General features: G+C 65.0%; 97 protein-coding genes and 11 pseudogenes (2 of these 108 only partly in view). 58 read left to right on the top strand and 50 right to left on the bottom strand.

Annotated elements, in window-relative coordinates; translation table 11 throughout:
• From OMK73_RS27840 to OMK73_RS27875, 8 genes are all read right to left on the bottom strand, one after another.
• On the bottom strand, positions 1-207 hold the start of the coding sequence (locus tag OMK73_RS27840; RefSeq protein ID WP_267604863.1) for a patatin-like phospholipase family protein. It extends 726 nt beyond the left edge of the window; the window shows 207 of its 933 coding nt (coding positions 1-207); its start codon is at positions 205-207; its stop codon lies beyond the left edge, outside the window.
• Positions 208-251: 44 nt separating this feature from the next.
• Positions 252-692, bottom strand: a complete 441-nt coding sequence (locus OMK73_RS27845; RefSeq protein ID WP_267604864.1) for a PaaI family thioesterase — start codon at positions 690-692, stop codon at positions 252-254.
• Positions 693-731: 39 nt separating this feature from the next.
• A complete protein-coding gene (locus OMK73_RS27850; protein WP_267606538.1) occupies positions 732-1,748 on the bottom strand; it encodes an AbrB family transcriptional regulator in 1,017 nt (338 codons plus the stop codon).
• 184 nt (positions 1,749-1,932) lie between these two features.
• Positions 1,933-3,447, bottom strand: coding sequence for a tripartite tricarboxylate transporter permease (locus tag OMK73_RS27855; protein ID WP_267604865.1), 1,515 nt, complete (start codon positions 3,445-3,447; stop codon positions 1,933-1,935).
• A 13-nt stretch (positions 3,448-3,460) separates the two neighbouring features.
• Positions 3,461-3,934 carry a tripartite tricarboxylate transporter TctB family protein gene (locus OMK73_RS27860; protein ID WP_267604866.1) on the bottom strand — a complete coding sequence of 158 codons (474 nt, stop codon included), beginning with the start codon at positions 3,932-3,934 and terminating at the stop codon, positions 3,461-3,463.
• 242 nt (positions 3,935-4,176) lie between these two features.
• Positions 4,177-5,145 (bottom strand): tripartite tricarboxylate transporter substrate binding protein, encoded by a 969-nt coding sequence (locus tag OMK73_RS27865; RefSeq protein WP_267604867.1) that lies wholly within the window; start codon positions 5,143-5,145, stop codon positions 4,177-4,179.
• A 374-nt stretch (positions 5,146-5,519) separates the two neighbouring features.
• A complete protein-coding gene (locus OMK73_RS27870; RefSeq protein WP_267604868.1) occupies positions 5,520-6,989 on the bottom strand; it encodes a sensor histidine kinase in 1,470 nt (489 codons plus the stop codon).
• Positions 6,989-7,663 carry a response regulator gene (locus OMK73_RS27875; protein ID WP_043352486.1) on the bottom strand — a complete coding sequence of 225 codons (675 nt, stop codon included), beginning with the start codon at positions 7,661-7,663 and terminating at the stop codon, positions 6,989-6,991. Before OMK73_RS27875 ends, OMK73_RS27870 begins: the two co-directional genes overlap by 1 nt.
• Before the next feature lie 274 nt (positions 7,664-7,937).
• Between OMK73_RS27875 and OMK73_RS27880 the strand changes: the two genes are divergently transcribed.
• Entirely contained in the window at positions 7,938-9,062 is a 1,125-nt protein-coding gene (locus OMK73_RS27880) for an ABC transporter substrate-binding protein (protein ID WP_267604869.1), read from the top strand.
• Positions 9,063-9,107: 45 nt separating this feature from the next.
• Here OMK73_RS27880 and OMK73_RS27885 read toward each other — a convergent pair whose 3' ends face one another.
• A complete protein-coding gene (locus OMK73_RS27885; RefSeq protein ID WP_267604870.1) occupies positions 9,108-9,863 on the bottom strand; it encodes a TetR family transcriptional regulator in 756 nt (251 codons plus the stop codon).
• A 438-nt stretch (positions 9,864-10,301) separates the two neighbouring features.
• On the opposite strand from OMK73_RS27885, the gene OMK73_RS27890 reads away from it, so the two are divergent.
• The 6 genes and pseudogenes from OMK73_RS27890 to OMK73_RS27915 all read left to right on the top strand — a co-directional run bounded on the left by OMK73_RS27890 (position 10,302) and on the right by OMK73_RS27915 (position 19,622).
• Positions 10,302-11,534, top strand: coding sequence for an efflux RND transporter periplasmic adaptor subunit (locus tag OMK73_RS27890; protein WP_267604871.1), 1,233 nt, complete (start codon positions 10,302-10,304; stop codon positions 11,532-11,534).
• A gap of 30 nt (positions 11,535-11,564) precedes the next feature.
• Positions 11,565-14,717: an efflux RND transporter permease subunit gene (locus OMK73_RS27895; protein WP_267604872.1), complete on the top strand. Its 3,153-nt coding sequence runs from the start codon at positions 11,565-11,567 to the stop codon at positions 14,715-14,717.
• A 1-nt stretch (position 14,718) separates the two neighbouring features.
• The gene (locus OMK73_RS27900; protein WP_267604873.1) at positions 14,719-16,197 is read left to right on the top strand and encodes an efflux transporter outer membrane subunit; all 1,479 of its coding nucleotides are present in this window, start codon (positions 14,719-14,721) and stop codon (positions 16,195-16,197) included.
• A 224-nt stretch (positions 16,198-16,421) separates the two neighbouring features.
• On the top strand, positions 16,422-16,880 hold the full coding sequence (locus tag OMK73_RS27905; protein WP_267604874.1) for a GNAT family N-acetyltransferase: 459 nt from the start codon (positions 16,422-16,424) through the stop codon (positions 16,878-16,880).
• Positions 16,881-17,264: 384 nt separating this feature from the next.
• A pseudogene (locus tag OMK73_RS27910) lies at positions 17,265-17,993 on the top strand (IS4 family transposase); the annotation flags it as partial.
• 591 nt (positions 17,994-18,584) lie between these two features.
• Complete coding sequence (locus tag OMK73_RS27915; RefSeq protein ID WP_267604875.1) at positions 18,585-19,622, top strand: IS630 family transposase; 1,038 nt, start codon at positions 18,585-18,587, stop codon at positions 19,620-19,622.
• Between the two features lie 240 nt (positions 19,623-19,862).
• Here the strand turns inward: OMK73_RS27915 and OMK73_RS27920 are convergent, their stop codons facing one another.
• A complete protein-coding gene (locus OMK73_RS27920) occupies positions 19,863-21,023 on the bottom strand; it encodes a CapA family protein (protein WP_267604876.1) in 1,161 nt (386 codons plus the stop codon).
• 228 nt (positions 21,024-21,251) lie between these two features.
• On the opposite strand from OMK73_RS27920, the gene OMK73_RS27925 reads away from it, so the two are divergent.
• Positions 21,252-21,989, top strand: a complete 738-nt coding sequence (locus OMK73_RS27925; RefSeq protein ID WP_267604877.1) for an MBL fold metallo-hydrolase — start codon at positions 21,252-21,254, stop codon at positions 21,987-21,989.
• Positions 21,990-22,008: 19 nt separating this feature from the next.
• On the opposite strand, the gene OMK73_RS27930 is transcribed toward OMK73_RS27925, so the two are convergent.
• Positions 22,009-22,617, bottom strand: coding sequence for a glutathione S-transferase (locus OMK73_RS27930; protein WP_267604878.1), 609 nt, complete (start codon positions 22,615-22,617; stop codon positions 22,009-22,011).
• A gap of 156 nt (positions 22,618-22,773) precedes the next feature.
• Between OMK73_RS27930 and OMK73_RS27935 the strand changes: the two genes are divergently transcribed.
• The gene (locus OMK73_RS27935; protein ID WP_267604879.1) at positions 22,774-23,232 is read left to right on the top strand and encodes an Lrp/AsnC family transcriptional regulator; all 459 of its coding nucleotides are present in this window, start codon (positions 22,774-22,776) and stop codon (positions 23,230-23,232) included.
• Positions 23,233-23,318: 86 nt separating this feature from the next.
• Here OMK73_RS27935 and OMK73_RS27940 read toward each other — a convergent pair whose 3' ends face one another.
• The 7 genes and pseudogenes from OMK73_RS27940 to OMK73_RS27970 all read right to left on the bottom strand — a co-directional run bounded on the left by OMK73_RS27940 (position 23,319) and on the right by OMK73_RS27970 (position 31,863).
• Entirely contained in the window at positions 23,319-24,104 is a 786-nt protein-coding gene (locus tag OMK73_RS27940; RefSeq protein WP_267606539.1) for an OmpW/AlkL family protein, read from the bottom strand.
• Positions 24,105-24,205: 101 nt separating this feature from the next.
• The gene (locus OMK73_RS27945) at positions 24,206-25,426 is read right to left on the bottom strand and encodes a DUF2957 domain-containing protein (protein WP_267606540.1); all 1,221 of its coding nucleotides are present in this window, start codon (positions 25,424-25,426) and stop codon (positions 24,206-24,208) included.
• 203 nt (positions 25,427-25,629) lie between these two features.
• The gene (locus OMK73_RS27950; RefSeq protein WP_267604880.1) at positions 25,630-26,973 is read right to left on the bottom strand and encodes a DUF2957 domain-containing protein; all 1,344 of its coding nucleotides are present in this window, start codon (positions 26,971-26,973) and stop codon (positions 25,630-25,632) included.
• Between the two features lie 276 nt (positions 26,974-27,249).
• A pseudogene (locus OMK73_RS27955) lies at positions 27,250-28,072 on the bottom strand (DUF1571 domain-containing protein).
• A gap of 345 nt (positions 28,073-28,417) precedes the next feature.
• Positions 28,418-29,353 carry a TetR/AcrR family transcriptional regulator gene (locus tag OMK73_RS27960; RefSeq protein WP_267604881.1) on the bottom strand — a complete coding sequence of 312 codons (936 nt, stop codon included), beginning with the start codon at positions 29,351-29,353 and terminating at the stop codon, positions 28,418-28,420.
• Between the two features lie 277 nt (positions 29,354-29,630).
• Complete coding sequence (locus OMK73_RS27965) at positions 29,631-31,226, bottom strand: GMC family oxidoreductase (protein ID WP_267604882.1); 1,596 nt, start codon at positions 31,224-31,226, stop codon at positions 29,631-29,633.
• Between the two features lie 52 nt (positions 31,227-31,278).
• Positions 31,279-31,863 (bottom strand): hypothetical protein, encoded by a 585-nt coding sequence (locus OMK73_RS27970; RefSeq protein ID WP_267604883.1) that lies wholly within the window; start codon positions 31,861-31,863, stop codon positions 31,279-31,281.
• Between the two features lie 233 nt (positions 31,864-32,096).
• Here OMK73_RS27970 and OMK73_RS27975 point away from each other — a divergent pair, with 233 nt between their 5' ends.
• The 6 genes from OMK73_RS27975 (at position 32,097) to OMK73_RS28000 (ending at position 37,956) form a co-directional block, all read left to right on the top strand.
• Positions 32,097-32,804, top strand: a complete 708-nt coding sequence (locus tag OMK73_RS27975; RefSeq protein WP_267604884.1) for an AraC family transcriptional regulator — start codon at positions 32,097-32,099, stop codon at positions 32,802-32,804.
• Positions 32,801-33,181, top strand: a complete 381-nt coding sequence (locus OMK73_RS27980) for a helix-turn-helix transcriptional regulator (RefSeq protein ID WP_267604885.1) — start codon at positions 32,801-32,803, stop codon at positions 33,179-33,181. Before OMK73_RS27975 ends, OMK73_RS27980 begins: the two co-directional genes overlap by 4 nt.
• Positions 33,182-33,454: 273 nt before the next feature.
• Complete coding sequence (locus OMK73_RS27985; RefSeq protein ID WP_267604886.1) at positions 33,455-35,062, top strand: flavin-containing monooxygenase; 1,608 nt, start codon at positions 33,455-33,457, stop codon at positions 35,060-35,062.
• 77 nt (positions 35,063-35,139) lie between these two features.
• Entirely contained in the window at positions 35,140-36,054 is a 915-nt protein-coding gene (locus OMK73_RS27990; protein WP_267604887.1) for an SDR family NAD(P)-dependent oxidoreductase, read from the top strand.
• Positions 36,051-37,013, top strand: coding sequence for an alpha/beta fold hydrolase (locus OMK73_RS27995; protein WP_267604888.1), 963 nt, complete (start codon positions 36,051-36,053; stop codon positions 37,011-37,013). The genes OMK73_RS27990 and OMK73_RS27995 overlap by 4 nt, the downstream gene beginning before the upstream one ends.
• Before the next feature lie 70 nt (positions 37,014-37,083).
• Complete coding sequence (locus OMK73_RS28000; protein WP_267604889.1) at positions 37,084-37,956, top strand: metal-dependent hydrolase; 873 nt, start codon at positions 37,084-37,086, stop codon at positions 37,954-37,956.
• A gap of 469 nt (positions 37,957-38,425) precedes the next feature.
• Here OMK73_RS28000 and OMK73_RS28005 read toward each other — a convergent pair whose 3' ends face one another.
• A complete protein-coding gene (locus OMK73_RS28005) occupies positions 38,426-39,331 on the bottom strand; it encodes a MerR family transcriptional regulator (protein WP_267604890.1) in 906 nt (301 codons plus the stop codon).
• A gap of 162 nt (positions 39,332-39,493) precedes the next feature.
• Between OMK73_RS28005 and OMK73_RS28010 the strand changes: the two genes are divergently transcribed.
• The 3 genes from OMK73_RS28010 to OMK73_RS28020 all read left to right on the top strand — a co-directional run bounded on the left by OMK73_RS28010 (position 39,494) and on the right by OMK73_RS28020 (position 42,763).
• Positions 39,494-40,423 carry a LysR family transcriptional regulator gene (locus OMK73_RS28010; protein ID WP_267604891.1) on the top strand — a complete coding sequence of 310 codons (930 nt, stop codon included), beginning with the start codon at positions 39,494-39,496 and terminating at the stop codon, positions 40,421-40,423.
• A gap of 244 nt (positions 40,424-40,667) precedes the next feature.
• On the top strand, positions 40,668-41,636 hold the full coding sequence (locus tag OMK73_RS28015) for a Bug family tripartite tricarboxylate transporter substrate binding protein (RefSeq protein ID WP_267604892.1): 969 nt from the start codon (positions 40,668-40,670) through the stop codon (positions 41,634-41,636).
• Positions 41,637-41,791: 155 nt separating this feature from the next.
• A complete protein-coding gene (locus OMK73_RS28020) occupies positions 41,792-42,763 on the top strand; it encodes a M14 family metallopeptidase (protein ID WP_267604893.1) in 972 nt (323 codons plus the stop codon).
• Positions 42,764-42,954: 191 nt separating this feature from the next.
• Here the strand turns inward: OMK73_RS28020 and OMK73_RS28025 are convergent, their stop codons facing one another.
• The 7 genes and pseudogenes from OMK73_RS28025 to OMK73_RS28055 all read right to left on the bottom strand — a co-directional run bounded on the left by OMK73_RS28025 (position 42,955) and on the right by OMK73_RS28055 (position 48,594).
• On the bottom strand, positions 42,955-43,512 hold the full coding sequence (locus tag OMK73_RS28025) for an Sbal_3080 family lipoprotein (protein ID WP_267604894.1): 558 nt from the start codon (positions 43,510-43,512) through the stop codon (positions 42,955-42,957).
• 226 nt (positions 43,513-43,738) lie between these two features.
• A complete protein-coding gene (locus tag OMK73_RS28030) occupies positions 43,739-43,999 on the bottom strand; it encodes a hypothetical protein (protein WP_267604895.1) in 261 nt (86 codons plus the stop codon).
• 467 nt (positions 44,000-44,466) lie between these two features.
• On the bottom strand, positions 44,467-44,670 hold the full coding sequence (locus tag OMK73_RS28035) for a hypothetical protein (protein WP_174424410.1): 204 nt from the start codon (positions 44,668-44,670) through the stop codon (positions 44,467-44,469).
• Positions 44,671-44,705: 35 nt separating this feature from the next.
• Entirely contained in the window at positions 44,706-45,284 is a 579-nt protein-coding gene (locus tag OMK73_RS28040; RefSeq protein WP_267604896.1) for an OB-fold protein, read from the bottom strand.
• Between the two features lie 350 nt (positions 45,285-45,634).
• Positions 45,635-46,042, bottom strand: coding sequence for a hypothetical protein (locus OMK73_RS28045; RefSeq protein WP_267606541.1), 408 nt, complete (start codon positions 46,040-46,042; stop codon positions 45,635-45,637).
• A 294-nt stretch (positions 46,043-46,336) separates the two neighbouring features.
• Positions 46,337-47,377 (bottom strand): annotated as a pseudogene (locus tag OMK73_RS28050) (acyltransferase family protein); the annotation flags it as partial.
• A 302-nt stretch (positions 47,378-47,679) separates the two neighbouring features.
• Complete coding sequence (locus tag OMK73_RS28055; protein WP_267604897.1) at positions 47,680-48,594, bottom strand: acyltransferase family protein; 915 nt, start codon at positions 48,592-48,594, stop codon at positions 47,680-47,682.
• 338 nt (positions 48,595-48,932) lie between these two features.
• Here OMK73_RS28055 and OMK73_RS28060 point away from each other — a divergent pair, with 338 nt between their 5' ends.
• Positions 48,933-49,610 (top strand): methyltransferase family protein, encoded by a 678-nt coding sequence (locus OMK73_RS28060; protein ID WP_267604898.1) that lies wholly within the window; start codon positions 48,933-48,935, stop codon positions 49,608-49,610.
• 100 nt (positions 49,611-49,710) lie between these two features.
• Here OMK73_RS28060 and OMK73_RS28065 read toward each other — a convergent pair whose 3' ends face one another.
• Positions 49,711-50,163: a PA2169 family four-helix-bundle protein gene (locus tag OMK73_RS28065; protein WP_267604899.1), complete on the bottom strand. Its 453-nt coding sequence runs from the start codon at positions 50,161-50,163 to the stop codon at positions 49,711-49,713.
• A 457-nt stretch (positions 50,164-50,620) separates the two neighbouring features.
• On the opposite strand from OMK73_RS28065, the gene OMK73_RS28070 reads away from it, so the two are divergent.
• Entirely contained in the window at positions 50,621-51,454 is an 834-nt protein-coding gene (locus OMK73_RS28070; RefSeq protein WP_267604900.1) for an AraC family transcriptional regulator, read from the top strand.
• 12 nt (positions 51,455-51,466) lie between these two features.
• Here OMK73_RS28070 and mnmE read toward each other — a convergent pair.
• A pseudogene (gene mnmE, locus OMK73_RS28075) lies at positions 51,467-52,922 on the bottom strand (tRNA uridine-5-carboxymethylaminomethyl(34) synthesis GTPase MnmE).
• A 14-nt stretch (positions 52,923-52,936) separates the two neighbouring features.
• The gene (locus OMK73_RS28080; RefSeq protein ID WP_267604901.1) at positions 52,937-53,803 is read right to left on the bottom strand and encodes a CHAD domain-containing protein; all 867 of its coding nucleotides are present in this window, start codon (positions 53,801-53,803) and stop codon (positions 52,937-52,939) included.
• A gap of 233 nt (positions 53,804-54,036) precedes the next feature.
• Between OMK73_RS28080 and OMK73_RS28085 the strand changes: the two genes are divergently transcribed.
• Entirely contained in the window at positions 54,037-54,474 is a 438-nt protein-coding gene (locus OMK73_RS28085; protein ID WP_267604902.1) for a PaaI family thioesterase, read from the top strand.
• 175 nt (positions 54,475-54,649) lie between these two features.
• Here the strand turns inward: OMK73_RS28085 and OMK73_RS28090 are convergent, their stop codons facing one another.
• Positions 54,650-55,603, bottom strand: a complete 954-nt coding sequence (locus OMK73_RS28090; protein ID WP_267604903.1) for a LysR family transcriptional regulator — start codon at positions 55,601-55,603, stop codon at positions 54,650-54,652.
• A gap of 225 nt (positions 55,604-55,828) precedes the next feature.
• On the opposite strand from OMK73_RS28090, the gene OMK73_RS28095 reads away from it, so the two are divergent.
• Together OMK73_RS28095 and OMK73_RS28100 are read left to right on the top strand one after the other, a co-directional pair.
• Positions 55,829-56,950 carry a M20 aminoacylase family protein gene (locus OMK73_RS28095; protein ID WP_267606542.1) on the top strand — a complete coding sequence of 374 codons (1,122 nt, stop codon included), beginning with the start codon at positions 55,829-55,831 and terminating at the stop codon, positions 56,948-56,950.
• A gap of 209 nt (positions 56,951-57,159) precedes the next feature.
• Positions 57,160-58,479, top strand: a complete 1,320-nt coding sequence (locus OMK73_RS28100; RefSeq protein ID WP_267604904.1) for an MFS transporter — start codon at positions 57,160-57,162, stop codon at positions 58,477-58,479.
• A gap of 64 nt (positions 58,480-58,543) precedes the next feature.
• Here the strand turns inward: OMK73_RS28100 and OMK73_RS28105 are convergent, their stop codons facing one another.
• From OMK73_RS28105 to rpmH, 5 genes are all read right to left on the bottom strand, one after another.
• Positions 58,544-58,780, bottom strand: a complete 237-nt coding sequence (locus OMK73_RS28105) for a ribbon-helix-helix domain-containing protein (protein WP_267604905.1) — start codon at positions 58,778-58,780, stop codon at positions 58,544-58,546.
• A gap of 307 nt (positions 58,781-59,087) precedes the next feature.
• The gene (gene yidC / locus OMK73_RS28110) at positions 59,088-60,758 is read right to left on the bottom strand and encodes a membrane protein insertase YidC (RefSeq protein WP_267604906.1); all 1,671 of its coding nucleotides are present in this window, start codon (positions 60,756-60,758) and stop codon (positions 59,088-59,090) included.
• A 22-nt stretch (positions 60,759-60,780) separates the two neighbouring features.
• Positions 60,781-61,065, bottom strand: a complete 285-nt coding sequence (gene yidD, locus OMK73_RS28115) for a membrane protein insertion efficiency factor YidD (protein ID WP_082054956.1) — start codon at positions 61,063-61,065, stop codon at positions 60,781-60,783.
• 19 nt (positions 61,066-61,084) lie between these two features.
• Positions 61,085-61,549: a ribonuclease P protein component gene (gene rnpA, locus OMK73_RS28120; RefSeq protein ID WP_267606543.1), complete on the bottom strand. Its 465-nt coding sequence runs from the start codon at positions 61,547-61,549 to the stop codon at positions 61,085-61,087.
• A gap of 118 nt (positions 61,550-61,667) precedes the next feature.
• Entirely contained in the window at positions 61,668-61,802 is a 135-nt protein-coding gene (gene rpmH / locus OMK73_RS28125) for a 50S ribosomal protein L34 (protein ID WP_006161855.1), read from the bottom strand.
• Between the two features lie 63 nt (positions 61,803-61,865).
• Between rpmH and OMK73_RS28130 the strand changes: the two genes are divergently transcribed.
• The 10 genes and pseudogenes from OMK73_RS28130 (at position 61,866) to OMK73_RS28165 (ending at position 74,925) form a co-directional block, all read left to right on the top strand.
• Complete coding sequence (locus OMK73_RS28130; protein WP_267604907.1) at positions 61,866-62,141, top strand: hypothetical protein; 276 nt, start codon at positions 61,866-61,868, stop codon at positions 62,139-62,141.
• 693 nt (positions 62,142-62,834) lie between these two features.
• Complete coding sequence (locus OMK73_RS39410) at positions 62,835-63,251, top strand: DnaA N-terminal domain-containing protein (RefSeq protein WP_420715591.1); 417 nt, start codon at positions 62,835-62,837, stop codon at positions 63,249-63,251.
• Positions 63,252-63,367: 116 nt separating this feature from the next.
• A pseudogene (dnaA, locus tag OMK73_RS28135) lies at positions 63,368-64,621 on the top strand (chromosomal replication initiator protein DnaA); the annotation flags it as partial.
• Between the two features lie 425 nt (positions 64,622-65,046).
• Positions 65,047-66,171: a DNA polymerase III subunit beta gene (dnaN, locus tag OMK73_RS28140; protein WP_267604908.1), complete on the top strand. Its 1,125-nt coding sequence runs from the start codon at positions 65,047-65,049 to the stop codon at positions 66,169-66,171.
• A gap of 227 nt (positions 66,172-66,398) precedes the next feature.
• Positions 66,399-66,731 carry an ATP-binding protein gene (locus OMK73_RS39415; protein ID WP_267604909.1) on the top strand — a complete coding sequence of 111 codons (333 nt, stop codon included), beginning with the start codon at positions 66,399-66,401 and terminating at the stop codon, positions 66,729-66,731.
• Entirely contained in the window at positions 66,728-68,935 is a 2,208-nt protein-coding gene (locus tag OMK73_RS28150; RefSeq protein ID WP_267604910.1) for a DNA gyrase subunit B, read from the top strand. The genes OMK73_RS39415 and OMK73_RS28150 overlap by 4 nt, the downstream gene beginning before the upstream one ends.
• 871 nt (positions 68,936-69,806) lie before the next feature.
• On the top strand, positions 69,807-71,204 hold the full coding sequence (gene ltrA / locus OMK73_RS28155; protein ID WP_267602818.1) for a group II intron reverse transcriptase/maturase: 1,398 nt from the start codon (positions 69,807-69,809) through the stop codon (positions 71,202-71,204).
• A gap of 470 nt (positions 71,205-71,674) precedes the next feature.
• A complete protein-coding gene (gene ltrA, locus OMK73_RS28160) occupies positions 71,675-73,045 on the top strand; it encodes a group II intron reverse transcriptase/maturase (RefSeq protein ID WP_267600714.1) in 1,371 nt (456 codons plus the stop codon).
• A gap of 218 nt (positions 73,046-73,263) precedes the next feature.
• Positions 73,264-73,407: pseudogene (locus tag OMK73_RS39420) on the top strand (IS5/IS1182 family transposase); the annotation flags it as partial.
• 267 nt (positions 73,408-73,674) lie between these two features.
• A complete protein-coding gene (locus OMK73_RS28165) occupies positions 73,675-74,925 on the top strand; it encodes an IS256 family transposase (protein WP_267604911.1) in 1,251 nt (416 codons plus the stop codon).
• A 1,259-nt stretch (positions 74,926-76,184) separates the two neighbouring features.
• Here the strand turns inward: OMK73_RS28165 and OMK73_RS28170 are convergent.
• Positions 76,185-76,430 carry a helix-turn-helix domain-containing protein gene (locus OMK73_RS28170; RefSeq protein WP_267604912.1) on the bottom strand — a complete coding sequence of 82 codons (246 nt, stop codon included), beginning with the start codon at positions 76,428-76,430 and terminating at the stop codon, positions 76,185-76,187.
• Positions 76,431-76,549: 119 nt separating this feature from the next.
• On the opposite strand from OMK73_RS28170, the gene OMK73_RS28175 reads away from it, so the two are divergent.
• The 3 genes from OMK73_RS28175 (at position 76,550) to OMK73_RS28185 (ending at position 78,613) form a co-directional block, all read left to right on the top strand.
• On the top strand, positions 76,550-76,813 hold the full coding sequence (locus OMK73_RS28175) for a DUF1484 family protein (RefSeq protein WP_267604913.1): 264 nt from the start codon (positions 76,550-76,552) through the stop codon (positions 76,811-76,813).
• A 93-nt stretch (positions 76,814-76,906) separates the two neighbouring features.
• On the top strand, positions 76,907-77,401 hold the full coding sequence (locus OMK73_RS28180; protein WP_267604914.1) for a hypothetical protein: 495 nt from the start codon (positions 76,907-76,909) through the stop codon (positions 77,399-77,401).
• 354 nt (positions 77,402-77,755) lie between these two features.
• Positions 77,756-78,613 (top strand): type IV toxin-antitoxin system AbiEi family antitoxin, encoded by an 858-nt coding sequence (locus OMK73_RS28185; RefSeq protein WP_267604915.1) that lies wholly within the window; start codon positions 77,756-77,758, stop codon positions 78,611-78,613.
• Positions 78,614-78,790: 177 nt separating this feature from the next.
• On the opposite strand, the gene OMK73_RS28190 is transcribed toward OMK73_RS28185, so the two are convergent.
• Positions 78,791-79,330 carry a thioredoxin family protein gene (locus tag OMK73_RS28190; RefSeq protein WP_267604916.1) on the bottom strand — a complete coding sequence of 180 codons (540 nt, stop codon included), beginning with the start codon at positions 79,328-79,330 and terminating at the stop codon, positions 78,791-78,793.
• A gap of 106 nt (positions 79,331-79,436) precedes the next feature.
• Positions 79,437-79,853, bottom strand: a complete 417-nt coding sequence (locus OMK73_RS28195; protein WP_267604917.1) for an organic hydroperoxide resistance protein — start codon at positions 79,851-79,853, stop codon at positions 79,437-79,439.
• A gap of 360 nt (positions 79,854-80,213) precedes the next feature.
• Between OMK73_RS28195 and OMK73_RS28200 the strand changes: the two genes are divergently transcribed.
• Positions 80,214-81,263 (top strand): alpha/beta hydrolase, encoded by a 1,050-nt coding sequence (locus OMK73_RS28200; protein ID WP_267606544.1) that lies wholly within the window; start codon positions 80,214-80,216, stop codon positions 81,261-81,263.
• Between the two features lie 123 nt (positions 81,264-81,386).
• On the opposite strand, the pseudogene OMK73_RS28205 reads toward OMK73_RS28200, so the two are convergent.
• From OMK73_RS28205 to OMK73_RS28230, 6 genes and pseudogenes are all read right to left on the bottom strand, one after another.
• Positions 81,387-82,687 (bottom strand): annotated as a pseudogene (locus OMK73_RS28205) (ATP-binding protein).
• Between the two features lie 23 nt (positions 82,688-82,710).
• Positions 82,711-83,454 carry a response regulator gene (locus tag OMK73_RS28210; protein WP_267604918.1) on the bottom strand — a complete coding sequence of 248 codons (744 nt, stop codon included), beginning with the start codon at positions 83,452-83,454 and terminating at the stop codon, positions 82,711-82,713.
• A 306-nt stretch (positions 83,455-83,760) separates the two neighbouring features.
• On the bottom strand, positions 83,761-85,017 hold the full coding sequence (locus OMK73_RS28215) for an MFS transporter (protein WP_267604919.1): 1,257 nt from the start codon (positions 85,015-85,017) through the stop codon (positions 83,761-83,763).
• Between the two features lie 28 nt (positions 85,018-85,045).
• A pseudogene (locus OMK73_RS28220) lies at positions 85,046-85,876 on the bottom strand (oxidoreductase); the annotation flags it as partial.
• A 48-nt stretch (positions 85,877-85,924) separates the two neighbouring features.
• Positions 85,925-86,161: a tautomerase family protein gene (locus OMK73_RS28225; protein ID WP_267604920.1), complete on the bottom strand. Its 237-nt coding sequence runs from the start codon at positions 86,159-86,161 to the stop codon at positions 85,925-85,927.
• 89 nt (positions 86,162-86,250) lie between these two features.
• Positions 86,251-87,003, bottom strand: coding sequence for an SDR family NAD(P)-dependent oxidoreductase (locus OMK73_RS28230; protein ID WP_267604921.1), 753 nt, complete (start codon positions 87,001-87,003; stop codon positions 86,251-86,253).
• A gap of 151 nt (positions 87,004-87,154) precedes the next feature.
• Here OMK73_RS28230 and OMK73_RS28235 point away from each other — a divergent pair.
• The 15 genes and pseudogenes from OMK73_RS28235 to OMK73_RS28305 all read left to right on the top strand — a co-directional run bounded on the left by OMK73_RS28235 (position 87,155) and on the right by OMK73_RS28305 (position 100,793).
• A pseudogene (locus OMK73_RS28235) lies at positions 87,155-88,098 on the top strand (LysR substrate-binding domain-containing protein).
• 842 nt (positions 88,099-88,940) lie between these two features.
• Positions 88,941-89,906, top strand: coding sequence for a LysR family transcriptional regulator (locus OMK73_RS28240; RefSeq protein WP_267604922.1), 966 nt, complete (start codon positions 88,941-88,943; stop codon positions 89,904-89,906).
• A gap of 164 nt (positions 89,907-90,070) precedes the next feature.
• On the top strand, positions 90,071-90,562 hold the full coding sequence (locus OMK73_RS28245) for a hydroxyquinol 1,2-dioxygenase (protein WP_267606545.1): 492 nt from the start codon (positions 90,071-90,073) through the stop codon (positions 90,560-90,562).
• Positions 90,563-90,608: 46 nt separating this feature from the next.
• Positions 90,609-91,604: a hydroxyquinol 1,2-dioxygenase gene (locus OMK73_RS28250; protein ID WP_267604923.1), complete on the top strand. Its 996-nt coding sequence runs from the start codon at positions 90,609-90,611 to the stop codon at positions 91,602-91,604.
• Between the two features lie 109 nt (positions 91,605-91,713).
• Positions 91,714-93,177: an aldehyde dehydrogenase family protein gene (locus OMK73_RS28255; RefSeq protein WP_267604924.1), complete on the top strand. Its 1,464-nt coding sequence runs from the start codon at positions 91,714-91,716 to the stop codon at positions 93,175-93,177.
• Between the two features lie 16 nt (positions 93,178-93,193).
• Positions 93,194-94,252, top strand: a complete 1,059-nt coding sequence (locus OMK73_RS28260) for a maleylacetate reductase (RefSeq protein WP_267604925.1) — start codon at positions 93,194-93,196, stop codon at positions 94,250-94,252.
• Between the two features lie 51 nt (positions 94,253-94,303).
• Positions 94,304-94,963: an ABC transporter substrate-binding protein gene (locus OMK73_RS28265; protein WP_267604926.1), complete on the top strand. Its 660-nt coding sequence runs from the start codon at positions 94,304-94,306 to the stop codon at positions 94,961-94,963.
• Complete coding sequence (locus OMK73_RS28270; RefSeq protein WP_267604927.1) at positions 94,906-95,592, top strand: ABC transporter substrate-binding protein; 687 nt, start codon at positions 94,906-94,908, stop codon at positions 95,590-95,592. The genes OMK73_RS28265 and OMK73_RS28270 overlap by 58 nt, the downstream gene beginning before the upstream one ends.
• Before the next feature lie 20 nt (positions 95,593-95,612).
• Complete coding sequence (locus tag OMK73_RS28275) at positions 95,613-96,335, top strand: ABC transporter ATP-binding protein (RefSeq protein ID WP_267604928.1); 723 nt, start codon at positions 95,613-95,615, stop codon at positions 96,333-96,335.
• Between the two features lie 14 nt (positions 96,336-96,349).
• Positions 96,350-97,045, top strand: a complete 696-nt coding sequence (locus tag OMK73_RS28280) for an ABC transporter ATP-binding protein (protein WP_324291772.1) — start codon at positions 96,350-96,352, stop codon at positions 97,043-97,045.
• Between the two features lie 5 nt (positions 97,046-97,050).
• Complete coding sequence (locus OMK73_RS28285) at positions 97,051-97,908, top strand: branched-chain amino acid ABC transporter permease (protein WP_267604930.1); 858 nt, start codon at positions 97,051-97,053, stop codon at positions 97,906-97,908.
• A 10-nt stretch (positions 97,909-97,918) separates the two neighbouring features.
• Positions 97,919-99,010, top strand: a complete 1,092-nt coding sequence (locus tag OMK73_RS28290; RefSeq protein WP_267604931.1) for a branched-chain amino acid ABC transporter permease — start codon at positions 97,919-97,921, stop codon at positions 99,008-99,010.
• An 8-nt stretch (positions 99,011-99,018) separates the two neighbouring features.
• Entirely contained in the window at positions 99,019-99,387 is a 369-nt protein-coding gene (locus OMK73_RS28295; protein ID WP_267604932.1) for a Rieske (2Fe-2S) protein, read from the top strand.
• Positions 99,388-99,468: 81 nt separating this feature from the next.
• On the top strand, positions 99,469-99,780 hold the full coding sequence (locus OMK73_RS28300) for a YciI family protein (RefSeq protein ID WP_267604933.1): 312 nt from the start codon (positions 99,469-99,471) through the stop codon (positions 99,778-99,780).
• A 101-nt stretch (positions 99,781-99,881) separates the two neighbouring features.
• The gene (locus OMK73_RS28305; RefSeq protein WP_267604934.1) at positions 99,882-100,793 is read left to right on the top strand and encodes a SphA family protein; all 912 of its coding nucleotides are present in this window, start codon (positions 99,882-99,884) and stop codon (positions 100,791-100,793) included.
• Positions 100,794-100,853: 60 nt separating this feature from the next.
• Here the strand turns inward: OMK73_RS28305 and OMK73_RS28310 are convergent, their stop codons facing one another.
• From OMK73_RS28310 to OMK73_RS28320, 3 genes are read right to left on the bottom strand one after another with little or no spacing between them, the layout of a single operon-like run.
• Positions 100,854-101,075, bottom strand: coding sequence for a hypothetical protein (locus tag OMK73_RS28310; protein ID WP_267604935.1), 222 nt, complete (start codon positions 101,073-101,075; stop codon positions 100,854-100,856).
• The gene (locus OMK73_RS28315; protein WP_267604936.1) at positions 101,059-101,622 is read right to left on the bottom strand and encodes an ATP-binding domain-containing protein; all 564 of its coding nucleotides are present in this window, start codon (positions 101,620-101,622) and stop codon (positions 101,059-101,061) included. The genes OMK73_RS28310 and OMK73_RS28315 overlap by 17 nt, the downstream gene beginning before the upstream one ends.
• Positions 101,616-105,701 (bottom strand): RecQ family ATP-dependent DNA helicase, encoded by a 4,086-nt coding sequence (locus tag OMK73_RS28320; RefSeq protein ID WP_267604937.1) that lies wholly within the window; start codon positions 105,699-105,701, stop codon positions 101,616-101,618. Before OMK73_RS28320 ends, OMK73_RS28315 begins: the two co-directional genes overlap by 7 nt.
• A 36-nt stretch (positions 105,702-105,737) precedes the next feature.
• Here OMK73_RS28320 and OMK73_RS28325 point away from each other — a divergent pair, with 36 nt between their 5' ends.
• The gene (locus OMK73_RS28325; protein ID WP_267604938.1) at positions 105,738-105,941 is read left to right on the top strand and encodes a hypothetical protein; all 204 of its coding nucleotides are present in this window, start codon (positions 105,738-105,740) and stop codon (positions 105,939-105,941) included.
• Positions 105,942-106,330: 389 nt separating this feature from the next.
• Here OMK73_RS28325 and OMK73_RS39425 read toward each other — a convergent pair.
• Positions 106,331-106,645 (bottom strand): annotated as a pseudogene (locus OMK73_RS39425) (protein NO VEIN domain-containing protein); the annotation flags it as partial.
• 296 nt (positions 106,646-106,941) lie between these two features.
• Between OMK73_RS39425 and OMK73_RS28330 the strand changes: the two are divergent.
• Positions 106,942-107,217: a hypothetical protein gene (locus OMK73_RS28330; protein ID WP_267604939.1), complete on the top strand. Its 276-nt coding sequence runs from the start codon at positions 106,942-106,944 to the stop codon at positions 107,215-107,217.
• Positions 107,218-107,304: 87 nt separating this feature from the next.
• Positions 107,305-109,415, top strand: a pseudogene (locus OMK73_RS28335) (phosphocholine-specific phospholipase C).
• Positions 109,416-109,573: 158 nt separating this feature from the next.
• Here the strand turns inward: OMK73_RS28335 and OMK73_RS28340 are convergent.
• Positions 109,574-109,918 carry a hypothetical protein gene (locus OMK73_RS28340; RefSeq protein ID WP_267604940.1) on the bottom strand — a complete coding sequence of 115 codons (345 nt, stop codon included), beginning with the start codon at positions 109,916-109,918 and terminating at the stop codon, positions 109,574-109,576.
• Between the two features lie 188 nt (positions 109,919-110,106).
• The gene (locus OMK73_RS39430) at positions 110,107-110,478 is read right to left on the bottom strand and encodes a DUF5615 family PIN-like protein (RefSeq protein ID WP_420715592.1); all 372 of its coding nucleotides are present in this window, start codon (positions 110,476-110,478) and stop codon (positions 110,107-110,109) included.
• A 453-nt stretch (positions 110,479-110,931) separates the two neighbouring features.
• Between OMK73_RS39430 and OMK73_RS28345 the strand changes: the two genes are divergently transcribed.
• The 3 genes from OMK73_RS28345 to OMK73_RS28355 all read left to right on the top strand — a co-directional run.
• Entirely contained in the window at positions 110,932-112,107 is a 1,176-nt protein-coding gene (locus OMK73_RS28345) for a branched-chain amino acid ABC transporter substrate-binding protein (RefSeq protein ID WP_267604941.1), read from the top strand.
• A 122-nt stretch (positions 112,108-112,229) separates the two neighbouring features.
• A complete protein-coding gene (locus OMK73_RS28350) occupies positions 112,230-113,159 on the top strand; it encodes a branched-chain amino acid ABC transporter permease (protein WP_267604942.1) in 930 nt (309 codons plus the stop codon).
• Positions 113,160-113,172: 13 nt separating this feature from the next.
• Positions 113,173-113,882: the 5' portion of a branched-chain amino acid ABC transporter permease gene (locus OMK73_RS28355; protein WP_267604943.1), read on the top strand. Its footprint extends 457 nt past the window's final position; the window shows 710 of its 1,167 coding nt (coding positions 1-710); its start codon is at positions 113,173-113,175; its stop codon lies off the right edge, out of view.

Here is a 113,882-nt window from a genome sequence, read left to right on the forward strand (position 1 = left end):
CGTGTAGATCATGCACGCCGTGGCGGCCCCGGCGGAAATGCCCGCGATCACGCGCGGGCGCAGCCCCAGCTCGGGCGCCACCGTGTCCCACCAGCCTGCCTGCCACCAGCAGCGGTTGCCGCCGCCGGCAAACACCACCTGGTCGAAGGGCGAGGCTGCGGTGGCGGGCTGGATGGGGGCAGGCGTCAGGCTGCGGGGCTCATGCATGGAGATGGCTTGGGAGGGTAGCGTGCAATTTGGTGATGCGCCGCTCACAGCAGCGCGTAGGTGGTGGTAGCCTGCACGGCCAGCTTGCCATCGGTGCCGGTCAGCTCGATCTCGCCGAACACCACGGTCTTGCCCAGGCGCAGCACATTGGCGCGCACCAGCACATCGCCCTCGATCACCGGGCGCATGAAGTTGGTGGTGAGCGTGACGGTGGTCATCGGCCTGAAGGCGCCGAGTGCATTGGCGACGGCCACGATCATGGCGGTATCGGCGGCGGACATCAGCACCTGGCCGCACACCACGCCACCCGCGTGGCGAAATGATTCGTCAAAAGGCAGGCGCAGCGTTACGCCCTGTGCATCAACGTGCTCGGCCCGCAGCCCGAGTTGGCGCACCCATGGCGCCAGGACGCGCTGCAAGGTGCGGTCGATATCGGCAAGCGTGAAGCCGGATTCCGGCTTTGGTTCTAGCGTTGGCTCTGGCATGGCACGCCCGTTTGTCTGGGATGAGGCCGGGCCAGGTTGCTATTCCGTCTCCTGCGGCGCGGCACGATGTTTGAGCCAATGATACAGGGGGCCGGTGCACAGCACCACGAAGGCCATCCGGATCACGTGGAAGGCCGTGACCAGCGGCACGCCAAGCTCCAGCACCTTGGCCGTGATGCACATCTCGGCAATGCCGCCTGGCGTGGTGCCGAGGATGGCTGTTGCGGGATGCACGCCGGACAGCACCGACAGGCCCCAGCCGAACAGCGCGGAGAGCACCAGCGCCACCAGCGTGTACACCGCCACGCCGCCGAGAAAGCGCGGCGCGGTATGGAGGAAGTCGCGCGAGAAACGCGCGCCCAGCGACACGCCGATCATCAACTGCCCGGCGCGGCTCATCCAGGTGGGAATGGCGGACAGCTCGAAGCCCGACGCGGTCAGCACGGCGGCCGCCAGCAGCGTGCCGATCACGAAGGGATTGGGCAGGTTGAAGTGCTTGAGCACTAGCGCCACGCTGACCGTGATCGCGATCAGCACGGGCAGCCACAGGTAGTCCACCGTGCGTGGCCCGGGCACGTAAGGGTCGAGCCCGTGGATGCCGCCGTACTGGAACAGCGCGGGCACGGCTACCACCACCATCAGCACGCGCAGCGAATGCGCGGCAGCCACCTGGTCGATGCGCGCGCCGTTGCGCTCGGCCAGGTTGGCCATCTCCGACGCGCCGCCGATGGCGGTTGAGAAGTACGCCGTCTTGAACGCCACGCCGGTGGTCCTGCGCAGCAGCCAGGCGCCGCCGCAGCCAAGCAGCAGCGCAAACAGCGAGCCCGCGACGATATACGGCAGGAACTCGATCAGCCGCGCCACCACGTCGGACGTGAAGTAAAGCCCGAGCGAGGTGCCGATGGCCCACTGCCCGGCATTGCGCGCCTGCGTGGGCGCGCGCAGGTCGGCGCCGCGCATGCGCGCGATGGCTACCGCCAGCAGCGGGCCGATCATCCACGGCAGCGGTGTGTGCAGCAGCGTGCAAAGCAGCGCGGCGGCCAGGCCGAGCAGCAGCGTCGAGAGGACCGGACGCCAGCGGTGAAGGAGAGGGCATGTGGCAGCGGCCTGGCGCGCGGGCGCCGGCGCGATGTTCTTGTGATGGAGCGCAATGTAGAGACAAAGGCGCCGATGCCATGACGCCACAAATGAAAAGGCCCGGCACCCTGGAGTGCCGGGCCTTGCCCGCATTTTGCGCTAATCAGGTTGTGGCGTCAGCCACTTTGCCGCGCGCCGAGCGCCGGGCCAGCCAGCCCAGGATGCGCGGGATCAGCACCACCGCCACGGTCATGGCCAGGATGGTGGCCGAGATCGGCTGGGTCACGAAGATCGACCAGTCGCCCTGGCTGATCGACAGCGCATTGCGCAGCTGCTTCTCCGCGATGGGGCCGAGGATCATGCCCACGATCACCGGCGCGGTGGGGAAGTCGAAGCGGCGCATGGCCATGCCCAGCACGCCGATGATGAACAGCAGCAGCAGGTCGAACCACGACTGGCGGATGCCGTAGGCGCCCAGGCCCGCGAAGATCAGGATGCCGCCGTACAGCAGCGGCGTGGGGATGCGCAGCATGCGCACCCACAGGCCGATGGCCGGCAGGTTCAGCACCAGCAGCATCACGTTGCCGATGTACAGCGAAGCCAGCAGGCCCCACACCAGGTCGCCCGAGGTCTGGAACAGCATCGGGCCCGGCTGCAGGTTGTAGTTCTGGAACGCCGCCAGCAGGATCGCGGTGGTGTTCGAGGTGGGGATGCCCAGCGTCAGCAGCGGGGCCAGCGTAGCTGTCACCGCGGCGTTGTTGGCGGCCTCGGGGCCAGCCACGCCTTCGATCGCGCCCACCGTGCCGAACTCATCCTTGTGCTTGGACAGCTTTTTCTCGGTGGCGTACGACAGGAAGGTCGGGATCTCCGCGCCGCCGGCCGGGATCAGGCCGAAGGGGAAGCCGATGATGGTGCCGCGGATCCACGCCGGCACCGAGCGCTTCCAGTCCGACTTGGTCATCATGACCGAGCTGAGCTTGTTGAAGCCGCCCGCGGGCTGCGGGAAGAAGGCGTTGAACAGCGCCTCGCCCACCGCGAACAGGCCGACGGCGACCACCACGATGTCGATGCCGTCGTACAGCTCCTGCACGTTCATCGAGTAGCGCGTCTGGCCCGACAGCGAGTCCATGCCGATCAGGCCGATGCCCAGGCCCAGGAACAGGCTGGTCATGCCGCGCAGCAAGGACGAGCCCAGCACCGCCGACACCGTGGTGAAGGCCAGCAGCATGATCATGAAGTATTCGCCGGGACCGAACTGCAGCGCCACGTCGGCCGCGACCGGCGCGAACATCGACAGCAGCACAGTGGCGATGGTGCCGGCGGCGAACGAGCCGATGGCCGCGGTGGCCAGCGCCGGGCCGGCGCGGCCGCTCTTGGCCATCAGGTTGCCCTCCATCGCCGTGACCATGGTCGACGACTCGCCCGGCGTGTTCATCAGGATGGAGGTGGTGGAGCCGCCGTACATGGCGCCGTAGTAGATGCCGGCGAACATGATCAGCGCAGCGGTGGGTTCCACCTTGGCGGTCAGCGGCAGCAGCATGGCTACCGTGAGCGCGGGGCCGATGCCCGGCAGCACGCCGATGGCGGTGCCCAGGAAGCAGCCCACCAGGGCCCACATCAGGTTCATCGGCGTGATCGCGATGGCAAAGCCATGCATCAGCAGGTTAAGAGTATCCATGGATCAGCTCCGTTCAGAACCCGGCGACGGGCAGCAACGGCAAATTGATGCCGAGCAGGAATTCAAACAATGCCCACATTGGCAACGTAATGCACAGGCCAATCAGGCCATCGCGCAGGAAGCGCTTGCTGCCGTAGCCGCGTGCCACGCAGATCATCAGCAAGGTCGACGCCAGCACGAAGCCCAGCGTGCCGATCAGCGCCATGTTGGCTACCAGGCCGACAGCCACCCACAGGAAGCCGCGGAAGTTGTGCGGAGCGTTGGGCAGTTCGGCGTCTTCTTCCGGCATGTTGCGAAAGCCGCCGCGAATGCCTTGCCAGGTCAGCGCCGCGCCGCATGCGGCCAGGCCGATGGCAACCAGCGTGGGCATGAAGCGCGGCGACAGGCCGGCATAGCCCTCGTCGCCGGAGATGCCCGACAGGCCCACGAAGTAGAAGACGGAGAGCAGCAATACGGCAATGCCGATCGCCAGGTGTGAGGGTTTCATGATTGGAAGTGGCTCCTTCAAGCGGTGCCTGCGGCCGTGTTGTCCGGCCCTTGGCGTCCCGCGGTTTGTCGTCCCCGCTTAAGGCGGGGGCCCGGCGATTTGTAGTTTGGTTTTTGGGTATCGCAGGTGGACACCGGACCCCCGCCTGCCGCATGCGCACCGAGCGTTACGGTGCGCCGCAGGCAGGGCCGACAGGTAAAACGCTGAAACGATCAAGCAGTGAAACGGGGCGGCGGCGTTGCTTACTTCGCCACGCCCAGCTCGCGCAGCGAACCGCCCAGGCGGGCCGACTCGTTGTCCACGAACTTGCCGAACTCGTCGCCGGTCAGCAGGAACGGGGTCCAGTCATTCTTGGCAAGCGTTTCCTTCCACAGCGGGGTTTCGGTCGCCTTGACCACCGCATCCACCAGCGCCTTGCGTTGCTCGGCGGTGATGCCCGGCGCGCCATACACGCCGCGCCAGTTGTAGATCTCCACGTTGATGCCCTGCTCCTTGAGCGTCGGGATATCGGCGGTGCGCTCCTTGGAGGTCACGGCCAGCGCGCGCATCTTGCCGCTCTTGATGAAGGGCAGGAACTCGGACACGCCAGCAAGGCCGACGGTCACGTGGCCGCCCAGGATCGAGGCCGACGCTTCACCACCGCCCTGGAAGGGCACGTAGTTGATCTTCTTCGGGTCCACGCCGCTTTCCTTGGCGACCAGGCCCGCCAGGATGTGGTCGATCGAACCCTTGGAGCCACCGCCCCAGCTCACGCTGCCCGGGTTGGCCTTGAGCTGGGCGGTCAGGTCCTTCATGGACTTCAGCGGCGAATTCGCCGGCACGGTGATCACCATGGTGTCGGCGAACAGGCGAGCGATCAGGGTGGCGTTCTTCAGCGTGACCGGCGGATGGTTGGTCTCGATCGCGCCGACCATCACCGCGCCGGTGACGATCATCGCGTTGGGGTTGCCCTTGTCGGTATTGACGAACTGCGTCAGGCCGATGGTGCCGCCCGCGCCGCCCTTGTTGTCGTAGGAGGCCGTCTTGGCCACGCCGGCGGAAACCAGCGCCGCGCCCAGCGAGCGGCCGGTCTGGTCGAAGCCGCCGCCCGGATTGGCGCCGATCATGAACTTCACGCTGTCGAGCGCGAATGCGGGCGCGGCAGCCACGGTGGCGGTGATCGCGGCCGAAGCCATGACAACATGGGCAAAGCGAGTAATCGAACGACGCATAACGGTCTCCTGTTCTTTTTCAGAGGATTGCCGGTGAACGGTCGCCGACGATGCTGGCGAGGACCGACCCGGAGGTGTCCGGCTGGCACCGAGGCTGGCTGTCGGGGGCGGGAGAGTCGTGCGATGCGTCCGGGCGCTGAGTGCGTCGACCGGCCGGCTAGGCGTTGTCTCCTGTCCCTGGCAGCGCTTGCATGCCGGACTTGTTCTTTGGCTTTCTGGCTTGGTCTGGCCAGTACGGCGGCCATGGCGCGATTCTAGGGGTAGAAACTGTCAAAAGGCTGTCAATTTGCCAGGGAATGGGGTGGGGTTTACGTGGGGTCGGATGTATGGACATTTGACGCTTTTGGATCTTTTGGTCTTTCCAGCGTGCCCTTTCATTCCCCGATCGGCAGCGCCAGGACCGCCCGAACCCCTTTGCCCTGCGCCGCAATCCCCAGCTCCACGGTGCCCCCGAAACGCGCGGCCATCTCGCGGGAAATGGCCAGGCCCAGGCCCGAGCCCGGCTCCAGGTTCCCGACCCGCCGGTAGAACCGCGCAAAGACCTTCTCGCGTTCCTCGGCAGGAATGCCCGGCCCATCGTCCTCCACCACCAGGCAGGCGGCATCCCCGATGCGCGCGGCCGAAAGCGTGATGCGGCTGCCGCGCGGCGAATACTGGATCGCGTTGTGGACAAGGTTGGCAAAGGCCTCGCGCAATAGCGCGGCATCCGCGCGTACCGGCAGCGCCAGCCCCTGCGGCCGCTCCCAGCCAAAATCCTGCTGCTTGCCGCGCGCCAGCGGCAGGTAGTCCAGCGCCACCTGCTCGGCCACGGCCACGGCGTCGATCAGCTCCAGCGGTTCGGCGTCGCCTGGCGCGTCGCTGCCCGGGTGTTGCCGGACCCGCGCCAGCGCCAGCAGCTGGTTGGTCAGGCGCGCGGCCTGCTCCAGCTGCGTGACGATGCCGCCTACCGCTTCCCCGGCCGCATCGCGCGCGCGCGCCGGGTCGGCGCCGGCGCATAGCTGGCGCTGGGCGAATTCGGCTTGCGTCTTGAGGATGGCCAGCGGCGTGCGCAACTGGTGCGCCGCGTCAGCGATGAATTGTGCCTGGGCCTGCGTCATCGCGGCGGAGCGCGAGACGTGCAGGTTGACCGCATCGACCAGCGGGCGGACTTCCATCGGCACATGGTCGAAGGCCAGCGGCGTGAGGTCGTCGGCGGAGCGCGCCTGCACGTCGTCGCGCACGCGTGCGAGCGGGCGCAGCACGTAGGTGATGCCGGCCACCAGGATCCCCGCGCTGATCAGGATCAGCAGCACGTCGCGCGCCAGTGCGCCGCGCCACACGGTGGCGATCAGCGCAAAGCGCGGCTCGGCGGTCTCGGCCACCTGCACGATCACGCGCATGTGCGCGTTGGGGCGATACACCGGGTGCGCCAGCACGGCGATGCGCACCGGGTCGCCGCGATAGTCGGCGTCGTAGAAGCGTGGCTGGTTGCTGGCGATGTCCCCCTTGGGCAGCGGCAGGTCGTCGTAGCCGGTGACGGTTTCGATCTTGCCGTTGCGCTCCAGCGAAACGCGGTAGAAGACATGGGTCTGCGCCGCGGTCTCGAACATCTCCATGGCGGCGTCCGGCAGCGCGATCTGCACGCTTTCGCCGGCCATGCCGATGGCGTTGTCGATGGCGCGCACCGAGCCATACAGCGAGCGGTCGTAGGCGGCGTTGGCGGCGTCGCGCAGCGTGCCGTAGGTCAGCCACGTATCGAGCGCCATCATGGCCGCCAGCGCGGGCACCAGCAGCAGCAGCAACTGGCGGCGCAGGCTGCCCTGCAGCCAGCGCCGCAGCCAGTGCCGGGGCAGGCGGCGCAGCATCAGGGCTGTCCTTCCGGTTCCAGCAGGTAGCCGAAGCCGCGCAGCGTGACGATGGTCACGCCGTGGCCCGAGAGCTTCTTGCGCAGCCGGTAGACCAGCACTTCGATGGCATCGGGGCTGACGTCGGCATCGAGCGAGAACACCTTGTCGAGCAGTTGCGCCTTGGTCAGCGGCTGGCCGCTCTTGGCCAGCAGCGCACCCAGCAGGGTCGATTCACGCGGGGTCAGCGCGAGCGGCGCACCTTCGAGCGTAAAGCTGCGCGTTTCGCCGTCGAACACCAGCGTGCCGCACTGCAGGCGCGGATGGGCGCGGCCGCGGCTGCGCCGGATCAACGCCAGGATGCGCGCTTCCAGCTCGGCAATGGCAAAGGGCTTGGGCAGGTAATCGTCCGCGCCGAGGTTGAGGCCGCGCACGCGCTCGTCGAGCGTGTCCTGAGCGGTCAGGATCAGCACCGGGGTGCGGTCGTCGCGCCCGCGCATGGACTTGAGCACGGCCAGGCCGTCCTTGCCGGGCAGGCGCAGGTCCAGCACCACCACATCGTATTCCTCGGCCATCAGCCGCGCTTCGGCCTGCAAGCCGTCGGCCACGTGCTCGATGACGAAGCCGCCCTGCTCCAGGGCGCGCGCCACCCAGCGCGCCAGTTCAATCTCATCTTCCACCAGCAATAGGCGCACGGCGGTCCTCCCCTGCTCGATAAGCGTCCGTTTCCAAAAAGCGCGGGTGGCCTTGCCGCCATGGCTGGCAAGGCCGCCGCCGCCGCGAGGACACGCCGCGGGCGCTTATAATACCTCCGCCCCGGGCTGCGCGCGGCGAGCGCGCCATGGCCCTTTTGGCCACCGATGTCACCACCGATGGTTCCCGCCTTGCGCAAGCTGCCCCCTTCCCGTCCAGGCTCCCCCTCCCGCCATCGTCGCCGAACCACCCGCGAGCTTGAGCCGGCGGCGCGTCGTGGCCGGTGCGGCCGCAACCGCGGCCACGCTGGCGGCGGGGCTAAGCCATGGCGCGCATGCCCAGGCCGCGCCGCCGGTGCCGGCGGGCTATCCGGCCAGCTACGCGGAAATCATCGCGCGGGCCGTGCAGGAAGGCTCGGTCACCGTCTATGCCTCCACCGACACGGAGGTCGCGCGGCCGCTGCTGGCCGCGTTCGAGGCCCGCTATCCCGGCATCAAGGTGCGCTATCAGGACCTCAACACGCTGGAGCTGAACGGCCGCTTCCTGGCCGAGAGCGCCGCCCTGGGCGCGGGTCAGGTGGCCGGCCCCGACTACGCCGACGTGCTGTGGAGCACGGCAATGGACCTGCAGATCAAGCTCGTCAACGATGGCCACGCCCTGCGCTACCCCTCGCCCGAGCGGGCCGGCCTGCCGGCGTGGGCCGCCTGGCGCGACGAAGCCTGGGGCACCACCTTCGAGCCCGCCGTGATCGTCTACAACCGCCGCCATTTTGCCGGCATGCGCACGCCGCGCAGCCGCACCGGCCTGGCGCGCCTGCTGCAGGAGAACACGCCGCGCTGGCGCCAGCGGGTGGTGACCTACGATGTGGAAAAGTCCGGGGTGGGTTACCTGCTGGCGCAGCAGGACGCACGCATGGGCGACGAGTTCTGGTACCTGGCCCAGGCGCTCGGGCGCTGCGGCGTGCAGTTGTCGGCGTCCACCGCGAACATGATCGAGCGCATCGCCTCCGGCGAATTCGTGATGGGCTACAACCTGCTGGGTTCGTACGCGCTGTCGCTGATGGAGCGCGGGGCGCAGATCGATGTGATCGCGCCGCGCGACTACACGCTGGTGATGTCGCGCGTGGCCTTCATCGCGCGCCGCGCGCCGCATCCCAACGCGGCGCGGCTCTGGCTGGATTTCCTGCTGTCGCGCGCGGGCCAGACGCTGCTGGGGCAAAGCGCCTCGCAGCTCTACACGATCCGCACCGACACCGACAGCGTGCACACCGCCGCGGCGCTGTCCGAGCGGCTGGGCTACGCGCTCAAGCCGATCAGCGTCGGTCCCGGCCTGCTGGCCGCGCAGGACACGCTGCGCAAGCGGGCCTTCCTGGCGCGCTGGCGCGAGGCCATGCGGAGCTGAGCGTGGGTGAGCTCGGGTGAGCGTAGTCCCCGCGCTGCAGCGGGATCAGCCGACCTGCGCTTTGCCCGCCAGTGTTTGCGCGGCCAGTTCGGCGTCGGCCTTCTTTTTCGCTTCCTGGCACATCGACGCGACTTCGTCCTCGAGCTTCGGCACGGGGCGCGCCACATAGCCCTGGCGCAAGGCCGGGGAGAACTTGAGGGTGTCGATGAAGGCATCGGCCACCCGCTCGGCATTGCTCTCCAGATCGAAATCCTCGGGAGCGAACAGCCAGTGCGACAGCATGCCCCCGATCGAGGCGTGGAACACGTTGACCGCCAGGTCCAGGTCGAGGTCGGCCGGCAACTGCCCGCGGTCGACCGCCATGCGCAGGTGCTCGCGCATCTTCACCGTGCCTTCCTGGTGCGACTGGCGCTGGCGCTCGAAGATGGCGCCGTTGTCCGCCACCATCTCGCATTTGTGGAAGACGATCTCGAGCACGCGCCGCCACTGCGGGTTTTCCACGGTCTGGCGCATCACAAAGGCGCAGATGTCGCGAATGCTGCCGAGCGGGTCTTCCTGGCTTGCGATGCGTCCCGGCTCGCACAGGGCCTCGAGCGGCAGGTGGACGCGGTCGGACATGGCCGCGAAGACGTCGCTCTTGTTCTTGAAGTGCCAGTAGATCGCGCCGCGCGTCACGCCGGCGGCCTCGGCGATGTCGGCCAGCGACGGGCGGGCCACGCCGCGGGCGTGGAACACGGCCTCGGCCGCGTCGAGAATGCGATGGCGCGTTTCAAGCGCCTCTTCCTTGGTGCGTCTGACCATGATGCTCTCTGGTGCCGGCCACGAAGGACCGGTCTGGTTCTGTCTCCCTGAGTGCTGGCGATGGGACTCGCCGTGCACTATGCGCGCCCTGCTGGCGCGTTAGGACGTAGTTATATAGGGCGACGACTGCCGCAATGCAACAAGTTCTTACATACATGCTTGGATGTATATATAATACGCGTTCGCCTGACTTTCGGCCAGCCCATCGGTTGCTGGGGGGCAGATGGCGGCGCCCCGCACGGTTCGCGCTGCCATGTCGGCTTGTCGTTACTAATTTGTTGCCTTTCGTCGCATGTGCCACGTCAGTGTTGCAAATTGTGGCTAGCATTACTCTTTTTGCCTGCCTCTGTGCCATCGCCAGCGGTGGGCCGCGCCGTATCCGGACACGACACCGGGAGCATATGCGGCCGATCTCAAATTGCCATCATGGGGTTATCGATGAGGAAGTCCCAACGTATCACTTGCGTTGCCGCTGCCGTGTTGTCGGCGCTTGCGCTGTCCGCCTGCGGCGAGAAGAAGCCGCAGGGCGGCGCCATGCCGCCGCCGGAAGTGGGTGTCGTCACCGTCACGCCCACGACGATCGCGGTTATCAATGAACTGCCGGGCCGCCTCGAAGGCGTGCGCACCGCCGAAGTGCGGGCGCGGGTCGCCGGCATCGTGCTGTCCCGTAATTACACGGAAGGCGGCGAGGTCAAGGCAGGCCAGCTGCTGTTCAAGATCGATCCCGCGCCCTACCAGGCGCAGCTCGAATCGGCCAAGGCCAGCCTTGCGCGCGCCGAAGCCAACGCCGTAGCCGCGCGCCAGAAGGCCGAGCGCTACAAGCCGCTGGTCGCCGTCAATGCGGTGAGCAAGCAGGAATATGACGAAGCCGTGGCGGCCGCGGGCCAGGCCACCGCCGACATCGCCTCGGCCAAGGCTGCCGTCAGCACTGCCCAGATCAACCTCGGCTACACCGCCGTCACCGCGCCCATCAGCGGCCGCGTGGGCCGCGCGCTGGTGACCGAAGGCGCGCTGGTCGGCAGCGGCGAAGCCACCAAGCTGGCCACGGTCGAGCAGGTCGACCCGATCTGGGTGACCTTCACCCAGCCCGCCAGCGAAGTGATGAAGCTGCGCCGCGCCATCGAGAGCGGCAAGGTCAAGGGCGTCGACGGCGGCGCCCGCGTCCACCTGTTCATCGAGGACGGCCGCGAGTACGAGCAAACCGGCAAGCTGCTGTTCTCCGACATGACGGTCGACCCGACCACCGGCGCCATCACGCTGCGCGCGCAGTTCCCCAATGCCAAGCGCGAGCTGCTGTCGGGCACCTTCGTGCGCGTGAAGATCGAGCAGGGCATGGACGAAAACGCGCTGACCGTGCCGCAACGCGCGCTGATCCGCAATGCACAAGGCGCGTCGGTGATGGTGGTGGGCGGCGATGGCAAAGTCGCGGCGGTGCCCGTCAAGGCGCCCCAGGCCATCGGCGAAGACTGGATCGTCACCGAGGGCCTGAAGGGTGGCGAGCAGGTGATCGTCGAGGGCTTGCAGAAGGTCAAGGTCGGCGCGCCGGCCAAGGCCGTGCCATTTGTCTCGAAGACCGCCGCCGCCTCGGCTCCCGCCGCGCAGCCAGCCGCCAGCGGAGCCCCGGCTCCTGCCGCGGTGACCGCTGACAAGGCCGACGCCAAGCAGGGCTAATCACAGCGCAAATCGAAGGGAGCCAGTGTTATGGCCAAGTTTTTTATTGACCGGCCGGTGTTCGCGTGGGTGCTTGCGCTGATCATCGTGCTGGGGGGCCTGCTGTCGGTCGTGCAACTGCCGATCGCCCAGTACCCCAACATCGCCCCGCCGACGATCTCGGTGACGGCGACCTACCCGGGCGCTTCCGCCAAGACGCTTGAAGACTCGGTCACCTCGGTGATCGAGCAAGAGCTCAACGGCATTCCCGGGCTGCTGTACTACAACTCCACCAGCGAATCCACCGGCCTGTCGACGATCACGATCGCCTTCCAGCCGGGCTCCAACATCGACCTGAACTCGGTCGAAGTGCAGAACCGCTTGAAGCGCGTGGAAGCGCGCCTGCCGGCCGAAGTGCGACAGCAAGGCGTGCGCGTGGACAAGGCCGGGAACAACTACATGATGTTCCTGACGGTCACGTCCAAGTCCGGACAGGCCGATGCCATCCAGTTGGGCAACTACGTCTCGGCCAGCGTGATCGATTCGATCCGCCGCGTGCCGGGCGTGGGCCAGGCCGACCTGTTCGGCACCGAGTACGCCATGCGCATCTGGGTGGACCCGGCCAAGCTGACCGGCTTCAACCTGACTCCGCAGGACGTCACCGCTGCCATCTCGGAGCAGAACGTCCAGGTCGCCGTGGGCGAGCTGGGCGGCACGCCGTCGCCCAAGGGCACGGAGCTCAACGCCACCGTCACCACCGAAAGCCGCCTCTCCACGCCGGAGCAGTTCGCCAACATCCTGTTGCGCACGAACCGGGACGGCTCGTCGGTGCGCATCAAGGATGTCGGCCGCGTCGAGCTCGGCGGTGCCGACTACTCCACGCTGGCCCGTACCAACGGCAGGGCGTCGGCGGCCATCGCCATCAAGCTGGCCCCGAGCGGCAATGCGCTGGCCACCGCCACCGCGGTGCGCGCCAAGATGGAAGAGCTCTCCAAGTTCTTCCCCGGCGACTACCAGTACACCGTGCCTTACGACACCTCGGCCTTCGTCAAGATCTCGATCGAGGAAGTGATCAAGACCCTGGTCGAAGCCGTGGTGCTGGTGTTCCTGGTGATGTACCTGTTCCTGCAGAACATCCGCGCCACCATCATTCCGACGGTGGTGGTGCCGGTGGCCCTGCTGGGCACCACCGGCATGCTGCTGGCGTTTGGCTTCTCCATCAACGTGCTGACGATGTTCGGCATGGTGCTGGCGATCGGTATCCTGGTGGACGATGCGATCGTGGTGGTGGAAAACGTCGAGCGGATCATGAGCGAGGAAGGACTCTCGCCGCGTGACGCCACGCGCAAGGCCATGGGCCAGATCACCGGCGCCATCGTCGGCATCACGCTGGTGCTGACCGCGGTGTTCATCCCGATGGCGTTCTTCTCGGGCTCGGTGGGCAACATCTACCGCCAGTTCTCGCTGTCGCTGATCTCGTCGATCGCGTTCTCGGCGCTACTGGCACTGACGCTCACGCCGGCGCTGTGCGCGACGCTGCTCAAGCCGGTCGAGGCTGGGCACCATCACGAGAAGACGGGCTTCTTCGGCTGGTTCAACCGCACCTTCGCGCGCGCCGCCACCGGCTACCAAAGCACGGTGGCGCGCATCCTGGCGCGTGCCGGCCGCTACCTGATCATCTACGCCCTCATCGTCGTCGGCATGGTGGTGCTGTTCAAGCGCCTGCCTTCGTCCTTCCTCCCCGAGGAAGACCAGGGCTACATGATCACGGTGGTGCAGCTGCCCAACGGCGCCACGCAGGAACGTACCATCGGCGTGCTCAAGCAGATCGAGGACTACTACCTGCAGAAGGAATCCAAGGTGGTGGACCAGATGATCACCGTGGCGGGCTTCTCCTTCTTCGGCCGCGGCCAGAACGGCGGTATCGCGTTCGTGCGCCTGAAGGACTGGAAGGAGCGCGGCGGCAAGGACGAGACCGCGCAGGCACTGGTTGGCCGGGCGTTTGGTGCGCTGTCCTTCATCAAGGACGCCATCATCTTCCCGCTTAACCCGCCGGCGATCTCCGAGCTGGGCAACTCCTCGGGCTTCGACTTCCGCCTGCAGGACCGCACCGGCCAGGGCCACGCCAAGCTGATGGAAGCACGCAACATGATGCTCGGCATGGCCGCGAAGGAACCTGCCCTGGCAGGCGTACGCCCCGAAGGCCAGGAAGACGCGCCGCAGCTGCAGATCGACATCGACCGCGAGAAGGCACGCACGCTGGGTGTCTCGGTGGCCAACATCAATGCGACGCTGGCCATCGCGTTCGGCTCCTCCTACGTCAACGACTTCATCTATGAAGGCCGTGTACGCAAGGTGATTGCCCAGGCGGAAGGCAACGACCGCAAGCTGCCCGACGACCTGACCAAGCTGCGCGTGAAGAATAACAACGGCGACATGGTTGCATTTGCCGCCTTTGCCACTTCCAAGTGGATCATGGGCTCGCCGCGCCTGGAGCGTTACAACGGCTTGCCGGCGGTGAAGATCGCCGGCCAGGCCGCACCGGGTCGCAGTACCGGCGAAGCCATGAAGATCATGGAAGACAACTTCGCCAAGCTGCCGCCGGGCTTCGGCTTCGAGTGGTCGGGCCAGTCCTATGAAGAGCGCCTGGCCGGCTCGCAAGAGCCGATGCTGTACACGCTGTCGCTGATCATCGTGTTCCTGTGCCTGGCCGCGCTCTATGAGAGCTGGTCGATCCCGGTCGCGGTGCTGCTGGTGGTGCCGCTGGGCGTGCTCGGCGCGCTGCTCGGCGTGACCCTGCGCGGCATGCCCAACGACGTGTACTTCAAGGTGGGCCTCATCGCGACGATTGGCTTGTCGGCGAAGAACGCCATCCTGATCGTGGAATTCGCCAAGGATCTGCAGGCGCAGGGCAAGAGTGTCATCGACGCTACGCTCGAAGCCGTGCACCTGCGGTTCCGCCCGATCCTGATGACCTCGATGGCCTTTATCCTGGGCGTGCTGCCGCTGGCAATCGCCACCGGCGCGGGCTCGGGTGGCCAGCGCGCCATCGGTACCAGCGTGATCGGCGGCATGATCACCGCCACGGTGCTGGCGATTTTCCTGGTGCCGGTGTTCTTCGTGGTGATCCGTAGCCGCTTCAAGGGCAGCAAGCGCGAGCAGTTGCTGAACGAGCAAGGGCTCGAACCCAAGGAAGGAATCTGACATGACAAAGACACTGACCACGCTGTTGCTGGTGGCGGGAGTCCTCTCGGGTTGCACACTGGCACCCGTCTATGAGCGCCCTGCCCCGCCGGTGGCCACCAACTACCCGGCCGCGCCGGAAGGCTATGCGGCCGCCGAAGTGAAGACCGGCGAAGCCCGCCGGGCGAGCGAGATCGGCTGGCGCGAGTTCTTTCGCGACCCGCGCCTGCAAGTGTTGATCGCCACCTCGCTGGAGAACAACCGCGACCTGCGCACTGCCGCGCTGCGCATCGAGGAAGCGCGCGCGCTGTACCAGGTGCAGCGCGCCGACCTGCTGCCCACGGTGAACGCCACCGGCGGATTCAACCGTTCGCGTACCCCGGCCTTGCAGTCGGCCACGGGCAAGCCGTTCGTCTCCCAGTACTTCCAGGCGGGCGCCGGAGTGACCTCGTTCGAGCTGGACTTCTTCGGCCGCGTGCGCAGCCTCTCCAACGCGGCGCTGTCGCAGTATTTCGCCACCGAGGAAGCACGCCGTTCCGCGCAGATCTCGCTGGTCTCCGAAGTCGCCCAGGCCTACCTGTCGGAGCGTTCCTTCGCCGAGCAATATGAGCTCGCGCAGAACACGCTGAAGACGCGCGATTACACGCTGAGCCTGTCCAAGCAGCGCTTCGATGCGGGCGCCACGTCGGCGCTGGACCTGCGCGACAACGAGTCGCTGGTGGCGCAGGCCCGCGTTTCCGCCGCGCAGCTGGCACGCCAGCGCGCGCAGGCGCAGAACGCGCTTGAGGTGCTGGTGGGCAAGCCGCTTGGCACCATCGAGAACCTGCCCGAGGCGATGCGCCTGTCGGACGAGCGCATCATCAGCGACATCCCGGCCGGGCTGCCGTCGGACCTGCTCGAGCAGCGTCCCGACATCCGCCAGGCCGAGCAGTTGCTGCTGTCGGCCAACGCCAATATCGGCGCGGCGCGCGCGGCCTTCTTCCCGCGCATTACGCTCACCGCCAACGCCGGCGCGATCAGCCCGACCTTCTCGAGCCTGTTCGATTCCGGCACCGGCGCGTGGTCGTTCGCACCGCAGCTGGTGCTGCCGATCTTCGACTACGGCCGGAACCTGTCCAACCTGGACCTGAGCAACGTGCGCAAGAACATCCAGATCGCCAACTACGAGAAGACCATCCAGACGGCCTTCGCGGAAGTGGCCGATGCACTGGTTGCGCGCGGCACGCTGGAAGAACAGGTGACCAGCCAGCAGCAGGTGCGCGACGCCGAGTTCGCGCGCTACGAGCTCTCGACGATGCGCTTCAGGAATGGCGTGGCCAGCCAGCTCGACCAGCTCGACTCGCAGCGTCAGCTGTTCGCTGCCGACCAGGCCCTGATCCAGGCGCGGCAACTACGCCTGAACAATGCCATCGACCTGTACCGGTCGCTTGGCGGTGGCCTGACGGAAACCGGACCGGTGGCCCAGGGCAATGGCGTCAAGCCGGCGGTTTCGACGCAATAAGACAGTCTTTTCGTCCTGCCATCCGGCGCGGTAACCGGGTGGCCTCGAAGCGAAGCGCCAAAAGCGCTTCGCTTTTTTCTTTCCCGGCCTCGTGCCCGGTGCCATGGCGCAGGTGGCTTTTTTCCGAATCACAGTTCCCTGCGTTAGGATGGCGGTGCGCGCCGCGCCAGTTTCACGCCGACCACCCACCGACCCGCTTACCCACAACCCGAAGGAAGCCTGCCATGGAAGTCCGTCCGCTTGGTGCCGATGATGTCGAGCTGATCTGCCGCCATCGCGAATCCATGTTCCGCGAGGCCGGGCGCAGCGAGGAGGTCCTGCAGGCCATGACGCAGCATTTCCGGCCGTGGCTTGTGCCTCGCCTGCGCGATGGCAGTTACTTCGGCTTCGTGCTGGTGGACCGGGGCCAGCCCGTGGGCGGCATCGGCCTGATGGCGATCGACTGGCCGCCGCATCCGGCCCATCCCATGCAGGACAAGCGTGGCTATGTGCTGAACGTGTATGTGGAGGCGACGCATCGCAAGCAGGGGCTGGGGCGCCGCCTCATGCAGCTGGCGGAGGACGAGTTCGCCAGGCGCGACCTCCAGTACGCGATCCTGCACGCCACCGAGATGGGGCGGTCGTTGTATGTGGCACTGGGCTGGCATGCGACGAGCGAGATGGCCAAGGTCATGCGCGTGTAGCGCGGGCTAGTGCTGGTTTTCATGCTTCTGGCTGCTGATGCAGAATAGCGTGAGTGGGCGGTGTTTTAGCGCTTCTAGCTGCTGGCGCGGCTGTACGGGGTTGGCCGTTTTAGAACGTGTGAGATGTCACTTTTCTTTACTCGTAAAGAAAAGTAACCAAAGAAAGCGATCCTTGCAGGAGGCTGGCGTGTCGGGGTTGCGCAGCCCAAGGGTTTCGTCGTCGGGCCCCGGGTTCTAATGGACTCGTGCCGTTACCAGTTTAGACCCATCTCCTTATACAAAAGTCCAGCGTCCTGACCGGGCGCAGTGCGACCAGAATTTGATGGGACTTGGGCGGGAGGGGTTGTAAACTCGTGCGGATTCGCGTTTACTCCTGGCTGCAATCCTGCAGACTGGCTGATACGTTCCCAACACAACCGCAGCCTTGGTGAGGCAGGCAAGCTGTGGGACACGGTAGACGCCAGCGAAGCTCTGGGAGAGATCGGCTTCATCCTGCCGGGGCGCGCAGGCCAAAAGGCGCGCGAGGTCAAGCAGGAGTTACGTGCGCAACGCGTGAAGCTGCCGGGTAAGACGGGGCCAGCCGTCACCTGCATAGTGGCCCAGGAGATCGGCGCTCCGGCAGGCGTTACCCCTGTCGTGTGGCGACTGCTGACCAACCGGGAGGCTCAAGATACAGATGCCGTCGTCGAGCTGATCGATTGGTATCGAGCCCGGTGGGAGATTGAGATGTTCTTCAATGTCCTGAAGAACGGGTGCAAGGTGGAAGCTTTACAGTTATCCCACATGGACCGCGTGGAACGGGCCCTGGTGTTTTACATGGTGGTGGCGTGGCGCATTGCCCGACTGATGCGTTTGGGCAGAACCTGCCCTGACCTGGACGCGTCGCTATTCTTTGATGCCGATGAGATACGAGGCGCGTATCTACTCGCGAAGAAGGCGCGCCCAAAGACGCCCGTCACGCTCAATCAAATGATCCGCTTGATCGCGTCACTGGGTGGTTTCCTGGGCCGCAAGAGTGATGGCGAGCCCGGCGCCAAAACGATCTGGATCGGCATGCAGCGAACCATGGATGCTGCGTTCATGATCCTGGCGCTACGGGCTGAGGACTCATGACTTCTGTATAAGGAGATGGTTTAGACCACCACGACTCAGCCAATGCCCAGGGATTCGTGGTGGTCCCCCCGGTAGCTGTCACCACTTGCTTCAAGCCGTCTGTCGCTCGCGGCGCGGGCGGCCACGAAGTTGCAAGCATCCCGTTTTCGTCGTGGGCGCGGTGGCACCGCCGGAATAGTTTTGAGGGATTCACCACCGCGCCCACCCCACCACGAAACCATCACGGCGTGATATATCGTGATGCTACCGATCTGGTAGCGGCAGATGGGCGAATGGGCAGGGATGCTACTACCGGGGGCCTCACCACGAAACCAGCGTCATTAACAGGATCGTGGCCATTTAAATCGGTAACGGCACGAGTGAATTAAAACCCGGGGCCTGACGACGAAACCATTGGGGTCCCCAATGACGCCACGCCAGCCTCCTGCAAGGATCGCTTTCTTTTGGTTACTTTTCTTTACGAGTAAAGAAAAGTGACATCTCACACGTTCCAAAACGGCCAACACCGTACAGCCGCGCCAGCAGCTAAACATAGCGACATAAATATTGCAGCATGTATCATTGCGTGGTTACTCTTTTGGAGATGCAGCCATGCGCAAGCTCGAAATTGCAGACGCGCAGATCATGCAGTTGGCGATTCGACAGGAGATCGAGCGAAGCGAGGAATCGCGATATGACCACCGCCTTCACGGGGTTCTGCTGGTGAGCAGCGGTTACTCGTGCACCGAAGTGGGCCAGTTGTTCGGTCAGGCGGCCACGACAGTTCAGCGATGGGTCCGACGTTTCGAGCGTGGCGGTTTCGAGGGATTGCGGGAAGGTGAACGCCCCGGACGTCCGCGTGCGTTGGATGAGTCGCAATGGGCTCGCATTGAAGCGGATCTGCGTAAGACCCCACGCGACTTCGGATTTGAAGCAGGCCTGTGGGATGGACCCGTTCTGTCGGAGCACTTGCGTCAGCGCTATGGCATCAAGCTGGGCGTGCGTCAGTGCCAGCGGCTGTTTCGCCAGATGGGCTTTCGGCTGCGCAAGCCGCGCCCGCAGGTCGCTCAGTCTGATCCCGTTCGCGTTGCGGCGGTAAAAAAACTGCGGCGACTGGCAAAGCGCGACGACATTGAGCTATGGAGCCTGGACGAATGCCATTTCCAGCAACACGGATCGCGCTGTCGCATGTGGGTGGCCCCGGAGCTCCGCGACCCGGTGTTGATGCATGCGCCCACGCGCAAGTCGGTGGCGTGCTTTGGCGCCGTCAGCTTGAGCACAGGCCGCTTCGTCTGGCAGGCATGCCCTGTCTTCAACGCAGAAACGTTTGCGTCCTTTCTGCGCCAGCTACTGCGCCATCGACGTCGCGGCAAGCGCATCGTCGTCGTGCTGGACAACGCCAGGTACCACCATGCCATCTTGCTCAGGCCGCTACTGCGCAAGTACAGGCGGCACCTGACGCTGTTGTTCCTCCCGCCATACAGTCCGCAATTGGCGCCTATCGAACGCGTCTGGAAGCTGACACGACGTCTGGTGCTACATAACCGGTACTTCTCCACACTCGCTGAAGTCCTCTCGGCGGTCGACGCCTGCTTCCAGTACTGGAAGAGACCAAACGAAGTGCTGCGAAGACTATGCTGCATTACTTAAGACGCTGTGTTTAGAAGCGCTAAAACACCGCCCACTCACGCTATTCTGCATCAGCAGCTAGAAGCGCTAAAACATCGCCCACTCACGTTATTCTGCATCAGCAGCTAGAAGCGCTAAAACATCGCCCATTAACGCTATTCTGCATCAGCAGCTAGAAGCGCCAAAACACCGCCCACTCACGCTATTCTGCATCAGCAGCCAGAAGCATCAAAACCCCGCCCTAAAGAGACACCCCCGCGTCTAGCTGGCCCAGCGCAGCGCCAGGAAATCATCCGCCGTCCGGATCATGCGCGTGCCTAGCTTGCCGCCTTCGCGATCGAGCGTGGCGCGCAGCCATGACACGCCTTCCCGTGGCGCGCGGCGCAGGCTGAAATGTCGGATCTGCATCGGCACGGCTGACAACGCGCGCAATGCGCCGGTCGCGGCGTCGATGTGCGTGAAGTACATCAACGCCAGGTCCGGCCGATAGGGCTGGTGCCCGCCAATGCCTTCGTAATCGTTGAGGCAGTCCCCGCAACCGTAGAGAATCAGGCGGTCGCGATACACCTCGATGCCTTTCACGTGATGGGATGAATGCCCGTACACGATATCGGCGCCGCCGCCGTCGATCAGCCGGTGCGCGAAGGCCCGCTCTTCGTGCGATATATCGAAGCCCCAATTGCCACCCCAATGCAGCGACACCACCACGATGTCGCCCGCCTGCCGTGCAGCCGTCACGTGGCCAGCAATGTCATCGGCGGCGCGCGCCGAGATGGAGGGCAGGAAATTGACGCCGGCCTGCCCCGCCGCCGCGGCCCAGTCCGCCGGCACACCGCTGGTTTCGGTCGCGTAGGCAAAGACGAGCACCCTTGCGCCTCGCGCAAGTCCGATCACGGCGGGCGCGGCGGCTTGTACCGCGTTGCGTCCGGCGCCCGCGGTCCGCATACCGGAGCCGCGCAGCACGGCCAAGGTTTCGTAGAGCCCGGCGCGGCCCCAGTCCAGCACATGGTTATTGGCAAGCACGCAGCAGTCGAGCCGCGCGCTGGTGAGGCACGACACATTGCCAGGGTGCATCCGGTAGTGGATGCCCTTGCCCGGCTGTGCATCCTCGCTGGTGGTCACGGCCGTTTCCAGGTTGACGATGCGCGCATCCGGCTGGCATTGCTCGAGCAGCGCGAGCGCGTCGCCCCAGGGATAGGCCGGATCGACGGGCCGCGGTATCGCGCCTGTCGCGCGCTCGGCCAGTTCGACGTAGCCGATCGCCGAATGCAGCCAATGCTCATACAGGTGCGGCTTGCCAGGGTGCGGCAGGATCTGGTCGATGCCGCGGCCCGTCATCACATCGCCGCACAGGAACAAGCGCACGCATGCGCCGCTGGCCGAAGCCAGATCGTCGGGTGTTGTCCGAGTCGCATTGTCCATCGCGCACGTCCTTTCTCCCCACCGGTGGGCACGCGAGAACCGCATGCCGGACCGCCGTCTCCATTTTGCGCCGTCGCTCGAACCATGTGCAGCCCAGGGCGGTGCGCGAGTGCCAAATGTGCAGCAAGGCACGCAAAAAGGTGGCATGCCTGCGGTCAATGACTAGAATGAACCTGGCCGGCGCCGACGGCCGGGCCCTCGTGCCCAGACGATCTCCAGGAGAGCAGGATGACTGTCACCAATGCCCGGTCGGGCACCAACGTCCATGAAATCGCGGACGGGATCTATCGGATCAATACCCCGGTCCACATCGAGGGCGGCCCGGGCGGCTTCTCCTTCAACCAGTACCTGATCGTCGACGACGAGCCGCTGTTGTTCCATACGGGGCTGCGCAAGATGTTCCCGCTGGTGCACGAAGCCGTGGCCAGCGTGATCGCGCCGGACCGGCTGCGCCACATCGCGTTTTCGCACGTAGAGGCGGACGAGTGCGGCTCGCTCAACGAATGGCTTGCGGCGGCGCCCCACGCTTCGCCCCTGTGCGGCACCGTCGCCGCCATGGTGTCCATCAACGACCTGGCCGACCGGCCCGCGCAGGGCCTGGCGGACGGGCAAGCCGTGCAGCTTGGCCGCCACACGGTGCGGTGGTTCGATACGCCCCACTTGCCGCATGCCTGGGAGTGCGGGCTCATGATGGAAGAGCGCACCGGCACCTTGCTCTGCGGCGACTTGTTCAGCCAGGGTGGCGCCGACCTCCCTGCCCTCACCGAAGCCGACATCCTTGGGCCGAGCGAAGCGTTCCGGCGCGGCATGGACTACTTCTCCCACACCCCGAGCGCCGGCGCCATGCTGGAGCGCATGGCGCTGCTGGAGCCAACCACGCTGGCCTGCATGCATGGCAGCGCCTGGCGCGGCGACGGCGCCGGCCTGCTGCGCGCGCTTGCGCAGGCCCTGGCGCACCAGGCCTGACGGGCGCGGCGGGCCTGGATCACACCTGTGGTGTGTCCTTGAACGCGGCAAGGCGCTCGGCGGCGGCACTGAACGCCGTCAGCGCCGGATACGCTGATGCATCCACGCATGCCGGCAGCATCATCTGCGTGAAGCTCCACGCCACGGCGGCGCTCACGTCTGCCTGCGTGAGCAAGCGCTCGTCCGCGGGAAGCGCGGCCCCCGCCAGTTCCGTCTCCAGCGCCCCGTAAGCGGCAAGCAACTGCCCCTGCACGCGTTCGATCCACGGGGCGTGCTGTTTTTCCGCCGGGCGCAGGTTGCGCTCGTACACGATCTGCACCGTTTTCTCGCACGCCGCCAGCGCCAGGCCGGTCACGCGCAATGCATGCTGGCGCTGTTCGCGCTGCGCGGGCATCAGGCTGCGCGTGGCCAGCGTTTCGATGTAGTCGAGGATCAGGCCGGACTCCATCAGCACCACGCCGTTGTCGCACACCAGGGTGGGCGCTTTCACCACGGGATTGATCGCGCTGAACTGTTCGAACGTGCTGAACACCGAGACCGCCCGATGCGCGAACGGCAGGTCCAGCAGCCGCAGCGAGATGGCCACGCGGCGCACATAAGGTGAGTCGAGCATGCCGATGAGTTGCATATATTGCCTCCGGAAGGATATCGGGCTCTACATCGAGCCGCGCTGGGTTCCAGCATAATCGCGGCACGCCATTGCCATGAATGGCGAGGCATCGAAAATCGGCACCGCGCACCGATGAATCATCGGCGGCGCGCGACTGTGTCATAGGAGGATGGGATGGAGCTGGACAAGAAAGACCGACTGATCCTGGAGGCACTGCAGGCCGATGCCCGGCAGAGCCTGGCAGCGCTTGGCAAGCGCATTGGCTTGTCGCAGCCAGCCATGAGCGAGCGCGTGCGAAAGCTGGAAGACGCGGGCGTGATCGAGGGCTACGGCGCGCGGGTGAATCTGCGCACGCTGGGCGTCGGCCTGCAGGCGATCATCCATATCGAGACCACGCACGCCTATATCCAGAAGTATGTGAAGCTGTTCGAGAGCATGCCCGAAGTGCTGAGCGCCGATCGCGTGACCGGGGCGCATTGCTTTATCGTGCGTTGCGCCATTGCCGATCCGGCCGACCTGGAGCACGTGGTCGACACGCTCGCGGCCCACGGCTCGGTGACCACCTCGCTGGTGCTCTCCAGCCCGGTGCGCAAGACGGTGACGGTACCGGCCGCAAGAGTTCGAACGGCTTGATCTGGCGCTGGTTTGCTCCCCTCTCCCACTTGCCCTTGTGGGAGAGGGAGTGACTGCCCTCGTCATCGCAAACGGCCTTGGCCCTTTCAAAACTTATACGTCGCCGCCACGAACATGATCAGAGGGTTCGGGCTGATGGTGGCCTTGGAGGTGGACAACACCGTGCCGTCCGACGCCTTGATGACCATCGACGAGGTCGTCTTGAGCGGAATGTAGGTGACCGATGCGCTCAGGCCCCATTGGTCCGTGATCGCAAAGGAGCCACCGATGTTGAACACCGGCGCGAACGAGTTCGACGCCTTGGCCTGCACGGAAGTCGGCCCCGGCTTGCCGGCGCCGGCGGCCAGCGTGGCGCCCAGGTTGTTGTTGATCGACGCGGCGAAGGCCGGGTTGAGCTCGATGTTGGTGAAGAAGTTGTACGACACACCGATGCCCAGGAAAGGACGCACGCGCGCGGTAGGTTCGAAGAAGTGGTACTGCACCATCGTTGCCGGGCTCCACTGGCGTGCGCTGGTGATGATCGGGTTCAGGCCGGGGTCGCCCAGCGGCTGTTGCCCCAACGCGCCCGCGGGGCCCGGCGGGATCAGGTTGCCGTGGCCGTAGAGCTTGAACTTAGGCGGAATGCCGCCCACCGCCGTCAGCGCGATGTGGTCCGTGAAGAAGTGGCTGAAGGTCAGCCCCAGCGTGTCCGCGTTGGATGTGCTGATGCTGCTGCCCGGCGCCGTGAATGACGACGGCAAGCCCAGCGGGCCATTGATGGGCGCATCGATCACGCTGGTGGTGAATGGGCTGCTGTGGCCGCTGGTGCTGATGTGGAACCAGCCGGCGGCGACGACGTTGTCACCGGCCTTCTGTGCAAGGGCGGCGGGCATGCCGCCCAGCCAGGCGAGCGCGGCGATCAGCAATGGCGCCGCCAAACGAAAGGCATTGATCGTCATCTTGTCTTCCCGGAATAAGTTGGATCGCATGGCCGTCATTGCACGAAGGCGCCGATGGTGAAGTACGGGCTGCCGCTGCGCGACTCAAGGAAGCCGAACACACCGCCGGTGAAGATGAACTTGCCGGTGGGGCTGCCTGCGGCGCCATCCTTGCGCGTGGTGGTGACCACGCCGGCCAGCTGCTGCGAGAAGTCCAGCTTGAGCGCCGTGGCGAGCGAGGCGTCGGATGGGTGGAACGGGTCGAGCATGGCCGCATCCGCTGCCACCAGCGCGGTGGTGCGGTAGTCGAAGTTGCTGTCCACGCCGACGTACTCACCGTTGACCGTGCCCTGCGTGAGCGCGACGGCCGGCGCCATCATGCCGATGCCGATCTCGTCGTCGGCACCCAGCGGCATGCCGTTGGTGACCGAGCCGTTGGCGTAGCCCACGCGGATCATCACCGGGACCAGCTGGCCGCGCAGCTTGCCCACGATCAGGTACGCGCGGCCCAGCGTGGCGCCGAGCGTGGGCGGATCGATCTCACCCTTGTAGTTGGCCGACATCAGGCTGCCGTTGGCTTGCGCAACGAAGTTCTTGCCCTTTTGCGAGCAGGTGCCGCCCGTCTTGTTGTCGCACACCTGGAACGAGCCGTCGGCCGCCAGCGCCATGCGGTAGTCCTGCGCCACCGTCTGGAAATTCTTCGACGGCACCTCGTGGAAGCCATAGCCGTTGTACTGGCCGGCGATCTTGGTCAGGTCGGTTTCGGTCTGCGCAAAGCCGATGAACTGGAAATACGGGAAGGTGGTATCCGGCACCTTGCCCGCGCTCAGCACGCCGTCGAACTGGATGCGCGCACCGGGGATGGTGCCGCCCGCCACGCCCTCGCCCACGAACAGCCGCGCCGGGCGATTCGGGTCCAGGCTCGCGCCGTTGAGCTGGAACGCGCACTGGTTGAGCTTGTCGGTGGGCAGGCCGGTTTCCTGCGACAGCGTGCCCGTCATCACGTTCTGGCCGCCGGTGGTATCGCTGCGGGTCGGCATCACCGTGCCCGTGGTGCGCGGTACCGAGGAGTCGAGGAAGGTTACTTGCCAGGTCTTCTTGGTGGTGTCGATCTGCACCTTGACCAGCTCGCCCGAGCCGGTGCCGCCAGTGAAGGTGGTGGTGTAGTCGAGCGACGCGGGACACAGCCGCACCGGTATGGCCGGGGTGGAGCTGGTGCTCGCGGTGGTGCCGCCACCGCCGCCACCGCCGCCATCGCCGCCGCAGGCGGCCAGCATCGCGGCGCCTAGCAATGCCGCGCCGTAGCGCAGGATCCGCTGTCCATGATGATTCGTCCACGGCGTACGCTGCCGATCCTGTCCGTGCTGCAAAGGATGCTGTTGCATGATGCTGTCTCCTGAAGCGCTGTTTCGCGCGTGGTGCTTCTCTGTTTATTCTTCGTGGTTTGCGGGGCCGACTAAGGGGCCGACTAAAGGGCCGACTAAGGGGCCGCGAATACGCTCACGCGGAACGTCGGGTTGCTGCCGGCGGCGCCGGCAAGGTGGGCGAACACATGGCCGGTCGAGATCAGCGCGCCGGGCGTGCCGCTGTTGTCCACCGTGGTCACCACGCCGGGCTTGGCCTGCGTGAGGTCGAGCTGGTAGCCGCCCTTGGCGTTCATGGTGAGCGGATCGATCAGCCCCACCGCGTTGCCCTGCACGATCGACGAGGTGTAGACCAGGTCGCTGCCCGAGCCCACGTAGCCGCCGTTGAGCTGCGCGTTGGTGAGGTTGGTGGTGGGCGCGAGCATGGCCAAGCCGGACTCGTCGTCGACGTTGACGCTCAGGATGGAGTCCGCCTGCGCAAAGCCGACCCGGATCAGCAGCGGCACCAGCGCGCCGTTGAGCTTGCCGACCACCAGCACGCCCTTGGCGCGGCTGCTGTTGCCCGATGTGATCGCCTTGTTGTAGAAGGCCGGGTAGCGCAGGTTGCCGCTGGCATTGTTGCTCTCGAACGCGCCATCGTTTTGCGCGCGCGCCGCCCAGGGGTTGCCCGTGGTCACGCAGCTGCCCGCGCTGGCGCTGCAGCTGCCGTCCGCCTTCAGCACCTCAGTGGTCTGCGCGGTGGCGGGCGCGAAGTTCAAGCCGCCGCTCAGGGCGCCGCCGGACGGGACCTGGTGGTAGCCCAGCACGTTGTAGGCGCCGGCCACCTTGGCGAAGTCGGTCTCGGTCTGCGCGAAGGCCAGCACCGGATAGATCGGGAACGTCTTTTCCGGAATGACGCCGAAGCCCAGGATGCCGTCGAAGGAAATCGTCGCGCCCGGCACGCCGCCGCCCGCCACCCCGTTGCCGACGAAGATCACCGGCGGACTGTGCGGGTCGATGATGGCCTGCGAGGCATTGTCGGACGGCGTGGCGCTTTGCAGCACCAGCGCGCAGCGGTTCTGCTCCGCGGTGGGCAGCGATGTGAGGTGCGCGATGGTGCCGGTGATGGTCACGCCGGCGCGCGTCGGACTCACGCTCTTGGTCGCCTTGGGCACCGGGGACTCGATCACCTGCAGCCGGTAGGTCATCGCGGTGGTGTCGAACTGCATCTTGACGAACTCGCCCGCGCCGGTGCCGCCGGTGTATACCGTCGAGTAGTCCAGCACGGCCGGGCACAGCGGCGCCGGCGCGGAGCCCGTCGTGGTCGGGCCGGAGGCGGCGCAGCTATTGGTGCTCGCGCAGGACGCGACATCGGCCTTGCCCGGGGTGGGCGTGCCGTCGCCGCCGCAGGCGGCGAGCATCAGTGCGAGGCTCGTGCCAGCCATCGCTGCAAGGCCTTTGGATACATGCAAACGGGCCATGACTTGTCTCCTTCTTGTCGGTTTTGTTTTTGTGTTGCGTGCCGGTGTTGGCGGCTATTCACTGTCCTATCAGTGCAGCGACTCTCGCCTCCGGGCCGAGCGAGCGTCAATAGAGCGCGCGTTCCAAACATGGCGCGCCAAGCCCCTGCCACGGCTGTGCAAGCGCTCGCGCCGTCTGTTCAAACCGCTGCGCGCGTGCCCGCGCAAGCGAATTCAAACGGCGCGCCGCGTGTGAAGCACGCCCGGCGCTGCCCCGTCCGGCGCAGTGATGCAGCATCAGAACTTGTAGTCGCTGTTCTTCACATCGAACGCGCTTGCGTCAAATGTCTTGCGCACCGCCTTCTCGAACACGATCTTCTCGGCCATGTTCCCGTCGGCGTCCCAGGCGGTCTCCACGCGTGGCCAGGGATTCTTCAGGTCCAGCATCAACTGCACCCGCTTGGCGTAATAGCGCGGTGCGCCGGCCGGCAGATCCCAGGTGAGCGCGACCATGCGCATGCCCTGCTCCTGCACGATTTCCGCGCGCGTGAATTTCTCCGTGAGCCCGGCGGCGCGCAGCGATTTGGCATCGCGATCGAGCATCGACACCACATACTGAAAGCGCCAGGTCGCGCACGGTGTGGTTGGATTGCGCGCGCGCGATGGCGCCGTCGAGCGCGATCCACATCGAGGTGAAGCTCAGCATGCCGCCGAGGTGGCCATACATCTCATCCCTGCGCTGCGTCTCGTCGTAGATGATTTCCTGGCCGGCCTGGCTGCCGCCCGGCAGCCACTTCGCATAGAGCTGGCGCGGCGCGTGGCGGTAGCGGATCATCATGCGCGCGGGCTGGTCTTGCCACTGGCCGTTGAGGCGCTCCTGGCGCGTCATCCAGTACTCGTACTCGGGGTAGCGGTTCATCTCGGTCTTGGCCCACAGCAGCGCGGCCTCGGGCTGCAGCGCGTTGATGGACGCAAGCAGTTGCTCGTCGGGCAGCTTCGCCAGTTCGCCGCTGGCTATCTGCTTCGACAGCAGCGCGGCCTGCTGCTGGGCCGTGAGCCCGTCGAAGGCTGTGCCGGCGCTGGCGGAGGCCTGTGGCTGCGTTTGTGCGAGCGCAGGCAAGGCGAGCGCAAAAACGCAGGCGGTTGCGAGATGGCGCAGCAAGGGCAATGGCTTTCTCAGTGCGGATACGGGTGCGCTCAGCGCATGGGAGTACAAGGCGTTCACGATGCGGATCTCCGGTTGTGGCGCCGGCCCGCGCGCAACGCGGGCGACAGCGGTCCACCGCGTGCGCTTCGCGCACGCGTGGTGTCGTTGAGAACGGAATGCCTGAGTGCGGATTGCTGCTGGAAAATACCGGGCAATAGACGATAGACGGCCGGGTGCCTGGCTCAAGCGAGACGGCGCAACTCGGGTTCCTGGAGGCGGCTTGGCATGCACCGGCGGTTGACCGGCGCTGCCGCGCCGCTAGGTTCTGGAGCGGGTACGCATCCAGTCGTCGAGCGGATTGCTCGGGAAGACGATGGGGTGTTCGCGCGCGCCACGCACCGCCATGCTGGTGACGGCGGCGCGCGTCGTGCCCTCGTTGCGTGCCGCGCGGCGTGTCTTGCGCACGGCAACGGAAAGGGTGTCGGCGCGTTGCGCCTGTTCTGCCACCAGCGCATGGAGCGCGGCTTGCTCAGCATGCTCTTTTGCGTGCTGGGCCTCGCCGATCTGGTACACGTCCTGCAGCGCGCACAGTTGCTGGCTGGCGGGCACGGGTGCCTTGAGCGCAGCCACCACCATCGCGCTCAACTGCGCAAGCACGTGCGCGTCGCTCAGGTCCTTGCCTTGCGTGAAGGCCGGCAGCAGATTGCCAAGCTCTTCGCCGGCCAGCACGCCGGCCAGCGCCTTGAGCGCGAAGTTCAGGCGCCAGCCCAGTTCCTGCGGCGGGATCTCGGGCAGTGCGCGGGCGAAGGCGTCGGAGAAGCGGCCGAACACCGGTGCGTAATGCCCTTGCAGGTACGACTGGATAAAGGGAGAGGTATCCGAATACACGCGCCCCAGCAGCCGCAGGAACGACGGGCCACCCGCCTCGGGCTCGCGCGCCATTTGCAGCGCGGGCACGAACAGCGCACCCATCACGTGTTCACAGCGGATCTGCGCGCCCGGCCAGCGTGCCTCGCAGGCATCGAGCAGCGCCAGGCGGCGCATATTGAGCGGATCGAGCCGGCGGCCCAGGACCGCCTGCATCATGATTTCTTTACTGCGAAAGTGGTAATTGACCGCGGCCAGATTGACGATCGCGCGCGATGTCACTTGCCGTAGCGAGGTGCCTTCGTAGCCAACCTCGATGAACAAGCGCTCGGTGGCGTCGAGAATGCGGGCCTTGGTGTCTCCTGCTGTGCCTTTTCCGGTCTTCATAGGGGGCGTCTCTCTTATGGTCATGCCGTACAACCCCAGCAAAACTCTACCCACTGCAGCAGCTCCGTGCTCTGACGGCAAACGGATGCTTGAAACAGTTGTACGGAGCCTAGCGAGCGCTGCGAGCGTTTCACAAGTGCAATTTTGGAGCGTTGCCTCTAATGTGGTTGGATTGTGCCTGCATGCCGCGCGCGCCGTTCCGGCTTTTGCTTCCCTGCTTAAGGGGGCGCGGCCTTGCGGGCCAAGGCCCGCGGCCGCGCGGATCGGCGCGCGGCGCTCATCGGGCCAGCTGCCCCGCCAGCGCCTGGGCGTTCTGCGCGCTTAGTGCGAAAACAGACAGTTGCGGATTCGCCCCGATGCTCGTCGGAAACACGGAGCCGTCCAGCACCGACAGGTTAGCCAGCTGGTGATGGCGGCCATGGCTGTCGACCACCCCGCCCTGCGGCTGGTCGCTCATGGCGCAGCCACCCATCAGGTGCGCGGTAAACAGCGCCGCGCGGAACTTGGCCAGCGGCAACGTGGCAATGCCCTGCCTGGCTTGCGCCCAGCTGTCGTAGTACGGCGCATCCAGGTGGGCCGGCCGCACCCGCAGCGCGCCCGCCGCGAACTGCGCCTCGGCCATGCTCAGCCAGGCGCGCCGCATGCCATCCCAGACATAGTCGCTCACGTCGTAGTCGAGCACCGGGCTGCCATCGTCGGCAAGGCGCACGCGCCCGCCCTCGCTCTGCGGCACAAAGCCATCGCGCAGCAGCGCCAGCATGGCGTTGGTATGCGGCAGCGCGGCCATGTCGGCGCGCAGCGCGTCGCCCACCTGGTTGAACACGCCCGCGCTGATGCCGGGGAACAAGGGCGGCACTTCCAGCTTGTAGCCCATCGGGCCGGTGGCGCCGTCCCTCCACTGGAAGTGATCGGAGGCGATCGATTGCGGCGCGCCGTAGTACGGATCGACCTGCTCGGGCATCACCGCCACGCTCAGGTTGACCGGATGGATGAAGGTGCGCACGCCAACCCGCTGATACGGGTCCGGCACGCGCGAGCGCAGCAACAGCGCCGGCGTGTTGATGGCGCCGCCGGCCGCCACATAGTGGCGCGCGCGCACGGTCACCGCGACGCCGGTGGGCGTGCGGCCATCGGCTCCCAGCGCAACGCCTGCGAGTGTGGTGACCGTTTTGCCATCGTGCGCCAGCGCACGCACCCGCACGCGGTGGACCAGCGTGGCACCCTTGGCCAGCGCGGCGGGAATGGTCGAGACCAGCATCGATTGCTTGGCGTTGACCGGGCAGCCCAGGCCGCAATAGCCGGAGTTCCAGCAGCCCTTCACATTGCGCGGGATCACGTGCGACTCCCAGCCCAGCTTGTCGCAGCCGCGCTTGAGCACATCGTTGTTGTTGTTCGGCGGCATGCCCCACGGCGCTACCGACAGCCGTGCTTCCATGCGCTCGAACCACGGCGCCATGTCCGCGGCGCCGTGGCCGCTCACGGCGTGGTGCGCGGCCCAGTGCGCCAGCGTTTCCTTGGGCGTGCGAAAGCTCGACGACCAGTTCACCGTCGTGCTGCCGCCCACCGAGCGCCCTTGCAGGATGGCGATGGCGCCATCGGAAGTGGCGCGCGCCGCGCCCTCCTGGTACAGCTCGCGATAAGCGCGGCCCTCGTCCATGTCCTTGAAGCTGGCGGAGGTGCGCAGCGCGCCCTCCTCCACCAGCACCACGCGCAAGCCGGCGTCGCTGAGGATCTCGGCGGCGACGCCGCCACCAGCGCCGCTGCCGACAATGACCACGTCGGCGTCGAGCGAAAGCGGCGCGGTGAGCGCGGCGCCGTCCACCACGTTCCAGCCGGCGGCAATGCCGGCGCTATAGATATCGGGAATGGCCATGAGGGTTTCGCGTATGGGGTAGCGGGTATCGGGAATCGGGTATCGGTTCGCATCAGGCGTGCAGCGCACGAAAGACCGCGGGATTTGGGCCGGGATATCCGCTGCCCGCCCACGCCGCCGGCAGCAGGTAGTAGCCCACGCTGCTGAGCTTGACCAGCACCACGGCGCCGGCATTCAAGGTGGCGAAGCGGCTGGCGCGCCAGCGCGCGAGAAAGCGGCGCGCCTGCTGCGTGTCGGTCTCCCTCCAGTCCTGGCCCACGCCGGCGAGTGCCCAGCGCAAGGGCCCGATGGCGAGCAGGTCGAGCAGCTTGCGCAATTCCGCGCGCGCGTTGGCATCCATCGCGGCGCATGTGGCGTCGACGTTGGCCACGGCATGGCCGAGCAGCAGTTCGCGCTGGCCGCGCTCGCGCTCGGCGAGCTCCGCCACCACGGCGGGCAGCAGCGCGGTGAACAACGCCACATCGCCCTCGCGCAGGAACTGCATGCCGGTGGCGGGCTGCTTCTGCGCGGGCGAGCAGCCGGACAATGCCGGGACCAGGCCGGCGCATGCGAGCGCGGCGGACAAGCCGAAGCCAATCATGAGAAAGCCGCGCCGCGACAGCGCGGACGCGGGCGGCTCGGTCAATGGGACGGGCATGTTGTCTCCTGTTTTGTTTTGCTTCTAGCTCAGCGCTCAGCTGACCTCCGGGCGGGTCTGTTACGGCTGGCTTGCTCCCAGGGAGTAAACACCGTCGTCGTTCCAGAGGGCGTTGGCGCATCTTGTCGGCTTCGGCTCACGTCGTTGTCCGTTGCGGATAGCCCGCATTGACGCTCGCCGCAGTTTGGATAAAGATCGGTCCCCGGTCTTGATCCCGCATGACAGGTGATTTGATGCCACGCGCCAACGCGGCGCTCCCCGCCGCCATCACCGACATTGCCTGCGCATCGCCCGGCACCGTGTCGCTGCCTTACCTGCGCAACGTGCTCGACTATGGCGAGGCCGCCGGCATTGCGCCGGCCGACCAGCTCGCGCTCGCCGGGCTCGATCCCGCCCTGCTCGAATGCGCGGCCGGCCCCGCCACGCGCATCGGCGCCGCGCACTACCTGACGCTGCTCGATGCGCTCGCGCGCGCTGCCGGCGATCCGCTGGCTGGCCTGCACGCGGGCGCGGCGTTCCGGCCGCGCCACTACGCCGAGATGGGCTACGTGGTGCTGACCACGCCCACCGTGCGCGAGGCCATCCTGCAGGGCATCCGCTACGAGGTGCTGGCCAACGATATCGGCCGCACCCGCCTGTATGAAACGGCGCAGGGCGCTTGGATGACGTGGGAAGCCCTGCACGGCCCGCTGTCGCGCCACGCGCACGAACTGCACATGGCCACGTGGATCTGCTTTGCCCGCTGGCTGCTGGGCGACGGCTTCTTTGCCGAGCGCATCGAGTTTCCCCACGCGCCGCCACCCGGTGGCCACGCCGACGATTACGCGCAGGTATTCGGCTGCCCGGTGGCCTTCAACGCCGGCCGCCACGCCATGCACATCGATCCCGCGCTGCTGGCGCGCCCTCGATGCAGGCCGATGCACAAATGCAGGCGCAGATGACGCGTATCGCCCAGGCCCAGTTGCGCGCGCTGGAGGCGGACGGCGCCGGCGAGATCGCGCAGGCGCGTGCCTTTATCCGCGGCGCGCTGCATCGGGGCGAGGTGCCGATCGCGGCGGTGGCGGCACACCTGCGCTTGCCGGTGCGCACGCTGCAGCGGCGGCTGCAGGCGCAGGGACTGAACTACTCCGCGATGGTCGAGGGCGTGCGCCGCGCGCAGGCCGAGCACTACCTCGCGGACCCCGCCATCAGCCTCGCCCAGCTGGCCATGCTGCTCGGCTTTTCGGAGCAGAGCGCGTTCAGCCATGCGTTCAAACGCTGGACGCAGGAAACCCCGAATGCCTGGCGCAAGCGGTTGCTGGGGCGCGCGCCGGGATAGCAGCCGCCGCCTTTCGGCAATGTTCGGTAGATCGGTGCCGGTTTCAAACGCAGCGGTGGGTACGCCCGCCAGTGCGGAAAAGCGCGCTTTCTGCTTGTTTCATGCGCTCAAAGCGCCACTAAAATCCGCTAAAAATTAGAAGAACGATTCAAATCCCCGTGTTGACCCGGGGCGCTGGCGTGCCTACGATGACATCCATCAATGTCACAATCAATGATGTTGCGACGCGGTACGGCATCCCGCCGTGCACGCCAGCGACACGAGAGACAGCCCATGAACGCGCCAGCGGACCTGCCCCCAGAGTTATCCACAGCCGGGCCATCGCCGGAGGGCCACGGCCCCACCGAGTACTGCGATATCGCCATCATCGGCACCGGCTTCGCCGGGCTGGGCATGGCGATCCGCCTCAAGCAGGCAGGCCTGCACAACTTCGCCCTGTTCGAGAAAGCCGGCTCGGTGGGGGCCACCTGGCGCGACAACCACTATCCGGGCTGCGCCTGCGATGTGCAGTCGCACCTGTACTCGTTCTCCTTCGCGCCCAACCCCAACTGGTCGCGCATGTTTTCGCCGCAGCCGGAGATCCGCGCCTACCTGGAGCGCTGCACCGACCAGTTCCGCCTGCGAGCGCACCTGCGCCTGAATCACGAACTGCGCCGCGCCGCGTGGCACGACGCCAGCGGCACCTGGCAGCTCGACATGGCCGATGGCAAGCGCGTGCGGGCTCGCGTGCTGGTGTCGGGCATGGGCGGCTTGAGCCGGCCAGCGTATCCCGATATCCCGGGCCTGGCGCGTTTTCGCGGCGAGGCGTTTCACTCGCAGCACTGGAACCATGACTACGCGCTGGCGGGCAAGCGCGTGGCGGTGATCGGCACTGGCGCCAGCGCCATCCAGTTCGTGCCGCAGATCGCGCCGCAGGTGGCGCACCTGGACCTGTTCCAGCGCACGCCCCCGTGGATCATGCCCAAGCCCGATCGCAAGGTGTCGGCCACCGAGCGCTGGCTGTTCCGCCGCCTGCCTCTCACGCAAAAGCTGATGCGCACCGGCATCTACTGGGCGCTGGAGTCGCGCGTGCTTGGCTTCGTGGTGCATCCGAAGCTGATGACGGTGGTGGCGCGCATTGCACGCCGCCATATCAAGCGGCAGGTCGCCGACCCCGCGCTGCGCGCCACCGTCACGCCGGACTACACCATCGGCTGCAAGCGCGTGCTGATCTCCAACGACTACTACCCGGCGCTGGCGCGCGCCAATGTGGATGTGGTGACCCAGGGCATCGACCATGTAGAGGAAGACGCCATCGTGATGCGCGACGGCTCCCGCCGCCCGGCTGACTGCATCATCTTTGGCACCGGCTTCCACGCCACCGATCCGATTCCGCGCGGCGCCATCCTCGGCCAGCACGGCGCCGACCTGCTCGACGCATGGCGCGATGGCGCCGAGGCGTATCTCGGCACCACCGTGGCCGGCTTCCCCAACCTGTTCCTGGTGGTGGGCCCCAACACCGGCCTCGGGCATAGCTCGATGGTGTTCATGATCGAGTCGCAGGTGAACTACATTCTCGGCGCGCTCAAGGCCATGGGCCGGCACCGCGTGCAGGCCATCGACGTGCGAGCGCCCGCGCAGCGCGACTACAACGCCGGGCTGCAGCGCAAGCTGGCGGGCGCGGTGTGGTCGGAGGGCGGCTGCGTGAGCTGGTACCTCGACCCCAAGACCGGCAAGAACACCACGCTGTGGCCCGGATTCACCTGGCAGTTCCGCCGCGCCACCGCGCGCTTTCGCATGGCCGACTACGAGATCCGTCCGCTGACGCACCACGCGCTCGCAGCCAGACCGGCGACAGCAGGTGCGACGGCCAGCGAAGCCACCCAGGCCACCCAGGCGTGAGCGCGCTGCGTGCCCGGCCGAGAACAAGACCAAAAGAACACCAGAAGAACACCAGAAGAACACCGAGGAGACAGCGCATGAAGGATTTCAAGAACAAGGTGGCCGCCATTACCGGCGCAGGCTCAGGCATGGGCCGCTCGCTGGCGCTCGCGCTGGCACGCGAAGGCTGCCAGCTGGCGCTGTCGGACCGCAATGAAAAGGGCCTGGCGCAGACGGTGGCCGAGGTCATGCGCACGGCGCCAGGCCTGGTCTTCACGCAGCACTGCGTGGATGTATCGAACCGCGCCGCGATGTACGCCTGGGCCGAGCAGGCCGCGCGCACGCACGGGCGCATCAACCTGATCTTCAACAACGCCGGCGTGGCGCTGTCGAGCACCATCGAGGGCATGAGCTACGAAGATCTCGAATGGATCATGGGCATCAATTTCTGGGGCGTGGTGCATGGCACCAAGGCATTCCTGCCCTACCTGAAGGCCAGCGGCGAAGGCCACGTGATCAATACGTCGAGCATCTTCGGCATCTTCGCGCAGCCCGGCATGAGCGGCTACAACGCGAGCAAGTACGCGGTGCGCGGCTTCACCGAATCGCTGCGGCAGGAACTCGACATGTTCGACTGCGGCGTGTCCGCGACCTGCGTGCACCCGGGCGGCATCAAGACCAATATTGCGCAGGCCAGCCGCATTTCGGCGAACGTCACCGGCTTCCTGGTGCACGACGAGCAGCAGGGCCGCGACGAGTTCGAGAAGTACTTCATCACCACGGCGGACAAGGCCGCGCGCGTGATCCTCAACGGCGTGCGCCACAACCGCCGCCGCGTGCTGATCGGGCCGGATGCGGTTGCCGCCGACATGATGGCGCGGCTGCTGCCCGCCGCCTACCAGAAGCTGGTGGTGTTCGACGCGCGCCGCAAAGGGCCGCTCGGCAAGCCTGCCGCGGACGTGCCCAACACGGTGCCGGCCAAGGCCAGCGGCAACGGCGGAGACGCGCAATGAACCGCGTCGCCATGCCGGCGGACAGCCGCCTCTCGCAGCCACCCGGCGCGCTCACGCGCTGGTTCGGCCAGGGCCGCGTAGGGCTGTTCAGCTTGTCACGTGAAACGCTCGCCAGACGCTACGCGCTGCCCGCTTCGCGCTGGGTGCAGGTGATGGGCACGCTGGTGCATTACACCGATGAAGGCGTGCCCGACGGCGAGCCGCTGCTGCTGATCCACGGCTTCGGCGCCTCGCTGCACACCTGGCAAGGCGTGACGCCGGCGCTCGCGCAACGCTATCGCGTGCTGCGCGTGGACCTGCCGCCGTTTGGCCTGACCGGGCCGTTGCGCGATGCGCGCGGGCGCATTCTTACCATGGACGTCGACACGTACCGCCGCTTCATCGACGCCTTCTGCGATGCCATCCACCTGCAGCGCGCCAGCGTCATCGGCAACTCGCTGGGCGGCCTGATCGCATGGGACATGGCCGCGCGCCATCCCGGCCGCGTCGACAAGATGGTGCTGATCGACGCCGCGGGTTTCCCGATGAAGCTGCCGCTCTATATCGCCTTGTTCAACCACGCGGCGGTGCGCTGGTCGGCACCGTGGCTGTTGCCGGAGTTCGTGATCCGCGCCGCCACGCGCGACGTCTACGGCGATGCCTCGCGCGTGGACGAAGGCACCTTCCGCCGCCATGTCGATTTCTTCTACGCCGAGGGCAGCCGCGAAGCCGTCGGCCGCATGGTGCCCAAGCTGGATTTCGATGCGCTCGACACACTGGCGCTCAACGGCATCCGCTCGCCCACGCTGGTGCTGTGGGGCGAGCGCGACCGCTGGATCCCGCCGGCGCATGCGCAAGCCTTTGCCGGGCGCATTCCCGGCGCGCGGCTGCAGCGCTACGCGGGCCTTGGCCATATCCCGATGGAAGAGGATCCGCAACGCGTGGCTGCGGACCTGCTGCCTTTTCTCGACGGGTGCTGAAGCCACCGCCGAAACCCCCGACGCACCCGACGCACCCGACGCATTCCACGAATCGACAGGAGTACCCATCATGATGCCAGTCCGACGCGATGTGCATCCCCACTTGCCCGCCAGCCGCATCAGCGACTGGCACGTACGGGGCCGCCATGTCACCCACTTCGTCAACGCGCTTTCGATCTTCTTCCCGGCGGGCGAGCGCTTCTTCATGGACAGCGTGCGCGCCTATCGCGACGACGTGACCGACCCCGAGCTCAAGCGCGCCATCGTGGGCTTTATCGGCCAGGAGGCCATGCACACGCGCGAGCATATTCTCTACAACCGGCTGATGACGGATGCGGGCCTGCCCGCCGAGCCGCTCGACCAGTTCGTGGCCAAGCTGCTTAAACTGCTGCGCAAGATACTGCCCAGGTCATGGCAGCTCGCGCACACCATTGCGCTCGAGCATTACACCGCGATGCTTGCCGGCGGGCTGCTGGCGGACCCGGACCAGATGGGCGGCTCCGAGCCCGGCTATCACCAGGTGTGGATCTGGCACGCGCTGGAAGAGACCGAGCATAAGGCTGTGGCCTACGACGTCTGGAATGCCGTGATGAAGCCTGGGCTCTATCGGTATCTGCTGCGCACCTTCACCATGCTCACCACCACCGTGACGTTCTGGGCGATGGTGTTCGTGTTCCACATCCGGCTGGTGATGGCGGATCGCGAGTGCCGCAACAAGCTCGGTGGCTTTGGCGGCGTGGTGCGGTTCCTGTGGGGCAAGCCTGGTGTGTTGCGCAAGATGATGCCGGAGTGGTTTGATTATTTCCGGCCGGGGTTTCATCCGTGGGATCACGATAATCGTGCGCAGCTGGCGCGTATCGAGCCGTTGATTGCGGAGATCGAGGCGACTTCGGTGCGGGCTGGGGTATCTGGTCGGGCGCCTTCGGTGAGGGGGGCGGTGTAGGTTGTTGGTGGTTTGGGGGCTGTTGACTTCAAAGTCAAAGTCAAAGGCTTAAAGTCAAAGGCTTAAAGTCAAAAGCCGTTTCACCTCCCCTGCGGGGAGGCGACCTACTTTCTTGTCTCGCCAAGAAAGTAGGCAAAGAAGGCGACCCGGATGGGGCGAAAGACTCCTCGTCGGCAGGCAAAAAGAGCGGCCGGGACCCAAACTCACATCGCCTTAGGGCGATGCTCAAACATGGGTCCCTCTTTTCCGCTCTTTTTGCCTGCCGACGAGGCGCCCCATAACGGGAGATGAAAACCTTGACGGCTCGCTTCGCATCGCGCTGGGGTGCGGCCCGCCCTTCAGGCGCTCCGCACGTCTACCAATCTACCCTGGTCCAATCTACGCTGGTTTGCTCCCCTCTCCCGCTTGCGGGAGAGGGGCCGGGGAGAGGGCGGGCGCTTGATGTTGCGGCTTCGCTCGCGTACCTGTATCAGCGCTTTGTCTTCCGGGCCGCGCCCTTCGGTGCATTGCCCTTGCCGCTCTCTTCCGGTTTATCGTGCAAGTGCTCGATGATGGCTGCCACGCGGTCGCCGAGGTATTTGTTGGCCGACTGCTCGAGCGCCCGCATCATCTCCGCTTCTACCGCCACCATCGCCAGCGGGCGAATGCGCCAGAGGATATCCACCAGCCGGGGCACGTCCTGCGGCGGTGGCAGCTTGCCTTCGCCGAAGCGGTCCAGCTCGCGCACCACCATCGCCACGATCCGGTCCGATACGGCCTCGAAGTGCCCGCGTGCGTGCTCGATGATGGACAGCACATCCTCCAGCGCAAACCCCGCGCGTGCGATCTCGGCGCCGGCGGCCAGCGTGCGCGGGCTGCGCGCGAGGTAGCCCATGCCGTCCGGCTCCAGCAGGCCGAGCGCGATGGCCTTGGCCAGCGCCGGGCGCGACACCGCGCGGCCGAACAGCTTGGCCAGCGCCAGGTAGGAATAGTGGCGCGGCGCTTCGTCCGTCCACGGACTGCTGATGGCGGATTCCAGCCCGAGGATGGAGCGCAGGTCGTGGCCTTCCACGATGGCCTTGAGCAGCTCCTGGATATTGTTCAGCGTATAGCCGCGCGCCAGCAGGTGGTTGATCAGCCGTAGCCGGCCCAGGTGCGCCTGCGTGTAGATGCCCACCCGGCCGCGCCGCTCGGGCGGATCGATCAGGCCGCGGTCCTGGTAGGAGCGCACATTGCGCACCGTGGTGCCGGCCGCGCGCGCAAGCTCGTCGATGGTGTATTCCGGCGGCGTGCCATTGCCATTGCCGGAGCCGGCGGCATCGTGGGCGGCGGATGCGGATGAAGACGCGGATGAAGACGGGGAGGTGGGCGCAGGGCTGCGCTTGAAGAGGGCCATGGCAAAAATTCTACCCGAGTCGTGCCGCCGCCGTGTGTCGCATCCCGCGCGCCGGGGCACGTCCAGCTACAGCTACAATATTCGCAGCGCCGCTCCCGAGACGGCGGCATTCACCTTGATCGTCCCCCTTCAACTTCGCAACGCGCCCCGGCGCGAGTCCTTATGCATATCCGCTGGCTTGAGGATTTTGTATGCCTGGCCCAGGCCGGCAGCCTCGCGCGCGCGGCGGAGCTGCGCAACGTCACGCCGCCGGCATTCGGGCGCCGCATGCAGGCGCTGGAAGTCTGGGCGGGCGCACCGCTGATCGATCGCAGCGTGTTCCCGGTGCGCCTCACCGATGAAGGGCGCCAGTTCCTGGAAGCCGCGCAGAGCGCGCTGCGCACGCTGGACGAGACGCGCTTGTCGCTGCGCGCGGCGCATCGGGCCGATGCCAGTACCGTGGTGATTGCCACCGGCAAGACGCTCGCGCGTTCGATGGTGCCGGCGTGGCTGGCTGGCCTGCGCCACACGTTGCGCAAGGATCCGGTGGCGGCCAACTTTCGCACCCGGCTCTCCACGTTTTCCACGCATGACGCGCTGGCGATGTTCACTGAGGGCGACGCGGATTTCCTGCTCTGCTACAACTCCCCGGAGCAGCCGGTGACGCTCGACAGCGCGCGCTACCAGTACTACCTGGTGGGTGAGGAACGCCTGGTTTGCGTGAGCGCGGCGGCGGACGGCGGCGGGCCGCTGTACAAGTTGCAAGCGCGCGGCCAGCGCGCGCCGGTGCCGATGATCGCCTACGCCGAAACGCTCACCCTGGGACGCATGGTCAACGGCGAGATCGCGCGGCGCGGGCTGGCCAGCCGCCTCGACGTGATCGCGGTAAGCGACTTCGCCGAATCCGTGCATGAAATGGTGCGCCAGCGCATGGGCCTGGCGTGGCTGCCCGCCAGGTTGATTGCCGATGACCTGCACGCGGGGCGCCTGGTGCGCGCCGGGCTGGAGGTGGGCGGCGAGACGGACCTCGCCATGCAGATCCTGCTGTATCGCCCGCGCGCGCCGATGCGGCCGCTGGGCGAGGCCTTCTGGAATGCGGCGGTGGCAGGCTAGCCGTCAGCAATCAGCGCATCAACGCATCAACGCCACCACCGTCAGGACCAGCAGGATCGCCGCCATCGACACATTGATCAGGCGCACTCACCGGATCCTGCACGAAGCCGCCCGCTCCTCCTCCCCCACCCCCTTGCCAAAACGGCAAGCGCCATTGCCAAAGCCGCACGTTGTTGCAGCCGCACGCTCTTTAAGATCGCCGCATACCTGCCTACGGCCAAATCTAAAAACGGAGAGACCTGCCATGAACAAACTGCTGCGCGCGGCTGCTGCCGCATCCTTCTGCCTGCTTGCCGGCGGCGCTGCCGCCTCGGGCTGGCCGACCAAGCCGATTTCCCTGGTGGTGGGCTACACCGCGGGCGGCAGCGTCGACCTGGTGGCGCGCACCATCGCGCCGGAGCTGGGCAGGCGCCTGGGCCAGAGCGTGGTGATCGAGAACCTGGGCGGCGCGGGCGGCACCATCGGCGCGTCCAAGGTGGTCAAGGCCGACGCCGACGGCTACACGCTGCTGATGGGCTCGGGCAGCGAGGTCTCGATCGCGCGCCTGACCAACCCCGCCGTGCGCTACGACGGCGAGCGCGACCTGGCGCCGATCACCTTCGTCGGCACCCAGCCGATGGTGCTGGTGGGCAAGTCCGCGCTGCCGGCCAAGAACGCCGACGAGTTGATCGCGCTGGCCAAGGCGCAGCCGGGCAAGCTGGCCTATGCCTCGTCCGGCGTGGGCACGCCGCTGAACCTGGCCGGCGAGCTCATCAAGCAGCAAGGCAAGGTCAACATCACCCATGTGCCCTATAAGGGTGCGTCCGCCATGTCCACCGACCTGCTCGGCGGCCAGATCGACCTCGCCGTGATGGTGCTGTCGTCGGCGCTGCCGCATATCCAGGCCGGCCGGGTCAAGGCTTACGGCGTGACCGAAGGGCACCGCGCCCAGGTGGCGCCCAACGTGCCCGCGCTGGCGGAAAGCAGCGCGCTCAAGGGCGTGGACATGGGCGTGTGGTTTGGCCTGATGGCACCGGCCAATACGCCGCGCACCGTGGTCGATCGCCTGAACACCGAGATGCAGGCCGTGCTGGCCATGCCCGACGTGAAGAAGAAGCTGGCCGAGGCCGGCGTGGAAGTGGCGCCGGGCGGCCCGGGCCAGTTCGGCAGCTTTATCAAGCGCGAGACGGTGAAGTACAAGAGCATCGTCCAGACCGCCGGCATTCACGAATAAGGGGAAGGCGGCAGGCGTACCATTTGCTTGTTGTCCGCTTGTTGTTTGCTTGCCGCAAGTGGCGGTGCCGGCATCGGCCGCCCGCCTTTCCTCGCTTGTTCGTTGCTTCTTCATTGTTAAGTCGAACCCACTGGCAACCTCCCCGACCCAAAAACATGACGACCACTGCCCCCAGCTTCCACGCTTACCCGGTTGAAGTCGAATTTCCCGATATCTCCGCCTACGCCACCGGCAACGCCGGCGTGCCCTACGTCCACACCTTCGACAGCGGCGTGCCCGGCCCGCACGTGATGGTCAACGCGCTGACCCACGGCAACGAGGTGTGCGGCGCCATCACCGTCAAGGCGCTGCTGGACCTCGGCCTGCGCCCGCGCCGCGGCCGCCTGACGCTGGCCTTTGCCAACGTCGACGCGTATCACAGCTTCGATGCGGCCCGCCCGGATGCGTCGCGCTATGTCGACCAGGATTTCAACCGCGTGTGGACGGCAGCCGTGCTGGACGACACCACCCGTGACTCGTCCGAGCTGCGCCGCGCGCGCGCCATGCGCCCGGTCATCGATACCGTGGACCTGCTGCTCGACCTGCACTCCATGCACGAGAAAAGCCTGCCGCTGATCGTTTCCGGCCCGCTCGACAAGGGCATCGCCTTGGCGCGCGCCGTGGGCGCGCCGGCCAACGTGATCGTGGACGAGGGCCATCCAGAAGGCCGCCGCATGCGCGACTACGAAGGCTTTGGCGACCCCGCCAGCGCCAGGAACGCGCTGCTGGTCGAATGCGGCCAGCACTGGGAAACCGCTGCCGTGGGCGTGGCCAAGGACAGCACCGCGCGCTTCCTGCTCAATGCCGGCGTGATCGACGCTGGCGACGTGCCTGCAGGCTGGCTCTTGCCCGTGGCACCGCAGCGGGTGGTACGCGTGACCGAGCCCGTGGTCGCCAGCAGCATGGATTTCCGCTTCGCCGGCTCTTACACCGGGCTGGAAACCTTCGCCGAAGCCGGCACCGTGATCGGCTGGCGCGACGGCGAGCCGGTGGTCACGCCTTACCCGGATTGCGTGCTGGTGATGCCGTCGTTGCGGCAATTGCGCCCGGGCGTGACGGTGGTGCGGCTGGGTCAGCTGGTGGGCTGATCGGGTGATCGGTTAATCGGTTAAGCGATTGATGGATGGGCGCGACGCGCACGGAAGGTGTCCCCTGAAGGTGTCCCCTGATGGGGCACCACTCGCGCGCGTCTGTGCACTCCGCAAGGGAACAAAGCTGCACTTCTAGCTGTAATGGGTACGCCCTTGTCAAGGCGACCTGCGTCAGGCGGTGGAGGTCTTCAGGCTGGCGTGGCTTGCGAGGTGGGATAAGCCGGCGCGGCGGGCGCGGCCGGTGCGCCGGCAGTGGACGGCTTTGGCCGCATGCCGGGCAGCAATTGCTCGAACAGCTCGTCGATCTTCATCTCGGGCGGGACCAGGTTGCTCAGGTTGAGGCCGCCGGCGCTGCGCAGGGCGTCATAGTTCGCCTTGCCGGCGCGCTCACCATTGATGTAGACGATGATCTCCGCCGTACTCAGGAAATCGCGCCAATAGGTCTGGCGCTGCATGTAGACCGTGGCGGTATAGGGGCACGACGCCACCGACGAGCCGGGCGACAGCATCTTGAACTCAAAGCCGCGCTGCTGCACCGAGTCGCGGATGAATTCCGCGTAGGCATTGCCGCTGCCCGCGTTGGCAATCACGCAGAACAGCGTGCCGTCGGCGGGCTGCATGGCGGCGATACGGTCGCCGCGGTCGACCGGGACGACGGCCTGGTACGTGGCGCAGCCGGTGACCAGCAAGCCTAGGCTGGCGGCTAGCAATGCTTTTTCATGATGCTCCTGGAAACGCTGCTGCAAGGGTGCCGAACCGTGTTGTCGGCAGGCGCGCCCGCCAACTTTAGGCCATCGCGGCGTTGGCAATCGTTGGAACAGAGCGGGTAAACCGGTCCTGCGCCGGTCCTGCGCCGGTTCCGTGGAGCGCGGTGGCCGCCGAGGCAAAAAAACGGCCAGCCGGAGAGGCTGGCCAAGAGGGGGTACTACCCTTGGAGACTACTAGCGTTCGGATTGGCTGCGCGGGTGAGTCTCAGAGCACAAAAGCCTGGCGGCAGCGCAGCGCCATCACCTGCACCTCGAAGGCACGGGCGGCGCGCTGCGCGAGCGGGTCGCGGCGGCGCTGGCGGGGTTTGGGGGCCGACAGGCCAGCTGGCTGGTCCTTGCTGGTGCCGTCGCGGCGGCCGCCCGGGTGGCCATGACCCACGGCGAGGGGGCCGAGCCCTGTCACCTGCCACTCGCGGCGCGTAATCGCGAGGATGTTGGTAAGTGCCTGGGCTTGCGGCGCGGTCATACTGCCCGGGAGGGGGACGTTCATCATGATATTCAGCGCGGCCCGGGCTCCTGGGAGCTTGCGGCCTTGTAGCGTCGTTGACGTTTGTTGGTATCGTGATGGAAAGATACACAGCGCCGGAGCGCGCCATTATCGACGGCGCACCGATCTTGCTGTGGGATGTGTCCTACAAGGCGCCGGAGAGGCGATTGGACCACTGGTTTGCTCTGCTCTCCTGCCTGGCTGGAGGGGCCGGCCGGATCTGCGTTGTCGTGCTCCCCTCTCCCGCGTGCGGGAGAGGGGCTGGGGGAGAGGGCGGGCGCTCGTTACGCCGTCGTGCTGGAAAACACCACGGGCTCCGCTTCCGGTGGCTCCTAGCTAAGCCACCCCTCTCCCCCTGAGGGGAGAGGGAGCGACAGCCGTCGTCATGGCGCGCGGCTTTGGCCCGATCGGCGGCTTCGTCTGTCGCGTCAGGCGCTTCAGGTGCCTCAGGCCTTTGCCGCGCCCCCGCTGGCCATCGTGCCCACCACCATCAGGCAGATCGCGGCAAGGAACACTCCCACCAGCAGGATCTGCAGGCGCCCCACCGGGCGGCCCTTCAGGAAGGCGTTGCTGATGAAGGGCGGTGAGACCAGGCCCACCACGGTAACGATCAGGATGGTCAGGGCGAGTACGGAAAGCAGGGTTTGCATGCTGGATATCGGTGTGGGTAAGTCAGTGCTCGCGCTCAGTTGGCGCCGCCACGCACAAGGCAACCCTCGAGAACTGGCGAGCCTTCCACCTGGCCGGCGCCGGTACATTCCACCGCCACCTTCTGCCCGCGCCGGACCATGGTGCCGCGCGCTTCCACCTCGCAGGTGCGGCCGGCGGGGCCGCAGATCTGGATCGGCAGGAGCTTGGCGCGCACCACCAGGGTCGGGCTATTGGAGCGGATATCCAGGAAGACCGTGTCGCCTCCCTCGCGCCGCACGCCGCTGGCTATGCCCTCCACGATGAAATACTTGCCCAGGTAGCGGTCGTTGGCCGCGCCGCTGTTTTCCTGGTAATCGTCGACGAGGGTGTCCGCCTGGTATTGCGGCAAGATGTCGGTGGAGCGGTTCGGGTCGATGCTGATCGGGTCCAGCGTGCCGTTCTTGGGCACGCCGCGCGCGCCGGCGTTCGGCTCCGGCACCGCCGCGGACGCCGCCCTGACCGGCTCGGCGGCTGGTTCTTCCTGCTGCTCTTCATGGTTGCCGGTGAGCCACAACATGCCAAGGACGGCAAGGGCGACAACGCCGATAAGGATTTGCTGGTTACGGTTCAACATCCGGGGTTTCCTGCAATAGAAATAGGCCATTGCGCTGGCAGGCACCAGCTCGCGCAGCGCGCGCGCCGCACTGCGTGCCGGCGCGCTCGGATCGGCTGCCAGCCCGCCTGTGGCAAGGGCTGGCGGTGCCAGTCCAGGCGCTCGGGAGGGACCTGCCCAAAAAGTTGCCCACAGCTTTGCCCACAGGGTTGTTCGGTCTTCTCCACAGACTTGTCCACAGCCTGGACGGGGTGTGGTGTGGGGATCCGGGTGGGGTTGCGCATGCACTTCATGGCGAGGGTGTGGCGTAAGGCTGGCTTTGGCGGCGCCGCCAGGATGCCTCGCATCACGCCGCAACCGGCAAGCAGCGATCAGTGAAGGTGCCGCAGCCCGGTTTCGTCGTCGTCGTCTTCGTCCCAGTCCTCGTGCTCGACCGGGGTGTCCGGCGCCATGTCGAACACCATCGAGTGGTGCTGCACGGTGAACCAGTCACGGAACTGCTCCAGCGTCAGCGTTTGTGGCCACAGGCTTTCGTCGAACCACTCCCCCAGCATGAATTCGAAGAGGGCGCGCCAGCGCTGCTCCACCCACTGCAGCGCTTCTGGCGTGGTCGCCACATCGTCCGGCACCAGGAACACACTCTGGTCCTCGCGCACATGCTCAAGGGTCAGCGTGGCTACCGGGTCGATATCCACGGCCATGATCCAGTCGAAGAAAGGCTGCTGCGGCACCAATACGACGAGCGAGCGATTGAGGGTAAAGCGGGGATGATCGGTCATGGCAGGGGCTCGTTCGCTGAAACGGCCCATTGTAGCCGTTGGCCGTGCCCGCATGCGATTCATCGGTGGGCCAGCGGGCCGGCACTGCCAGGCCGCCGCCCGCCGTGGACCGGCACGCCTAGATGATGGGCCGTCCCCCCTGGCAGGGTCGGCCCCGAATGCGTCCCGCGCCGGCAAGGCGGCCGATGGCAGGGGCGGTGCCGGCGTGGGGACCCGGTTGGGGAACAGCACGTCCTTCAGCCCCAGGAAGCGTTTTTCGATCAGGTGCCAGCTGAGCAGGGCCGCTGCGATGGAGGCGCACAGGCACGCCGCCGAAAAGCCCAGTTGCCACGGGATCTGGCTGCCAAGCAGCAGGCGCGGCTCGCCGAACGCCTTGACCGCCACCACGCGGATGATCGGGTGGAACACGTAAAGCGCGTAACTGTACTTGCCTAGGAACACCAGGTACCGGTTGCTGAACACGGCGTGCCGGTCCGTGGCGCAGGCCGCGTAGATCAGGCCCACCGCCACCACGGCAACCACCGAGAAGCCCACGGTGTAGATCAGCGGGCTGGATTCCAGCCGGGAACCCATGGCCGCGAGCCCGCCCACCAGCACCAGCAGCGCGAACGGCGCCGCTTTCACCAGCCAGGGCTTGAAGTGCAATCCGCGCCGGACCGCCATCGCCAGCAACGCGCCCCCCACCAGGCCATCCAGCCGGGCCGGCGTGAACACCGAAATGGCGTCCGCGCCGAAGCCCTGCATGACCATGCCGACGCGCACCGCCAGCGTACCCGCCAGCAGCACAAAGCACAGCCGGCGCATGGCGGCCAACGGCAGCAGCAGCACCAGCAACGGCCACACGGCATAGAACTGCTCTTCGATGGCGAGCGACCACAAATGCCCCGCGCCCGCCCCGAAAAACGTGCCGGTCAGCGCCTGCTTGAGGTTGGACAGATACAGCACGAACCACGGCCAGCTGGCCTGCACCGCCTCCAGCTTGGCCTGCTCGTTGTCGCCGAGCCGGTGCGAGATCAGCGGAAACAGCAGCACGAACAGGACCGCCAGGTAGAAGTAGTACAGCGGAAAGATGCGCAGCACGCGGCGGCCGTAGAACGCGCGCAGGTAGTTGGGCGTGCCCTTGGTGCGCAGCAGGATGCCCGTGATCAGGAATCCCGACAGCGCAAAGAAGATATCCACGCCGATCCATCCCGTCATCGACAGTTGGTAGAACACCCGGTCGAGCGCCAGGTCCGACACCAGGCCCACGTGGGCAAAGTGATAAAGCATGACGATCAGGACCGCCAGGCCCCGCACACCGTCCAGCGCGGATAAGTGTGTACCGTCTCTGTTCATGTTCACTCCCTGCTGGGGATGGACACGGCCCACGCGGGCGTGCCCCCGGACTGCCGCGGCGCAATGTCACAAGGTACCGCCAGGCCCTGCCTGCGTTGGTGTGGCAGCCAACAGAAACAGGGGCCAGCTCCGCTCAACTGCGGCTTACAAGGCTTGTTGCGGCAAGTCCTGGAGCGGTTCGGCCTCGACGCTGCGCGGGTGCGCGCCGCCCTCCTCGCTCCCCGCCTCCAGGGTTGCCGCCTGCGCTCGCTTGCCAAGCCAGCTTCTGAGGCGCAGGAAAGGCGCTTCGACCAGCGCGTAGCTCAGCGCCGCGGCCGCCAGCGCCTCCAGGATGCAAAAGGGAAGCGCAGCGCCAGCGGCGATGCCGCGCTGGTAAACAATTGCTGCCAGACGTACAGGCTGAACGAGATCGTGCCGACGAACACAAAGGCCTTGCTCCTGAGCAGTCGCGATATCCACAGTTCCGGGCGCTCCACCACGGCGAGGATCAGCAAGCCGACTGCCGCCGCCAGCGCCACCGGGCCATAGGTCGCCGTCCAGATGCCGCCGGCCAGGGTGCCGATGACAGGCAGGCCAAGCAGCAGTACCAGGATCAGCGCCGGGAGCACGAACGCGCCGGCGAAGCGCGCGTTCAGTTGTGCCTTCAGGCGCTCGCGGTCCAGCGCGATATAGCAACCCATCAGTACCGGGTCCACGCCCGTGTGCAGCATCAAGCCCAACTGCCCGCGCAGCGAAGGTGTCGCGAAATAGCAGAGCACCCTGAGCAGCGGCATCAGCATGATCACCAGCACCAGCCAGCGCGGATCCCTGCGGCGCAGCAGCAGCAACAGCACTGGCGGCCACAGCCAGTAGAACTGCTCGTCCAGCGCTAGCGTCCAGAAATGGCCGAGCAGCCACGCGCCGACGGGATGCGCCATGTTGACGTTGCCCAGCCCGAGCATCTCGGAGTAATTCCAGAGGTGCGCTGCCGCAAACAGGATTTGCCGCACATCCACGTCGATCAGCCCGGCGATGCCAAACAGGCCCAGCGCGATGAGATAGACATAGAAAGCCGGCCAGATGCGCAGCGCGCGGCGGCCATAGAAACGCATCAGCTTGATGGAGCCGCAGGCGCGCCACTCAGCCTGCAACAGCTCCGTAATCAGGAAGCCGCTCAGCACGAACGAGATAAACACGCCAACGCCGCCGTTCGCGAAATACCGCAGTGGCGCAAGCAATCCCGTGTACCCCCTTGGTCATGTGCTCCGCATGGCTGATGACCACCAGCATCACCGCAACGCAGCGAAGCCCGGTCAGCTCTAGAACGCGACGGCTCATTTTTCTCACCCCTCAAAGTCTCGGGGGGCGCGGTACTCTGCCATGCCTCCCTGCCGCCACGCCACGACGCTCTCCGGCATCGCGGTGGCTCTCGCGCGACACGCGTAGCCGGTGGGCATGCGAGATGAATCTAGCCTGCCTCGCGCCCGCTCTCTGTGCGCAGGCATACCAAGTGCGTGCTAACGTGAAAGGATGACGAACGCGCGGCTACCGGTTCGGCAGCAAGGAGGCAGGCGCCATGGGTTTCAAGGTCGGGTTCACGCTAGCGGTGGAAGGCCTGCTCTTTGCGGCCTTGCTGTTTGGCGCCGCAGGCACGCTGGCCTGGCCCGCCGCCTGGGCCTATCTCATCCTGTTTTTTGGTGGCGGCTTCTGGCTCACGGCGCGCCTGGCGCGGCACGATCCGGCGCTGCTCGCCGAGCGCATGAAAATGCCGCTGCAACCCGGCCAGCCGGTCTGGGACAAGATTCTGCTGCCGTTCGTGGCCGCGGCGTGGATCGCCTGGATGGTGTTGATGGGCCTGGATGCGGTGCGCTTTCACTGGTCCGTGATGCCGCTCTGGCTGCAGTGCCTGGGCGCGGTGCTGATGGTGCTGTCATTTTTTGCGATCGACCGCGTGTTTCATGAAAACACCTTCCTCGCGGCCGTGGTCAGGATCCAGGCCGAGCGCGGGCACCGGGTGGTGTCGAGCGGCCCTTACGCCGTGGTCCGCCACCCGCTCTACGCCACCATGCTGGTGTTCCTGCCCGCCAATGCGCTGATGCTCGGCTCCTGGTACGGCGTTGCCGCCTCGCTGGTGCTCATTGGCGCCATCGTGCTGCGCACGGCAATGGAAGACCGCGAGCTGCAGCGCGGCCTTGCAGGCTACGCGGTGTATGCGGCCCGGGTGAGATACCGGCTGGTTCCGTTCGTCTGGTAGGCGTCTGGTAGGCGTCTCGTAGGAGTCTGGAAGGCAGCCGGTCTTTTCTGGCTATCGCAGGTTATCGCTGGCTATTGCCGGCGATCTACGCAGCGAAGCCTCAATGGATCTGCATCCCGCGCATGGCGTGGATGCGATCGTGATGCCACTGTATGCCCTCGTACTGGCGCTGCACCACCGCGCGGATCTCAGGCGGCATGTCCTTCATCAGGGCCGACTGGTATTCGCGTTTTGCCGTTTCCTCATCGCGTTCGCAGAGTTGCAACACCGCATCATCGTTGTGCGGCGCGATCACGTGCAGCACCTCCATCCAGCCGCGATGCAGCGTGCCGCCCATGGTGCCGCGATCCCGCGGCTCCGCGCCCAGCGATGTCACCAGTGCCTGCAACTCCATCACGGACGCGCGGCACGATTCCGCCGTGCCCGCCAGGATGGCGCGTATCTCCGGGTTATGCACTTCACGGGCGCCGGTTGAGCAGCTGAGCTCGCCGTCCTTGCCGACCTCGATCAGGTGGTTCAGGGTGCCGACGATTTGTCCTTGCGCGTTGGTCATGACGATCTCCTTGCCGGTCTTGCATGGACAGGAGCCTGTATGCATCCTCATGTGAATCCCCGCGTACATCGGCGCCGCACGCTACACGCCTGGCGTCGATGCCGGTCCGGGATTCAGGCCCCTGCTCCCTGTGCTTGCCTTGATTGCCGCGCGGCACTTATGCGATGGCTCGCACGCTGGCAGCCGCGTGGACCAGCGGCGGGCGAGGGTTTGGGATTTCAGTATAGGAGGGGTGTGCGGACTCGTTGAGGATGCTGGCCGGTTTGTGTGCTACAGATCACCGGAATCCGATTCTCCACCCAGCGGGTGGTGAATCAACGCGTTTAGAAATCAATGAAAATCAATGGAAATCAACCTCCGACCCGCGCTTGCCGACACCCCGCGCCACCTGACCCACGCAAAACCGCAAAATCTGCAAACCGCCTCCCGGTACCTTGCGCTCCATGGAGATCACTTGATGAAACCCGAAACCCGAATCCAGTACGCCCAACGCATGGAACCCGTCCTGCGGTGGCTGGCAAGCCACCCTGACGCCGACCCGGATCTGTACCAGTTGGCCGACCTGGCCTGCCTGTCGCCGTATCACTTCCATCGCGTCTACCGCGCGATGATGGGAGAAACGGTGAACGCCACGGTACAACGCATCCGCATGCACCGTGCGGCGATCGCGCTGGCGGGTACCGAAGCGGCATTGCGTGATGTGGCGCTGCGCGCCGGCTACGAGTCGGACGCGGCGTTCAACCGGGCATTTGGCGCGGCCTTCGGCATATCGCCGGGGCGGTATCGCGCAGCCCGCTCCAGTCCCTTCAACCCTCAGGAGCTTGGCATGTATCCCATCACGATCGAAACCTTTCCCGGCACCGTTCTGGCCGCGCTGCCCCATCGTGGCAGCTATCAGGAAATCGGCCCGGTATTCACCCGCGCCTTCATGCTGGCGGCCAGCCGCGGCCTTGCCAGCCCGGACGCCACCGGTTTTGGCGTGTACTTCAGCGATCCCGAGCAGGTGCCGACCGCACAATTGCGCTCGCTGGCCGGCATGTCGGTTGCGCCGGATGCCGACCTGGGCGAGGAGCTCGAGCGATTCGAGATCCCGAAGTGCCGCTGCGCGATACTGACCTACACAGGCCCCTACAACGAGATGAGCAAGGCCTATAACTGGATGTTCTCGGAGTGGCTGCCGAACAGCGGGGAGGTGCCGGCGGATTTTCCGATGTTCGAGCAGTACGTGAACGATCCCCGCATCACGCCGCCCGCGCAATTGCAGACGCGGATCTGCATGCCGGTGAAGTAGGTCTGCAAAGGCCTACTTGCCAATACAAAACCGCGTAAAGATCGTCCCCAGCAGATCATCGCTGGTGAACTCGCCGGTGATGCTGTTGAGATGGTCCTGCGCCAGGCGCAGTTCTTCCGCAAAGAGGTCCAGCGCCTGCGCTTGCTGCGCCGCGCGCTCTTCGGCAAGGTCCAGGTGCGATTGCGCGCTGCGCAGCGCGGTGAGGTGCCGCTCGCGCGCGAGGAAGGTGCCTTCGTTGCCCGATTGCCAACCCACCAGCCGCAGCAATTGCCCGCGCAGCAGGTCGATGCCGGCACCGGTACGTGCGGAGATCCATACCTCGGCCGGGTTCGGGCCGATGGCGGCGACCACGTGAGGGCGGTCCGCGCTGAAGTGGCGCTCGCCTACCTTGGGCGCCAGGTCGATCTTGTTGACCACGCGCAGGATCGGGGAGCCCGGGGGCAAATGACCGGAGAGGCGGTCGTCGATGGCGCCGTCGATCTCCGACAAGCCGTGTTCCACGTAGTCGGCCGCGTCCACCAGATGCAGCACCAGGTCGGCGCGGCCCACGGCTTCCCAGGTGCGCGCGATGCCGATGCGCTCGACTTCGTCGGTGGCGTCTTCGCGCAGGCCGGCGGTGTCGATGATATGCAGCGGGATGCCTTCGATCTGGATGGTCTCGCGCACGCGGTCGCGCGTGGTGCCGGGGATCGGCGTGACGATGGCGAGTTCCGCGCCGGCCAGCGCATTGAGCAGCGACGACTTGCCCACGTTGGGCTGCCCCGCCAGCACCACCGACAAGCCCTCGCGCAGCAGCGAGGCCCTGCTTGGCCTGCGCCAGCACGCTGCACAGTGCGTCGCGGATATCGGCCAGCTGGCCGCGCGCGTTGGAGGCTTCGAGGAAGTCGATCTCTTCCTCGGGGAAGTCCAGCGTGGCTTCCACCAGCATGCGCAGGTGGATCACCTGCTCCACCAGCGCGCGGATGGCGTCGGAGAACACGCCTTCCATGGAGCGCGCGGCCGAGCGCGCGGCGGCTTCGGTGCTGGCCTCGATCAGGTCGGCCACGGCTTCCGCCTGGGCCAGGTCGAGCTTGTCGTTGAGAAAGGCGCGGCGCGTGAACTCGCCCGGCTCGGCCAGACGCAGGCCAATCTCGCGGCCCGCATCCAGGCAGCGCGCCAGCAGCATCTGCATCACCACCGGGCCGCCATGGCCCTGCAGCTCCAGCACCTCTTCGCCGGTGTAGGAATGCGGCGCGGGGAAGTACAGCGCCAGGCCATGGTCGATCGCCTTGCCGCGCGCATCGAGGAACGGCAGGTAGGTGGCGTGGCGAGGTTTAAGCGCCTGGCCGCACACGGCCTGTGCAATCGCGCTCACGTCGGGGCCGGACACGCGCACCACGCCGATGCCGCCGCGCCCGGGCGCGGTGGCAATGGCAGCGATGGGAATGGCGGAAGTGGAGCGGGTCTGGAGGGAGTGGGTTGCGGTCATGGCGGTCGTGGCAGTCATGGCGATATTGTCGCAGATCGATCCGGCGCAACCGCCGCGCCCGGCACATCCGTCGTACCCGCTGCACCGGCGGCATCCTTTGCGGGCATGTTCAGGCACTCCATCATCAGCCGGCGTGCCACCACGCCGTCGATCAGGCCGCCCAGGCTGCCCTGGCGCTTCACCAGCTTGCGGTGCAGGCGCTTGGCATAGCGCGCGGGCAGCACCGGCTTCAAGGCCTCGATCACATAGCGCAGCCGCTTGCTGCCAATGCGAAAGCGATGCACGCGGGCCAGGTCTTGCGAGCGCGCGGCGCGCGCCAGCGATTTCACGCGCTTGCGCCCGCGGCACACCCGCCGGCTGGCGAACTCCGCCAGGTGATCCTTTGCGGCGGAGCCAGCGCCCTGCACGCCGCCACGGTTCAGGTGCGTGAGATCGCGGTGCAGCACGGGCAGCGGCCAGTGCTGGTATTCGGTGAGCTGCGCCAGCATGGTGGCGCGTGCGTAGTGGCGGCGCGTAATCGCGGTGTCATGCACCGCCAGCAGCACCGGATCCTCCGGCTCCAGGTCCAGCGCCGGGCGCAAGGTCTCGCTGACGAACACGTCCCAGTCGCGCACATCGCTGGCAGCCTGCGCCAGCTTGCGCAGGCAGTCATCCCAGCGCGCGCGGATGGCCTTGGGCAAGGCCGGGGCAAAGGCCCAGCACACGGCGCGCAGATGCCGCACCGCCACGCGCAATGCGTGCACATCATCGGGATGGTCACGCCGGTGCAAGGCATCCAGCTGATCGGCAACCGCCACCAGGCCCGCATCGCCGAGCGCGATGAAGGCATCGATGGCGGGCATGCGGGGGTGCAACTGGATGGGAAGGTTGGCAGCGCGCATGGCATATCGGCATTGGCATATGTACCGGCGTACCTACCGGAACAGCCTGATCTACGCAGGCCAGGTTCAGGGCACGATTCAGGGCACGTCTATTCAGTGTAGGCCATTGTGCCGGGTGCGCCGCACTCCATTGACAGCCTGCGCGCTTCGGGTTGCAATGGGTGCTGGCAACGCCGGCCGGCCAGCCACCACCCAAGCCGTACCCGACCACCACTAGTGCGAGGAGCAGCGCCATGTCCACCGAACAAGAACGGCTTTTGCTGCGGGACACCATCGAGGCCGGCTTTCGCCAGGCGGCCTTCGTCGCGGACGTGGGCATCCGGCTGGTGGATTGCGGGCCGGGCTGGTGCGAGAGCGAACTGCTGGTCACGCCCCGCCACCTGCAGCACGGCGGCATCGTCCACGCCGGCGTGCAGGCCACCATCGCCGACCAAACCGCGGGCGCGGCCGCCTCCACCATGCTGGATGCCGGGCGCCATGTGGTCACCGCCGAATTCAAGATCAACCTGCTGCGCGCCGCCCGCAGCGATCGCCTTACCTGCCGCGCCGACGTACTGAAATCCGGCCGCGCCATCATCGTGGTGGAGGCCGATGTCTTCGCCAGCGTGCACGGCGAGGCGGTGCTGGTCAGCCGCTTCAACGCCACCATGAGCGTGCTCGACCTGGCCTGAGACGGCGTCTTCGTGCCGGATCCGGACGGCCACAATATCGAGGCGGTGTGCCACGCGCCTGGGTGAGACGAGGGGAACGCAGACAAGCACGCATCGCATGCGGTACCGAAAATCGGTAAATTGTTACCTGTTTTAGGTATCCGGCAAAAACCGGCAAGCCATGGGCTTGGGCTGCTCAGAACAACAGCGTCAGCAAATCAAACAACTCCTGATCCGCCGCTGCGGCGGAACGGGCACGCCGCCTGATCACGGCCAGCAGGCAATCCACGAAGCACTGCGCGGCCGCGCCGCGCATCGCGCTGCGGCGCGCGATGATGCCCAGCTGGCTGGTTTCGAAGCGCTCGGCCACCGGCACCGCCTGCACCCAGCCGCGCATCGCGTCGGTGAACATCAGCGGCCGCGGGCAATAGGTGAGCATGCCCGCGTGCCGCACCATCTCCAGCAGCAACGAGGTCGAATGCGCGCGATGCAGATGGCGCGGCTCGATGTCGGCGCCGTGTTGCCAGAACAGGTTCTGCATCATCGCTGGGTAGGTGGCGGGCGTGTAGTTCACCACCCAGTCCTGGTCCAGCAGTTGATGCAGCGAGGTCTTGCCGGCGCAAGGATGGTCGCGGCTGGCTACCACGCGGGAGTCGTAGGCCAGCAGGAGCTCGCAGTCGAACTCCTGGCCCGACATGGTCCGCGTGAACGGACCCACGACAAAATCCAGCAGGCCCTCGCGCAGGCGCGGCAATGCCACCGCGGTCAGGCCCTCGAACACCTCAAGCTGCACGCCCGGCATGCGCTCCCGAAAACGCAGCATCGTCTCGGACAGGAACGTCAGCATGACCCAGGGCGTGACACCGATCGACAGCCGCCCGCCCACCTCGCCACGGAGCTCCGCCAGTTCCGCGTTGGCGCGCTCCAGCTGGCCAACCACCAGGCGTGCATGGCCCAGCAGCCGTAGCCCCGTCTCCGTGAAGCCAACGCCGCCCGCGGTGCGCAGCAGCAGCGGCAGCCGCTGCTCCGCTTCCAGTTCGCGCAGCGCCTTGGTCACGGCCGCTTGCGAATGGTCCAGCAGGCGTGAGGCGGCACGGATGCTGCCGGCGTCGGCAACGGCAACCAGAGCCTGGAGTTGATGGAGTTTCATTGTGGGGCTGAGGGGGAAAATGGAGACAACCAACGGTTGTCAGGATAACAAGATTGCGGCTTCCCGCGGCGGGTGGGCGCTGCCTATGATCGGTTCCCTGTTCCACGGGGGCGCCGCCGGCATGGCGTCTGCCACCCGGCACCCACAAGGAGACCCGTCATGCTGCAAGCCGCCCAACCCGCAGAATCCCCTGTTTTGCCCGGCATCCGCGCCATCGAAGCCGAGATGGTGGCCTTGCGCCACCGCATTCACTCGCATCCCGAACTCGGCTTCGAGGAGTTCGTCACCAGCGACCTGGTGGCGGAGTGCCTGCAGGCTTGGGGCTACGCGGTGCATCGCGGGCTGGGCGGCACCGGCGTGGTCGGCACGCTGCACCACGGCGAGGGCCGCGCGCTGGGCCTGCGCGCCGATATGGACGCGCTGCCCATCCAGGAAGCCACCGGCCTGCCCTACGCCAGCAAGCTCGACGGCAAGATGCACGCCTGCGGGCACGACGGCCACACCGCCACCTTGCTCGCCGCCGCCAAATACCTGGCCGAGCACAAGCCTTTCAAGGGCACGCTGCACCTGATCTTCCAGCCCGCCGAGGAAGGCATGGGCGGGGCCCGTGAAATGATCAACGACGGGCTGTTCACGCTGTTTCCCTGCGATGCCGTGTTCGCCCTGCACAACATGCCCGGCCATCCGGTCGGCAAGTTCGGCTTCCTGCCCGGGCCCTTCATGGCCTCGTCCGATACCGTCACCATCCGCGTGAGCGGGCGCGGCGGCCACGGCGCGGTGCCGCACAAGGCGATCGATCCGGTGGTGGTCTGCGCCTCCATGGTGATGGCGCTGCAAAGCGTGGTGGCCCGCAACGTCAACCCGCTCGACATGGCCATCGTCACCGTCGGCGCCATCCAGGCCGGCAAGGCGCCCAACGTGATTCCCGACAGCGCCGAGATGCGGCTGTCCGTGCGCGCGCTCAAGGCCGAGGTACGCGACCTGCTCCAGGCCCGTATCACCGCGCTGGCGCACGCCCAGGCCGAGAGCTTCGGCGCACGTGCCGAGGTCCACTACGACCGCCGCTACCCGGTACTCGTCAACCATCCCGCCGAAACGGAACTGGCCCGCGACGTGGCGCGCGAATGGCTGGGCGACGAAGGACTGATCGACAACATGGTACCCCTCACCGGCAGCGAGGACTTCGCCTTCCTGCTGGAGCAGCGCCCCGGCTGCTACCTGATCATCGGCAACGGCGACGGCGAGGGCGGCTGCATGGTGCACAACCCGGGCTACGACTTCAACGACGCCTGCCTGCCGCTCGGCGCCACCTACTGGGTCAAGCTGGCCGAGCGCTTCCTGGCCTGAGCCCGCGCGCGCACGACAGCGCAGATTGAGATTTGGCAGTAAGCAGAGACCGGACGCATGCCCGCCAGGCATCTGACAAGGCTGCAAAACCAGCCGGTTTGCTCCCCTCTCCCGCGCGCGGGAGAGGGGAGCACGACGGCGTAGATCGAGCTTTGTCAGCAAGCTGACCGGGCGCATGCCCGGCAATAACGATTCAAGGAGACCGGACCATGTCCACCACCACCGCCGCCCCGGCGCAGGCGCCAGCCGCCGCGCCCGCCCTGCCTGCGCCCACCCGGCGTGCCATCGCCGCCATCACCATCGGCAACGGGCTCGAGTTCTACGACTTCACCGTCTACAGCTTCTTTGCCGTGATGATCGGGCGGCTGTACTTCCCGGTGCAAGGCGCGCTCGGGCAGTTGATGTTGTCGCTGGCCACCTTTGGCGTGGGCTTCGTGGCGCGGCCGCTGGGTGGCGTGCTGATCGGCCTGTACGCCGACCGCGTCGGCCGCAAGCCGGCCATGACGCTGACGCTGTGGATGATGGGACTGGGCTCCGCGCTGTTCGTGGTGGCGCCCACCTATGCCCAGATCGGCCTCGCCGCGCCGGCGCTGATCGTGCTGGCGCGGCTGGTGCAGGGCTTTGCCATTGGCGGCGAGATGGGCGCATCCACGGCGCTGCTCATGGAGTACGCCGACGACAACTCGCGCGGCTACTTCGGCAGCTGGCAGTTGTTCAGCCAGGGCGTGAGCGTGCTGCTGGGCTCGCTGGTGGGCCTGCTGCTGACCAATGCGCTGCCCCCTGCGGCGCTGGAAAGCTGGGGCTGGCGCCTGCCCTTCCTGCTCGGCATCCTGGTGATTCCGGTCGGCCTGTATATCCGACGGCATCTCGACGAAACCGGCGAGTCCGCCACGGGCACCCACGGCGCCACCAGCGAGCGCGCGGGTCTGTCCGAGGTATTCCTCGGCCACGGCCGCGCGGTGGTGGCTGGCGTGCTGATCACCATTGGCGGCACCTCCGCCAACTACATCGTGCTGCACTACATGGCCAGCTACGCGGTGACGGTGCTGAAGCTACCGCTGTCGGTCGGCATGGGCGCCAGTTGCCTAGCCGCGCTGGTGCAGGTGGCGCTGTGCGCCTATGCCGGCCGCCTGTCGGACCGCATCGGGCGCAAGCCCGCCATCCTGTGGTCGCGCGTGGCGATGTTGGTGCTGATCTATCCGGCCTTCCTGCTGATCAACGCGCACCCGTCGCTTGCGGTGCTGCTGGCTGCGGTGGCGTTGCTGGCGCTGACGCTGGTCTTCAACACGGTGCCGTCGGTGGTGCTGCTGACCGAACTCTTCCCCCGCAGGATTCGCGCCACCGGCCTGTCGGTGGTCTATTGCATCGGCGTGCTGGTGTTCGGCGGGTTTGCGCAGTTCCTGGCGACCTGGCTGATCGACCTCACCGGCGACCGCAACGCGCCGGCTTTGTACGTGATCGGCTGCGGGATTGCCTCGCTGGTGGGTTTGGTGATGGTGCGGGAGACTGCGGGCAAGCGGCTTGATTGAGGAGACGGTCGCTTACGCCTTGCGCCTGGCCGTGCCTGCGCTCTCGGGATGGCAGGCTTGGCCCTCATCCCCGAGCGTTGCGCACCCGTGCTCGCAGGGCCTCGAAGTAGTCCCTATCGACCGGAGCCGTGGGCGCTGAATCGGCACCCGCCAATAACAGGCCGCGAAGGTGCTGGCGATCCTGATCCTTGCAGATCAGCTCACGCACGTACTCGCTGCTGGTGCCGTAGCCGCGTTGGTTGACTTGCTCATCGACAAAGGCCTTGAGCGTGTCAGGATGGGAGATATTCATGGTGCTCATGGTTTCATGCTAGCGAGTTTGGCAAGATTTGGCCAACCAACTTTCTGCGTGGCGTCTTGCTGCCACGATCTCCAGGGCCCGCTGCTGGCCCCGCCAAGCCTTCGTGGTGTACCCCAGCTCGTCGGCACGGCACGGGTTGGGCGCGTCTTGGCAACGCCACCGGGGCGACAGCCATCGTCATTCCAGACGGTTTTGGCCTTTTCAGTCGGTTTCGTTCAAGGCAAAAAAAGCCCGGTGCATCGCACCGGGCTTTTCTATTGCCAGCGGGTTTGCCACCCGCCAGCCTCTATGCACTGCAACTTCAACTTCAGCTCTTTACCACCGCAGCGGTCTTCACCTTGTTCTTGCCAAGCATCCGGTTGATCTGCCATTGCTGCGCGATCGACAAGACGTTGTTGGTCACCCAGTACATCACCAGGCCGGCCGGGAAGAAGAAGAACATGAACGAGAACACCAGCGGCATGATCATCATGACCTTGGCCTGCACGGGGTCCGGCGGGGTCGGGTTCAGCTTGGTCTGCACGAACATCGACACGGCCATCAGCACCGGCAGGATGTAGAACGGATCCGGCACCGACAGGTCATGGATCCAGCCCAGCCACGGCGCACCGCGCATCTCAACCGACGACAGCAGCACCCAGTACAGCGCAATGAACACCGGGATCTGGATCACGATGGGCAGGCAGCCGCCCAGGGGATTGACCTTCTCGGTGCGGTACAGCGCCATCATCTCCTGGTTCATCTTCTGCGGATCGCCCTTTAGGCGTTCGCGCATTGCGGTCATGCGGGGCTGCAGGTCCTTCATCTTGCCCATGGACTTGTAGCTAGCCGCCGACAGCGGGAAGAACACCAGCTTGATCAGCACCGTCAGCAGGATGATCGACCAGCCCCAGTTGCCCAGGAAGCCGTGCAGCTTTTCCAGCAGCCAGAAGATCGGCTTGGCCAGGATGGTCAGCCAGCCATAGTCCTTCACCAGTTCCAGGCCCGGGGTGATCTTCTCGAGCATGCGCTCTTCCTGCGGGCCGGCGAACAGGCGCGCGTCGGTGGTCACCGTGGCGCCCGGGGCGATGGCGCCCAGCGGCTGCTGCACGCCCACGCGGAACAGGTTGTTGTCGATCTTCTCGACGTAGAAGCTGTGCTCCTTGCCCAACTGCGGAATCCAGGCCGAGGCAAAGTAATGCTGCACCATCGCCACCCAGCCGCTGGTACCGGCCGAGGGGACCGAGGCCTTGCCCTTGCCGATGTCGTCGAAGGTGATCTTGTGGTACTTGTCGGCGTCGGTGTAGATGGCCGGGCCGGTGAAGGTGCTATAGAACTGCGACTGCTCGACCTTGCTGCCGTCGCGCGTCAGTTCCATGTACAGCGTCGGCGAGACCGGCTTGCCGCTGTCGTTGGTCACGGCAAATTGCGTGTCCACAACATAGCTGCCCTTGTGGAAGGTGTAGGTCTTGGCCAGCTTGACCCCGTCCTTCTCCGCCGTCAGCGTGATCGCCACCTTGTCCGAGCCGGCCAGGTCACGCGGGCCCTCCGAAGCGGTGAACACCGTGGTGTGGTTCGGCAGGTCGCCACCGATCAGGCCGGAGCGGGCCATGTAGGTGCGGGTCTGGTCACGCTCGAACAGCACGACCGGCTTGCCGTCATGCTCTTTGTGGTTCAGCAGTTCCAGGCGCGTCAGGATGCCGCCGGCGGTATCGATCTGGGCACGCATCACGTCGGTGCTGACCACGATCTTCTCGCCGCTCGGCTGGGCCACGGCTACCGGGACGGACGCCGGGGCGCCTGCGTCGGTGCCGGCAGTGGCATTGGCCTTGGGCACGTCGCCTTGCGGGGCCGAAGCGCCGCCTGCGGTTGCCGGAGCCTGCTGCGTCGCGCTCGGGAAGAACATCGACTGGTGACCGTTGGCGCGCTGCCAGTTGTCGTAGAGCAGCACGAGGGCCATCGAGAAGATGACCCAGAGTATGGTGCGTTTGATATCCATGTCTCGCTGTGGTCGGGGGAAATCAGGGGCGGGGTAGCCGGATCGTGACTGGATGGCCAGTCGCGGGGCGAGCCCGGTCTTGCTTTGTTGCCGATGCCGGTGGCACCGGATCATACCCGCCATCCGTGAACGGATGGCATCGGCATAGCCGGCAAGCGGCCAGCCAGCTGCCGCGCCCTGCGCCATGGCACAGGATCGCTTCGCGGGCGTAATCGGAACAGGTAGGCAGGAAGCGGCACTGCGAGCCAAAAAACGGGCTCAGGGCGATCTTGTAGATACGCAGCAGGGCAAGCAGGATTCGCTTCATGGCAGCGGGCTGGGGGCGGTCAACAAGCGGGAGCGCCCGAGGGCGGGACTTCTGTGGGCGCAGCCTCGGCGGACGTTGGCGGCGACACCCCGGAAGGGGCAGCAGGGCGCGGGGCCAGCGGGCGCACCGCTACCTCGAACAAGCCAGTCAACTCAGCCAGGCACGCCCGGCGTATCGCGGTGCGGCTGGCAAACTCCGCACGCGGAAACTTGGCCTGCAGGCGCAGCAATACATCGCGGCCCGCGAGTTTGTCCTGCCGCGCGCGGAACAGTTCCCGCACCATGCGCTTGACCAGGTTGCGCTCGGCGGCGCGCGCTGCGAACTTCTTGCCAACCACCACGCCCAGGCGGGCTTGCGGCAGGCCGTTCTCGCCCACATACAGCACGAAATGCTGGCTGCGCCTGCGCGGGCGCAATGCAAAAACGGATGAAAACTCATCCGTTTTTGTGAGCCTCGCGGCTTTAGGGTAGGCAAAGGTAGTCACGCTAGGCAAAGCGAGCGGAAAAGCTGTGCTTGGCTGCTGGCTACCGGCCGTCCAAAAGGCGAGGCGAGTGGCCAAGGCGGCGCAAACTGCAGCACCGCCAAAGCCGGTCGCCAGGCCCTTAGACTGCCAGGCGCTTGCGGCCCTTGGAACGACGCGCGTTGATGACGGCACGGCCGCCGCGGGTCTTCATGCGCACGCGGAAACCATGGGTACGCTTGCGGCGGGTAACGGAAGGTTGGTATGTACGTTTCATGTTGCACTCTCTGGTTGATCTGGGCTCGCCCGGCTTCCGGCGTTAAGCCGGGCGCCGCCGCGTATGGTTCGCATGGGGCTGCCGCGGTTTGCGGTGTTGCCGACTGCTGTGGTGATCTTGCTGCCGGCCGCGTGTATCTCCATCTCGCGAATCGATGGCACCGACGAATCGGTACTCGACGCTCGCGAGGCAGCGAGGCAGATGAGGGAGGGAATCTTGCCGGAGCGGATCGTAAATCAACCCATCCGTTCCAACCCCATCAGCCTGCCCGGCCCGCTGCCTGTTCCGGCCAATCCAGCTATTTCCGGCACGCTTTGGCTCGGTGAAAAGCCAGCTTAGTGAAAAGCCAAACGCACCAGTCTTGCACGGAACAGGTCAGACCCGGCGATGCGCATACGTGATCCCCTGCGGCATCGCAGAACCCGCCATTTAACTGAGTTTCGCGCGACGTGTCAAGACTGCAGATGGATTAGAGCCTTCTTCTGCACCCCTGCCTGAAAAATACGCAACAGCCCGTTGTATTTCATTGTCCACAATCGCCAGTGGGTAAGTTTTTTCTTCTGGGGTGTCACCCGGGGTCGGTGAGGGTGAGCGAAGTCTCTGTTTCCACTAGCTTTTCCTGCGTTTTGCCTACCCGGAAACCCGCGCCAGAACTAGGGTTGTGCACAACAATTCACTGCTTTTTCACAACTTATCCACAGACTTATCCTTTGTGGATAACTTGGGGCGGGGGTACAATCCGGGTCCAAACACCACACGGGCTGCGTGGCGCAAGCGCAACCCGGGCAACACCCTGGCATGCCGGACAACGGACGCGCAACGGGCAGCGACGATTTCGTCGCCTCGCTCGTCAGCGACTCCCGCTTGTCGCGTCGATCACCATGGGGGCCCGGGCTGCGGGGTCATTGCGGATCGCTTTGCGATCGTTTTCAGGTTGAACGTACCTCTGGCAGGGATGCCTCACCGATCCTTGCCTGTCGTCCATTCGGCCGGACTGTCCATGCACCGTGGCGAACACCGAACAACAAAACAATGCAAGATTTCTGGCAGGCAGCAGCCGCGCAACTCGAGCGCGAACTGACGCCGCAACAGTTCAAGACCTGGATCAAGCCGTTGGCGCCTGTCGCCTTCGACGAGGAAGCGCATGCGCTGCGCATCGCCGCGCCCAACCGCTTCAAGCTCGATTGGGTAAAAGCCAGTTCTCCGGCCGCATCACCGCGCTCGCCTGCGAATACTGGGAAGCCAACGTTAGCGTTCACTTTGTCCTGGACCCCGCCGCCTCGGGCCGGGCGGCTGCCGGCTATCCGCAACAACCCGGTCAGGCCGGCCAGCCCGGCATGGCGCCCGCGCACGCCGGCCCCGGCTATCCGTCGGGCCAGCCGCTGTCGCAACACTTCGGCCAGCCCGGCATGCAGCCGGGCCAGGGCGGCCAGGGCTACGGCCCCATGAACCAGTCCGGCCAGCGCGGCGGGCAAGCGCCCTACCCCGGCAATTCTGGTGGCGGCGGCAACTATCCCGGCAACGCCAGCCAGAGCAACATGGGCGGCATGGGTGGCGAGATCGTCGATATCGACGTGCCGCAACTCGACCCGGCCGAAGCCAGCGCCCGCTCCTACCGCGTGCAGCCGTCCCAGCAGCCCATGCAGGGCGGCCACCCCGGTAACCAGGGCGGCGGCAATCAAGGTCACCCAGGCCACCAGGGGCACCCGGGCCAACAAGGTCACCAAGGCCACCAAGGCCACCAAGGCCACCCCGGCAACCAGCTCGGCGGCCAGCAGCAGAACGATTCGGTGCACGAGCGCTCGCGCCTGAACCACATCCTCACCTTCGACAACTTCGTCACCGGTAAGGCCAACCAGCTCGCGCGCGCCGCTGCCATCCAGGTGGCCAACAACCCAGGTAAGTCTTACAACCCGCTGTATCTATACGGCGGCGTAGGCCTGGGCAAGACCCACTTGATCCACGCCATCGGCAACTTCATGTTGCTGGAGAACCCGCGCGCCCGCATCCGCTACATCCACGCCGAGCAATACGTCTCCGACGTGGTCAAGGCCTACCAGCGCAAAGCGTTCGACGAGTTCAAGCGCTACTACCACTCGCTCGACCTGTTGCTGATCGACGATATTCAATTCTTCTCCGGCAAGAACCGCACGCAGGAAGAGTTCTTCTACGCCTTCGAAGCCCTGATCGCCAACCGGGCGCAGGTGATCATCACCAGCGATACGTACCCCAAGGAAATCAGCGGCATCGACGATCGCCTGATCTCGCGCTTCGATTCCGGCCTGACCGTCGCCATCGAGCCGCCCGAGCTGGAGATGCGCGTGGCCATTCTGATGAAGAAAGCCGCCGCGGAGAATGTGAGCGTGCCCGAGGAAGTCGCCTTCTTCGTGGCCAAGCATTTGCGATCGAACGTGCGCGAGCTGGAAGGCGCGCTGCGCAAGATCCTCGCCTTCTCCAACTTCCACGGCAAGGACATCACCATCGATGTCACCCGTGAAGCGTTGAAGGACCTGCTGACGGTGCAGAACCGCCAGATCTCTGTCGAGAACATCCAGAAGACCTGCGCGGATTTCTACAACATCAAGGTCGCGGACATGTACAGCAAGAAGCGGCCCGCCAATATCGCGCGGCCCCGCCAGATTGCCATGTACCTGGCCAAGGAACTCACGCAGAAAAGCCTGCCGGAAATCGGCGAGCTGTTCGGCGGACGCGATCACACCACCGTGCTGCACGCGGTGCGCAAGATCGCTGATGAGCGCAGTAAAGATGCGCAGCTCAACCACGAGCTGCACGTGCTGGAACAGACGCTCAAGGGCTGACCTGGAGCGTGAAATCGCAGTGAAGCAGCATTTGCCAGCCCGGTCACGCGGGGCTGGCATACTGTAGGGTACGCGCCGGGCAGGATCCGGCGCATGAATCAATCGGAAAGCAACACCGGGGCATTGCGGAACATTGCCATGAAAACGGCCTGGGCTAAGGCTTTGCGGTGAGTCGGGACGAGCGGGCGGAGGGGGCGGCCAGCGACAAAAGTCGCCAGCAGCCGAAGAAGTCTGAATTTGTGTCGCTTTGAGCACAAATTCACCCTCCGATCGCGCTTCTCCCGCTTCACCGCAGCGGCTTATCCTTGGTACAATGGCAAATTAACTCGTTGATTCCAAAGTCATTTTGGAAATACACGCAGCGAGTTAGTGCCAGTCAGTGCGCACCCGCGGTCGCTTACTACAAACGACGAAGGATAAATTCAATGCAATTGGTCAAAACCTCGCGAGACAATCTGCTGCGTCCGCTGCAAATCGTGAGCGGCATCGTGGAGCGCCGCCACACACTCCCGATCCTGGCCAACCTGCTGATTCGCAAGTCCGGGTCCAACGTCTCCTTCCTCTCGACCGACATCGAGATCCAGATCACCACGCACGCCGAATGCGGTGTGGGCAGCGACACCGTGGCCACCACCGTGGCCGCCCGCAAGCTGCTCGACATCCTGCGCGCCATGCCCGACGGCGAAGTCGCCCTGTCGCTCAACGACAAGCGCATGACCGTGCAGTCCGGCAAGAGCCGCTTCGCGCTGCAGACCCTGGCCGCCGAGGAATTCCCCACGGTGGCGGAAGCCAGCGAGTTCGGCGCCTCCGTCAGCCTGCCGCAAAAGACCTTCAAGCACCTGCTCGCCATGGTCCACTTCGCCATGGCCCAGCAAGACATTCGCTACTACCTCAACGGCATGCTGCTGGTGGTGGACGGCAAGAAGGTCATGGCAGTCGCCACCGACGGCCACCGCCTGGCGTACTGCGGTGTTGAGCTGGATACCGAAGCCACCAGTGGCGAAGGCGCCCCGTCGCGCCAGGAAGTCATCATCCCGCGCAAGACCATCCTGGAACTGCAACGCCTCTTGGAAGACAACGACGATCCCGTGAAAGTGCAACTGGCCGCCAACCAGGTCAAGTTCACCTTCGCCAACATCGAGCTGATCTCCAAGCTGGTCGAAGGCAAGTTCCCGGATTTCCAGCGCGTGATCCCCAAGGGCTACAAGAACGCCTTCGCCATCGATCGCGTCAAGCTGCAGCAAGCCCTGCAACGCACCGCCATCCTGACCACCGACAAGTTCAAGGGCGTGCGCTGCATCCTGGATACGCACGTACTCAAGATCAGCTCCACCAACGCCGACCAGGAAGAGGCGCAGGAAGAGCTCGAACTTGATTATTCGGGGGACGCCCTCGATATAGGTTTTAACGTTACCTACCTGCTGGACGTGCTTGCCAACCTCAAGAGCGAGCAAGTCCAGGTCAGCCTCGGCGACTCCAATTCGAGCGCGCTGATCACCGTGCCGGAAGACGACAACTTCAAGTACGTCGTCATGCCGATGCGCATTTGATGAGCCGGTAAACAGGACCAAAAGATACGCAAAACCGGAGCATCTAACGGCACACCACGGCTTGCGCAGGCGCCCCAAGGGGCCCGCGCAAGACCCGCCGCACCAGGGGCCGGATCGTTAAGATCCGCCCCTTTTGCCGTTTTTATGTAACCCGCTATGCGGCCCGATCCGGGCGCGCCCATCCGGGCGTGACGAGAGATCGCCGCATTCGCCGTGAGTAAGAGAACATGACCGAAGAGCAACAACCGCAATCGCAACCGCAACAGCAAGACAGCTACGGCGCAGGCTCGATCCAGATCCTGGAAGGCCTGGAGGCGGTGCGCAAGCGTCCGGGCATGTACATCGGCGACACGTCCGACGGCACCGGCCTGCACCACCTCGTATTTGAAGTGCTGGACAACTCCATCGACGAAGCCCTGGCCGGCTGGTGCACGGAAATCACCGTCACCATCCACAGCGACAACTCGATCTCCATCACCGACAACGGCCGCGGCATCCCCCGCTCGTCAAGTTCGACGACAAGCACGAACCCAAGCGCAGCGCGGCAGAAATCGCAATGACCGAGCTGCACGCCGGCGGCAAGTTCAACCAGAACAGCTACAAGGTCTCCGGCGGCCTGCACGGCGTGGGCGTGTCCTGCGTGAATGCCCTCTCCAAGTGGCTGCGCCTGACCGTGCGCCGCGACGGCCAGGCCCACCTGCTCGAGTTCGCCCAAGGCGCCGTGCAGAACCGCGTAGTGGAAACCGTGCCCGGCCCCGACGGCGTGCCCGTGGAAGTCTCGCCGATGAAGGTCATCGGCCCCACCGACAAGCGCGGCACCGAAGTCCACTTCCTCGCCGATGAAGAAATCTTCACCAACGTCGAGTTCCACTACGAGATCCTCTCCAAGCGCATCCGCGAGCTCTCGTTCCTGAACAACGGCGTGCACATCCGCCTGACCGACCAGCGCACCGGCAAGGAAGAAGACTTCGCCTTCTCCGGCGGCGTCAAAGGCTTTGTCGAGTACATCAACCGCGGCAAGAGCGTCCTGCACCCCAACATCTTCTACGCCAACACCGAAAAAGACGGTATCGCCGTAGAAGTGTCCATGCAGTGGAACGACGGCTACAACGAACAAGTACTCTGCTTCACCAACAACATCCCGCAGCGTGACGGCGGCACCCACCTCACCGGGTTGCGCGCCGCCATGACGCGCGTGATGAACAAGTACATCGAAGAAAACGAGATCGCCAAAAAGGCCAAGGTAGAAACCACCGGCGACGACATGCGCGAAGGCCTGGCCTGCGTGCTGTCTGTGAAGGTGCCCGAGCCCAAGTTCAGCTCGCAGACCAAGGACAAGCTCGTCTCGTCAGAAGTGCGCCTGCCCGTGGAAGAACTCGTCGCCAAGGCCCTGGGTGACTTCCTGCTGGAGACCCCGGTCGACGCCAAGATCATCTGCGGCAAGATCGTAGACGCCGCCCGCGCCCGCGAAGCCGCCCGCAAGGCCCGCGAAATGACCCGCCGCAAAGGCGTGCTCGACGGCATGGGCCTGCCCGGCAAGCTGGCAGACTGCCAGGAGAAGGATCCGGCCCAGTCGGAACTCTTCCTGGTGGAGGGTGACTCCGCAGGCGGCTCCGCCAAGCAAGGCCGCGACCGTAAGTTCCAAGCCATCCTGCCGCTCAAGGGCAAGATCCTGAACGTGGAACGCGCCCGCTTCGACAAGATGCTCTCCAGCCAGGAAGTGCTCACGCTGATCACCGCGCTAGGCACCGGCATCGGCAAGGACGACTACAACCTCGACAAGCTGCGCTACCACCGCATCATCATCATGACCGACGCGGACGTGGACGGCTCCCACATCCGCACGCTGCTGCTCACGTTCTTCTACCGCCAGATGCCCGACATCATCGAGCGCGGCCACGTGTATATCGCCCAGCCGCCGCTGTACAAGATCAAGCACGGCAAGGAAGAGCGGTATATCAAGGATGACACCGAGCTGAATGCCTACCTGCTGCGTCTGGCGATGGAAAAGGCTGCGCTGGTCAATCCAGACGGCAGCGAAGTCTCTGGTGATGCGCTGACCGAGCTGGCTCGCCAGTACCAACTGGCCGAAGCCGTGATCGGCCGCCTGTCCCGCATCGTGGATAGCGATGCGCTGCGCGCTATTGCTGATGGCATCGAGCTGGACCTGGACAGTGCTGCCGCGGCTGAAGCCTCAGCTACTGCGCTGAAGGCTAAGTTGTCGGAGATGCACTCCAAGACTTTGCTTGGCGCCGCGGTCAATGACGACGGCACGGCGGATGTCTATGCGCAGTTTGATGAGAAGACGGACAAGCATCGCCTGATGATTGCTCGCCGGCATCATGGCAATGTGCGGTTGTCGCATCTGGATGCGGACTTTGTCCACGGTGCTGACTACGCTGCGCTGTCGCTGGCTGCCAAGACCTTCCAGGGGTTGATTGCGGAAGGCACCAAGGTGCGCCGTGGCGAGGGTGAGAAGCTGCGGGATCAGACGGTGAATGACTTCCATGCTGCTATGCAGTGGTTGTTGTCTGAGGCCGAGCGTGGGGTTTCTCGTCAGCGGTATAAGGGGCTGGGGGAGATGAATCCTGAGCAGTTGTTTGAGACGACGCTGGACGTTACTCAGCGCCGATTGCTGAAGGTGCAGATTGAGGATGCTATTGCGGCTGATCAGATCTTTACCACCCTTATGGGGGATGAGGTTGAGCCGCGTAGGAATTTTATTGAGAGTAATGCGTTGGTGGCTCGGAATATTGATGTTTGAGGATTGCTGTAGATTCTCAGAATAGTTGAGAGAATTCACAAATAAATGATTCAGCTTCTCCAGAGGAATGGAAATACCTGGTGTCGGGACATCGCTATTGAACTTTGATCAGTCTAGGAGGCTGAAGGCACCGAAATCGTGAGACTGCTCGGATTGGCAAGTAGCAGACTAGTGGGATTGGTCGCAGTGAACGTAAGAATCAGGAGGGGCCCGCGGAAAATGCTGGAAACCTTGAGATAGCCGTTGACTGAAGCACGCACTCGCCAGATTGAGTTCCTCAACGCAATCCGGGGCTTTCAAGGTGCTCGTCGTACTAGTGGTTAATGTCCTTTTCGTGTCTCCCGAATAGGAGCATGCGCTAATGGAAGTTGCTTTGTAATCATCAGGTGGCGGGTTCGAGTCCTGCAGCCGGCACCAGCAAATTCAAAGGGTTACAAGCGTTCCGCTTGTAACCCTTTTTCGTGGTGCGCCCGGCAGGGCGCACTCACTTGAGGGTGCAAGTCCCTTACACACCCGGCAAGGGGAAGTGTTAGCCAGAGACAAGGGTTTCCCGGGCGACTGGGAGTCTGAAGGAAGTCCGAGGCAAAGCGCTGGCCTGACGAACAGGAAGCGGATGAGGCGTCGTATCGGGGTGAGGTAGCCATAATTGCCAAAGCCCGATACTTGCACGGAACGATGCGGCGTAGATCCGACAGGCATAAGCGTGAAGGTGGGTGCGTCATACCCGGGGAGATCTGCACCGCTGCCACGGTGCTACCGACGTCGAGAGGCGTCGGGACGGCGGTGCAGAAGTCAGCAGAGGCCATATTAGGTGCGCGGTTGGCACTGAAGGGCCAAACATGAATGAGCGCGATTAGGACGACAGACCTCGATGCTTACCGACGAAGCCCAAATGCACGAACGAGTGCAGCCCACAGCGGAGGAAGGCGGGCGGAACCTGCCTGGGGCCGATGGGGGTGCGGAGGCTGGCACGGCGGCTGTCGGGCAAACGAAAGCGCGGGCGCCATCGCTGATGGAGGCGGTGGTCGAGAAGGGCAACATGTGGCTGGCGTACCGGAAGGTGGTCAGGAACGGTGGCGCGGCCGGGGTGGATGCCCTGGCGGTGACGGCGTTGCGGGACTGGCTGAAGGTGCACTGGCCGAGCGTCAAGGCGGCGCTGCTGGCCGGCCAATACATCCCGCAGGCGGTGCGCGCGGTGGACATCCCCAAGCCTGCGGGCGGGGTGAGGACACTGGGCATCCCGACGGTGATGGACCGGCTGATCCAGCAGGCGCTGCTGCAAGTTCTCCAACCGATCTTTGAGCCGGGATTCTCCGAGTCGAGCTACGGCTTCAGGCCGGGGCGCAGCGCTCAGCAGGCGGTCTTGCAGGCACAGCGGTATGTGCGGGAAGGCCGGCGCTGGGTGGTGGACATCGACCTGGAGAAGTTCTTCGACCGGGTCAACCACGACATCCTGATGTCGCGGGTGGCACGGCAAGTGAGGGACGCCCGGGTGCTCAAGCTGATCCGGCGGTATCTGGAAGCGGGGCTGATGCGTGGCGGGATGGTCGAGGCAAGGAGGCAAGGCACGCCGCAAGGCGGGCCGCTGTCGCCGTTGCTGTCGAACATCCTGCTGACGGATTGGGACCGTGAGCTGGAAAGGCGGGGCCTCGCGTCCTGTCGTTACGCGGACGACTGCAATATCTATGTGCGTAGCAAGACGGCAGGACGGCAGGTGTTGGCTGGCATGACAGCGTTCCTAGCGGAGCGGCTGAAGCTGCGGGTCAACGAGGCCAAGAGCGCGTGTGCGCGGCCGTGGGCGCGCAAGTTCCTGGGCTATAGCCTGACAATGCACCGTCAGGCGCGGTTGCGCATTGCGCCGGACAGCCTGCAAAGGCTGAAGGAGCGTGTGCGGGAACTGGTGCGTCCGGGACGAGGAGGGAACCCGGCCCACACGATAGCAGTGTTGAATCCGGTACTGCGCGGGTGGATGGGGTACTTCCGCTGGACCGAAGGCAAGCGTGCGCTGGAGGAGTTGGACGCCTGGATCAGACGGCGGCTGCGCTGCTTATTGTGGCGGCAAGCCAAACGTCGTCGGACCCGGGTGGTGATGCTGCGTCGGCAGGGGCTATCGGACGAGCGAGCGTACAAGTCAGCCTACAACGGGCGCGGCCCGTGGTGGAATGCTGGCGCGATGCATCTGCGCGATGCCTTCCCGAAACGCTACTTCGACGCCATGGGGCTGGTCTCGCTGCTGGATACTCAGCGGCGCTTGCAGTCTCGTTCGTGAACCGCCGTATGCGGAACCGCACGTACGGTGGTGTGAGAGGGCTGAGGGGGTAACCCCTCACCCTACTCGATTGCGCCCAGCATGGGCGCACTCCTGTGGGTGCAAGTCCCACCGTAAGTTGATCACAGCGATCGAAGCGAAGCGCAACTGCGAAAGGGCGACCGATCGTGGGGAGGAAGCGTGGAGCGAAGCTGCGAGCCGAGGAACACGAACCGGATAGAAGGCGGTGCCGACCAGGACGAGCGGGCATGAAACCGCGAAGTTCTCGTGATCAAGGGGAGGCGGCGTAAATCCGGCGGTTGTGCAGCGAAGGAGTGCGTTCTTACCTGGGGAGATCTCGCCTCATGCCTGAAAGGGCGACGGCGTCGAGCCGGAGCGAGAAGTCAGCAGAGGTCGAAGTAGTTGGGGGTAGCGCCGGCAAGGCTCGAATCCGCCGACGAAGGACCGAACGAGAGGGAGTGTTCGAAGCCATGTCGATACCGAAGGCATTGCGTCAGAAGCCCGCGCGAGCGGGGCGGGAGGGAGTAGCGGGCGGTGAAGCCGGCCGTGAACCCGCCTGCGACGAAGCCGGCGGTCCGCGGCGGGGACCGGAGGACACGGGGTCGGCGCTGCTGGCAGCGGCGCTGACGCGAGAGAACCTGAAGCAGGCGTTCAGGCGGGTCCGCCGCAACAAAGGCGCCGCTGGCGTGGATGGTCTGGATATTGATCAGACCGCCCGCTATCTGGTGTCGGCGTGGCCGGAGATCCGCCAGCAACTGCTCAAGGGGACGTACCGGCCCAGTCCGGTACGGCGGGTAACGATTCCGAAGCCGGACGGAGGAGGCGAGCGCGAGCTCGGTATTCCGACGGTGACGGACCGGCTGATCCAGCAGGCGCTGTTGCAGGTGCTGCAGCCGATGCTGGACCCCACCTTCAGCGAGCACAGCTACGGCTTCCGGCCTGGGCGGCGTGCGCACGATGCGGTGTTAGCCGCGCAGTCGTACGTGCAGTCGGGGCGGCGAGTGGTGGTGGACGTGGATCTGGAGAAGTTCTTTGACCGGGTCAACCACGACATCCTGATTGACCGTCTACAGAAGCGCATCGGGGACGCCGGGGTCATCCGGCTGATCCGGGCGTATCTGAACAGCGGGCTGATGGATGGCGGGGTAGTGCTGCAGCGGTACGAGGGCACGCCGCAAGGCGGGCCGCTGTCACCGCTGCTGGCTAACGTACTGCTCGATGAGGTGGACAAGGCGTTGGAGCGTCGAGGTCATTGCTTCGTGCGCTATGCCGATGATGCGAACGTGTACGTGCGCAGTCGGCGGGCGGGCGAGCGAGTGATGGCGCTATTGCGGCGCTTGTACGGCAGCCTGCGCCTGAAGGTCAACGAGGCAAAGAGCGCGGTGGCGAGCGCGTTTGGCCGCAAGTTCCTCGGCTACAGCTTCTGGGTGGCCGCAGGGGGAGTGGTCAAGCGCAAAGTGGCAGTTAAGCCGCTGCTGACGTTCAAGCAACGCATCCGCGAACTGACTCGCCGCTCAGGCGGGCGGAGTCTGCAGGCAGTCGTGGATCGGGTGAGGCCATATGTTCTGGGATGGAAGGCCTACTTCCGGCTGGCGCAAACGCCCCAGGTCTGGCGCGAGCTGGACAAGTGGATGCGCCACCGGCTGAGGGCCATCCAGCTCAAGCACTGGCGCCGTGGTCGGGTCATTTACCGAGAGTTGCGTGCGCTGGGTGCTACAGCGGATGCCGCCAGGCAAGCAGCGGCGAGTAGCCGGTGCTGGTGGCGCAACAGCGGCGACACGCTGAACCGGGTCCTGACCATCGCCTACTTCGATCAGTTGGGCATGCCCCGTCTCACTTAACCTCAACCTCTCGAACCGCCCGGTGCGGACCCGCATGCCGGGTGGTGTGGCAGGGGCGCAGCCAGTGGGCTGCCCCCTATGCCGATTCCTGATGCCGTGTAACCGCTGTGTAAGCGAATTCTGTCAACGCGGCTTCCTTACAATCCACCCCGCCCCATTAAAATCTAGACGCTGCGCCTGGCAGGTGGAGGCTAAAGGCCACGGTGGCTAGTCAAAAAGTGGATGATGTGGTCTGGGTGCCCACCGTGTTCAGCAAGAACCGCGAACGGCTGATCAAGCACGACGCGGTAATCGAGTTCTTCAATGAAGTGTTGGCGACCACGAAAACGCCTGATCAGCTCAATTCACTGACTTTCGACTTGTTCGCCAAGGGTCCGCTTGTCCGTGTACCGGATCTAGGCTCCAGACCCACTCATGCAATTCCTGCCGACGCTGTAACTATGCGCAGATGGTGCCGGCCAGAATCCTCCCTGAATCCAAGCCGGTACCGTCAATCTCATGGCATGTGCACATAGTTGTGAACTGTGCATAGGGGTCGATCAGAGCCATCTGGCCTTGACCGCGACTACCCTACCGGGCCTGTACGGGATTTTGTGTGCAGGGCATAACATGTCGACAAGGAGCATGTAATGCCACGCAAACCAAAGGCCATACCCAGGGACCTTCCGACCATCCCTAAGGAGCTGATCGATCAGTTCGTTAAAGGTCCGATGACTGCTGAGGCGGTGCAAGACGCCGCCATGGCGTTCAAGAAGGCCCTGATCGAGCGGGCGATGGGCGCGGAGCTGGGCCATCACCTGGGCTACCCGGCGGGTGCCGAGCGCCCCGAGGATGCAACCAACCAGCGCAATGGCTCCAGCGCCAAGACCGTGCTTACGGACACGGGACCCTTGCGGCTGGCGATCCCGCGCGACCGCGACGGCAGCTTCGCGCCCATCCTGATTCCCAAGCACGACCGGCGTTTTACTGGCTTTGACGACAAGATCATCGCCATGTATGCGCGCGGCATGACGGTACGCGAGATCCAGGCGTTCCTGGTCGAGCAGTATGGCACTGAGGTGTCGCCCGCGTTCATCAGCTCGGTAACGGATGCGGTCATGGAGGAAGTCACCGCCTGGCAGGCCCGTCCATTGGAGGTCATGTACCCGGTCGTGTTCTTCGACGCGCTGCGGGTCAAGATGCGCGAGGATGGCGTCGTGCGCAGCAAGGCGGTCTATCTGGCGCTGGGCGTGCTGCCCGATGGCACGCGTGACATCCTGGGCCTGTGGATCGAGACCACCGAAGGGGCAAAGTTCTGGATGAAGGTGTTCAACGACCTGAAGACGCGAGGCACCCAAGACATCCTGATCGCGGTGACCGACGGCTTGAAGGGCATGGAGCAGGCCCTGAACGCGGTGTTCCCGAGCACGACACTGCAGACTTGTGTCGTGCATCTGATACGCGGCAGCCTGGACTACGCGAGCTGGAAGGACCGCCGTGTGGTGGCGGCCGCGCTCAAGCCTGTCTACACGGCTGCCACGGTTGAGGCCGCCGAGGCGGCGCTGTTGGCCTTCGAGCAAAGCGACTGGGGCAAGCGCTACCCACCGATTGCAGCCTCCTGGCATCGCGCCTGGGACCGGGTGATTCCATTCTTTGCGTTCCCGCCGGCCATCCGCAAGATCATCTACACCACGAATGCCATCGAGAGCATCAACGCGCAACTGCGTAAGATTATCAAGACCCGCGGGCACTTCCCGAGCGATGAAGCGGCCACCAAACTGCTGTGGCTAGCCTTGCGCAACATCACCGGCAAGTGGGGCAGCGCCACGCACGACTGGAAAGCCGCCATGAACCAGTTCGCGATCCTCTACGAGGATCGCTTCACACAACCCCATCGCTGAGATAGGATCAAAGGCCTGCCTGCCGGGCAGCCTGCCCGGCAGGCAGGTTTTTAGCCTTGCACACAAAAATCCTGACACCCCCACCCTACCTGCCTGGTTTCTGGTCCGCAGCCAATTGCCTCAGGGCGCCAATCATGATCCAAGGCTCATGGGGTACCGGGGTCACTCTTACTTCTTCCTGAAGATTCGTGCAGCCTTCCCCGGAAATCGGAGATCGCAGCCTGACGAAGGCCCTTAGCGGACCCCTATCCCTCCTCCGCTCTAACCTTCTCCAAATCCCGCGCAATCCGATCCCGAATCGGCGATGTATGCCCATGCTCCTCGTCCGTCTTCCCGGTGACAAGCCAGTACGCATACTGAGGCCACACCGCCCCAATAGCCTCCACCATCTCCTGGGTCACGCGTTGCTGATTGCGGCACGTGTTCTTCCAGCTATCTGACTTCACTCCGGTCAGTTCCTCCATGCGCTTGAAGCGCCGGTGTCCGCTCGCAACGAAATCTATCAATTCTTCTACCCGATCGCGCATTTCAATTGGGCTATTTAAGCGTTACTAGGTAAATTTAGCCTCATTCGCTGACTTCACTTGGTGAGCGAACGGGCGACTTGCGAACAGGGGCGGGCCGCCGTGCACGCACGTCGGTTGTCGCTTCTTCGTTCGCGACATCTTGGCGCGAGCCCACCTTGCAGCGCCGCACGATGGCGACCGCCGCTACTTGCCGTCCTTCTGTGAGGCGGCAAGTGTTGGCTCGCGCTGAGAATGATCAGCCGCATTATGGACCATGCGGAGGGGTCCTTGCGTCCCTCTGATTGTGGTGGAAGCCTTCGCCATGCCAGGAGCGGCCAATCTGCTCACGTCATGGCGTGTGTCGCTGTCGCGAATTTTTGAGCGCGCGCACCTGAGCCCATCTTCGACAGGAGGAATATTGGACTTGCCAATTTACTTCGGCCCGGAATCTGGTCAAACCGTCGTAAAAATTAGTGCCGCGCAGCACTTGTGTATGGCTGCCGCGCGCGATGACGTCTTTTCTCGCCTCCCGGTGAAGGGACTGCAGATCCTAAAGCCGTCACTCCTTTCGTATTGCGTGGCCTGTTCAATGACATGCCAGGTGGCGCGGAGACTGGGCCAGCGTTTTGGTCTTCGCGATCTAATGCTTGAGGCCCATCCGTCCGAGCTACACGCTGCATCGCCTGATCGCATTCCGGCTCCCGAGCAGCACAGGTTGACCTACCCTGTTGACGACCGTGAAAACGCGGCCACTCAAAGCTTCGCAACCGCCATCAACTCCGCAACCGTAACCTCTAGCGCAGTCGCAATTCTCAAGAGATGCATCACCCCCAGGTTCTGCCCTCCCCGCTCAACTGAACTCATATACGAGCGGTCGATGCCAGCCCGATGGGCGAGCTCTTCCTGGGACAGGTCTTGCCTGAGTCGGACTTCGCGGATCGCGTTGCCCAGTTGAACAAGAGGGGCGGCACCACCGTGCCTTGGGGAAGCTATTGGCATCTCGCCATGCTCGGTCTATGATGACGATAAGACCACGGACGATATTACCCAAGCGAGCCACGCTTTCACGTGAACAAGGCCTCTGAACACGCTCGTCAGATTTCGCGATATCGCTACCCGTGCGCATCGCTTCGGATGCCTCCGACACGCTGCCACTGATGGAGTCGCTGATGCCACAGCACGCACCTGAGACGGACCCCGCAGCCGCCATCCACCAAAGCTGCCACGAACTGTTGCGCGTCAGCGCAGGCCTTGAGTCTCTCCTGGTCCTGCTAGAGCTGCAGGCCGGCGAGCGCGCCGGCAATTGCGGCCTGCATGCCTTGCTGGCTCCGCTGAAGCAGCAGTTGGACCACGTAGTGGACCGGGTGCAAGCGCAGTACTGAGGTTCATCTGTTCTCCACACCTGCGTCGCGGCCCGCGAGGCCGGGGCCGGTGGGGATACACACACCGATCGAGGCAAAACTCGCTGTTGCCCCATGCTGGAGACGATGGTTGTTGAATCTGCCGATCGAAATTCTGGCGCCGGCATCCTTGCCGGCGCCGAACCGGAGCACACTCTCACCATGAGCGGCATGTTTGTCCTCTGGCAAACGGCACGCCACGCCGGCGATCTCGCCCGGACGGCCGCGCCGTACCACGCCCTAGGCGCCACCCTGGCGCAGCGGCCGTTTCGCCTTCCGGCTCCCCAGCAGGCTGCCGCGCTGCAACTGCAGGGGCTGGTGGCGGCCTACCTGCAATACCAGGAGGGCCAGCTGGCCCACTACCAGGCAGCCGTACAGTGCGTGGCCGCCTGTACCGCCTACTGGCAGGGTAGAGGCGCGCTGCCGTGCCATTGGCGCCGGATCCGCAACCAGGTGCTGCGCTTTGAATTCAGCCTGGCACCTCCACTGTTTCTGTCGAGCCGCGTCCACGCGGTCAGGCAGGAGTTAGATCCCTATATCTCACACTGTAGTCTGGGAGCATCGCTATGACGATCGGCCTAGCCGTCTTGGCCGTGGGCGTGCCCATCGCGGCCTTCTTCATCTGGGTTGCCCGGAACAGTCTTCGCGCACAGGAGGCGAAACGGGCGGAGCGCCGTGGGTGCAGCTGCCACTGCGGGCGCCGGCAGACCAGCGCCGACCACCAACTGCCTCCATAGCCCTCTGGCAAGAAGGACAGCCAAGGCTTATCGGTGTCAGATCCACCCCAGGGCACACTCGCCCGGCGCGAGCAGCGCAGTGCCCAGCGGGTGGGCTCCACTATCCCTCCCGTTTTCATGTCTTCTACCGTTCCTTCGCAACTTTCCTGAACCGTATCCGCGCAATATACGAAACGCCGCGTGGCAATTGGAAGAGTATCGGCTGTCCAAGGAGGACGCGGGTAGCACCGCCTTTTTTGTCATCGCGGGGCAACTTAGCGCTGGGGCACGGGACATCTTGTGCGAGCGCAACATTGGCTATTTCGACGCCAGTGGAAGTTTGTACTTCAAGCACAAGGACTGGCTGATCAACATCGATCGCCCGGCGAAACCTGTTTCGCCCCGGCGAGCGGGATCACTCTTCACCGGCGCGAGGGAGCAAGTCGTACATGCCCTGCTCCATTCCAACCAGAGATGGCTGACCGGACTCGAGATTGCTGACCTGGCCGAAACCTCCGCCTATACGGTGTCACTCACCCTGCGTGAATTGGAGCGCCTGGAGCTGGTAGAGTCCAGAGGCAGTGGGCGAACCCTGCGCCGGCGCCTTATACAACCAGGCGTGCTGCTTGATTTGTGGGCCGATGCCTGGCGCGTTCGGAAGGAACATAAAACCCGCTGGTTTGCGTACACCCGCAACCCGAATGCGATACTTTCGGCCATCACCGACAAGCTGGAGAGCGAGGCGCTAACGGGCTGGGCCTTCACCGGCACCGCCGCGGCGAACGCGGTGTCGCCACTGCTTACGCACGTGGAGAGCGCGGACACAATCGTTCCTCTCGGCAGCACGCCCGACTACGCAAAGGCGCTGGGGTTGCAGGAAGTCGAGAAAGGCTCGAATGTCACCCTCATCGAGCGTGGCGGTGCGAGCTCCCTATTCACCCGGGAACACTCGGATCATCCCTCGCACCTTGCCAGTGCGTTCATCATGTACCTGGACTTGCTGGACGGCCGTGGCCGCAACAAGGAACTCGCTTCGCAACTTCGCTCGGACATCCTGAAAATCTGACCTCATGGACTTCTCCAAACCGGCAACCGCCGACGGTTACAACGTAGAACACACCCTTGCGTGCGAACGGGCACCGATCGCCCTGCTCGGTAAACTGGTGAATCCCGAGCAACGCCAACGTGCGGCGACATGCCGCAGCAGCGGTCGATGTACACCTTCAAGACTTGAATCGGCGATCTATTTGCGTTCAGCCAGAAGCTTGCGGATGGCGGCTTCCGTTTCGGCATAGCGCCCTTCCCCAAAGTGCTGGTAGACGATGCGGCCCTCGGCATCGATCAAGTAGGTGGCAGGCCAATACTGGTTGTGAAACGCCGACCACGTGGCGTAGCTGTTGTCCTGCGCGACCGGATAGCGGATATCGAAGCGCTTGAGCGCCCGTTGTACGTTGGCGGTGGACTTCTCGAGCGGGTATTCGGGAGTGTGCACGCCCACGACGACAAGCCCCTGGTCCTTGTACTTCTCATGCCACTGCTTCACATAGGGCAACGTGTGGATGCAGTTGATGCAGGAGTACGTCCAGAAATCGACCAGTACCACCTTGCCGCGCAGCGCCTTCATCGAAAGCGGCGGCGAGTTCAGCCATTGGTCGATGCCGGCGAACTCGGGCGCTGCGCTGCCATCCGCAACAGTGGCGCTGAAGGCGGGCGCGCCCGTTCCGACGACATAGATGGCGGCAATGCCGGCGGCAACCAGGGCGGACAGTAGAAGTGTGCGCATGATTTCAAATGCTTCAAATGCAAGTGCGTAAGGAGTGGGAAGCCGTGCCAACGGCGCTGGCACGCTTGCGATCCGCCCGACGGCATCGGGCGGATCGCGGCACGGGTCAGACCAGATGCAGTTCGACGTGGATGTTGCCGCGCGTGGCTTTCGAATACGGGCAGAGCTGATGCGCCGCTTCAACCACCGCCTGTGCCACTTCCCGGTCGAGACCCGGCAGGCTGACGTTCAGGCGGGCCTGCAGGAAAAAGGCGCCGTCGGTGGTGCCGAGGTCCACCTCGGTATCCACTGCAAGGTCCGCTGGCAGCTTGATCTTCATCTGGCTGGCGGCGCGGCCCATTGCCCCGATAAAGCAAGCCGACCACCCTGCGGCAAACAGCTGTTCGGGGTTGGTGCCGGCGCCGCTGCTGCCCGGTGAGGACAGCTTCAGATCCAGCCGGCCATCGTTGCTATGGGCTTGGCCATCGCGGCCGCCGGTGACGTGGACCTTGCCGGTGTACAGGACGTTCTCGATGCGGGTCATGATGTTTTCCTTGAGATGGGTTTGCGCGGAGAATTGCGCGGCCGGAGATCGCTTCGCTTGTGCTCGGCATCGGGCCACGGAACGTATTAAAGGCGGTCGATGTATCAGGCGCGTAGCACGTCGCGGCCTGTTCTGTCTGGATGCGTATCCCGATTGCCGCGTGATACAGACGCATACAAAAATCCCGCGGCAAGTGGCGCAGACGCGGCGCAGGACGGCGCTGTCGGATGCGGCTTTGTATCGCTCTGTATCCGGTGGCCTGCCGGATACGCAACGTTTCAAATCAGAGGGTTCGGGAAACAGGCGCGATACGTCGCTCGCCAATACTTCCCATCGTCATCATTCCCAATGGAGAGAACCATGTCCGAACCGATCAATCAAAAACGGCGCCGCCTGTTTGGCACGGCCGCGCTCACGCTGGCCGCCGCGCCACTTGGCCTGTATGACCTGGCGCACGCGGAATCCGGCAAGACGGCGGCACGCCTGCCGACCGCACGCCCGGGTACGCATGCCCAATTCACGACGATCAAGCAGGTGACTGCCGGCGAACTCAATATCGGCTATGCCGATGCAGGTCCTGCCGATGGGCCCCCCGTCATCCTCCTGCATGGCTGGCCGTATGACATTCACAGCTTTGTCGACGTCGCGCCGGCGCTGGCGGCGGCGGGGTACCGCGTGATCGTGCCGTATGCACGTGGCTATGGCAGCACACGGTTCGTTTCCGACGCGACGGTTCGCAATGGCGAGCAGGCGGCGCTCGCGCTCGACACCGTCGCCCTGATGGACGCGCTGGGCATCGGCAAGGCGATCCTCGCCGGCTACGATTGGGGCGCGCGCACGGCATGCATCGTCGCGGCGCTCTGGCCGGAGCGCTGCAAGGCGCTGGTTTCCGTCAGCGGCTACCTGATCGGCAGTGTCGAGGGCAACCGAAAGCCGCTTGCGCCGCAGGCCGAACTCCAATGGTGGTATCAGTTCTATTTCGCCACCGAGCGCGGGCGGGTCGGTTATGAGCAGCACCGGCATGCGTTCACGAAGCTGATCTGGCAACTCGCCTCGCCGAGATGGAACTTCGACGACCGCACGTTCGATCGCAGCGCCGTGGCGTTCGACAATCCGGACCACGTGAGCATCGTGATCCACAACTACCGCTGGCGGCTCGGCCTTGCCGAGGGCGAATCCCGATACGCCGATCTGGAGCAGCGGCTTGCTGCGTTTCCGAGCATTGCAGTTCCAACCATCACGATGGAAGGTGACGCCAATGGCGCGCCGCACCTGGAACCGAGTGCCTACGCCAGCAAATTTTCGGGCAAGTATCAGCATCGGCTGATCACAGGCGGCATTGGCCACAACTTGCCGCAGGAAGCGCCGCAGGACTTTGTCAGAGCCGTGATCGACGCAGACCACCTCTGAGCGCAGGTTGCCTGGTCAGGCTCGTTGCCGGGAAGCGTGGCCAGGCTGCTTCGAGGTGGACAGCGACGCATTGAAACCGTGGCCCCGCCGGGCAACCGAGCAGGTCACTACCCTCCCCTTTGGTCAGCCTAGCCTGACGATCGCCGCCAGCCCGCCCCCTTCGCGGTTGCGCAGCTTGAGCGAGCCGCCAATGGCCACCGCAAGCTGATGTGCAATCGCCAGTCCCAGGCCGGAGCCGCCGGTCTCGCGGCTGCGCGAGCTTTCGAGCCGCACGAACGGCTGCAGCACGGCTTCGAGCTTGTCTTGCGGGATGCCCGTGCCGCGATCGAGCACCTCGATGATCACGGTGTCGTGCTCGCGGTCCACGCGCAGTTCCGCCGCGCCGCCGAACTTGATCGCGTTGTCGATCAAGTTGGTCAGGATCCGGCGCAGCGCATGGGGGCGCGTCACGATGGCGCCGCCGATGTTCTGCTGGATGGTCACCGCCTTGCCGATGTCCTGATAGTCGTAGGCCAGGCTCTCGATGAACGATCCGAGGTCGATTCTCGATGGCTTCTCGCCATCGCCATGCGTGGATCGCGCGTACGCCAGCCCTTCCTGCACGAGCCTTTCGATCTCGGCCAGGTCCTGCACCATCTTGCGCTTCTCCTCGGAGTCCTCTGCCAGCTCGGCGCGCAGTTTCATGCGCGTGATCGGCGTCTGCAGATCGTGCGAGATGGCCGCCAGGATCTGCACGCGCTCCTCGATGAACTGGGCGATGCGCTCGCGCATGGCATTGAACGCCCGCGCGGCGCGGGTCAGCTCGGCGGGGCCTGTTTCGGCCAGCGGCGGCGTCTTCATGTTGGGATTGAGCGTATCCGCGGCATCGGCCAGTGCCACCAGCGGCCTGATCGACACGCGTACGGCGAACCAGCAGCACCCGACCAGCAACAACAGTTGGATCACCAGCACATAGGGCAGCCACTGGGCGATCGGGAGCATGCGCGGATGCACGTCGATGGTCAGGGGCTGCCGTCGCTCAGCGTCAGGTGCGCCTGCACCTGCTTGCCGTCGCCTGGGATCGACTCCACCGTGACGGGAAAGCGGCCCTCGCTGGCTTGGGTGATCCGCTGGGCAATATCCTTGCCGCGTTGCGTCATCTCGGGCACGCCCGGCGAGCCCGGCCCCAATATGTATTGATAGTTGCCGCGATTCACGCGCGGCAGCCATTGCGCACGCTCGGCGGCGGGAACGCGGTCGAGGATGGCAATCGAGGTGGCCACGTCGGTTTCCAGCGTGCCGAGCATGACTTCGCGCGCTGTCATGTATCGCTCGGAGAACAGCACGCCAAACGACAAACCATGCGCGATCACCAGCCCGGCAAGCAAGATCAGGAACAGGCGCGAACCCAGCGAGCGCGGCCAGGGCCAGAGGCGCGTGCTCATTGTGCTCGTTGTGCTCATGGTGCTCATTGGCGGGCCTCCTTGATCTCCACCGGCATCGCAAGCACGTAGCCCTCGCTGCGCACGGTCTTGATGTAGCTGGGTTCGCGTGCGTCGTCTCCCAGGCGCTGGCGCAGGCGGCTGACCAGCAGGTCGATGGAGCGCTCGAACATGTCCGCCTCTCGGCCCTGTGTGAGGTTGAGGAGTTGATCGCGGTTGAGCACGCGCTGCGGATGGTCGACGAACACGCGCAGCAGCCGGTACTCCGCGCCGCTGAGCGTGACGATGGTGCCGTCGCTGTCGATCAGGTGGCGCGCGGTGGTATCCAATTGCCAGTGACCGAACGCGAGCATCTGCCCTGCTTCGGTGATCTGCAGATTGGGCGGCAGCATCCTGGTGCGGCGGAGCACGGCCTTGATGCGCGCCAGCAGCTCGCGCGCGGCAAAGGGCTTGGCGACGTAATCATCCGCGCCCATTTCGAGGCCGATGATGCGATCCGTTTCATCGTCGCGCGCGGTCAGCATCAGCACGGGCGTGGCCTTGTGCTTTCCGGCACGCAATTCGCGGCACAGCACCAGGCCGTCATCGCCCGGCAGCATCAGATCGAGCACGATCAGGTCGACGGCATTGGCCTCCAGGAACGAGCGCATGTGGCGGCCATCCGGCGCCACCGTCACGCGCAAGCCGTTCTTGGTGAGATAGGTCGAAACGAGTTCACGGATTTCCCGGTCGTCATCGACGATCAGGATATGGTCGACGTGCGATTCCATCGGGTTCACCTCGGTAGGATTGGGAATGTTCGGCCAGTCAGTTTCGTCGCCATTGTATGGGGCCTTCGGCCCCGCGTGTATCGCAATGTATCCGGGCGCCGCGCTGCCACACAGAGGTACAAACTCGCTTGTTTGCGGCACATGTTTGCGACACATCCGGGCGACATCCGCGGCGCCTGATCGAGGGCAACCCAGCCACGCCAACAGACCCGATCATACCTCTGCTGCTACTTGCTTGCCCGGGTGGCGCACTGACCATCCTGAGCCCGTGCATCCTGCCCGTCCTGCCCGTCGCGCCATTTGTGCTCAGCGGCGACGCGCCCACTGAGCCAGTCCGGCGCAGGCGACCAGCAACCCACCCGTGACAAAGAACACCGAATGCAGGCCGAGGCTCACACCGATCTGACCGCCGATCACCGGCCCGATCACCTGGCCGCTGAACTGCGCCGATTGCAGGTACCCCAGCATCTGCCCCGTCGCGTGTTCGTCAACCGATTGTCTCGTGAGCTTGCCGATCGCAGGCAGCAGGCCAGCGAGCGTCATGCCCATCAGCATGCGCAGCGCGGCCAGTTGCCACCAGTGCGTGACAAACGCTTGCGGCAGCATCGCAAGCCCCGTCAGCACCAGGCAGCTGATGATCACGTTCCAGCTACCGATGCGGTCGGCCAACGCGCCGAGCCGCGCCGCCGTCAGCACGCTGCCGAGCGCCGAACACGCCATCACCACGCCCGCGATGCGGGTCAGGTGATCCGCGCCCACGCCCAGGCTGCCGATATAGACCGTGATGATCGGCTCGATCGACATGTTGGCAAGTAGCACCATCATCGCCGTCACCAGCAGTGCGGTCACGACAGCGTAGTTCGTGCGGCGCACCGCGCCCGCCGCCGGACTGGCCGTGCGGCCCCTAGCGTCGCTGGCCGGATGAAAGTCCTCCTTGACGACAAAGATTGTCAGCAGCGCGGTGACCGCGATCATCGCCCCGCCCGCGAAGAACGTGCCCCGGATGCCGATCCATTCCGGCAGCAGCCCGCCGACCAGCGGCCCGACGAGGTTGCCGGCGAGCGCGCCGGTCGACAGGATGCCGAGCGCCCAACCCGCGCGCTCGCGCGGCGCCTGGGTGCCGACCATCACCGTAGACGCCGACGCATAGCCGCCCACGAGGCCGGCGATCAGCCGCAGCGCGACGAGCTCGTAGACGTTGTGGGCGACGCCGATCAGCGACATCACCACGGCCATCCCGACCGCCGCCCGAATGAGCATCGGCTTGCGGCCGAAGCGATCGGCCAGCCGCCCCCAGAGCGGCGCGGTCAGCGCCGTGCCGAAAAACGTCGCGCCGAACGCAACGCCCGACCACTGAATCACGCCCGACTGCGATTCGACGCCAAGCTGCCTGACGTACACGGGCAGGAACGGCAGCAGCATGCTCAGGCTGACCAGCGTTGTGAACGAGCCGAACACGCAGACCGCAAGATTGCGCCGCCAGTAGTGTTTGTTGCGCTCGGCGTAACCGATGTTGCTCGCCCGGCCAGGCGCGGCGGACGTCGATTGGGCGGCCTGGTTCATTTTTGCGGATTGCATGGCTACCCCCGAAGTCGGTTGAGCGCGTGATGGATTCCCAAGCCCCGATCTCTCTGCCCAAGGCCCTGAGGCGCGCCTCGACAAGCCGCCGGGCGTCGTCGCCGAGCAGCAGATGCGTCGGCGGATCCTCAGCGTCGACAATGCGCAGGAGCGCGAGGGCCGCCTTGGCCGGATCCCCCGCCTGGTGGCCGCTGTATTCCTGCCGGCGCTGGCGCACCGGCTCGAACACGGCGTCGTAGTCGGCAATCGAGCGGCCGGAACGGACCATCGAGCGTCCTGCCCAGTCGGTGCGGAAGGACCCCGGCGCGACGGCCGTGACCTTGATGCCAAGGCCGCTGACTTCCTTGGACAGCGCTTCGCTGATGCCTTCGAGCGCGAACTTGCTGCCGTTGTAATAAGCGACGCCGGGCAAGCCCACGTAGCCGGCCATCGACGTGATATTGACGATGTGGCCACGGCGCCGCTGGCGCATGGCTGGCAGCACGGCCTTGATCATGGCCACCGCGCCGAACACGTTGACCTCGAACTGGCGCACCAGCTCGGTCAGCGGCGACTCCTCCAGGATGCCCTCGTGGCCGTAGCCCGCGTTGTTGACGAGCACGTCGACCGGGCCCCAGTCCTGTTCGATCCCGCGCACGGCGGGCTCGACGTCATCCAGCCGGCTGACATCCAGGATGACGGCCTTGGCGCGCGTGCGATGCAGGGCCTCGAACGCGGTGCGATCATCCTCGCGCCGCACGGTGCCGACCACGCGGTGCCCGGCTTCCAGCGCCGCCTCGGCAAAGGCGCGGCCCAGGCCGCCGCTGACGCCGGTGATGAGAAAGGTCTTCTTGATGGTCTTCATTGCAGACTCCACGGACTCCAGGTAGGGGCTGGCGCCGCCCAAGGCGGTTTATCGGCTGTCCTGCGCACCGGGGGCTGAAGCGGCATTCGACTGCTTGCGAATCTCGGTGGTCGTCCGGCCCCCGAAACCCCAGTTGTCGGTATCCACCTCTTCGATTGCGATGTGCGTCCATTCGGGCGGTTTGTGCAGCACGCGCTCCAGGGTCTCGGTCACTTCCTTGATGACCTGGGCTTTCTGCTCGGCGGTGGTTCCCTCGCGGGTAATGCGAATGCTGACGAAAGGCATGGCGGCCTCCTGCATGGATTGACGTTTTGAGATGAGAGCAATGGATTCGGGGCCGCGGCGGGACACACGTCCGGCCGCGGCTGCCGGCTTCAGCGGCCTGCGCTGAAGCCGCCGTCCACCGGCAGCACGGTGCCGGAGACAAAGTCGGCCTTGGCCAGGTAGAGCACGGCGTCGCTGATCTCGGCGATGTTGGCGATGCGGCCCAGCGGGTGCAGGCTGCCGAGTGCCGCATGGGTTTCGGCGGCATGCATCGGGGTGTCCACCACGCCCGGGGCGACCGCGTTGACCGTCACGCCGTGGGGCGCCAGTTCCAGCGCCAGCGCGCGCGTCGCCTGGTTGATGCCGCCCTTGAGGGCCACGGCCAGCAGCGCTGGCACACCGCCGTGCGGCTGAAGCGCCAGGGACGCGGTGATGTTGATGATCTTGCCGCGCTTGCGTTCGCTCATGTGCCTGGCCGCTTCCTGCGACGGATACAGCACGCCCTTCAGGTTGGTGGAGATCTGCTCCTCCACTTCGTCCGGCGTGAACTGCACAAACGGCTTGGCCGTGAAGATGCCCGCGTTGTTCACCAGCACGTCGACCTTGCCGTACTTGGCAATGGCCTGCGCGAAGACCTGGCGCGCCGATTCGGGCTTGCCGACGTCGCCCGCGACGCCCAGGAAGCGCTCGCCGGCGTTCAGCCGTTCAGCGGCGGCTTGCAGGCGCTCGGTGGAACGGCCGGTGCCGACGACGTTGTAGCCCGCCTTGAGGAAGGCTTCGGCCAAGCCCAGGCCGATGCCGCTGGTGGCGCCGGTGATGATGACGGTGTTGTCGGTGCTGTGGGTGCTGTGGGTGTTGCTCATGATGGTCCTCCGATGGATCCGGGTTCAGATTCAGGTTCAGGGTCCGGTGTCGGACTCCAAAGCCGTCACCGGTGTGGAGGTACTATATTGCTGCTGTAGAACGCAATAAACGGGGTTTCCTGCACTTTTCCTATTACATGGTGTAAAGAATATGCACCGGCAATTCGACGACATCCTGCTCGGCAGCATCGAGCTGTTTTGCCTGGCCGCCGAGGCCGGCAGCTTCACGGCGGCCGCCAATACCGCAGGCGTCACGCCTGCCGCCGTCAGCCGCTCGATCTCGCGCCTGGAAAAGCGCCTGGGCGTGCGCCTGTTCGTGCGCTCCACGCGTAGCATCCGGCTGACTGAAGGTGGCAAGGAATACTTCGAGCAATGCCGCGCCGCGCTCAATCAGCTGGCCGAAGCCGAGCGCAAGGTCACCGGCGAGCAGGTGCAGCCTTCGGGCACGATCCGCATCAGCGCGCCGACCACCTACGGGCACCATCGCCTGTTGCCGCTCCTGCCCGCGTTTCGCGCCAAGTACCCGCTGATCAAGGTGGAAGCACATATCAGCAACCGCAACGTCGACTTCCATGAGGAAAACTTCGACGTGGCGATCCGCTTCCGCGCGCAGCCGGACTCGCTGATGGTCTCCCGGCACCTTGAAGACGCGGCGCTGGTGGTGGTCGCGAGCCCCGCCTACCTGAAGCGCGCAGGGGTACCCAAAACGCTGTCGGACCTGGACCAGCACGAGTGCATCCAGTTCGATCTACCGAGCAGCGGGCGGCAGATCTCGTGGCTGTTCAAGGAAGGGGGCACGAGAAGGAGATCTTCTCGACGGGCAACTACATGTGCGCGGAAGACGTGCTGGCCGGCGTGACGCTGGCCAAAGCGGGCGCAGGGCTGTTCCAGACCTACCGATTCGTCGTCGAGCGGGACCTGGCGCAAGGCGAGCTGGTCGAGGTCCTGCAAGCTTTTGCCGGGCGCATGCGCCCCGTCAGCCTGATGTATCCGCACGGCCGTTTGCTGCCATCGCGCGTGCGGGCGTTCGTCGAGTTCATGATGGAACAAGCGCGTGGGCCAATTGCTGATCAAAGCGGGGCTCGCCGACGTTGAAGTCCGGCGCAGGCGTAGCAAGAGCGCTCGCGTGCAATCTCGCGCAGGTGTAGCTCTTCACCTTGAGCTAGCGCCCACCCTCTCCCCGGCCCCTCTCCCATTTCATGGGAGAGGGGAGCAAACCAGCGCATTGCATCGTGTCGCTCTCGCTCGGATGGAGGACCCACACGAAAGTCTGATGAACCCATACAAAGATCTGGCCAGGCGGTTGCCCTCGCTCCAGCTCCATTGATCTGCCAACACTCGTTCTGCACGGTCGCCGAGACGTCATCGCGCCACTCTCTAAACGGGAGAAAGCGCTAGCTGCCTGAGCCCGACGCATGCCGGCACCCCCCAAAAAAATTACACTTCAGCCCATCAGATTTCTGTGTGGGTCGCCGGGCGAAGTCCGGCGCAGACGTAGCAAGAGTGCTCGCGTGCAATCTCGCGCAGGCGTAGCTCCCTCTCCCGCGCAGCGGGAGAGGGGTTGAGGGAGAGGGCGGGCATCCGCAAGAGCGAGGCGCTTCACCTTGAGCGAGCGCCCACCCTCTCCCCGGTTGCTCTCCCATTTCATGGAAGAGGGAGCAAACCAGCGCATTGCATCGTGTCGCTCTCGCTCGGATGGAGGACCCACACGAAAGTCTGAACTTGCAAGTGTTCGCCGCCGGCGGTTGCCCTCGCTCCAGCTCCATTGATCTGCCAACACTCGGTCTGCCCCGTCGCCGGGACGCCATCGCGCCACTCTCTAACCGGGAGAAGGCGCTAGCTGCCCGAGCCCGATGCATGCCGGCAACGCCTCCCAAAACAAATTACACTTCACCTCATCAGATCAGGTCGCGAGAACAGCGGCCACGGGAGACAGCATGGACCTGTTCATGTCGATGGAGGCCTTCGTGCGGGCCGCTGAGGCGCAGAGTTTTGCCAGTGCCGCGCGCCAGTTGGGCGTCGCCAAATCCGTGGTGACCACGCGCGTCAAGCAACTGGAAGAGCATTTTGGCGTGCCGCTCTTTCATCGTTCGACACGGGCGGTGCGCCTCTCGGAACTCGGTGAGACCTATTACCGCGATTGCGCCGAACTGGTCAACAGGGTCCACGATCTGTCGGGGCGCTCGCGCGGCGAGCCCCATTCGCTATCCGGTACGCTCAACATCCACGTGCTGCCCGGTTTCGCTCTCGGGCATTTCTCGCAGACGTTGATCGAATTTCGCGCGGCGTACCCGCGCGTGGAATTCGTCGTCACGGTCAACGACCGGGTTATCGATCCCGTCCAGGAGGGTTTCGATCTCGCGCTCCAGATCTATCCGCCGGCGTCGAACCTGCTCGTCGAGCGGCGGCTGTTTCCGGTGCGCGGCGTGCTGTGCGCGGCGCCCGGTTACCTGAAGGAAGAGCCCGTGATCGAGACACCGCTCGATCTGCTGCGGCACGACTTCGCGCGCTATTCCTACTACCCGTGGGGCGACAAGTGGCCGCTGATGCGGGGCAACGAGTGCTTCGAAATCGCCCTTAATCCGGTGCTGAAAACCAATAGCGTGCATCTTCTGCTCGAGTTCGCGCGAGCCGGCGCGGGCGTGGTCTATCTGCCGACGATGGTCGCCGCCGCCGATCTGCTCGAGCGGCGCCTGGAGCGCGTGTTGCCGGAGTATGCGGCGCCGCCGTTGTGGCTCTCGGCCGTCTACCCGGCGTCGCATCGCTCGACGACCAAGGTGAAGGCGTTTGTCGATTTCCTGCGTACACGCTACCCGCGCGAGCCGCAGTGGGACAAGGCGCTAGGCATTGCGCCGCCGGACGACGAGACGAAGAGCGTCGGCGAGGAACTGGCCGAGGATTGACCTTCTGCCTGCCTCCTGGGGTTACCCTCTAGGTACTTTCCCTGGGGCCTTTTTGACGCACTCGTGGTTCGCGATTCCCGACCCTCGGATCATTGCTGTCCAGCCTGTCGCCACTTAATCTTCGATGCAAGCAACAACGCATTCAAGGATCAACGGAGGCAGACATGCAACAGACCTGGTTCGGCAGCCTGGACAATTTTCGGAAGGGCTCCATCGAAATCATCAAGGGCAAGCCGGAGCATTACGCGATGTCGAACGTGTTCGAAGTCGCGAGCCGCGCGCAGCCCTATCAGAAAGTCGTGGTCGGCAAGAATCTCAAGTACGTGATCGAGACGCTGCGCGCGGAAGGTTCGTCGCCGTGGTTTGCTGCATCGCACGATGAGTTCGCGGTCGTGCTCGACGGCGAGATCGACGTGCACTTCATCAAGCCCTCGGGCGGGCCGCTCGTCGACGCAAAGACGGAAGGCACGGTGCGCCTGGACGGACAGCCGGCGGGCCAGCCGATGGGCTACGTGCGCCTCAGGCGCGGCCATCAGGCGCTGCTGCCGACGGGTGCCGCGTACCGTTTCGAAGCGGTGACGAAGGGCGTGCTGCTCGTGCAAACGATCCTCGGGCAATGCTCGGTCGAGAAGTGGGCCGAGATCTGCATCCAATGACCCTCTCTACGCGATCTACGCGATCTATCAACGACTGGAGTCAATCATGGACAAAGTAACCGGGCTGCAAAACGTCACCGCGACCGAGCCCGATCCGACCACCGGCTATCGCATCTTCCATCTCGGCGATTTCGAGTTCAGCCGCGATGCGTATTTCGCCACCGTCAAATGGCCCGCGAACGGCCAGACGCGTTCGCACCAGATGCACGCCGACGACTTCCTGCGCGCGATGATGCGCGACGTGGCGTGGGGCTTCTTCTACGGCTGGGTCAATTTCGACGAAGTGATCGGCACGCGCAATCACTACGGCAAGGTCGACATGTATGCGGGCTCGTACAACGCGAGCTACAAGGATGCGGGCATCGATCATACGCAGCAGTTCGATACGCCGCTCATCATGGCAACGTTCAAGGCGATCCTGCGGGACTGGGTCAACGAGGGCTTCGACCCCTTCGCCGCGCCCGAGGAGACCGGTTCCGCGTTCGGCGCGAAACATGGCGACAACATCGCGGCAATCGAGCGCACACGCATCGCCACCAAGCGCATGCCGGGCCTCGAAGGTGATTCGCCGTTGCGCGACGACCTGCCGGTCAATCGCCAGTTCGCGGACGTGGTCCAGGACGAGCCGGAGATTCATGCGGAGCCGGGCTTCGAGGGCGCGCTGCATGCGTTCAGCCTGTTCAAGTACCTGTCGCGCTCGGATGTGACCTGGAATCCGTCGGTCACGTCGGTCTGCCAGCAGAGCCTGTTCTGCCCGACCACCGAGGAATTCGTGCTGCCGGTGTTTCACGGCAACGACCGCGTCGAGTGGTTCCTGCAACTGTCCGACCAGATCATCTGGGACGTCGCCGACAAGGATAGCGGCGAGCCGCGTGCACGCATCACGATGAACGCGGGCGACATCGCCGCCATGCCCGCCGACATCCGTCACAAGGGCTATTCGCAGAAGCGTTCGATGTTGCTGGTCTGGGAGAACGCCACGCCAGATCTGCCGAAGCGCTACGAAAGCGGCGAGCTGCCGCCCTACCCGATCCAGATCTAACTCTCCGGCATTCCCCCGATCGTCGATCGAACGGCGCCAGACCGCTGGCGCCGCGGGGATGTCACGTCCAGGTTTTACTGTTTTACTGTTTTCCTAGTGCAGGACCAACATGCAAACTCAACTCTTCATCGGCGGCCGCTTCGTGCCGGCTGCAAGCGGCGAAACCCTCGCCACCCTGAATCCGCACGACAACTCGGTGATCGCCGACGTTGCGATGGCCGGAGCCGCCGATGTGGACCGCGCCGTCGCGGCCGCGAAGGCGGCGTTTCCGAAGTGGAGCAATCTCGCCGCGATGGAGCGCGGCCGGCTGCTGCTGAAGCTGGCCGATGCGATCGAGGCGAATGCCGACGCGCTGGCCCGGCTCGAATCGCTCGACACCGGCCATCCGATTCGCGATACGCGCAATCTCGATGTGCCGCGCACGGCCGCCACGTTCCGCTATTTCGGCGGCATGGCCGACAAGTTCGAAGGTTCGGTGATTCCGGTCGAGCAGGGCATTCTGAACTACCTGACGCGCGAGCCGGTGGGCATCGTCGGGCAGGTGGTGCCGTGGAATTTCCCGCTGATGTTCACGAGCTGGAAGATGGCGCCCGCGCTCGCCGCTGGCAACTGCGTGATCATGAAGCCGGCGGAACTGACGCCGCTGTCGAGTCTTGCGATTGCCGAGCTGATGACCGAGGTGGGGTTTCCCGCCGGAGTCGTCAATATCCTGCCGGGGTTCGGCAGTGTGGCCGGTCAATACATCGCGGAGCATCCTGAGATCAGCAAGATCGCCTTTACGGGTTCGACTGCGGTGGGCCGCAAGATTGTGCAGGCATCGAGCGGCAACCTGAAGAAGGTGCAGCTCGAACTCGGTGGCAAAGGCGCGAACATCGTATTCGGCGACGCCAACATCGATGCCGTTGTGCAAGGGTCCGCGTTCGCGATCTTCCACAACCAGGGGCAGGCGTGCATCGCGGGTTCGCGGATGATCGTGCATGAGTCGATCGCCGACGAGGTGCTGGAGAAGTTCACTGCGTTGAGCCGCACGATCAAGATCGGCGATCCGCTCGACCCATCGACCGAGATGGGCCCGCTCACCTCGCGCCAGCATCGCGACCGCGTGCTCTCCTACGTGGACATTGCGCGGGAGCAGGGCGGCCGCGTGTTGGCCGGCGGCAAGGCACCGGAGGCGGCGGCGCTGGCGAACGGCTGCTACGTGGAGCCGACCATCGTCGCGGCGAAGCCAGAACATCGGGTGTCGCAGGAGGAGGTGTTCGGTCCGTTCATGACCGTCACCACGTTCCGCACGGACGAGGAAGCGCTCGCCATCGCGAACGGCACCGAGTATGGTCTCGGCGCGGGTCTCTGGACTCGCGATCTGCAACGCGCGCACCTGGTGGCCCGCGAGATCCGCGCTGGCATGGTGTGGATCAATTGCTACAAGCGCGTCAGCCCAGCATCGCCGTTCGGCGGTGTCGGCGCAAGCGGCTATGGCCGCGAGATGGGCTTCGAAGCGATGCGCGAATACACGCAACCCAAGTCGGTCTGGGTCAACGTGGATGCGCAGATACCGCCGTACTATCCGCGCTGAACCACGCTGAACCGCCATGAACCCCTTCGTCTACAACGGCTTGCCATCGCGCGTGGTGTTCGGCGCGGGCAGTCTCGACCAGCTGGGCCGCGAGATCGAGTTGCTCGGCGCGACGCGCGCGCTCGTGCTGTCCACCCCGCAGCAGCGCGCGCAGGCGGAAGCGCTGGCCGCGCAACTGGGCGCGCGTGCTGCCGGCGTCTTTGCCGAAGCCGTCATGCATGTGCCGGTCGAGACCGCCCGCCAGGCGCGCGCTTTCGCGGCAAAGGTCGGCGCCGATTCCGCGATCGCGATAGGCGGCGGATCGACGACCGGGCTCGGCAAGGCCATTGCGCTCGAAACGTCGCTGCCGATCATCGCCATCCCGACCACCTATGCGGGTTCCGAGATGACGCCGATCTACGGCCTCACCGAGGGCGGCGTGAAGAAGACCGGGCGCGACCTGCGCGTGCTGCCGAAGACGGTCATCTACGATCCGGCGCTGACCACCTCGCTGCCGCCCGCGCTGTCGCTCACCAGCGGCATCAATGCCATCGCCCATGCGGCGGAAGGACTGTACGCGCAGGACGCCAACCCGATCATCAGCCTGATGGCGGAAGAGGGCATCCGGGCACTGGGAAACGGTCTTCCACGCGTGATGGACGAGCCAGCCGATCTCGCCGCGCGCTCGGACTGCCTGTATGGCGCATGGCTGTGCGGCGCCGTGCTCGGCAGCGTCGGCATGGCGCTGCATCACAAGCTATGCCACACGCTCGGCGGCACGTTCAATCTGCCGCACGCGGAGACGCACACGATCGTGTTGCCGCATGTGCTGGCTTACAACCGCGACGCCGCCCCTGAAGCGATGAAGCGCATCGCCCGGGCCCTGCGCGCCGACGATGCCGCGCAAGCGGTGTTCGATCTCGCACACGACCACGGCGCGCCGACTGCGCTAAAGGACATCGGCCTCACCGCGGCGGATCTGGACGTGGCGCTCGATCTCGCCTTGAAGAATCCCTACTGGAACCCGCGGCCGGTCGAACGCGCACCGCTGCGAGCGTTGCTGGAAGCCGCCTTCGAGGGGCGACCACCGACGTAGCTGCACGCACTGACATATCGACACATCGACACAATAAGACAGGAGACAACCATGGACGGACATTCCTTCGATGCCGGACGCCGCCGCTTCGTCACGCTGGCGGCGGGCGGCGCGCTCGCCGCCTCGACCTCGGCGCTGTCGCCGCTGGTGTTCGCGGCCGGCCCGCGTACCTTGAAGATCGGCTATGTATCGCCGCAAACCGGCCCGCTCGCGCCGTTCGGGGAAGCCGATCGCTTCACGATCCAGCAGATGCAGACGGCGCTGAAGAGCGGCATCGTGATCGGCGGCAAGCCGTACCCGGTATCGATCGTGGTCAAGGACAGCCAGTCGAATCCGAATCGCGCGGGCGAAGTGGCGAACGACCTGATTCTCAAGGACAAGGTCGACATCATACTGGTGTCAGGTACGCCTGAGACCGCGAATCCCGTCAGCGATGCGTGCGAACTGAACGAGATGCCGTGCGTGTCGACCGTGGTGCCGTGGCAGCCGTGGTTCTTCGGCAGGAAAGGCGATCCGAAGAAGGGCTTTCGTTTTACCTATCACTTCTTCTGGGGCCTGGAGGACGTGATCGCCGTCTACACCGGCATGTGGCAATCGGTGCAGACCAACCATAGCGTGGGCGCCCTGTTCCCGAACGACGGCGACGGCAACGCATGGGGCGATGCCAAGCTTGGGTTTCCGCCCGTGCTGGCGCAAAGGGTTTCACCCTGAAAGACCCGGGCCGTTTCCAGAGCATGACGCAGGACTTCTCCGCGCAGATTTCGGCGTTCAAGCAGGCGAATGCGCAGATCGTCACCGGCGTCGTGATCCCGCCCGACGCGAAGAACTTCCTGGTCCAAGCGCGCCAGCAAGGCCTGAAGCCCAAGGTGATCTCGATCGGCAAGGCGCTGTTGTTTCCGACCTCGATCGAAGCGCTGGGCGATCTTGGCGACGGTCTGTCGACCGAGGTGTGGTGGTCGCCGTCGCATCCGTTCAAGTCGTCGCTGACGGGACAAAGCGCGCGGCAGGTTGCCGACGATTACGAGCGCGTGACGTCGAAGCAGTGGACGCAACCGATTGGCTTCGCACATGCCCTGTTCGAAATCGCGGTCGATGCGTTGAAACGCGCCAAGGATGTCGACTCGAATGAAGCGATTCGCGACGCGGTCGCGTCGACCAAGCTCGATACGCTGGTCGGCCATGTCGCGTGGGGCAGCGGTCCGGTGAAGAATGTCGCGAAGACGCCGCTCGTCGGCGGCCAGTGGGTGAAGGGCCAGAAGCATCGCTTCGACCTGGCGATCGTGAACAACCAGCTCGCGCCGACCGTGCCGCTAAGCGGCCCGCTCAAGCTGATCGCGTGACCTGTGCGTGGAGAACTGCCATGAGCCCTGTCCTGAAACTGACCGGCGTCTCGAAGCGCTACGGCGCGTTGCTGGTCACCGACGATATCAGCTTCGCGGTCGAGCGCGGGGAGACCTACGGCATCCTCGGCCCGAACGGTGCCGGCAAGACGACCCTGTTCAACCTCGTCAGCGGCGACGTGCGGCCCGATAAGGGCGGTGTGGAGTTCGACGGTGCCGACGTCGGGCACCTGCCGCCGCATCGCCGCTGCGCGGCTGGCATTGGCCGCTCAGACCAGGTGCCGCGGCCGTTCGGCGGCATGACCGTGTTCGAGAACTTGCTGGTGGGAGCGACGTTCGGCGGTGAGCTGACGGAGCACGCCGCTTACGAGGTTTGCGTCGACGTGCTGGAGCGCACCGGCCTCAAGGCCCGCGCCAACCAGCTCGCCGGAACGCTCGGCCTGCTCGATCGCAAACGCCTGGAACTGGCGCGGGCGCTCGCCACGCAGCCGCAATTGCTGTTGCTCGATGAGATCGCGGGCGGCTTGACCGAACCCGAAACGCACGAACTCGTCGATGAAATCCGCCGGGTGAAGGAGCGCGGCGTGACCATCGTGTGGATCGAGCATGTCGTGCATGCGCTGCTCGCGGTGGCAGACCGGCTGCTGGTCATCAATTTCGGCAAGCGGCTCGCCGAAGGACTGCCCGCCACCGTGATGGAAGACCCCGAGGTGCGGCGGGTGTATCTCGGACTGGAGGCATGACCATGTCGACACTATTGGAGACGCGCGCCCTGACCGCGTTCTATGGCGATTTCCAGGCGCTGTTCGGGATCGACGTGACGGTAGCGCAAGGCGAAGTGATCGCGCTGATCGGCTCGAACGGCGCGGGCAAGTCGACCTTCCTAAAAGCGGTGGCCGGGCTGCTGCGCGCGCGCGCCGACCAGATCCTGTACCGCGGCGAGCCGCTCGGCGGGGCGGCTGCGGAGAGCATCGTCGGCAAGGGCATCGCGCTGGTGCCGGAAGGGCGACGTCTGTTTGCGAGCCTCACGGTCGAAGAAAACCTCCTGCTCGGCGCGTATTGCAAGCGGCCCGGACGGTGGAACCTGCAAACCGTCTATGGGCTGTTCCCGGCGTTGCGGGAACGCCGCCACCACGCCGCCACGGCACTGTCTGGCGGTCAGCAGCAGATGGTTGCCATCGGCCGCGCGTTGATGAGCAACCCGGATCTGCTGATGTGCGACGAACTCTCGCTCGGTCTCGCCCCGGTGATTGTGCGGGAGATCTATGCGGCGTTGCCGGAGATTGTCGCGGGCGGCATGAGCGCGATCGTGGTCGAGCAGGACGTGCAACTTGCACGCCGCGTGTCGTCGCGCTTCTATTGCTTCCAGGAGGGGAGGGTGTCGCTGTCGGGCGTGTCGGCCAACGTCTCCGACGAGGCGATCACGCAAGCGTACTTCGGAGCCGTCGCATGAATACCTTGATCAACATCGTCGTCCAAGGCGTGCTGCTGGGCGCGCTATATGGGCTCTTCGCCATGGGCCAGTCGCTGGTGTTCGGCGTGATGCGGCTGACCAATACCGCGCACGGCGACTTCATCGTGCTGCTTGTCTTCGTGCTGTTTGCGCTGACGGGCCTGGCGCATCTGCCGCTCGCCGCCGCGATCGTGCTGCTGCTCGTGATCGCATTCGGTGCGGGCTACGCGGTGCAATACACCATCCTCAACCGGGTCAGCAGCCGCGACCCGCTGCCGTCGCTGATTGTCACCTTCGGGCTGTCGATCGTGATCCAGAACGTGCTGCAGCAGGTGTTTTCCGCGGACCCGCGCTCGATCGCGACGGGTAGCTTCGAAGCGAAGAGCATCACGCTCGCGGGCGGCATCACGCTCGGCTATCTGCCGCTCGCCGCGCTGGCCGCAACCATCGCGCTGGCGTTTGCGATGCAATGGCTGTTTGGCCGCACGCCGCTCGGCCGGGCTTTTCGGGCGACCTCCGACGACCGCGAGATTGTCCAGTTGATGGGCGTCTCATACCGCCGCACCTACGCGCTGGCGATGGGCATCGCGTTCGTGTTGATCGCCGTCGCCGCCGCGCTCTATTCGATGCGCACCGCGGTCTCCCCGACGGATGGGCCGGCTTTGCTGCTGTACGCGTTCGAGGCCGTGATCATCGGTGGGATGGGCTCCTTCTGGGGCACGTTCGTGGGCGGCATGGCGCTGGGCATCGCGCAACAGGCGGGCTTTTACTTCGACCCCGGCTGGGGCATCTGGCTTGGCCACGTGGTGTTTCTTGCCGTGCTGGTGGCCCGGCCGCAGGGCTTGCTGCCCAAAACCGCATAGAGGTATCGACATGACCACGTACTTGAACAGCGCCGCGCCAGGCTTCGAGGTGCAGCGCGCGACCCGCTCGAGCCGGGTGGCCGTAGCCGGCTTGCTGATCGTCGCACTGGCGGTCGCCAGCGCGCCCTGGTGGGCCGGGCGCGATGCGTTGCGCGATTTCGTGCAGCTTGCGTCGTATCTCGTCTTCGCGATGATGTGGAACCTGCTCGCGGGATACGGCGGCATGGTGTCGATCGGCCAGCAGGCGTTCTTCGGCATCGGCGGCTATGGGATGTTGATACTCGCGAACTATTGCGGTGTATCGCCGTTCATCGCGGTGCCGCTCGCCGCGGGAATCGCCACGGTCGTGGCGATTCCGGTGTCGCTGGTGGCGTTCCGTCTCGAAGGCGGGTACTTCGCGATCGGCACGTGGGTGATCGCCGAAGTGTTCCGCCTGAGCGTGGCGAACGTGTCGGTGTTGGGCGGCGGCTCGGGCACCAGCCTGACCGCGCTGCGGGACGTGCCGCGCGCGCTGCGCGAATCACTCACACTCTGGCTCGCGCTTGCCATCGTCGCGGCCGCGGTCGGCCTGCTCTACGTGTTCCTGCGCTCGAAGGCTGGCCTTGCGTTGACCGCGATGCGCGACAACGCGGTTGCGGCCAGCAGCCAGGGCGTGGACGTGAAGCGCGTGCGGCTCATCGTCTATCTGGTATCGGCATGCGGCGCGGCCCTGGCGGGTGGCCTGTATTTCCTTGGCAACCTGCGCATCTCGCCTGACGCCGCGTTCTCGGTGAACTGGACCGCATTCGGCATCTTCATCGTGATGATTGGCGGTTTGGGGACGCTCGAAGGGCCGATAGTCGGCGCGCTGATCTTCTTCGTCTTGAACAAGTTCCTGTCCGACTACGGCACCTGGTACCTGATCGGGCTCGGGGTGCTGGCCATTGTCGTGACGATGTACTTTCCGCAGGGCCTGTGGGGCTTCGTGTCACGCCGCTTTGGCCTGCAACTGTTCCCGGTGGGCCGGCGCGTGGTGTTCGACGAGTCCGCGCCGCCGCAGAAGCGATCGCCCGGCGGCATGGCGGACTCGCTCGATACGCCGCCGGCCACGCATCGCGCATGAGGTGAGCGATGAACACGGCCGTTCCCGAACCGCAGCCCGGCTTTCTGTGCGCGCTCGACGACATTCCCGACGGCGGCGCGCTGGAAATTCCGGCCGGGCAGGCCGGCGTGCCTGGCATCGTCTTGCTGCGCCGGGGCGATGACGCCTGGGCGTATCGCAACGTCTGCCCGCATTTTTCGATTCCGCTGAACTACGAGCCGAACACGTTTTGGGCCTATGACCCTGGCTTGCTGATGTGCGCGCACCACAGCGCGATGTTCCGCTTCGAGGACGGGCTGTGCGTGGACGGGCCATGCGAGGGCGCGGCACTCACGCCGGTTGCCATATGCATTGAGCAAAGACAGATCTTCAACCACGACAAGTGCGGACAGGCCTGAAGCATGCGCGGCGCGCCTCGACATCCGCGGGCGCTTGCGGGCAGTGCGCTACGACTTTGTCCTGGCCGGGGAGGGGCAATGATGGGTTACTACTTCGCGGTATTCGCCACCGACAAGCCAGGCATGGGCGCCGTGCGCGAGCGCGTGCGCCCGGCGCACCGGGCCTATCTGCGGGCGCCATCCGCCCAGCGGGTGATCGTGCGGCTGGGCGGGCCGACGCTCACCGAAGACGGTGCCGGCATGAACGGCACCCTGCTGGTGGTGGAAGCCGAAGCGCTGGCTGACGTGGAGCGCTTTGTCAACGCGGATCCCTATGTGCGCAACGGCATCTTTGAGCGCGTCGAAATCCGCCCGTGGCAATGGGGGTTGGGAAATCCGGACAAACCAGCATGAGCGGCACCGCTGCAACGCTTCGTACCGTCGGCGAGAGTCCGGCGGCGACGCGCCGCGCAAACCAAAAGAACCCATATCGGGACACCACAATGGAGGAAGCAATGAAGGGCTCACGGATTGAATGGCGCATTGCCTTGCGCCGCGGCGTGCTGGCCGCCACCCTAGCCGCCGCCGCGGGCGGCGCAACGGCTACCGAGAACGGCGGCTCCATCTACCCGATGGGCGCGGAGAACTACATGACCGGCGCGCTGCCGCCGCCGGGCCTCTACGGCATGGTATTCCTGAACCGCTACGAGGCGGATTCACTTCGGGACAACAACGGCAATCGCGTGCCCCTGGACTTCAGTGTCCGCGCCAACGCGATCTCGCCACGCCTTGTGTGGGTGCCCGGCGTGAAAGTGCTGGGTGGCGACGTGGTGCTGCACACGATCCTCCCGCTGGTGAACCTGCGGGTGCAGGCCGGCAACGCCAGCCAAACCAAGACAGGCATCGGCGACATGGTGTTCGGCACCGGCCTCGGCTATCACTACAGCCAGAACCTGCACGCCGTGTTTGGCGTGGACGTGTTCGCCCCCACCGGCCAGTACAACAAGAACGATCTGGCCAATATCGGCCGCAACTATTGGGCCGTCCAGCCGCTGGCGAATTTCACCTACGTGGATCCCACCGGCCTGAACGCCGATATCAAGGCGATGTACACCTACAACTTCAAGAATCCTGCGACCAATTACAAATCGGGGCAGGAATTCCACTTCGACTACGCATTGGGATGGGGCGTAGGCGGCGGGTGGGTGCTCGGCGCGGGCGGCTATGCCTATTGGCAGGTCAGCGATGACAAAGTCAACGCCCAGACGGTGCCGGACAACAAGGGACGCGCCTTTGCAATCGGCCCCTCGCTCAAGTACGACAGCGGCAAAGGCTGGTTCGTCACGGCGAAATGGCAGAAGGAACTGGGCGTGCGCAACCGGGCGCAGGGCAACGCGTTCTGGGTCAAGGTGGTGTTTCCTTTGTGAGCTTCGCTGTGAACAAGGGGGATGCGGCAGCAGCCGTACGCCCCCATCTCTCACGGCGCCTCACGTCTCAAACACCAGCTCCGGCACCACGATCTCCCACTCCTTGCATCGTATGTGTTGCCTGAAGCCGTCCTCCTCATCGTCCAGCCGCCGTACCACGATGGCATGCACATGCCCCCTGACGCGCACAACGCGCAATGGCGATCGATAGCGGCGCGACAGGCGCCCCACCACGATGCCGGAGGGGCTCAACAACTCCCACCTGTCATCGTCGCGACGCACCTGGAGCGCATCGCCGGGGCGCAGCGCCGCGATTGCGAGGTGCATTGGGGTCGCCTGGCTCGCGACGCCCGGGGAACCCCAGATCCACGTCGCCAAGCGTAAGGCGTTGATATCGGGTCGACAGCGCAGCGACAGGGCTCGGCAGCTGCACCGGCGCGCGTCGCATCGTGCCGTCTGAATCCGCGAGCGCATCGATGAACTTGTTGCCGCCGGACAGGCGGCACAGAAACAGCAGGCTCCTTGCCCGCGTCATGGCAACGTAGTACAGCCGCCGAGGCGCATCGGCGTCTTCGTTCTTCCCAACCTTATCCCAGCCACCATCAAGCACTACGACGTGCTCAAACTCAAGACCCTTTGCGCGATGTGCAGTGAGAAGAAGCAGGCCGGTCTGGCGCCGCTTGGTTTCGCGGCCCCATTCGGCAAGCCACTCGGTGAAGTGGTCCTTTGGCAGGTCCGCGCCCGAAATCTCCAGCTCGTAGCTGTTCACTGCCTCCCGAAGCAGCGCCCACCAGGGGCCATCCTCTTGCTTGCCAAGCCAGCTCAGCATGGCAGCGACATCGACCAGGTTGCCGGGGTGCTACGCAGCCATGCCAGCATCGCCTGTGTTTCACGCAAGCGCCAGAAATTCGTGGATTCCTCATCGGCCATCTGTACCGGGATACCCAGGAACTCGCAGTAGGCGCGAACCGGTTCCAGATAGCTCCATCCCCGGGCGATGACTGCGCAGTTGCTCCAGCTCCACGCTCTGTCGAGGGAGGCGATGCGCTTGAGTTCCGAGATCGCCGCGAGCGCCTGCGAGGCGATTGAGTCGGCGGCGGGCAATATCTGAACCCGGCCCTGCCCGACGGGGTCGCGAGACTGCCACTCACCGCCGGGCGGAACCCTCCGCCTGGCGCGGTCGACGGTGATGGGTTGCGCCTTCTTCATGCGCTCGGATGCCGGTTCTATGACGGCATTGGCCGCGTCGATGATGTGCGCTGTCGACCGGTAATTCTCGATCAAGAACTCCGGCTTGGCCTGATAGTCGTCGGCGAAGCGGCGGATGAACTCGACCGAGGCGCCATCGAACGCATAGATGTTCTGGTCGTCGTCGCCCACGGCGAAGATGCTGAGCTTGCTCTCTTCATCCTGGAGCGTGCGGCCCGCGAGGGCGGAGATGAGTGCATATTGCTCGGGACCGATGTCCTGGTACTCGTCGACAAGGATCCAGCGGAAGCCGGCCAACAGCCGCTGGCGTTGCTCATCGGCCTCGTCCGGCGGGAGATCGCTTCCGTCGAGCAGCTTGATGGCTTGCTGCAGCACTTCCCTGAAGCGGTCGCTGTCGGCCTTCTCGGCCTGTCCCGCGAAGCTCGCGCCGACAAGCCGCATGGCCAGCGCGTGGCAGGTCAATACCGTAACGCTCCTGGCATCATCTCCGATCAGGACCGACAGGCGCTTTCGGATCTCCACCGCCGCGTGCCGGTTGTATGCGAGCGCCAGGATGCCGTGGGGATTCTCGCGCCTGGCCCGCACCAGATAGGCAATGCGGTGTACCAGCACGCGAGTCTTGCCGGAGCCCGGGCCGGCGAGTACCAGGACATTGATTTGCTCACGTTCGTCGGTGACGATGCGTTGCTGGGTCGGGTTGTTGAGTGCTTCGACGACCCGACGCCAGGAGTCCGGCGTGGTTTGCCGGGACAATTCCTTGTCGCGTCCCGGAAGCCAGCGCAGCAGGAATTCGTTCCGTGCCAGGCTGAAGTATTCCATTGCCAGCTTCGACGCATCGGCGATGGCCTGCAGCCCGCGCTGGGCGTACTCGGACATCACGTGAATCTGCGTGACCTGTTCGTCGTAGTGGATCTGCAGCGGCACGAAATCCGCCTTCACGAAGGCGCGCTTTTCCTTGTCGAGCAGAATCGTCATGGCGGGCCGGAACACCGCGAGGCCTTTGTTGAGGCGGATGATTTCCTGCTCGTGCAGCCACAACAACGCGCGGTCGAGCAGCTTGGTTGGTTCCTTGACCTGTGCCCGGAGCACCAGGTCGGATTGCATCGCCGATAGCATCTTTCCGAGCGTCGTCTCTGCAAGTACGTCTGTGCCGCGTGCCGCGGCCGGAGTACAGGACAGAAGATGTGTTAGCAGGCGTTCGGCTGCGGTGCGCCGCAGCTCTGCCGTCTTGTCCAGGCTGTCCCAGGAGCGCTGAAGCTGGATCCCGATGCTCTCCGCATCCAGGCGCCGTACGAGCATGCTACCCATGCCCCCTTCGTCCGTGCGGCCATCATTGGCGATGCTCCGGATAAGGCGCCAGACCTTCTCGGGCAAGGCAGTGGGGTGGCCCTCGTCCTTCAAGCGCTGGGCCGCGCGTCGTAGCTGCAGCATGGACCACTCGCCCTTGCCGAGATCCGGTGCCGCTTCGCGCAGCAGCAGGATCAGGGCCCGTTCGATGGACTGGGCTTCTTCCAGCCGCTTGGTGGAGGAGCGTTCCACCGCGACGTGAACGAATGCCGTCAACGCGGTGTCATTGCTGGCGATACCAAGGTGTTCCAGGTCGAAGAGCGCGGCGCGCACCTTTTCGGCACTGAGGCCCGATATCCCCATCAACTCGTCCGTCGAGATGCCCTCGTCCGCGTTCGCGCCTAGCAACGCTTCGACCAGGGTCATCAGCTTCTGGCGATAGGTGTCGTTCAATTGCGCTGCGGCCAGCTTCTCTTTGGCTTCCTCGCTAGAGCCCACACGTAGTGAGGAGGGGAAGATCTGTACCTGGTTTTCCTCGCGCGTCAGCAGCATGGCCTCTTCGAGCCAGGAGATCGCGGTGCGCACGCGCGTGTCGTCGGTGGCCGAGTCTCGCTCGAATTTTCCGTCCTGGTCTTCCGCGAGTATCTCGCCCGGCGTAGCGATGACCTCGCCGCCCAGGCGCTTCTTGCGATCCAGGCTCCGGAGCGATCGGAGAACCGTTTGTATCTCCGCGCGAGTCAGCCGGGAACGGGCAGACATGCTGAACTGCCGCTCCACGTCGTCCGTCGTGTAGAGCAACACGCACCGGGCCGCGCTGCGGTCGCGCCCTGCCCGGCCTGCCTCCTGCAGGTAGTTCTCCAACGAACCCGGGATATCCGCATGGACTACCAGCCGGACGTCGGGCTTGTCTATGCCCATGCCAAAGGCATTGGTGGCCGTGATGACGCGCAGGTCGCCACGGATGAATCGCTCCTGGACGCTCTTCTTGGTTTCCGGCGCAAGTCCCGCATGGAAGTACTCGGCCTGGATATCCTTCTCGCGCAGGAAGCTTGCTACCTCCTCGGTTCTTTTCCGGGTTGCACAGTAGACGATCGCGCCATCTTTGCTCTCCGGGGAGAGCTCGGACGCGAGCACCCGGGAAATATGATCGAGCTTGGCCTCGGACGTGGTGGGTATGACCGAGAACTCAAGATTGTCGCGATTGGCACCGCCGTTGAACAGCCTGAGGCCGACGCCCACTTTCTCGCGAAAGTGCTCGAGGATGTCATTCATGACATCCGGCTTCGCCGTCGCGGTCAGGCAGAGCACGGCGGGTACCGGGCCTTGGCCGGCCCGCTCCTTGATGAAGCGGCCCACATAGCGATAGTCCGGGCGGAAATCATGACCCCATTTGGACAGGCAGTGCGCCTCGTCCAGGACCCAGGCGCCAATTTCACGCTGCGCCAGCGCTTTGCGAAGGGCGCGGTTGCGCAGTTGTTCGGGCGAGACAATCAGGATGCCGATATCGCCCAGTCGAACCCGGTCCAGGACGTCCGCCCTCTCTGGCATGGAAAGCAGGCCGTTTACAGCGGCGCAGCAGGTGATGCCTTTTGCTTCCAGGCCGGAAACCTGGTCGGCCATCAACGCAACCAGCGGGGAAATGACTACCGTCAGCGCGCCCGTCTTTTCAAAGCGCGAGAGCGCCGGGATCTGGTAGCAGATCGACTTGCCGGTGCCAGTAGGCAAGATCCCGAGCACATGCTCGCCGCGCATCGCCGCCTCCACGATGCTCTGCTGCAAGGGCCTGCCATTCTCGTCCATCGGCTCCGGGCGAAAGCCGGTAAGCGCCGGAAACCAGCGAACCAGCTCCTTGACCGCGTTGTGGCGCTCCTGGCACCACGCGCATGCGGGATCCTCGCACGGCGTGTCCCGGAGCAGCTTGACCAGCCGCCCCGCCTCAGGAAACTGGTGGCGTACCCAGGGCGGCATCACGGAATTCCCGCCCGCCACGGAGAGCCACGCAATCGCATAGGCGAGCGCCCAGCCATCCCGCTTCGCATCCGCCAGGATATGGCGGCGATGCGTACTGCACGTATCACGTCCCAACAGGGACTCGATTGCCGCCGCGGCCTCCTCGCTTGTTGGCCTGAGCTTGCGGCGCACGGTGATGAAGAAGGCATTCAGTCCGGAATCCGGTCCGTCGATCGTCGTCAGCCAGTGCCAGGCGGCGAGATAGTCCGGATTCGTGGCATTGAGCGACTGCAGGGCCCGGTGCTGATCACGAAACACCTCCAGCGTTAGACGCGCATCCAGCTCCGGATCATTAAGCCGGCCCTGCTTCAATTGTCCATCCTGGTAGTGCTTGACCAGATGGTGATAGGGATTGCGAGGGAATGCCAGCGGATTGATTCGCAGCGTGTCAACCGCAGGCATTTGGAGCAGGTGCAAATTGGGATGCGCAGCCGCCAAATGGGGCAGATCGAAGGCGATCAGGTTATGGCCAAGAATAAAGGCGCCACCACGGGAGAATGCATCGAGTTTCTCCAGTGCTGCAAACAGCTCGCCATGCCGATGGACGAGAGATTCCCCTGTATCGCCACGCACGGCTGCAAACTGGTGAATGCGCTGATCGTGGACCCCGACTTCGAGATCGATCGAGACGCAGCGTGGTGAGAAACTGGCTTCCCCCTCGACTTTTGCTTCCTGGCCCTGCATCAACATCAACCCCTCGGTACGTTATTGTTATGGGTTCAGTGGCGCGTCCCGTTATCTCGGCGCGCCATGCGGTAGTCAGGTGATAACCGAGCAGACTGGCGGCATAATGTGTGCAATATTGCACCAAAATGTGTCTGCGTGGGATAGCCTCGTGGTGAGGGGGTAATGTCGGCTACGGCGCGCATGGCATGCATGGCGACCGCCGGGAAGGTAAGAGCCCAAAATGGGGCGCCATCCGCACGCTAAATCTGGATATCGGACATGAGACGCCTGAGCGGCAATATGGCCGAGCTTGCCATGGCCGACTGATCGGGCTTGTACAGAACACGCGGCCGTCCGGACATTGGTCAAGCGCGAACGCGCACGCATGTCGTACGACAAGGGATTTTCAATTGAAGTGCCTTGAGTGCGTACACGATAGTATTGGTTATTGGTTCTAGGATCAAATTCGACGATGGCCAGCCACGTAGAATGGATGCTCTCGGTGATGTCGCAAAATCAAACCTCCAATAAGGGCAAAAAGCATCTCCCGCCTCCTCTGGGAACTCCATCTCGTTCCCGCTGACAACGACGGGCGTCTGCACTCCAACGTTGGCCGTCCTCACATCGATGACCTGGGCCAGTTTGGAGGCTTCGAAGGAGAGGGTGTCGTAGCCAGTACCATCGCCGAGCCGGTCAGATGGCTAATCGATTCGTGCATTTGCGAAGCCTTGACCCAGTAAGGCTGGAACGATCGGGTCACTGCGCGCCGTCGATCGGGCGGCCAGCAGCCTCGCCGACTTTGCCGCTAGCGACTGCGTTGCTAACGACAACGCCCGAACCGCACCTCCGCACGTCACAAATCGGTCACGATCCCTTCCTATGCTGGCAAGGCTCGGATGCATCGTTGCGCGAGCGCCCACATCGCCGGAGAGCCATCGTGTCGATCAGCCAGGACAGAAGCCGCAGGCGGCGAAGCATGGGATTGTCAGCGGCGTGCCGACACGGCCTGGTGGTGTCGGTCATCGCGTTCGGCTCGGCGATCGTCGGTGCGTGCGGCGACCGCGGCAGCGCGCCCACCGCAGCATCTTCTGACATCACGCAGGGCGCGCCCGCCATGCGCGCGCCAGCGGATGCCCAAGCGGCACCCGAGCCGCCGGTCTCCACCACGAACCAGCCGAACCAACCGTTTGACACCACCGCCGCACCCGCCTCCGGCGGACTCGCTCCGCCTGTGATTCACAGCGCTGACTGACCACGTTTGCGCAGCCTCCACGGACGCATGCCGCCCGCCGGCAGGTTCGTGTCCTTCCTCCTCACCTATTTCGCCGGAAGACCGAATATGACATCCAACAGCCGACGTGATTTTCTGCGCTCTGCCGCCCAGGCGGCGGGAGCCGCCGCCGCGATGGGCGTACTGCCCGAGGGCATTCGCAAAGCGCTAGCGATCCCTGCTCACGATGCGAGCCGCAGCATCGAGGATGTGAAGCACATCGTTGTGCTGATGCAGGAGAACCGCTCCTTCGATCACTATTTCGGCACGCTCAAGGGCGTGCGTGGTTTTGGCGACAAGCGCACCATCACGCTGCCCAACGGCAAGCCGGTGTGGTACCAGCCGATCGCCGGGGGCGCTGGCTATGTGTTGCCGTTCCGGCCCAGTGCGCCGGACCTGGGCATGCAGTTCCTGCAGGATCTGCCGCACGACTGGAATACCACGCACACGGCGTGGAACGGTGGCCGCTACGATCAATGGGTGCCGAGCAAGGGCACGACGACGATGGCGTACCTGACACGCCAGGACATCCCGTTCCACTACCAGCTCGCCGACGCATTCACGATCTGCGACGCCTATCATTGTTCCGGGATGACGCCGACGGATCCGAACCGCTATTACATGTGGACCGGCGGGCTCGGCAATGACGGCAGCGGCGGTGGGCCCGTGATCGACAACGCGGAGGCCGGCTACGGCTGGTCGACCTATCCGGAAGTGCTGGAGCGCGCGGGCATCTCGTGGAAGATCTATCAGGACATCGGCACCGGGCTGGACGCCAAGAACTTCTGGGGCTGGACGGACAATGCCTACATCGGCAACTACGGCGATAACGCGCTGCTCTATTTCAACCAGTACCGCAACGCGCAGCCGGGCAGCGCGCTCTATGAGAAGGCTCGCACCGGCACCAACGTCTCGGCAGGCGAAGGCTATTTCGACATCCTGAAGCGCGACGTGCAAAACAACACGTTGCCGCAGGTGTCGTGGATCGTGGCGCCGGAGGCTTACACGGAGCATCCGAACTGGCCGTCCAATTATGGGGCTTGGTACATCGATCAGGTGCTGCAGGTCCTGACGTCGAATCCCGAGGTATGGAGCAAGACCGCGCTCTTGGTCACCTACGACGAGAACGACGGCTTCTTCGATCATGTGGTGCCGCCGTTTGCGCCGGCGTCGAATGCGAACGGCTTGTCGACGGTAGACACGACCGGCGAGATTTACCCGGGGACGCCAAGAACCTGGCCGGGCCCTATGGTGTCGGGCCGCGTGTGCCGATGATCGTCGTCTCGCCGTGGTCGAAGGGCGGGTGGGTGTGCTCGGAAGTCTTCGATCACACCTCGATCATTCGTTTTATCGAAAGGCGCTTTGGGCGCCATCACGATCTGGCGGAGCCGAACATCACGCGCTGGCGCCGCGCGATTTGCGGGGATCTGACGGCTGCTTTCGATTTCGCCAACCCGAACGACACCATCCCTGCATTGCAGGGCACAAGCGCCTATGCGCCGCGTGACCAGCTACGCCATCCTGACTATATGCCGCTGCCCCCGGCAGTCCAGGCGGTGCCGAAGCAGGAGCCGGGCATGCGGCCAGCGCGCGCGCTCCCCTACGAGTTGTTCGTTCGCTGGCGGCCGGACGAGTCGCTTGGCAAGTTCCAGCTCGCGTTCATCAACACGGGCCGTGCCGGCGCAACGTTCCTCGTCTATGCGGCAAATAGTCTCGAAGCGCCGCGCGCCTACACGGTTGAAGCGGGCAAACGCCTCGCGGATCGGCTGCTGCCCAGCCCCGGCGGCATTTATGACTTCACGGTGCACGGGCCCAACGGCTTCGTGCGTCGCTTCGCGGGCCGACTGCCCCTTGCAGGCGCATCGATCAAGGGCGAGCGTCCTATGCCGGAGGTAACGGAGGGATACGACGTGGCCAACGGTAACATCCGGCTGCGTCTGAAAAACCCGGGCGACGTGCGCTGTGAGTTCACCGTGGTCAACGCCTATGACCCACAGACCACGATCAAGCAAGCGGTGCCCGCGGGCGACAACTTCGACCTGTACATCGATCTGCGGCGGTTCTACGGCTGGTACGACTTGTCCGTATCGGTCAGTTCAGACGTAGAGTTCAGGAGGCGACTGGCTGGGCATGTCGAAACCGGCCGCAGGAGCATGAGCGATCCGGCGCTTGGGGTGTGACATGAAGCGCCACGGCGTTTGATGCGTGGCTGAGGTGGTGGGCTGATGGTGGCGCCAGCGGCCCCTTGGGTTCGATGACGATGACTGGCCGGGCAGTTTGCGCATTCCCGGCGGTGTTCAGATCGTCGCTGTCGATGCGCAAGCCGCCCGTACAGCTTTCACCGGATGCTTTTCTTGCACGCGTTGATGTGACGCTGCTTCAGTTTCGCCGGCGACATTTTTGGCATGTCGTACGCAATGTTCGTAGCCTCGGTGGTGGTCGTCAGATAGATCAGGTCGCCCCCGCCGAGCTCGCTCACTCTCTTCAATACATCGTCCCTGGGCACCCCCATGTCGCGTAGTTGCGCGGCCATGAACAGAAGGTCGGCGACGCACTGGCAGACCGACATCTTTTCCGCCTTGCTTGCCTCGCTTTGCCGCTGCTGCATTTGCGCATGGGCTTCGGCAGCGGCTAGCAGGGCGAAGGCTGCAATCACTCCGGCTCGTACAGCTTGGTGTTGCATGCTGTTTTCCCCCTTCTTCTTATGAGGGGTCTGGTCTTGTCAGCCGGATTCCCCCTTGTGACTGTTATTTTTTCTCATGTGCAGGAAGCGATCTGTTTGGAACCGAACATTGGGTGCAGCGGCTTACGCGGAAGCCGAAAAGGCCCGGGAGCACGATCGACTGCGGTCGCTCGCAAGGGCCAGAATCCTCAAGGGAGATTCTCGGCCTTATCCATTGCCACCGCGAATAACTTCTGCTGTCGCAGAGGCGTCATCGCTTTCACGGAGTTCAGACACACCAGTCCTGCATGCAATGGCTGCCGCGCGTGGTGACCACCTGGTGGTCCACCGAGCGGCCCGCGAAAATCCGCGGGGTTATGCGTGACGAGCGTGTAATCGTGATCGACTGCGTACCGGATTAAGTCATGGTCCTTCATTCCACGCAGGTGGCGATCGCGAACACAGGTCGTGTCCCAGTGGCCTCTTCGAACCGCTTGCTGAACGAGATTTGGCCATAGGCACTCGTCGATCCCGTCACCCGTTGTGCCCTCGCGCCGGCCCGCTGGAGGCTTCGGTTGCAAGTCGCAAGTCAGGATGTGCCTCAGTCAAACGCCGCGGCCGTCCGGGGCGCGGATGCGCTTTGAGATAGATCTCCGCGTCCTCGATCAGTCGCTCCGTCAGGAACGGATAGCGTAGGGGTCCAGTCCACTAGAACGACCCGTCCCGGGCGATGCCCCCGCATGCCTTTGCGAGCCCGGGCCTGTGCAAGCGTTCCAGTTTCCATTATCCCGGGTCTGACAACCTCTCGCCGCCACGGTTGTGGTGCGGCACCGCACCACAACCGTGCCTCCCCCGCGCCATTCCTGCGCGCAACGAGCTTTTCCCCCGCCGGCCTGCCCTCCAAATGCCGCCTACGACTGGCACGCTTGTTGCATCGCAAAATTCAAGTAACTTGAATTTAGAGAAAGTCACATGTAATTTTGCTCGAGTTACTTGAATACCAACCGTTTGTCCACGTGTCGAAGGGGATGAGAGTGCGCAAGAAGAACACCGTAGTTGCCGCAGCCATGTTGCTGGCCTCGGCCGGGTTGGCGGGGATGTCCGCGCCGGCTGCAGCCAAGGACGTCGTCAAGATTGCCTTCGTGGGGCCGCTGACTGGCGGCGTGTCGTCCGTTGGCCTGGGCGGGCGCAACTCCGCCGACCTGGCGGTTCGCTTGCGCAATGCTGACCCGAAGTCCAAGTACACCTATGAGCTGGTCACGCAGGACGATGAGTGCCGCCCCAACGTGGGCGTGCAGGTGGCCACCAAGATCGCTGCCGACAAGAGCATCGTGGCGGGCGTGACGCATTTCTGCTCGGCCGTGGCGATGGGTACGGTTGGCGTGTACAACCGCTTTGGCATGCCGGCCGTGGTGTGGGGCGCGGTGCTGCCGGATGTCACTTACGGCAATAACTTCAAGGAGATCCATCGCGTCAACGGCACGATGATCAACCAGAGCGAGGTTGCCGCGAAGTTCATGACGGGCCTTGGCTACAAGAAGTGGGCGATCATCCATGACACGACCGATTACGGCAAAGGCCATAACAAGTACTTCAGCGAGTTCCTGAAGAAGGATGGCGGCACCGTGGTGGGTACCTTCGGCGTGACGGCCGACCAGCAGGATTTCACGACGGAGCTGACCAAGATCCGCGAGCTGAAGCCGGACGTTGTCTACTTTGGCGGCCTCACGCCGCTGGGCGTGCGCATCCGTACGCAGATGGAGAAGCTGGGCATCAAGGCGCAGTTCGAGGGTACTTCGGGCATCAAGTCCGACGCTTACATCCAGGGCACGGGCAAGGAGCAGGCCGAGGGCTCGCTGGCCTTTATCGAGGGCGCACCGTGGGAGAAGCTGCCTGGTGGTTTGTTCTTCGCGGGCAAGTATTCCCAGCAGAAGTACAGCGATCCGCCTGAGGCGTATGGCCCGTTTGCGTTTGCCGCGGCCAACCTGATCATGGATGCGGTGGAGAAGGTGGGGCCGGATCGCAAGAAGGTGCGCGATACGCTCAACGCGACCAAGGATGCCGACACCATCATCGGCAAGGTTACGTTCGATGACCATCGCCAGAACATCGTGCCGCTGGTGACCAAGTATGTGGTCGAGGACGGCAAGTGGGTGATCTGGGAGGACAGCACCTACGGCAAGGGCAAGAAGAAGCTCGCCGGTCTGTAGAACACCGAAGCGCTAAACCACTTGAAGCACGATCCCACGGGTCCGCGGCCGCATGGCGCGGCGGCCCGTGGCCGGTTGCGCGTGGCGTCTGGCTATTTGCCAGGATGGGGAAGGGGAACTCGATGAGTGTGATTGGCCAATACGTTTTCAACGGTTTGATGCTCGGCATGATCTATGCCATGGTCGCCGTTGGATTTACGCTGTTTTTCGGCGTGCTTGACGTGATCAAGTTCTCGCACGGCGACACGTTGATGGTCGGCGCCTTTGCCGGCCTGGCGGCGTCCACCGGCGTGCTGATGCTCGACATCCAGTCGCCGTGGATCCGCTTGCTGGCGGTGGTGCTGTGCGCGGTCTGCGTGACCGGCTTGCTGGGCGCGGCGATTGCTAAATTCCTGATCCTGCCGCTGCGCAAGGCGGCACCGCTCAATACGCTCCTGGCCACGCTGATGCTGGGCACGGTGATGCGTGAATCCGTGCGGCTGTTCTATCCGGATGGCTCCAATCCCAAGCCTTTCCCCGCGCTGCTGCCGACGGCCTCCATTGAGCTGGGCAGCCTGTCGCTGCGAGCCGACAACCTGATCCTGCTGGCCACCGGCATCGCGATCATCGTCGGCGTGCACCTGCTGATTACGCGTACCCGTTTCGGCATGGCGATCCGCGCCGTGGCGCAGGATGGCGAGACGGCGCGGCTGATGGGCATCAACTTCGAGGCGGTGGTGCTGATGACGTTCGCGCTGGGCTCGGGCATGGCCGCGCTGGCGGGCGTGATGAACGGGCTGTACTACAACGAGATCAACTTCAATGTGGGACTGCTGCTTGGCGTGATCGGCTTTGCCGCGGCCATTCTGGGCGGGCTGGGGAATATCTACGGCGCCATCCTCGGCGGCTTCCTGTTTGCCGCGCTGCAGGTGCTTGGCAGCGCCACATTGCCCGCGTTGATTCCGGATATCCCTAGTGCGTACAAGGACGTCTTCGCTTTCGCCGTCGTGATCGTGCTGATGGCTTGGAAGCCGACCGGCCTGATCGCAGAAAAATCCAGTGAGCGGGTCTGACACCATGAACACCATGAAGCGTCACAAATCAAGCAAGCGTAATCCCGCCGTGGTGCTGGCGCTGGCCGGCATCGCGCTTACCGTCTACATGGGGTTGTTCCTGCATGCGGAGTCGCAACTCAGCGTGGCCATCTTGCTGGCCGTTGCCATCGCGGCCGTCATCGTTGGCCGCAAGCTGGGCGCCAACCGTTCGCTCGAGGAGGCTGGCGCCAGCCGTCCCGGCCTGGCTCGCCTGTGGGCGGTGGGCGGCTCGCTGGCGCTGATCGCTGCGTTTTACGACTCGCACTTCGCGCTGCTGATGATCTGCTCGGTGCTGCTGTACACCACGGCCTGCCTTGGCCTGACGCTGCAGTTCGGTTTCTCGGGGGTGGCCAACTTTGCCGGCGCCGCGTTCTTTGGCATCGGCAGCTATGCCACCGCGGTGATGGCCACGCACACCGGTATCCCGCATTTGCTGATCATCGTGATCTCGGGCGTCATCGCCGCGCTGGTAGGCTCGATGCTGATCACGCCGGTGCTGCGCACACGCGGCCACTATGCGGCGTTGGTGACCATTGCCTTCGGCATCCTGTTCAAGACCTTCATCGAGGTCAACGACGTGCTGGGCGGGCCGCAGGGCCTGCAGGTGCCGGGCATGACGATCTTTGGCTACGCGCTTAACGACGGCTTTTCCGTGTCTGGCGTCGACGTGTCGTTCTACGTGAGCTACGCCTTGATCAGCCT

It is taken from the genome of Cupriavidus sp. D39 (assembly GCF_026627925.1).
In the GTDB taxonomy this organism is placed as follows: domain Bacteria; phylum Pseudomonadota; class Gammaproteobacteria; order Burkholderiales; family Burkholderiaceae; genus Cupriavidus; species Cupriavidus ulmosensis.

Excerpts from the sequence above, each read along its gene's own strand:
- OMK73_RS27845 (WP_267604864.1), bottom strand. The coding sequence starts at position 692 with ATGCCAGAGCCAACGCTAGAACCAAAGCCGGAATCCGGCTTCACGCTT.
- OMK73_RS27855 (WP_267604865.1), bottom strand. The coding sequence starts at position 3,447 with ATGGATACTCTTAACCTGCTGATGCATGGCTTTGCCATCGCGATCACG.
- OMK73_RS27860 (WP_267604866.1), bottom strand. The coding sequence starts at position 3,934 with ATGAAACCCTCACACCTGGCGATCGGCATTGCCGTATTGCTGCTCTCC.
- OMK73_RS27865 (WP_267604867.1), bottom strand. The coding sequence starts at position 5,145 with ATGCGTCGTTCGATTACTCGCTTTGCCCATGTTGTCATGGCTTCGGCC.
- OMK73_RS27870 (WP_267604868.1), bottom strand. The coding sequence starts at position 6,989 with ATGCTGCGCCGCCTGCCCCGGCACTGGCTGCGGCGCTGGCTGCAGGGC.
- OMK73_RS27885 (WP_267604870.1), bottom strand. The coding sequence starts at position 9,863 with ATGGTCAGACGCACCAAGGAAGAGGCGCTTGAAACGCGCCATCGCATT.
- OMK73_RS27890 (WP_267604871.1), top strand. The coding sequence starts at position 10,302 with ATGAGGAAGTCCCAACGTATCACTTGCGTTGCCGCTGCCGTGTTGTCG.
- OMK73_RS27895 (WP_267604872.1), top strand. The coding sequence starts at position 11,565 with ATGGCCAAGTTTTTTATTGACCGGCCGGTGTTCGCGTGGGTGCTTGCG.
- OMK73_RS27900 (WP_267604873.1), top strand. The coding sequence starts at position 14,719 with ATGACAAAGACACTGACCACGCTGTTGCTGGTGGCGGGAGTCCTCTCG.
- OMK73_RS27905 (WP_267604874.1), top strand. The coding sequence starts at position 16,422 with ATGGAAGTCCGTCCGCTTGGTGCCGATGATGTCGAGCTGATCTGCCGC.
- OMK73_RS27915 (WP_267604875.1), top strand. The coding sequence starts at position 18,585 with ATGCGCAAGCTCGAAATTGCAGACGCGCAGATCATGCAGTTGGCGATT.
- OMK73_RS27920 (WP_267604876.1), bottom strand. The coding sequence starts at position 21,023 with ATGGACAATGCGACTCGGACAACACCCGACGATCTGGCTTCGGCCAGC.
- OMK73_RS27925 (WP_267604877.1), top strand. The coding sequence starts at position 21,252 with ATGACTGTCACCAATGCCCGGTCGGGCACCAACGTCCATGAAATCGCG.
- OMK73_RS27930 (WP_267604878.1), bottom strand. The coding sequence starts at position 22,617 with ATGCAACTCATCGGCATGCTCGACTCACCTTATGTGCGCCGCGTGGCC.
- OMK73_RS27935 (WP_267604879.1), top strand. The coding sequence starts at position 22,774 with ATGGAGCTGGACAAGAAAGACCGACTGATCCTGGAGGCACTGCAGGCC.
- OMK73_RS27940 (WP_267606539.1), bottom strand. The coding sequence starts at position 24,104 with ATGCCCGCCGCCCTTGCACAGAAGGCCGGTGACAACGTCGTCGCCGCC.
- OMK73_RS27945 (WP_267606540.1), bottom strand. The coding sequence starts at position 25,426 with ATGCTGGCCGCCTGCGGCGGCGATGGCGGCGGTGGCGGCGGTGGCGGC.
- OMK73_RS27950 (WP_267604880.1), bottom strand. The coding sequence starts at position 26,973 with ATGGCCCGTTTGCATGTATCCAAAGGCCTTGCAGCGATGGCTGGCACG.
- OMK73_RS27960 (WP_267604881.1), bottom strand. The coding sequence starts at position 29,353 with ATGAAGACCGGAAAAGGCACAGCAGGAGACACCAAGGCCCGCATTCTC.
- OMK73_RS27965 (WP_267604882.1), bottom strand. The coding sequence starts at position 31,226 with ATGGCCATTCCCGATATCTATAGCGCCGGCATTGCCGCCGGCTGGAAC.
- OMK73_RS27970 (WP_267604883.1), bottom strand. The coding sequence starts at position 31,863 with ATGCCCGTCCCATTGACCGAGCCGCCCGCGTCCGCGCTGTCGCGGCGC.
- OMK73_RS27975 (WP_267604884.1), top strand. The coding sequence starts at position 32,097 with ATGCCACGCGCCAACGCGGCGCTCCCCGCCGCCATCACCGACATTGCC.
- OMK73_RS27980 (WP_267604885.1), top strand. The coding sequence starts at position 32,801 with ATGACGCGTATCGCCCAGGCCCAGTTGCGCGCGCTGGAGGCGGACGGC.
- OMK73_RS27985 (WP_267604886.1), top strand. The coding sequence starts at position 33,455 with ATGAACGCGCCAGCGGACCTGCCCCCAGAGTTATCCACAGCCGGGCCA.
- OMK73_RS27990 (WP_267604887.1), top strand. The coding sequence starts at position 35,140 with ATGAAGGATTTCAAGAACAAGGTGGCCGCCATTACCGGCGCAGGCTCA.
- OMK73_RS27995 (WP_267604888.1), top strand. The coding sequence starts at position 36,051 with ATGAACCGCGTCGCCATGCCGGCGGACAGCCGCCTCTCGCAGCCACCC.
- OMK73_RS28000 (WP_267604889.1), top strand. The coding sequence starts at position 37,084 with ATGATGCCAGTCCGACGCGATGTGCATCCCCACTTGCCCGCCAGCCGC.
- OMK73_RS28005 (WP_267604890.1), bottom strand. The coding sequence starts at position 39,331 with ATGGCCCTCTTCAAGCGCAGCCCTGCGCCCACCTCCCCGTCTTCATCC.
- OMK73_RS28010 (WP_267604891.1), top strand. The coding sequence starts at position 39,494 with ATGCATATCCGCTGGCTTGAGGATTTTGTATGCCTGGCCCAGGCCGGC.
- OMK73_RS28015 (WP_267604892.1), top strand. The coding sequence starts at position 40,668 with ATGAACAAACTGCTGCGCGCGGCTGCTGCCGCATCCTTCTGCCTGCTT.
- OMK73_RS28020 (WP_267604893.1), top strand. The coding sequence starts at position 41,792 with ATGACGACCACTGCCCCCAGCTTCCACGCTTACCCGGTTGAAGTCGAA.
- OMK73_RS28030 (WP_267604895.1), bottom strand. The coding sequence starts at position 43,999 with ATGACCGCGCCGCAAGCCCAGGCACTTACCAACATCCTCGCGATTACG.
- OMK73_RS28035 (WP_174424410.1), bottom strand. The coding sequence starts at position 44,670 with ATGCAAACCCTGCTTTCCGTACTCGCCCTGACCATCCTGATCGTTACC.
- OMK73_RS28040 (WP_267604896.1), bottom strand. The coding sequence starts at position 45,284 with ATGTTGAACCGTAACCAGCAAATCCTTATCGGCGTTGTCGCCCTTGCC.
- OMK73_RS28045 (WP_267606541.1), bottom strand. The coding sequence starts at position 46,042 with ATGACCGATCATCCCCGCTTTACCCTCAATCGCTCGCTCGTCGTATTG.
- OMK73_RS28060 (WP_267604898.1), top strand. The coding sequence starts at position 48,933 with ATGGGTTTCAAGGTCGGGTTCACGCTAGCGGTGGAAGGCCTGCTCTTT.
- OMK73_RS28065 (WP_267604899.1), bottom strand. The coding sequence starts at position 50,163 with ATGACCAACGCGCAAGGACAAATCGTCGGCACCCTGAACCACCTGATC.
- OMK73_RS28070 (WP_267604900.1), top strand. The coding sequence starts at position 50,621 with ATGAAACCCGAAACCCGAATCCAGTACGCCCAACGCATGGAACCCGTC.
- OMK73_RS28080 (WP_267604901.1), bottom strand. The coding sequence starts at position 53,803 with ATGCGCGCTGCCAACCTTCCCATCCAGTTGCACCCCCGCATGCCCGCC.
- OMK73_RS28085 (WP_267604902.1), top strand. The coding sequence starts at position 54,037 with ATGTCCACCGAACAAGAACGGCTTTTGCTGCGGGACACCATCGAGGCC.
- OMK73_RS28090 (WP_267604903.1), bottom strand. The coding sequence starts at position 55,603 with ATGAAACTCCATCAACTCCAGGCTCTGGTTGCCGTTGCCGACGCCGGC.
- OMK73_RS28095 (WP_267606542.1), top strand. The coding sequence starts at position 55,829 with ATGGTGGCCTTGCGCCACCGCATTCACTCGCATCCCGAACTCGGCTTC.
- OMK73_RS28100 (WP_267604904.1), top strand. The coding sequence starts at position 57,160 with ATGTCCACCACCACCGCCGCCCCGGCGCAGGCGCCAGCCGCCGCGCCC.
- OMK73_RS28105 (WP_267604905.1), bottom strand. The coding sequence starts at position 58,780 with ATGAGCACCATGAATATCTCCCATCCTGACACGCTCAAGGCCTTTGTC.
- yidC (WP_267604906.1), bottom strand. The coding sequence starts at position 60,758 with ATGGATATCAAACGCACCATACTCTGGGTCATCTTCTCGATGGCCCTC.
- yidD (WP_082054956.1), bottom strand. The coding sequence starts at position 61,065 with ATGAAGCGAATCCTGCTTGCCCTGCTGCGTATCTACAAGATCGCCCTG.
- rpmH (WP_006161855.1), bottom strand. The coding sequence starts at position 61,802 with ATGAAACGTACATACCAACCTTCCGTTACCCGCCGCAAGCGTACCCAT.
- OMK73_RS28130 (WP_267604907.1), top strand. The coding sequence starts at position 61,866 with ATGGTTCGCATGGGGCTGCCGCGGTTTGCGGTGTTGCCGACTGCTGTG.
- OMK73_RS39410 (WP_420715591.1), top strand. The coding sequence starts at position 62,835 with ATGCAAGATTTCTGGCAGGCAGCAGCCGCGCAACTCGAGCGCGAACTG.
- dnaN (WP_267604908.1), top strand. The coding sequence starts at position 65,047 with ATGCAATTGGTCAAAACCTCGCGAGACAATCTGCTGCGTCCGCTGCAA.
- OMK73_RS39415 (WP_267604909.1), top strand. The coding sequence starts at position 66,399 with ATGACCGAAGAGCAACAACCGCAATCGCAACCGCAACAGCAAGACAGC.
- OMK73_RS28150 (WP_267604910.1), top strand. The coding sequence starts at position 66,728 with ATGACCGAGCTGCACGCCGGCGGCAAGTTCAACCAGAACAGCTACAAG.
- ltrA (WP_267602818.1), top strand. The coding sequence starts at position 69,807 with ATGCTTACCGACGAAGCCCAAATGCACGAACGAGTGCAGCCCACAGCG.
- ltrA (WP_267600714.1), top strand. The coding sequence starts at position 71,675 with ATGTCGATACCGAAGGCATTGCGTCAGAAGCCCGCGCGAGCGGGGCGG.
- OMK73_RS28165 (WP_267604911.1), top strand. The coding sequence starts at position 73,675 with ATGCCACGCAAACCAAAGGCCATACCCAGGGACCTTCCGACCATCCCT.
- OMK73_RS28170 (WP_267604912.1), bottom strand. The coding sequence starts at position 76,430 with ATGCCAATAGCTTCCCCAAGGCACGGTGGTGCCGCCCCTCTTGTTCAA.
- OMK73_RS28180 (WP_267604914.1), top strand. The coding sequence starts at position 76,907 with ATGCTGGAGACGATGGTTGTTGAATCTGCCGATCGAAATTCTGGCGCC.
- OMK73_RS28190 (WP_267604916.1), bottom strand. The coding sequence starts at position 79,330 with ATGCGCACACTTCTACTGTCCGCCCTGGTTGCCGCCGGCATTGCCGCC.
- OMK73_RS28195 (WP_267604917.1), bottom strand. The coding sequence starts at position 79,853 with ATGACCCGCATCGAGAACGTCCTGTACACCGGCAAGGTCCACGTCACC.
- OMK73_RS28200 (WP_267606544.1), top strand. The coding sequence starts at position 80,214 with ATGTCCGAACCGATCAATCAAAAACGGCGCCGCCTGTTTGGCACGGCC.
- OMK73_RS28210 (WP_267604918.1), bottom strand. The coding sequence starts at position 83,454 with ATGGAATCGCACGTCGACCATATCCTGATCGTCGATGACGACCGGGAA.
- OMK73_RS28215 (WP_267604919.1), bottom strand. The coding sequence starts at position 85,017 with ATGAACCAGGCCGCCCAATCGACGTCCGCCGCGCCTGGCCGGGCGAGC.
- OMK73_RS28225 (WP_267604920.1), bottom strand. The coding sequence starts at position 86,161 with ATGCCTTTCGTCAGCATTCGCATTACCCGCGAGGGAACCACCGCCGAG.
- OMK73_RS28230 (WP_267604921.1), bottom strand. The coding sequence starts at position 87,003 with ATGAGCAACACCCACAGCACCCACAGCACCGACAACACCGTCATCATC.
- OMK73_RS28240 (WP_267604922.1), top strand. The coding sequence starts at position 88,941 with ATGGACCTGTTCATGTCGATGGAGGCCTTCGTGCGGGCCGCTGAGGCG.
- OMK73_RS28245 (WP_267606545.1), top strand. The coding sequence starts at position 90,071 with ATGCAACAGACCTGGTTCGGCAGCCTGGACAATTTTCGGAAGGGCTCC.
- OMK73_RS28250 (WP_267604923.1), top strand. The coding sequence starts at position 90,609 with ATGGACAAAGTAACCGGGCTGCAAAACGTCACCGCGACCGAGCCCGAT.
- OMK73_RS28255 (WP_267604924.1), top strand. The coding sequence starts at position 91,714 with ATGCAAACTCAACTCTTCATCGGCGGCCGCTTCGTGCCGGCTGCAAGC.
- OMK73_RS28260 (WP_267604925.1), top strand. The coding sequence starts at position 93,194 with ATGAACCCCTTCGTCTACAACGGCTTGCCATCGCGCGTGGTGTTCGGC.
- OMK73_RS28265 (WP_267604926.1), top strand. The coding sequence starts at position 94,304 with ATGGACGGACATTCCTTCGATGCCGGACGCCGCCGCTTCGTCACGCTG.
- OMK73_RS28270 (WP_267604927.1), top strand. The coding sequence starts at position 94,906 with ATGGGGCGATGCCAAGCTTGGGTTTCCGCCCGTGCTGGCGCAAAGGGT.
- OMK73_RS28275 (WP_267604928.1), top strand. The coding sequence starts at position 95,613 with ATGAGCCCTGTCCTGAAACTGACCGGCGTCTCGAAGCGCTACGGCGCG.
- OMK73_RS28290 (WP_267604931.1), top strand. The coding sequence starts at position 97,919 with ATGACCACGTACTTGAACAGCGCCGCGCCAGGCTTCGAGGTGCAGCGC.
- OMK73_RS28295 (WP_267604932.1), top strand. The coding sequence starts at position 99,019 with ATGAACACGGCCGTTCCCGAACCGCAGCCCGGCTTTCTGTGCGCGCTC.
- OMK73_RS28300 (WP_267604933.1), top strand. The coding sequence starts at position 99,469 with ATGGGTTACTACTTCGCGGTATTCGCCACCGACAAGCCAGGCATGGGC.
- OMK73_RS28305 (WP_267604934.1), top strand. The coding sequence starts at position 99,882 with ATGAAGGGCTCACGGATTGAATGGCGCATTGCCTTGCGCCGCGGCGTG.
- OMK73_RS28315 (WP_267604936.1), bottom strand. The coding sequence starts at position 101,622 with ATGCTGAGCTGGCTTGGCAAGCAAGAGGATGGCCCCTGGTGGGCGCTG.
- OMK73_RS28320 (WP_267604937.1), bottom strand. The coding sequence starts at position 105,701 with ATGCCTGCGGTTGACACGCTGCGAATCAATCCGCTGGCATTCCCTCGC.
- OMK73_RS28325 (WP_267604938.1), top strand. The coding sequence starts at position 105,738 with ATGGGGCAGATCGAAGGCGATCAGGTTATGGCCAAGAATAAAGGCGCC.
- OMK73_RS28330 (WP_267604939.1), top strand. The coding sequence starts at position 106,942 with ATGGGATTGTCAGCGGCGTGCCGACACGGCCTGGTGGTGTCGGTCATC.
- OMK73_RS28340 (WP_267604940.1), bottom strand. The coding sequence starts at position 109,918 with ATGCAACACCAAGCTGTACGAGCCGGAGTGATTGCAGCCTTCGCCCTG.
- OMK73_RS28350 (WP_267604942.1), top strand. The coding sequence starts at position 112,230 with ATGAGTGTGATTGGCCAATACGTTTTCAACGGTTTGATGCTCGGCATG.